Here is a 101802-nt window from a genome sequence, read left to right on the forward strand (position 1 = left end):
GCGCAGATCCTCGGGCATGCGTCCCGAGTTGAAAAAGGCATTCAGATCTTGCTGGGCAAAATCACTGAGCAAGCCGCGCATGTAAATCGTGTTGACACCCCGCAGAGCGAATTCAGGCATGTTTTTAATCATGAAGCGCATGCTGGTGATGCGATCCAGGGTTTCACCCACGACCAGCCCCGGTGCTACTTCGAGCACTCTCTCAATCAATTCGGCACTGGTCATGGACTCACTGACGGCAGGAATCATCGGTCGAGGCGGCAGGTTGCGCCACTGCAACTCGTTGAAGAAGCGTCCGGCCGTGGATTTCAGCAGGTCTAGCTTGTCGGCGAAGTGACTTGCATAGCGGTCTTCCACCTTGAGCGCGGGCAAGTGACGCATTGGAAGGCGGACATGGGTTTCGAATAGTTTCAATGCCCATTTTTTTAGTGATGCCTGGAGTTGTGGATGAACATCGTATGGCGTTCTCAGAGTACGAAGGAGCTGCATTGTGGGGTGAGAAGCTACTGGTAGAGGTTCAAGGGGGGCTGGTGGCGCGGAGTTGCTGATGCTCTGGCCGGGCTTCGGTTTCGCCGGTTTAGAGAGGTTTTTGCCACCGCCCTTCAAACCGTGTCGCGAGAACATTTCCCACTCCTCTGCTTCATTCAGACGTACCGGAATGTTGCGGAAAAATGAGTAAGGATTGGTAGGGTCGACGATCGCCCAGGACTGCAGTTCATTGCTGTAACGCACCTGATAAAAACGGTCGTCGATAGCAATGTAGTGACCCCCGGTTGCGGGTTGATAGATGCCTTGAAATTTACCTTCAACACTCACCGGGAAGTCGCCGTCGAGAACCTCATTGGTTTCAAAGGGCGCCAGTATGTCCATGTCTGAGGGGCCAACAGCCTCGGCGCCGACGGAAAGGGAGGGTATCGCAGGCGATTCTATGTCTGTCTTCGGCGCTTCCCCGGAGGCAAGCGCCTCTTCTGTCTCGGCGGCCTCTGCGATCTCGGCGGCATCTGCCAGTTCAGCTGCGCCGCGCAGAAATGGCAAATTAAACAGTACATCCACACTGCCAAAAATCGCAGCATTGACCGCGGCCTTGCGTTCCATCGCCGTGGTGCCGTTGATGGCCTGATCGATGTGCAGGCCGACATTGGCGATGCCAGCACCGATGACGACCAGCGCTGCCGGCCATGCAAGGGCGGCCATCGGTCCGAACGTGTGGTTGAAGGCATTGAGATAGCCGATCCACAGTTTTTTGCGTAGCTCGCCATTGGAGTGCAGCAGGAAATTGGCGTCGCTGAGCATGCGCTCATGGGTGGACTGATTCAGATAGGTGAACGCATCACCGGCAATTTTCTCACCACGATAGTGGAGCAAATGAACGTTCCCGGCTTCATTGTCACTGGGTAGAACGTCATAGGCGTGGGTGAGGCCGACATTTTCATGTTCCGTGTTTTCCAGGAAATGAACGATCAGGCCAATGCCGGTGAGGTTGGCCAGTTTGTGCCCTAGCGAAGTGGGCTTCTCCTGAACGATGTCGCGCTCTTCCTGCTTGAAGTGCATGAGCATGCGTTCGCGGCCTTCAGCATCCTTGACCTCATTGATCAGCCATTCGTGCAGCTCTTCGACCTTGTTGAAACAGTGAAATCCTCTGAGCTCGCCCGGAATGTAGAGAATGTTCAGGTCACTGTCGTCAGTGATGCTGAGGATGTCCGTCGACACGAAGTGGTCAATGCAAAACTTGCGAATCGATAAACCGCTGCCCGCTGAGGCCTCGTCCAGCAGCATTTGCCGGGTGAGCGGTCTGCTGACATTACCGGCGCAGGCGCTGAGCACCGTGCTGAAGTGTTCTTGGGTCAAGTGACCCTTCTCGTAGTCTTCAATGGCTTTGGCAATGAACGTGCACTTGGCCAGCGCACGGAAGTTGTCGCTGTGCTTTTCCCAGAACGTCGCGATGGCCGTTTTGTAGCGGTCAGCGAAATTGATGTCCCAGAAGGCTTTCAGCACGTCGTTGCCGTGCAGGCGCACTTCATTGGTTTCATCGTAGGATTCGGCGTCCGCCCCCACACGATAAAAGCCGCCGTAGAGGTCCAGCAGGTCGGCATTGTCCTGGTCGTGGACGCTGAAACGTTGCATGACCAGTTGCGGGAAGGTCATGGATTCCTTGGGCTTTTCAAGGATGTGCTGCCAGCCGGTAAAGGCCGTGGAACTGCTTTGGGCGCCATGGAACCGGTGCCAATAGACTTTGTCGGGTTCGATATCCGTGATGTCGTGCTGGACGAGAATGTCCTTGGCGACCTGATATGCCAAGGCGTGCAGGTCGGGGCAATCGGCAACGAGATCAGTGATCAGGGGCTGGAGGGCCAACACATCGGCAGCGTCGGGCAGGGTAATTTCTTGAGTATCGTCCATGATGTCTTCCTTGAGAGGTGGTTGGGGCGCTCACTATCTCAAGGGGTATCGGTTCCAGCTGTAAGGCACTGGGTCGCTGGCGGTGGTCAGTTGCTGACGCAAGACGTAGGAAACGGCGAGTACCAGAGTCAGGCTCAGCGCCGTGCAATATCAGAAAAGTAAAACTTGTCCAGCGTATGCCGCGACTCGGTGTACTCGAACTGCCGACCATCCTGCAAAAACGTCTGGTTACTCACCACGATCACATGGCTCTGACCGTCGAGGTCCAGGTGTTGCTGGTCGTCCTTGCTGCGGGGCACCGCTTCAATGGTGCGCTGGGCATAGGCGATTTGCAGTTGCAGGGTCTGCTCGATGAAGGCGTAGATTGAGTGCTCGGCAATGTCCCGGGACAGGCCGGGGATCACGTCGCTGACGAAATGGTTGATGTCCAGGATCACGCGTTTGCCGTCGATCCGCCGCACCCGTTTGATTCGCGTGATCAGGCTGCCCGCTTCGGCCTGGATGTGTTCCAGCAGCGCACCTTCGAGGGGGATTTGATCGAACTCGACCACCTCGGTGCTGACGTCATTACCCAGGCGCGGATACGTTTCCTGAAAGCTGACGATGCCGCCGAGCTGGAATTCGATCGGGTTGGTCGACAGCACGAACGTGCCTTTGCCGTGGACCTTCTGAGCGAAACCGCGCTCCTGCAATTGCTCGATCGCCTTGCGCACGGTGCCGCGACTGGCCTGGTAGCTGTCCATCAGTTCGGTTTCGGAAGGCAACCGGGCGCCGCGTTCCAAACGTTCGGTCGTGATACTGGAAAGCAGATCGCTGTAGATCTGGTTGTATTTACTCATGGGGATGGCTCTATGCCGCGCTGTACTCAAGGTTTCGAACCTTAAGGGCAGGGTAGGGGTTTGTCCATGCGGCGTTAGATTTCTTTGACTTTGGAGGTAGGAAAGATCGCCGCCTGTCGGGTTCAGGATAAACAAAATCAAACTCGTCTGTACGAGTTGTTGCTTTAACTCGTACAGACGAGTACTTTTCGTTTCGGCGTGCTGCCAATAACAAAAAACTACAGCGGAAGATCAAGCATGAGCCACGACTATCCGAATATCGCCAGCGAGCTGCTGCAAAGCCTCGGTGGCAGCGACAACCTCGAGCAGGCCGCGCACTGTGTCACACGGCTGCGCCTGGCCCTCAAAGACCCGAGCCTGGTCAACAGCGCCACGCTGAACCAGATCGATCTGGTCAAAGGCTCGTTCTTCACTGGCGGCCTGTTCCAAGTGGTTATCGGCCCCGGTGAAGTGGAGAAGGTTTACGCAGAACTGCGTCGTCAAACCGGTCTCGCGGCTTCAACTATCGCCGACGTCAAACAGAAAAGCGCCGAGAAGATCAATCCCATGCAGCGTCTGGTGCGGGTGTTTTCCGACGTCTTCATGCCCATCCTCCCGGCGCTGATCATTGCCGGCCTGCTGATGGGCATCAACAACCTGATCGGCGCCAAGGGCATGTTCATCGAGGGCAAGACCCTGCTGGATGCCTATCCGAAGCTTGACGGGCTCTGGAGCCTGATCAACCTGATGGCCAATACCTCGTTTGTGTTCCTGCCGGCGCTGGTGGGCTGGTCGGCGGCCAAGCGTTTTGGTGGTAGCGAAATCCTCGGCATCGTGCTCGGTTTGATGCTCGTTCACCCCGATCTGCTCAATGCCTGGAACTACGGTAAAGCGGTGGCCGGGCTGGAGGGGCAGAGCCTGCCGTACTTCGACATCCTCGGTTTGTTCCAGATTGAGAAGGTCGGTTATCAAGGGCAGATCCTGCCGATCCTGATGGCGGCCTACGTGATGAGCGTCATCGAAAAATGGCTGCGGGCGCGGGTGCCAAACGCGATTCAATTGCTGGTGGTGCCGATCACTACCATCGTTGTGACCGGCGTGCTGGCGCTGGCAGTGATCGGCCCGGTGACCCGGCATCTGGGGATTCTCATCACCGAAGGCGTGGTCATGCTGTTTGACCTGGCGCCAATGGTTGGCGGGGCGATTTTCGGTTTGCTCTACGCGCCGCTGGTGATCACCGGCATGCACCACATGTTCCTCGCGGTCGACTTGCAGTTGATCTCCACCCAGGGCGGCACCTTCATCTGGCCGATGATCGTCATGTCCAACCTGGCCCAGGGCAGTGCGGCATTGGCGGTGTTCTACATGACCCGCAACGTGCGGGATAAAAGCATGGCCTCGACCTCGGCGATTTCCGCTTACTTCGGCATCACCGAACCGGCCATGTTCGGGGTCAACCTGCGCTACAAATTTCCGTTTTATGCGGCCCTGATCGGTTCGGCCATGGGCTGCATTTTCCTGTCGCTGAACAAGGTCCAGGCCTCGGCAATCGGCGTCGGTGGCTTGCCCGGTTTTATCTCGATCATTCCGCAGTTCATTCCGATGTTTGTGATCGGAATGGTGATTGCCATGGTCGTGCCGTTTGTTCTGACCTGCGGGTTGAGCATGAAGATTGTTCGGCCTGGGTATCGGGTTGCCTGACAGATCGCTGTGGCGAGGGGGCTTGTCGGAACGCCGCATCGCCCCGTTCGGTCGCGCAGCGGCCCTGAAATCTGCTACGTCATTGCTTCAGGCACACCGCATTTGCAGGTTCTACGACTGCTGCGCAGCCGAACGGGGGCAAGCCCCCTCGCCACAAAAGAAATAGCCAGTACGAAACTTACTGAAGGAATCCGCCATGCAAGACTGGCAACGTTCGGTGATCTACCAGATCTACCCGAAGAGTTTTCACAGCCACGCCGGCAACCCCACGGGTGATTTGCTTGGCGTTGTGGCCAAGCTCGATTACCTGCACTGGCTGGGTGTCGACTGCCTGTGGATCACGCCGTTCCTGCGCTCGCCCCAACGCGACAACGGCTACGACATCAGTGACTACTACGCCATCGACCCGAGTTACGGGACCATGGCCGATTGCGAATTACTGATCGCCGAGGCCGGCAAACGCGGGATCAAGCTGATGCTCGATATCGTGGTCAACCACACCTCCATCGAGCACACCTGGTTTCAGCAGGCCCGCAGCAGCCTCGACAACCCGTACCGGGATTTCTACATCTGGCGCGACCAGCCAAACAACTGGGAATCCAAGTTCGGCGGTTCGGCCTGGGAGTATGAAGCCCAGACCGGTCAGTATTTCCTGCACCTGTTCGACCACACTCAGGCCGACCTGAACTGGGACAACCCAAAGGTGCGCGCCGAAGTCTTCAAGATGATGCGTTTCTGGCGCGACAAGGGCGTAGGCGGGTTCCGTCTGGACGTGATCAACCTGATCTCCAAACCGGCGGACTTCCCCGAGGACAACACCGACGGTCGACGTTTCTACACCGATGGGCCGAACGTCCACGAGTACTTGCAGCAAATGCACCGCGAAGTCTTCGAAGGTCATGACCTGATCAACGTCGGCGAGATGTCTTCCACCAGCCTGGAGCACTGCATCCGCTACTCGCGACCAGAGTCGAAAGAACTGTCGATGACCTTCAACTTCCATCACCTGAAGGTCGATTACCCGAACCTGCAGAAGTGGATTCGTGCCGATTTCGACTTCCTCGAACTCAAGCGCATTCTCTCCGATTGGCAAACCGGCATGCAGGCCGGCGGTGGCTGGAATGCACTGTTCTGGTGTAACCACGACCAGCCACGGGTGGTCTCGCGATTTGGTCATGACGGCGAATATCGGGTGCTCTCGGCGAAGATGCTCGGCACGGCGCTGCATTTCCTCCAGGGCACGCCGTTCGTGTACCAGGGCGAGGAACTGGGCATGACCAATCCGGGCTTCGATCACATCGATCAGTACCGTGATGTCGAGACGCTGAACATCTTCCGGCTCAAGCGCGAGGCGGGTGCGAGCGATGCCGACAACATGGCGGCGATCATGCAGAAGTCCCGGGATAACGGCCGTACGCCGATGCACTGGAATGCCGAACCCAACGCGGGTTTCAGCGCTGTCGAGCCGTGGATCGGGGTGCCGGCGAACGCCGGGCAGATCAACGTTGCCGCTCAGCTCGATGACCCGGATTCGGTGCTGCATCACTACCGTCAGTTGATCGCCTTGCGTCGCACTGAGGCGCTGATGTCCGACGGCGTTTACCGGCAATTGTTGCCCGAACACACGCAAATCTGGGCGTACGTGCGTGAAGGCAATGGCGAACGGTTGCTGGTGCTGAACAACTTCTACGGCACGCCATGCGAAGTCGAACTGCCGGATGAAGTGATCAGCGAAACCATGGCCAAGCGTCTGGTTATCAGCAACTACCCGGACTGTCCGACGCGAAATCGGCAGCTCCTCTTACGGCCTTATGAGTCGTTCGTGCTGCATATGACCGACTGACCGACCGCAAAAAAACACCGACTCAGAAAAACACGCAGAACGCTGCGCGGGGGAGTTTTGCGCGCCGATTTTGCCGCTGCACACAATAAAAATATTGGGGTAACTCTTGAAAACAACAATAAATCGCAGCCTTGTAGTGGCGGGCATGTGCCTGGCTTTGCCTCTTTCGGCCCAGGCGCTGGAGTTCGCCGGTTACTTGCGTAGCGGCGTCGGCACCTCGGTCAACAGCGATAAACAGCAGTGCTTCCAGCTGCCGGGTGCGCAGACCAAATACCGCTTGGGCAACGAATGTGAGCAGTACGCCGAACTGGAGTTACGCCAGGATCTTTACACCCTGGACGACGGTTCGGTGCTGAGCGTCGACGGTATGGCTTCGTTGTACAACCAGTACGACAAGGACCTGACCTTCAACGGTGACAACGGCTCGGTGCGCCTGCCGCAGGCGTACGCGCAGTGGTCGAATATGCCAAGCCTCAACGGCGGTTCGCTGTGGGCCGGCCGGCGTTACTACAAACGGAACGATATTCACATTTCCGACTTCTACTATTGGAACCAGAGCGCCACCGGCGGCGGTATCGAGGACGTGCTGATCGGCGATCTGAAATACAGCTACGCCTTCTCGCGCAAGGACAACCTGTACCAGAAGGACTACATCAACCGTCATGACTTCAACGTTGCCGGCTTCAACACCAACCCCGGCGGTGCGTTGGAGTTTGGGCTGAGCTACATCGACAAACCCGACAGCCGCGACGCTCACCGTGGCTGGGCGATCACCACCCAGCATGTGCAGAAAGGCTTTCTGGGCGGCAAGAATAAACTGGCCTTCCAGTACGGCGAAGGGCCCGGCACCGGGTTGGGTTATACCGGTAACGTGAAGCTGGACGACAGCAACAAAAGTTACCGGGTGGTGGAGTTCTTCGACTGGCAAGTGACGCCGCGATTTGGCGGGCAGATCGAGGCGGTTTATCAGAAAGACATTCGCTCCGACGGCAGTGGTCAGAACTGGATTTCCCTGGGTGTTCGCCCGACCTATGCGCTCACCGAGCAGTTCAAACTGGTGACCGAACTGGGTCACGATCAGGTCGACGCCACGGGCGGCACGCGCAAGCTGAGCAAGTTCACCTTCGCCCCGACCTGGTCGCCCAAGGGGCCGGAGTTCTGGGCTCGCCCTGAGGTGCGTTTGTATTACACCTATGCGAGCTGGAACGAGGCGGCCAAACGGGCGGCCAATGAACAGGCGCAGGGGTCGGCGTTGTCCGACACCGGGGCGTTCGGCACCGCGCGGCACGGTTCGAACGTCGGATTGCAGGTCGAGTACTGGTGGAAATAGCGCCACACACTGTAGGAGCTGCCGCAGGCTGCGATCTTTTGATCGTCGACAGTCTTGAGGACGCCAAAAGATCGTCCGAACGCGGCCCGAGCCTGCGGCAGCTCCTACGGGTATCGCAACATCCCAGCGTCTTTTATAAAGAACAAAACAGCAGGTGACGTCATGGCCACACCCCAACAATTGCAACTGCACGCGCCCCTGTCCGGCGTATTGATGCCACTGGACCTCGTGCCCGATCCGGTGTTTTCCAGCCGCGTGATCGGCGATGGCCTGTGCATCGATCCGACTTCAACGACGTTGTGCGCGCCGCTGGCAGGGGTTGTCAGCAATGTGCAGGCCAGCGGGCATGCGGTCAGCATCACCGACGAAAATGGCGTGCAGGTGTTGATGCACATTGGCCTCGACACGGTGAACCTGGCGGGAAAGGGGTTCACGCGGTTGGTGGAGGAGGGCCAGCAGGTTGACGTTGGGCAGTCGCTGATCGAGTTCGATGCCGATTTTGTCGCATTGAATGCCCGCAGCCTGTTGACGTTGATGCTGGTGGTCAGCGGTGAGCCGTTCACTTGGCTGACGCCGGAAACGGGTGTGGTAGACAGTGGCCAGCCGTTACTGAGCTTGAAGCCCATCGAGCAGACAACGGATGAGCCAGTGCCGGAAGCGGGCGAAGCCGTGTTTTCCAAACCGGTGACACTCGCCAATCCGAACGGTTTGCACGCCCGTCCGGCCGCGGTGTTCGCTCAGGCGGCGAAAGGTTTTTCGGCGAGCATTTACCTGCATAAACAGCAGGCGAGTGCGAACGCGAAATCCCTGGTGGCGATCATGGCGTTGCAGACGGGGCACGGTGACGTTGTGCAAGTCAGCGCGGCCGGCCCGGATGCTGAAGCCGCGATCAAGGCACTGGCCGAATTGCTGGTGACTGGATGCGGTGAAGCGGTGGCGGCCTCGGCGCAGGTTGAGGCGAAGGCGACTGAGGCTTCATCGCTGACGGTGTTGCGTGGGGTGTGCGCATCGGCCGGGTCGGCGTTTGGCCAAGTGGTGCAGATAGCCGAACAACACCTGGAAGTGAATGAACTCGGTGCCACACCGCAGGTTGAACGCGATTATCTGTCCCGCGGCTTGGCCGAGGCGCTGCTGGCCCTGCAACAATTGCGTGACACCGCCGTGGGCAGCGCGCAGGCAGACATCTTCAAGGCTCACCAGGAACTGCTCGAAGACCCGGGTTTGCTGGAGGCGGCTGACGTGTTGATCAACGAAGGCAAAAGTGCCGGGTTCGCCTGGCGCGCGGCCACCGAGTCGGCGGCAACCTTGTTCAAAAGCCTGGGCAATGCCTTGCTGGCGGAGCGGGCGGCGGACCTGGCCGATGTCGGCCAGCGAGTGCTCAAGCTGATCCTCGGCGTACAGGATCAGGCGATGGAGCTGCCTGAAGGGGCGATCCTGATCGCCGAACAACTGACGCCGTCACAGACCGCCGGGCTCGATGCCCGCAAGGTACTGGGTTTCGCCACGGTCGGTGGCGGCGCTACCAGCCACGTCGCGATCCTCGCTCGGGCGTCCGGTTTGCCGGCGATCTGCGGGTTGCCCGTTCAGGTGCTGGGGCTGGCCAACGGCACTCAAGTGTTGCTCGACGCCGACAAGGGCGAGCTGCACCTGGACCCGGATCTGGCGGCCATCGAGCAGCTGCAAGCCAATCGTCAGCGCCAGCAGAAGCGCCATCAACATGAGTTGGCGCACGCTGCGCTGGCGGCTTGTACCCGCGATGGACACCACTTTGAAGTGACGGCCAACATCGCCTCACTGGCTGAAGCGGAGCAGGCCATGACGCTGGGCGGAGAAGGCGTCGGTTTGCTGCGTTCGGAGTTTCTTTATCTGGATCGCAATCATGCGCCGAGCCATGACGAACAGGCATCCACCTACAGCGCCATCGCCCGCGCCCTGGGGCCGGCGCGCAATCTGGTGGTGCGGACTCTGGATGTCGGCGGCGACAAACCGTTGGCCTACGTGCCGATGGACAGCGAAACCAACCCGTTCCTCGGCATGCGCGGAATTCGATTGTGTCTGGAGCGCCCGCAACTGCTGCGCGATCAGTTCAAGGCGATCCTGAGCAGCGCCGGACTGGCCCGTCTGCACATCATGTTGCCCATGGTCACGCAGCTGTCGGAGTTGCGCCTGGCCCGGCAGCTGCTTGAGGAAGAGGCGCTGACATTGGGCCTCACTGAACGGCCGAAACTGGGGATCATGATCGAAGTGCCGGCAGCGGCGCTGATGGCCGATCTGTTTGCGCCTGAAGTGGATTTCTTCTCGATCGGCACTAACGACCTGACCCAATACACCCTGGCCATGGACCGCGATCATCCGCGCCTGGCCAGTCAGGCCGACAGTTTTCATCCGTCGGTGCTGCGTTTGATTGCCAGCACCGTGAAGGCCGCCCATGCCCACGGCAAATGGGTCGGTGTGTGTGGCGCCATGGCGTCGGAAACGCTGGCGGTGCCGTTGTTGCTGGGACTTGGGGTGGATGAACTGTCGGTGAGCGTGCCGTTGATTCCGGCGATCAAAGCAGCGGTTCGCGAAGTGGATCTGCTGGACTGCCAGGCCATCGCCCAGCAAGTGCTGGGTCTGGAAAGCGCCGAGCAAGTGCGCGAGGCGTTGCGGCTGTATCACGAGGCGCCGGTCGATACTTCACTGGTACTGGAGAACTGAGCATGTTCGAGAAAATGCAGCAGGCGTTCTGGAAAGCGTTGACGCCGGATCTGGTGGTGGATGAGCCGAAAGTGGTGGCTCAGCCTGTTTCTGGACTGGCTCCGGAAATCGTCGCCGCTCTGGGCGGTGTGGATAACCTCAAGTCGCAGCAGCCGGTGGCGCTGACTCGGGTTCGGGTGGAATTGCGGGATGTGGGGCGGATGGATCGGCAGGCATTGAATGTGGCAGGTGTGCCGGGGGTGATGATGCTGGGCGAAGGTGTTGTGCATTTGTTGATGGGGTTGGCGTTACCCGGACGCTGATTGATCAGCTTCAAGAGCCACCCCTCACCCCAGCCCTCTCCCCACGGGGGAGAGGGGGAAAGGGAGCCGATCGGGGGATTTTCAGAACCTGAGTTCGACTCGGAATTTTCAGGTCGCAGTATTTCGCAAGACACTTAGGTCAGTCCCCTCGCCCCTTGGGGAGAGGGTTAGGGTGAGGGGCGGCCTCTGCGGCCATCCGCCGCGTCACCCTTACTGTTTCTCAACCGCAGGTGTATCGTATTCGCCTTTTACAGGCCCCATGCCTGTCGCTGATACGTGAGGTAGTTGAGTTCATGTCCTTTACCCGTCGCCAAATTCTCGGTGGCCTGGCCGGTCTTGTTGTCGTTGGTGTCGGAGCGGGGGGCGCGTCGCGGTACTGGTTGGGCAAGATGGCCGACGCCGATGCGGGCCACGACTACGAGCTGATCGCCGCACCGCTGGACGTTGAACTGGTGCCCGGGCACAAGACCGAAGCCTGGGCGTTCGGCCCGTCGGCGCCGGGCACCGAGTTGCGAGTGCGTCAGGGCGAATGGCTGCGGGTGCGTTTCATCAACCACCTGCCGGTGGCCACCACCATTCACTGGCACGGCATCCGCCTGCCGCTGGAAATGGACGGCGTGCCATACGTCTCGCAGCTTCCAGTGTTGCCGGGCGAATACTTCGACTACAAATTCCGCGTGCCCGACGCCGGCAGCTACTGGTATCACCCGCATGTGAACAGCAGCGAAGAACTCGGTCGCGGGCTGGTCGGGCCGTTGATCATCGAAGAGCGCGAGCCCACCGGTTTCAAGTACGAAAGGACGTTGAGCCTCAAGAGCTGGCACGTCGATGAAGAGGGCGCTTTTGTCGCGTTCAGCATTCCTCGCGAAGCGGCCCGTGGTGGCACGGCCGGGCGCCTGTCGACCATTAACGGAGTCTCGCAAGCGGTGATCGAATTGCCTGCCGGGCAGATCACCCGGGTGCGCCTGCTCAATCTCGATAACACCCTGACCTACCGACTCAATATCCCTGGCGTCGAAGCGCAGATCTACGCGCTGGACGGCAACCCCATCGAACCGCGCCCATTGGGCAAGGAATACTGGCTCGGCCCGGGCATGCGCATTTGTCTGGCGATCAAGGCACCGCCGGCCGGTGAAGAACTGTCCCTGCGCAATGGCCCGGTACGCCTGGGCACGTTCCGTTCGGTGGCGAACGCCGATGCACCGACCCAGTGGCCACCCGCACTGCCCGCCAACCCGGTGGCCGAGCCGGACCTGGCCAATGCCGAGAAACTCAACTTCAATTTCGAATGGGTAGGCTCAGTGTCGGTGAACGTCGACAATGGCAAGCCGCCAAGCCTGTGGCAGATCAACGGCAAGGCCTGGGACATTACCGACAAGACTTGCGCCGACCGCCCGATTGCCAAGCTCGAGAAGGGCAAGAGCTACATTTTCGAATTGAAGAACATGACTCAGTATCAACACCCGATTCACCTGCACGGCATGAGCTTCAAGGTGATTTCGTCGAACCGGCACAAGGTTATTCCGTACTTCACGGACACCTATTTGCTGGGCAAGAACGAGCGAGCTCAAGTGGCGCTGGTGGCGGATAACCCAGGGATCTGGATGTTCCACTGCCATGTGATCGACCACATGGAAACCGGCCTGATGGCCGCTATCGAGGTGGCCTGATGCGTCAGATACGCCCGACAGCAATCATCGACCGCAGCCGTGATCGTGACTTCATGCGCGAAGCCCTGGCCCTGGCCGCCCAAGGCGCGGCGCTCGGTGAAGTGCCGGTGGGCGCGGTGCTGGTGCAGGACGGTGAAATCATCGGCCGGGGTTTCAACTGTCCGATCAGCGGCAACGACCCGAGTGCCCACGCCGAGATGGTCGCGATCCGCGCTGCCGCGTTGGCAGCCAGCAACTATCGTCTGCCCGGCAGCACGCTGTACGTGACGCTTGAACCGTGCAGCATGTGCGCCGGGCTGATCGTGCATTCGCGGATTGCTCGAGTGGTGTATGGAGCGCTGGAGCCGAAGGCCGGGATTGTGCAGAGTCAGGGGCAGTTTTTTACCCAGGGATTCTTGAATCACCGGGTGCTGTATGAAGGCGGGGTGTTGGCTGAGGAGTGCGGGGCGGTGCTGAGCGAGTTCTTCAAGGCCCGAAGAGCCAAACCAGCAGAATAAACACCGAATTACTGTGGGAGTGAGCCTGCTCGCGATAGCGGACTAACATCCAACATTTTCGTTGGCTGAAAGGTCCTCATCGCGAGCAGGCTCGCTCCCACAGGTTTATGTGGTGTTTGGGCGATTGGGTTTATTTGCGGGCCACGATGACGGCGCGCATCGGTGCCGGCAGCCCTTCAATCGTCTTGCTGTGATCTTGCGGGTCAAGGAAATCGCTCAGCGACTGATACTTCATCCACTCCGTCCCGCGCTGTTCCTCGACCGTCGTCACGCTCACGTCCACACAGCGAACATCGGTGAACCCGGCCCGGCGCAGCCACAGCTCCAGCGCCGGCACCGACGGCAGGAACCACACGTTACGCATCTGCGCATAACGGTCTTCCGGTACCAGCACCTGCTGCTGATCGCCTTCAATCACCAGCGTCTCCAGCACCAATTCGCCGCCCTTGACCAGGCAATCCTTCAGCGCCAGCAAATGCTCGATCGGCGAGCGGCGGTGATAGAACACCCCCATGGAAAACACCGTGTCGAAGCCTTCCATGTTCGGCGGCAGGTCTTCGAACGGGAACGGCAGGTGCCAGGCATTGGGTTCGGACAGGTAGCGCTGTACCGCCTGGAACTGGCAGAAGAACAGCCAGTTCGGGTCAACACCAATCACGCTATCGGCCCCGGCACCGAGCATGCGCCACATGTAATAGCCGTTGCCGCAGCCGACATCGAGGATGCGTTTTCCCTTCAGATCCAGATGCGGTGCAACCCGCGACCACTTCCAGTCCGAACGCCATTCAGTATCGACGTGCACACCAAACAAATCGAATGGCCCTTTGCGCCACGGCGACAAGCCCATCAGCGCGGTGCGCATTTGCGCACGGGTTTCGTCGTCGCAATCGGTGTCCAGCGTCAGACCATTCAGTAAATCGACGACCCTCGGCTGAATCTTCGGCAAGGCGTCCAGTGCACTCTGCCAGCGCTCCAGGTCGCCATGACCCTTTTCCATTTTCTTGTCGAGTTGCGCCTGCAGGGTGTTCGCCCAGTCGGCCAGCGGAGTACCGGCCAGACGGCGGGCGAGGGGAGAGAGATCAATCATGGCAAGGCAATCAACGAGGCAAAGTTAAGACACTGGAACCACGGCACGACTTTCGAGAACCCGGCGGCCAATAGGCGCTCGCGGTGTTCTTCGAGGCTGTCGGGCTTCATGACGTTTTCGATGGCGCTGCGTTTCTGGGCGATTTCCAGTTCGCTGTAGCCGTTGGCGCGTTTGAACGCGACATGCAAGTCAGTGAGCAGCGCATGTTCTTCGGGGTCGTTGAAGCGCAGCTTCTCCGACAGAATCAGCGCGCCCCCGGGCAACAGCGATTGGTGGATACGCGAGAGTAATGCGGTGCGCTGCTCCGGGGCGATGAATTGCAGGGTGAAGTTCAGCGCCACCACCGAGGCTGGCTGGAATTCGAGGGCAAGGATGTCGCCTTCGATCACTTCCACCGGCAGCAACTCCTGGAACATCGAGTCTTGACCGTTGAGGTATTCGCGGCAGCGTTCGACCATCGCCGCCGAGTTATCCACAGCGATGACGCGGCAGCCGTCAGTGCGTACGTGTCGGCGCAGCGCCTGAGTCACGGCGCCCAAGGACGAGCCGAGGTCGTAGAGCACGCTGTTGGGCTGGGCGAACTGCGCGGCGAGCACGCCAAGGTTCTCAACGATGGTCGGATAACCCGGCACCGAGCGCTTGATCATGTCCGGGAACACCCGCACCACGTCCTCGTTAAAGGCGAAGTCAGGCACCTGGGCCAAAGGCTGGGCGAAAAGGCGATCGGATTCTTTGCTCACGGTGGTTCCAGCGGCATAGGTGGAAAAGGCCGGCATTTTAGCCAAATTGACGGGGGGATGCGCGGGTTGTCTGATAAACGCCGGGCAGGATCCGAGGTTTGCGTGTTCAGTGAGACTGCTTTCGCGAGCAGGCTCGCTCCCACAGTAGTTCTGCGTCGGACACAAGAAGTGCGTTTAACACTAATCAAATGTGGGAGCGAGCCTGCTCGCGAAGGGTTCAGTGCGGTTTTGCGCCGAACGCCGACGCCGCAATCCCCCATTGCCCCAACCAATAGCTGAGGATGATCACGTAAGGCGCGGCATGAAACGGCGCGACGAATCGATTGATGCCAATCACGCTGTCCGAAAACACAAACGCCACCGCACCTGCGGCCGCCAGCAGCGCCGAGCGTTTGGGCACGTCAGTGCCGAGCCGGGCCAGCGCCCGCCAAAGCATGGCGCTGATGGCCAGACCGTAGACGATCACCGGGATCAGCAGCGGACCCAGCCCATTGGAAATCAAGATCCCCAACAACACCGCGCCGACGCCCAACGCGATGATCAGCGGTAACAGCGCCAACCGCCGGCAATCACTCAAGTAGGCCTTTAGATACGCCAAGTGGGCGACCAAAAACGCCCCAAGACCAAACACAAACAAATCCCCCGGCCATGCCAGCAGCACATCGCCGACCAGAGAGAAAATCAATCCAAGGCTGATCCAGCGCCGATATTCGCTGGGCGGTGCGTCATGCAACCAACCGAGCAGTGCCAATACCGGCAGCGGTTTGACCAGCAGGCAGAGCAACGCCGCATGCACACTGACGCCGTAGAGGAACGTCACCGCGCCCATCAGCGCCAGAATCAGCCAGCCCACGATCAGTTAACCGAGATTGCGCAGTCGAACGTTTCCACTGCCGGTACTTCCGGTGCCCATGGCTGTGAGTACGTCAGGCGCAAACGGCCAGTGCCCGCGGCGAAGGACTGGAAGCGCCAGGTCGAGAGGCCGGCGCTGCCGACGATCCCCCCATCTTGCGGATTGCTGTAGACCTCGGGGCTGAGCGCGCGCAATACGCCACCGGCCGAATCCTGGATCGCCCAGCGGTAACCCGTGGTCGGGTTGCTTGGCAGGGTCAGGATCAGGTTTTGCCCGCTGTGCAGTTGCACTGGGCATTCGCTTTGTTTTTCCACGGTCACGTTCTGTTTCGGTTGCGTGGCGCACGCGGCCAGCAAGGAGAGGGCGAGGGGGACAAACAGGCGAGTGGGGGACATAAGGTCAGTGGCTCCGGCATTCACGACGAACGGCGAGCATAACTGAAGATGAGACAAAGTGTGACGGCACAGAAGGAGATGTGTTGTAAGTGCCGACGCCATCGCAGGCAAGCCTTGCTCCTACGGATTGTGCCGTCCGTAGGAGCAAGGCTTGCCCGCGATGGCGGTGGTGCAGGCGCTAGATGATTATCAGAACAATATCTTCGCCACATCCGCAAAGCGCTTGGCAAAGTGCACGGTAATCCCTTCCTTCAGATAGTCCGGCAATTCTTCAAAGCTGCCGCGATTAGGCTCCGGCAGGATCAATTCAAAGATCTTCTGCCGCCGCGCCGCAATCACCTTCTCGCGCACGCCGCCAATCGGCAGGACATGCCCGGTCAGTGTCAGTTCGCCGGTCATGGCGATGCCTTTTTTCGGCGCCTGGTTTCGGGCGAGCGAAAGCAGGGCGCTGGCCATGGTCACGCCGGCGCTTGGGCCGTCTTTCGGGGTGGCGCCTTCCGGGACGTGCAGGTGAACGAAGGCTTCGTCGAAGAACTTCGGATCACCGCCGAACGACTTCAGATTGGAGCTGACGTAGCTGTAGGCGATTTCCGCCGACTCCTTCATCACATCGCCCAGTTGCCCGGTAAGTTTGAAGCCACGGTTCAAGGTGTGAATGCGCGTGGCTTCGATCGGCAAGGTCGCGCCGCCCATGCTGGTCCAGGCCAGGCCCGTGATCACGCCAGTCCCCGACAGCACTTGTTCATTACGGAACACCGGATGGCCGAGTGAGGCTTCCAGGTCTTTCGGCCCGAGTTTGATCACCGCTTTCGGCTCGTCGATCAGTTTCACCACGGCTTTGCGCACCAGTTTGCCCAGTTGTTTTTCCAACTGTCGCACCCCGGCTTCGCGAGCGTAGCCATCGATCAACGACTTCAATGCGCTGTCGCTGATCGACAGGCTGCCTTTGGACACACCGGCCTTCTCAAGCTGTTTCGGCCACAGGTGACGTTTGGCGATGGCGATTTTTTCTTCGGTGATGTAACCCGACAGGCGAATCACTTCCATCCGGTCCAGCAACGGGCCGGGGATCGAGTCCAGGGTGTTGGCGGTGCAGATGAACAGCACTTTCGACAGGTCCAGACGCAAATCCAGATAGTGATCGAGGAATTCGACGTTCTGTTCCGGGTCGAGGGTTTCCAGCAGCGCCGAGGCCGGGTCGCCCTGGTAGCTCTGGCCCATCTTGTCGATCTCGTCGAGCATGATCACCGGGTTCATCACTTCGACGTCTTTCAACGCATGGACGAGTTTGCCCGGCTGCGCGCCGATGTAGGTGCGGCGATGGCCCTTGATCTCGGCTTCGTCGCGCATGCCGCCGAGGCTGAAGCGGTAGAACGGCCGGCCGAGGGATTCGGCGATGGATTTGCCGACACTGGTTTTACCTACGCCCGGCGGGCCGACCAGCAGCACAATGGAGCCGCTGATCTCGCCTTTGTAGGCGCCGACCGCGAGGAACTCGAGGATGCGGTCCTTGATGTCGTCGAGGCCGGCATGGTGTTTGTCCAACACCTTTCGTGCATGCTTGAGGTCGAGTTTGTCCTCGCCGTACACGCCCCACGGCACCGAGGTCGCCCAGTCGAGGTAGTTGCGGGTGACCGCATACTCCGGCGAACCGGTCTCGAGGATCGAGAGTTTGTTCATTTCCTCTTCGACGCGTTTTTGCGCCTGAGCTGGCAACACCTTGCCTTCCAGGCGCTGTTCGAACTGCTCGATGTCAGCGCTGCGGTCGTCCTTGGTCAGGCCCAGCTCTTGCTGGATGACCTTGAGTTGTTCCTTGAGGAAGAACTCGCGCTGATGCTCGCCGATCTTGCGGTTAACTTCGGCGGAAATCTCTTTTTGCAGGCGTGCGACTTCGACTTCCTTGCGCAGCATCGGCAGGACTTTTTCCATGCGTTTGAGCATGGGCACGCAGTCGAGCACTTCTTGCAGCTCGCTGCCGGTGGCCGAGGTCAGGGCGGCGGCGAAGTCGGTCAGCGGCGACGGATCGTTGGGGCTGAAGCGGTTGAGGTAGTTCTTCAGCTCTTCGCTGTACAGCGGGTTGAGCGGCAGCAGTTCCTTGATCGCGTTGATCAGCGCCATACCGTAGGCCTTGACCTCGTCGGTCGGCTCGGTGGGCTGGTGCGGGTATTCGACTTCCACCAGGTACGGCGGGCGATGGTGTTTGAGCCAGGTGCGGATGCGCACGCGAGTCAGGCCTTGGGCGACGAATTGCAGTTTGCCGTTTTCGCGACTGGCGTGATGCACCTTGACCAGGGTGCCGTAGAGCGGCAGGGCGGAGGTGTCGAAATGGCGCGGGTCTTCCTGGGGCGTGTCCATGTAGAACAGGGCCAGGGAGTGGTGATCGGATTTGCTTACCAGGTCCAGCGTTTCAGCCCACGGTTCTTCATTGACGATGACCGGCAGCACTTGGGCCGGGAAGAACGGGCGGTTGTGGATCGGGATGATGTAGACCTTGTCCGGCAGGTTCTGGCCTGGCAGGGCGAGGCCTTTGCCGGTGGAGTGGTGTTCGGCGCTCTCTGGGTCGGCGTAGTCGCTCGGGTCTTCGGGGAATTCTTGCTGGTCGGTCATGGGGCACCTGCGCAATAGGGTATGGGTCTTAGATGGGGCAGGTGGGGGGTGGTTTCAATGGCTCGGGATATTTCTGGGTGTGTGTTCAGGGTTTTGACAGGTGTGTTTGACTTGGCGGCCTTTGGGCCGACCATGTTGCTGTTGGTTGTGTACATATCCGTTTCTGCGGTAACGGCGGCTTAGGGTTTCGCCCTTACGGCGAGTCCCTTTGGCAAACGCCGGAGTGCCGGCCCAGCCCAAAGGAACCAAAGGTCTCGCCCCGAGCGTCCGGCCCCTCGCTTAGGCTCGGCGTTCCTTCGTTCCGGTATCCATCTGGGGGCATCGCCTCCGGTCGGCTTCGCTTCGACCTCCTCTCGATGTGTTCGACTGCGTCGAACGGCGCTGCGCGCCTGTCCCCCAGATGAACACCTCCACTCAGCCTCCCGAGGGGGCGGGTGGATCAAGATCAAGAGCTGCAGGCGAGCTAACGCTCGGCCTGTTGAGTGGTGAGAAGCGAAAGGCGTACGCAGGTTTGCTTTTGCTTGCTTTTGCTTTGTAGGAGCAAAGCTTGCTCGCGATGGCGGCCTGACAGCCGACCATTACTCGCAGGTGTACACCATTCCCCTGTGGGACGGGCTTGCTCGCGAATGCGGTGTGTCAGGCAAATCAAATGGTGGATGATAAATAGCCTTCGCGAGCAGGCTCGCTTGTATGTTTTGACTTGAAGGGGTGGGCGGAGATGGTATTCCAATCGCCCACAAAAAAAGGCGACCCCCTCACAGGAGTCGCCTTTCCTTTAACCGCCGCTAAAACCTACTCGGACAGTTTGTACGCAATCACATAGTCACCCTGCTTGGTGCCCAGCGATCCGTGACCGCCAGCAACGACAAGCACGTATTGCTTGCCGTCCTTGCCGGTGTAGGTCATCGGTGTGGTTTGCGCGCCTGCTGGCAGGCGGCCTTCCCACAGCTGTTTGCCGTTTTTCACGTCGTAGGCGCGCAGGTACTGGTCGAGGGTGCCGCTCAGGAAGGCCACGCCACCGGCAGTGGTGAAGGTGCCGCCCAGGCTAGGCACGCCCATGCTCAGTGGGATCGGAACCGGTGAGCTGTCGCGCACGGTGCCGTTTTTGTGTTTCCAGATGATTTTGCTGGTGGTCAGGTCGACCGCTGTCACGTAACCCCAGGCCGGTGCCTGGCACGGCAGGCCCAGTGGCGAGAGCAGAGGTTCGAGGATGACGCCGTATGGCGCGCCTTTGTTCGGCTGTACGCCTTCGGTTTCGCTTTTACGCGGGCCTTGGGCAGCGATTTCGGCGGCCGGGATCATTTTCGATTTGAACGCCATGTAGTCCGGGTTCATGAAAGCAATCTGACGCACCGGGTCAACCGAGATACCGCCCCAGTCGAACACGCCGAAGTTGCCTGGATACACGATCGAACCTTGCAGCGATGGCGGCGTGAACGGGCCGTCGTAGCGCATGGATTTGAAGTCGATCCGGCAGATCAGTTGGTCGAACGGCGTCACGCCCCACATGTCGCGTTCTTTCAGCGGCGGCGGCATCAGGTTCAGGTCGGATTTCGGTTGGGTTGGCGAAGTGTGATCACCTTCGACAGCGCCTTGTGGCACCGGCACTTCGTTGATCGGCACGATCGCTTTACCGGTGCTGCGGTCCAGCACGTAGATGCTGCCTTGCTTGGTGGACGCGAGTACCGCTGGCTTCACGCCGTCAGCGGTTTTCAGGTCCATCAGGGTTGGCTGGCCGCCGACGTCCATGTCCCACAGGTCATGGTGGGTGAACTGGAAGTGCCAGCGCACTTTACCGGTGGCGATGTCGAGGGCGGTCAGGCCGGCGGCGTGCAATTCCGATTCAGGGGTGCGCGCACCACCGAACTGGTCCGGGGTCTGGTTGCCCATCGGCAGGTAAAGCATGCCGAGTTTTTCGTCGACCGAGAACATGGACCACATGTTCGGCGAGTTGCGGGTGTAGATCTTGCCTTCGGCAATCGGCGTGGTGTCGTCCGGGTTGCCGCTGTCCCAGTTCCACACCAGTTTGCCGGTGTGCACGTCGAACGCGCGGATCACGCCGCTAGGCTCGTCGGTGGAGACGTTGTCGGTGACGTGGCCGCCAATCACCACCAGGTCTTTAGTGACCGCTGGAGGTGAGGTGGAGTAGTAACCGCCCGCGGTGAAGCCGCCGATGTTGGCGCGCAGATCAACCTGGCCCTTGTCGCCGAAGTCTTCGCACATCTTGCCGGTGTCGGCGTCGAGGGCGATCAGACGGGTGTCGGCAGTCGGCAGGAAGATCCGGCGAGGGCAGACGCTGCTGACCGGCGCAGGGTTGGCGGTGCCGGTCGGGCTTTGTTCGGACGCATAAACGGCGTCATCGTGATAGGTCACGCCACGGCAGGTCATGTGTGCCCAACCCTTGAAGTTCGCCGCGTTTTGCGTGGAGAGCTTCGGATCGAAACGCCAGATTTCCTTGCCGGTGTCCGGGTCCAGCGCGATCACCTGGCTGTGCGGCGTGCAGACGTAGAGCATGCCGTTGACTTTCAGCGGGGTGTTTTCGGCCGTGGTTTCACCCGGGTCGTTCGGCCCTGGCAGGTCTCCGGTGCGGAAGGTCCAGGCCGGAACGAGTTTGTTCGCGTTCTGCGGGGTGATCTGGGTCAGTGGCGAGTAACGATCGCCATGGGCGCTGCGGCCGTAGGAGTTCCAGTCACCGTCGGGCATGGCCGGGGCGGTGTTGGTCATGCCCGGCACGCTGTCGCGGTCCAGTTGGCCTTTGATTTCACCCGGATTGGTGAACAGGCTGGCCAGCGCGGCGATACCCGCGATGACCACGGCAGCGCTCAGTACACCGGTGCCGACCGGATTGAACTCACCGCTGCGCAACGGGCGACGAAACCACGGCAGCAGCATGACGATACCGAGGGTAAAGAGCAGCGCCAGACGTGGCACCAGTTGCCACCAGTCCAGGCCGACTTCCCCCAGTGCCCAGACCGTACTGGCGAACAACACCACGGCGTACATACTCAGCGCGGCATAACGGTCGGCAAGCAACAGCACGCCGGTCAGCGCCAGGCCGATACCGGCCAGCAGGTAATACAGCGAGCCGCCGAGCATGCTCAGCTTGATCCCCCCGGCCAGCATGGCCAGGCCCATTAGCAGAAGCAGGATACCGAGCAGGCTCGGCAGTAGACGGCTTCGACTCAAAGCACCATCAGTGCTCATAGTGTGGTTCTCCGTGACGTTTTAAGTAGTCCCGCGCAAGTTCACTGTAGATGATGATCCGGTGCGGGCTGGGTTCAGATAAAAACTGTGTGGTTGATGCAACCCTTGTAGGAGCAAAGCTTGGTCCGGGCGGCGTTCCGACGATGACGGAGTGTCAGTTGACATTGATGCTGCATGACACACCGCCATCGCGAGCAAGCTCTGCTCCTACAGGGTTTGTGGTGTTGGTTAAAAGGACGACTGGATCTTGATCCCGCCAATCAGCGCGTCATCGACCTGGTCCACGCCACCGGGGTGGCGGATGTATTGCAGGTTCGGGCGCACGGTCAGCCAGTTCGTGACGTGCACGCCGTAATAGAGTTCGGCGCTGTATTCGGTGTCCTGCGGTGGCAGGAAGGACGGGTCGTTGTAGTCGAACACGGCGCGGGCCTGATTGGTCGCCTCGGCGTTCTTGCGATAGGCCGGGTTGACGTGGACGCGAGCCAGGGCGAAACCGATGTCGTCCCTGGCGCGTGCATCGAACAAGCCTTTGTAGACGACGCCTGCCTGGACATAGTTGTCGATGGCGTTGGTCTTCTTGTCGTGCATCGTGCCGTTGGCGAACACGCTCAGGCCGCGGGAGTTGTCGCTGGCGCGGCTGGTCAATTGCTGCTGCACACCGAGCCACACGCCGTGTTTGCTCGACGCGCTGCGGTAAGCCTCGCCACTCAGGGCGGCCGGCTGACCGTTGCTGTCCTTGTAAGCGTCGGTGGCGTTAGCGCTGCTGTAGTAATAACCGGCGCGGTATTCACCCGGCAGGCCATTGAGCTTCGGCGACCAGACCAGTTCCACCGGCAGGATCGCCCCCTGGGTGCCACTGCCGCTGAGCTTGAAACCATTGTCGCGATCAAGGTTCGACGGGTTCTGCTCATAGGCACCAATCTGTGCATAGAGCTCAGGCGTCAGGTGATATTTGACCCGCATCGCCCATTGGCTGACCGGCCAGTTGTACCAGATGCCACCGACCCAGTTGCCGACCTGCGAGCCGCAGAACGCGAGGTTCTGGAAGTCGCAGGGGAAGCTGTTGAAGTCTTCGCCTTCGCCGAAGCGGCCGACCTTGATGTCGAGCTTCTGATCGAAGAACTTCTGCTGATACCACATCTGCGTCAGGCGCCAGGTCTGGCCACGGCCCCAGACTTCCTGAGCCGAGGTGAACCCGCCCACGCGCGGATCATTGATGCGGTCGTTGCTGATGTTGTTGCCGTTGCGCTCGGTGATGGTCAGCTGAAACTCGGCGTCATCCCAGCCCAGAATCTTCTGCAGGTCCAGGTGCGTGCCGAGGCCAAACTGGTCGCTGTAGCGAGCGGTGCGGTCATGGTCGTAGCCGCCGTGCAGATTGCTGCCCATTTCGCCGGTGTAATCGACTTTGAAGTCGTAGCCTTTTTCCGAAAGTTCGGTGCGCGTGCCGTTCCAGTCGCCGAGCATCCACGGCGACTCACTATCGAAAGCCGGAGTGGCCTGGGTGCAAGTGGCGAGGCCCAACGCGGTGAATCCACCGATCAGGTTCAGGGCTTTTCGACGAGCAATAGGGGTGCAGACAGCGCTGTCTCGCGGAGTTGGAAAGTCGGGCATAAAGTAGAAATTCTTGATCTTTTTCTGGGGGAGGAACTGAACGCAACGAGATGGATCGGGCAGTGAAGCGTTTCAGCTTAAGGGCGGCAGGATAATGATCTGTTACAAAGAGAGAAAGCGCTTTTCTTGACATGCAGCGTTTCGGATTTGGTAACAGTGCATTAACCGGCAAAAAAAATGCACAACCTGTAGGAGCAAAGCTTGCTCGCGATGGCGCCAGCTCAATCCAACATCTATGTTGACTGGCAAGACGCCATCGCGAGCAAGCTTTGCTCCTACAGGGTTCTTCTTGCTCCTACAAATCGCTGTCGTTGGCCTACAGTTAACTGAGTCCTTCCCCCCATCGAAGCCCTCGGCTAAGGTGCGCGGCTTCTTTATTCTTTCTTCGCGCAAAGGCCCGGCATGACCGAACAGAACAACAACCCGCTGCACGGCGTGACGCTGGAGCAAATCCTCAACGCCCTGGTTGAACACTACGAATGGTCGGGGCTGGCCGAGCGCATCGATATCCGCTGTTTCAAGAGTGATCCGAGCATCAAGTCGAGCCTGACTTTTCTGCGCAAAACCCCGTGGGCGCGGGAGAAGGTCGAGCGCTTGTACGTGAAGTTGATGCGCACCAAGCGTCCGCTCTGAGCATGGTCAACCCACCGACGCCAGGTTCTGCCGCGAGGCGTCGTGTTGTCGCCGTGGCTGCAGTGCTTGGCTGGGCGGGACTGAGCATTCAGCTGTACCTGATTTTCTACTCACGCTGGACGCTGGCGGCCAGCCTGCTCGGTGGGCTGGTCAGCTTCTTCAGCTATTTCACCGTGCTGAGCAATACGCTGGTGGCGACCGTGCTGACGTGTGAGCTGACGTCCCGCGAGTCGGCCGCGCGACGCTGGTTTTTGCAACCGTGGGTGAGTAGCGGCATTGCCGTGAGCATCGCCGTGGTCGGCCTGGGGTACAACGTGTTGTTACGCCATTTATGGCACCCGCAAGGCTGGCAATGGCTGGCCGATGAGCTGATGCATGACGTCATGCCGCTGCTGTTTCTGGCGTATTGGTGGTGCTGTGTGCCGAAAGGCACGTTAAGACTGCGGCATATCGCTGCGTGGGTGATCTATCCCGTGGTGTACTTCGCGTATTCGTTGTGGCGCGGACATCTGCTGGCGGTTTATCCCTATCCGTTCATTGATGTCGAGAAGCTGGGTTATCCACAGGTGTTCATGAATGCCGGGGGGCTGCTATTGGGTTTTGTGGCGATAGCGTTGTTGGTGGTTGGGCTGGATAGACATCGTCGCCAGTAAGATCGCCAGGATCGCAGCCTGCGGCAGCTCCTACAATGGATCGTCGTACACCCTGTAGGAGCTGCCGCAGGCTGCGATCTTTTAAGGTTTCACTCGTCGTCGCTGTCATCCGCCCGCCAGTAGCCGACCGCTTTGACGAACTGCTCGTTCAGCCCATGCTCATCCAGCAACACTCGGCGTATCTGCCGCGACATTTTGGTTTCAGTCGCAACCCACGCATACAAATTGCCACTCGGCACTTGCAGCTGCTTCACCGTCTTCAGCAAGTTGTTCTTTCCGCCCTCGCGCAAGACCCAGATCACATTCACCTGCGCGGCGCTTTCCAGCCTCTGTTGCTCAGCACCGTTCTCCACTTCGATGACCACCAGCGCCCGACGATTGGCCGCCAAACCTTCCAGCCGCCGAGCGATCGCGGGCAGGGCGGTCTCGTCACCGATCAGCAAATAGCTGTCGAAGATGTCCGGCACGACCATCGAGCCTCGTGGCCCGCCGATGTGCAGGAATTGGCCGGGCTTGGCTTGCTCGGCCCAGGTCGAGGCAGGGCCGTCGCCGTGCAGCACGAAATCGATGTCCAATTCCAGCGTGTCGAGGTCGTAACGACGCGGCGTGTAGTCGCGCATCGCCGGCATCGGCTGGTCGGTTTTACCGGCACCCAGCACCAGGGTTTCCAGGGCGGCTTGCTCCGCCGCGTTTTGTGGAAACAGCAGTTTGACGTGGTCGTCCGTGCCGAGGCTGACGAAGCCCGCCAATTCCGGTCCACCCAGCGTGATGCGGCGCATGCGCGGCGTCAGGTCGACCACCCGCAACACTTCCAGACGACGGCGTTTGATCTCGTGGCTGACACGGTGGATGGTTTGCACGATCACTTCAGTCATTCGGCTTGCTCCTGAACGGGTTGAACGACAGGGCCATCAACGATGGCTTTGGCGGTGTTGTTAAGCAGGTCGCGCACCCGCAGGATTTCTTCAGGGCTCCAGCGGCCGTGATGCATCTGCAAGGCATGACGCAAGTTGTGCACGGCCTCGTGAATCTCGGCGGGGCGGTCATGGCCACGCAATGAGCGCTTGCTGACGTCGATGCGCATCCGCACGCCGTCCAGTGCAATCGCCTGATCGCTTAACGACAGACGTCCGGCATCAGTGATGGTGTAGCGTTTTTTCCCGCCCTCGGCGTCGCCCAGGATCATCTCGCTTTCTTCAAGGAAGGTCAGGGTCGGGTAGATCACACCGGGGCTGGGGCTGTAGGCGCCGTCGAACATGCTTTCGATCTGGCGGATCAGGTCATAGCCGTGGCACGGCTGCTCGGCGATCAGCGCCAGCAGCAGCAGTTTCAAATCGCCGGGGGCAAAGACCCGCGGGCCGCGTCCACCGCGTTCGCGGCCGGGGCCTGGGCGTTTTTCGAAGCCGTCGCGGGCGTCACCGTGTTCGCGGTGGGGGGAATGATGGTCTCTCATTTTGCTTTTCTCTCGTCGTGTTTAGATACAACTTAAGATATATCTTAGGTGTCGAGCAAGGCTGACTGACCAGCGGCAGACATAACCGCCACTGAAAATGGCGCTTTCACCCCCTCGCGAATGGCTATAAAGATAGGTGGAAAATCTGAAATTAGTGTTAACTCTCTAAACAGTCGACTTACGCCTTTATTTATTGATGGTGTAATAACGCTCCTACAGAAGTTGCTGTGTCATTGTCGGCCTGAAACAGTTGAGGCATGGCTTTATGTAGTCTGCTTCTTACAGTCGGGCATTTGTTTTATCGATATTCCCGTATTTTTCCTTCTGGGGTCGTGGCTGTTTGGCTACGAGCTTTAGGGAACTTGCCTGCTTACTTTGCAGAAGAATTGCTTGATCATTCTTCGGCGTTGAAAGTTCGGATGAACACAAATTGCTCGTGACGGTTTGTTGTTCTTTATGAACTTTCAATGGGTCGATAATTTTATAAAGACAGGTACTGAATGATGTTCAAGAAATTCGCAATTGCCGCTCCACTGGCTGTTCTGGCTCTGAGTTCTTCCGCCGTATTCGCCGCGGGTGAAGCTCGTCATTCCATCAGCCTGATTGCCCACGTACCGACAAACGGGTTCTATGTTGTCCCGGTCGATCCGGATCTGGTCAACAAGGACCAGGACATGAGCTTCAGGCCTTCTACCGGCACCATGGGTGAGGTCAATGGCTTCTTCGATGTGCGCAACAACAACGGTTCGGTGCACGCCAGCCTTGAAAGCGTGCCAAGGCTGATTGCGGGTGCGAGCACGATCAACCTGCAAGTGGCGCTCAACAATGTAGTCCTCACCACGACTCCGCAAATTGTGGTTGGCGAGACTGAATCGAACGTCAACTATCGGGCGCCACTCAACATCAAGGCGGTGGGTTCCACCTTTGCGCCGGGTGATTACACCGGGGCCGTCACCATGATGTTCGACGCTGTGCCTCCCGTTGCTCGTTGAACTTGACCCAGCGTTAAGCGCTTACTTGCTTAAGTAACGTGACCGGCCGGCAAGCCTTCAAGTTGTCGGTCGGGATTCAATTTCTTTGTAATGAGAGTATCCGTTCATGTTCCCGATGACGCCCATCGCGGCGGCGCTTGCGCTGCTGTTATGTAGCAGTGCATTTGCGGCGCCTACTTCTATTGATAATACGCCCAGAAGTTTGCTGGCCCAGGCCAAAGGCTTGCCGGCGGATTTCGAGGAGCATTTTTTCGATGTCCCCTTGGCGGTTCGGATTGAACTGGATCAACAGCCATTGGGCGAAGCGATGATTGTGTTGTCTCGTGATGACCGAGTCACCTTGCTCGACTTCACCGACACCAGCGACAGCCGCTTCGGCGCCAGTGAACGTGAGGTTTGGGCCGACATCCTGAAACCCGGCGTGACACTTGGCTCCTGCACGGGCCAATGCCCGGAGCAAATGCTGGCCGTTCATTACAACCTCGAAAGCTCACTGCTCTCGATCGTCACGCAAAACGCCGAACGCGACCGTGAAGCCAAACGTTTCTACGAACAACCCGAAGGCGGCAGCAGCGGCCTGATGGTGCGCAATCAGCTCAACCTCAACGGTGGCCAGGATCAGGATCTGGGAGGGCGTTTCGGCCTCGAAGCCAGTGGCAGCCTGGGCAACTGGAGCCAGACCTTCAACATGCAACTGGCACGTCTGGGCGGGCCGGATGACAAGACCTACCACGCGGTGCATGAGCTCTACACCCAGCGCGAACTGCAAGGCAGTTTTTTTCGACTGGGTTACTTCACCCCCAATTCCGAAGGGCTGACACGTCAGCCCCGTTCGTTCGGCACCAGCCCAGACACCGCCGTCGGCGTGATGTACGGCAGTTCCGACAGCCTGGCGATCGACAGTCCGAAACCCAGTGTCTACCCGATCTACATCACCGCCAATCGCCAGGCCTCGGTAGAGATTTTTCGCGATGGCCTGCTGATCAACACCCAGTCGGTGCCTGCCGGGTTGCAGACCCTCGACACCCGGCCGTTACCCGGCGGTATTTACGAGGTGGAAGTGCGTCTGATCGAGGACGGCCAGACCACTTCGACCACCCAGGAGTTGGTGTACAAGCCCAACAACTGGCGCAATCTCGATGAGCGCTGGCGCTACAACCTGTTTGCCGGGCAAGAAAGCAAGTTGCTCAGCAATTGGGATCAGCAAGCCAGCGGTGACGCCACGGCGGGAGCCTCGATCAACTATCTGCTGCACCCGCGGGTGATCCTTGGGCTGTCGGCACGTCAAGTGCGTGAAAAGTTGCAATATGGCAGCTCTATAGATTGGAGCCTGGCCGATAGCACCAGCCTTTACGCCAACCTGTACCAGACCGAAGACCATGGCACCGGCGCCGATCTGCAAGGCCTCTACAACTATGGTTCCGGCAGCCTGGTGATCAGCCACAACCGCAGCTGGCTCGACACCCGCAACACCTATGACACGTTGCCCGACGGCACTCGTGTGCGCCAACGCAACGTGTTCACCGGCCAGACCAGCAACTCGTCGCTGGCGCTCAACCATCGGGTCAGCCGCAAGGATTCGCTGAATGCGCGGGTGTTCCACAGCGAGGGCAACGTCGAAGGTGTGGGCGTGGATCTGGGGTGGACGCAACGTACTATGGTGCTTGGCAGTGATGCCAACTGGCGACTGTCGCTGTTCGATCGTCCGGGCAGCTTCAGCAGCGGCGATGCGCGTAATCGCGGGGTCGATCTAAGCATCAACATGGCGCTGGGCGGACCAGGTCAGCAAGTCTCCGGCAGCATCGGCTCACGTACGGCCCGTGACGGCAGCCGTGACACCAACGCGTCACTCGGTTACCGCAAAGACCTGCAAGACCATGTGCTGCAGAGCGTCTCGGTAACCGCGCTCACCGACACCTACGGCGTCGGCTTGTCGAGCCTGACGAACTTTCGCACCGATGCGATCAATGGCGACGGTTTTCTTCAGCGTTCCTCGTTCAACGGCAATTTCACTGGCGGTCTAAACCTCGACAGCACGGTGGTCGTTGGTGGCCAGCATATAGCCCTGACCAGCCAGCATCAGGGGCGCGGCGCCGGGATGATTGTCGACATCGAGTCCGATATCGATGGCATCGCCCTGCGCGCCGACGACCTGAGTGGCGGCAGCGTGGCGTTGCGCCCGGGGCGCAATTTCATCCCGTTGACGGCGTACAAGAACAGCTCGGTGAGCTTCGATTTCGAAGGCAACCATGTGCCGGCTGCGAGCATCGAACCGTCCCGTACCCGCTATCACCTGAACAAGGGCGGCGTGGAATATCGCCAGGTGCGGGTGATGAAAACCCTGACCGTGCTCGGGCGCTTGCTCGACGCACAAGGACAGCCGCTCAAGGGGCATCACGTGATCAACCATGCCAGCCGTGGGGTGACTGAAGTCGACGGGTTTTTCTCGATGGAAATGAACGCCGGTTCACCGACCCTGGAGGTGCGTCACGCCACTCAATTGCTGTGCCAGTTCCGCCTCGATGCCGATCGGCATCGCAGTGAAAACAACGTGTTGATGATCGGTGACCTGCAGTGCACGCCGGATACGTTGGCCGATGCCAGCGCCTCTGACCAGAAGGCAGGTTGAAACCATGAAAATCTCTACTATCGGCCTGGCGCTGGCGATGACGCTGGTGGTTCCATCGGTGGGGGCGGTGAATCAGGAGATCCGGGCGGTGTTCATCCCCGACTCATCGCAGCCGCAAAAAAACGTATTCATCAACAGGACCCCGAACAGCGGCTATTGCGCGACTTACCCTGACCAGTGCCGGGAAAACAATATGTTCAGCATTCGTTTGCCGTTTCGCTTTGGGCCCAGGGCAAACATCGGGCGTCTGGATCTCATCCCTCTGAAAGTACCGGCCAATTGGCGACAACTGACGGTGACGAACAGGCAAACGATGGAAACCGAAACGGTCGAGGTGCGCATTACCGGTGTAGGTTCCGAATACGTGCTGAGTCATTCAGCCGCCAGCCTGGTCGGCGTGACAGACATACTCGATGGACATCAGAAGCTGTGGTTCGGCAGTAGCTGGGTCTACGCGCCGTCTCCTTGCGAGTACAGCGGTGTAGGGGCGTACGGACCCAATACCTATCGATTCTTCTGGAAAACCCCGGTAGAGGCGGCCTGCAACAAAAGAACCAACTTTGCTATCCCGCACATGTCTTTCGAAACTCTGGATATTGCCTATGAATTGCGCACGCCTAACCCGTTGGGAATGTCGAGCGGGCTCTATACCGGCTCGATGAACTATCGGATCGGCCAGGGCGCCGATTTCGACATCGGCGGCATGCCTGCGGACGACAGCAACCTGACCCTGGACTTCGTGCTGGACGTACTGCACACCCTGAAGGTCGATCTTCCTCCTGGCGGGGAAAAAATCCGATTGACCCCGGCAGGTGGCTGGCAAAGCTGGTTGCAGGAAGGGCGCAAGCCTGTGCGGTTGTTCTGGGACCAGAGTTTTCATATCTCGGCGTCGACGCGTTTCAAAATGCACCTGGAATGCGAAATTGCCATGAACCCTTATGAGTGCATGATCCTGGACCGCAAGACCGGACGTGCGGTTGAGGTGCAGGTCAGCACCACGCTGCCAAATGGCCTGGCCGACCTCGCCGGTCAACCGGTCAAGCATCGTCGGCTACGTGCCGGTGCATCGAATGCCCAGCAGTTTCAACCGGGTTTCTATGTGGACAGACGTCCAGGCGTCCTGCACTTCGAAATTCCGCCCAGCCAGATGGGTTTCATGCTCAGCCCCGGTCAGGCGGGCTACTACGCCGGCAACGTCACGGTGATCTGGGATTCGGATCTTTGATGGATTGCGTAGCGCCAGGTGCCATCCGTGTTGTGTTCAATGTCATGAGGTTCAAGGGTATGAAACGTTTGTGGTTACTGTTGGGTTTGAGCGGTTTTTCCTTGGGTCTTCAGGCCGGGCCGCAGATCAACGTCGGAACGGTTTACGACTATCTGGATGGTGACAAGAGCACGTACCTCAAGCGTGTGTTCAACAGCGGTGACAGCACCGCGTTCGTCAAAGTCAACATTCTGGAAATCCTCTACGACGCCGATGGAGCGCCCCGTGAAGTGCCAGTCAAGACACAGGCGGATGAGAGTGGCCGCGATGGCTTGATGGCCAGTCCCGCGCGGTTGATCGTGCCGGCCAATGGCATGCAGGGCACACGCTTGCTGCTGATGGGCAATCGGGACACCGAACGATATTTTCGTGTGCGTTTTGTGCCGGTGGTGCCGGAAAAGGAAGACGAGTTTGCGGTGTCCAGCGACGAACGCGATGAGTACAAAAAGAACTTGTCGGCGGGGGTCAACGTCATGACCGGGTTTGGCACGGTGTTCTTCGTGCGGCCAAAGGACAGTCGTTTCGACAGCGTGATCGATGACGCAGCCGAGCGTTACACGCTGCGCAATAACGGCAATACGGTGGTGGTGGTCGATGAGTTTCGCAACTGCTCGCTGAAGGATGAGACCGAGTGCGAGCCGACCACCAAACACCACGTCCTCGCGGGCAAGTCCTTCGAATTCGAGAAGAAGCCCGGTCGCGAGTACCGCTTCAATCTGATCGAGGGCGACGCGAAAAAGACGTTGCGCATCGCCAGCAAGCAATGATGAGGTCATCGGTGATGCACCAGATAACTGACAGGATCAAGCAAGCGACCATCGCCGGGTGCATGAGTGTCTTGACGCTGATAAGTGCTTGCGCCTTCGCGGCGCGAGAGGAACACACGTTCGAAGTGTCGGCGGATATTCCGACCTTGGGGTTTTATATCATTCCGACCGAGACGGACTGGATTCACCGGCCGCAGCAGTTGATCTGGAACCCTTCGACATCGACCCTGAACAGCGTGCGCAAGTATTTCGATGTGCGGCATGACACCAGCGCCATTGAAGCGCGCCTGGAGGTCGTCCCCTTCCTGTCGAATGGCAGGCCGGTTGACGACATTTTGTTGCGGGTCAGTTTCAACGGGGTGTGGTTGGGCCTTTCTCCACAGCGGGTGGTGTCGGCGGCTGAAGCAGCGACAGGCGCGCGGGTGTTGCTTGAAATTGCTCCGGTGATACCGTTCGGGGGATACCGCCCGGGGGATTACAACGGCAACGTACTGTTGTTGTTCAACGCCAGAGCGCCGGGGGAGTGAGCGCGGGCCGACATCATCTCTACCGAATAGAAGACGGGTTAAATCCATGAAAATGTCTGCGTGTGGTCTGGCGTTATTGATGGTAATGGCGGCGCCTTCGGCAGAGGCGGCGAATCGGGAGATCACGGCGTTGTTCCAGCCCGATCCGTCGCAGCCGAGTAAAAACGTGTTCATCAACAAAACACCGAACAGTGGATACTGTGCCAGCTACCCGGTTCAATGCTCCCGATACAATATGTTCAGTATTGAGTTGCCGATTCGTTTCGACTCCACTCGCGCTATAGAGCCGGGTGAAGGCGTTCCGTTAAAGGTACCGGCCAACTGGCGGCAGCTGACGATTACCAACGCCCAGACCCGGGAAACGGAGTTGGTTGAAGTGCGCATAATCGGCATCGGCTCCAGATTCTTCCTGAGTGATTCAGCTGCCAATCTGGTCGGGGTGACGGACATTCTCGAAGGCCATCGCAAGCTTTGGGAAGGGCTGGGCTGGGTCAATGCGCCACTCCCTTGTCAAGTCAGCGGCGTAGGGGCGTATGGCCCCGAATGGTATCGTTTTTTCTGGAGAGCGCCAGTGGAAGCGTCCTGTGTCAAAGTGCCCCTTTTCAAAATCCCGTCCATGTATTTCGATACGCTCGATTTTGCCTATGAATTGCGCACGCCCAATCCATTGAGCATGTCGAGCGGGCTCTATACCGGTGCCATTACCTACACCATGGGCTCCGGAGCCGATTTTGATTTTGGACCGTACATGGTTCCAGACGACGGCAGCCTGACCCTGGACTTCGTCCTCGACGTACAACACACCTTGAAGGTGGATATTCCGCCCAGTGGCAATCGAGTCTTGCTGGAACCGCAAGGCGGTTGGCAATCCTGGCTGGAGCAGGGTCGTAAACCGACACGATTATCGCGCGATCAGACATTTAATATCTCTGCGTCGAGCCGCTTCAAGATGAGCCTGCAATGCCAATACTACAGCGATATCAACTGTGCACTGTGGGAGCCCGCCTCCGGTCACGCGGTGCCGCTTGAAGTCAGCGTCACTTTGCCGAACGGGATCGTGGATGCGGCGGGGCAGCCGGTGAATCGTCGCCGCCTGCGACGTGATGGCGTTGGCACCGAGTTGTTTCAACCTGGCATTTACCTGGATCGCAAACCCGGTACCCTGCATTTCGAAGTGCCCCGCGAGGCCGTTCAGGAAATGATCCATCCGGGCACCTCCCGAAGCTATTCGGGCAATGTCACGGTTATTTGGGACTCGGAAGTGGGCTGATTGACGTAGAGATAAAAAAACAGCGCCGAGTGATAAGCCTCGGCGCTATCCAGTATTCAAATCTGAAAAATAGTTAAATACCACCTGCTGCGCAAAAGCTCACAGTCGCGATGTCGGAACCGGCGCACACGCGACACTGCTACCCGGTTGCAGGTACGGCATCAGAATCGGCGCCATCCCCTTGAGCACTTGCACCGGCAGGGCCGAGGTGAACTTGAACGCTTCGGCCGATTGCCCGGGCACGAACGCCGTCATCGTGCCGAAGTGACTGTCGCCGATGTAGAACACGAAGGTCGCGGTGCGGTTAATGGATTTCGAACTCAGAATTCGCCCACCTGAGCCGAAGGCTTCGATGCGGTTATCGCCCGTACCGGTTTTACCGCCCATGGCCAATGGTTTGCCATCAGGCGTTACGAAACTGCCGGAGATACGTTTGGCTGTACCGGCATCCACCACTTGCGACAACGCTTCGCGCATGGCGGCGGCCACCTCGGAAGGCATCACCCGTTTACCGACATCCGGGTCATTGATCAGTTTGGTTTCATACGGCGTGTTCGCCGCGAAGTGCAGGCTGTCGATGCGCAGTGTCGGCATGCGCACGCCGTCGTTGAGGATGGTACCGATCAGCTCCGCCAAGGCTGCCGGACGGTCGCCGGAACTGCCGATGGCGGTGGCCAGCGACGGTACCAGGTGATCGAACGGATAGCCGACTTTCTGCCAGCGCTGGTGAATGTCGAGGAACGCCTCGATCTCCAGCATGGTGCGAATGCGGCTGTCGCGGGCACCCTTGTGGCGGCTTTTGAACAGCCAGCTGTAGACTTCCTGGCGTTCGAACTGGCTGGCTTTGACGATCTGGCTGAACTTGGCATCCGGGTTGTTCAGCAGGTAACCCATCAACCACAAATCGAGCGGGTGGACCTTGGCGATGAAGCCCTGGTCCGGCAAATCGTAGGCGCCAGGGCCGTAGCTTTCGTAAAGCCGCTGGAGTCGTTCGTCAGTCAGTTTTTCGGTGAGCTTGGCGCCTTTCAGGTGCGAGCGCACGAACATGTTGAAGCTTTCCTGGCTGGCCTGTGGCAACAGATAACGATGCACTGCGGCCATGCGAATCGGGGTCGGGCGCATGCTGTCGAGGAATGTCTCGAGCCGCGCCTGGGTGTCCTTGTTCTTGTACTTCTTCCAGAATTTCAGCAGGAACGACGTGCCTTCGCGGTCGGCAAACGAAGCCAGGTATTCCTGGCGCCGAGGGTCGCGGTCGTCCTTGAGCAATTCGGCGCTGCTGTTGGCGCCTGAATACGTGGTGTAGCGCACCAGGTCACGCATCAGCCGAATGAACGGCAGGTTGATCGACTCGCGCAGGGCATCGCGCAGGGTAGGGAGACGGCCGTTGTCTTCTTTGCGAAAGTTAACGAAGGTGTGCAGCCCGCCACCGGTGAAAAAAGCTTCACCGGGGCTGGCCGAGTATTTGCGATCCAGTGCAGCGCCGAGCATGGCTGGCAAGTTGCGGTCTTTGTTCTGGATCAGGTAATCGACGGCCCAGCGACTCAGGCGGTCCTGATCAGGGACGTCGACCTTCTTCAGTTCCGGGATGGTCATCGTTGCGTATTTATCGTGCAGCTCGGCCATGATCTGCAAATAGGTGGTCAGCACACGCATCTTGGCGGTGGAGCCCAGCTCCAGCTTGCTGCCTTCATTGATATCGAACGGCTGGTCGGTGCTGTCGGTCTGCACCCGCACCCGCGAGCCGTCCGGGGTCAGTTCGAACAGCGTGAAGCTGTAGCGCACCTGGGTGGTGCTGGTGGGAGTCAGCAGGCGTTCGCCCATCAAGCCGATCTGCGCCGCAAACACAGGGTCGGCCAGATGCTTCAGGTACTCGGTAGCCTGGGTTTGCAATTCGCCTTGCAGGGTGCTGGTGGCGGAAAGATCAAGGCGATCGAGGTCGTACAGCGGACGGTTGAGCAACCCGCCCAGACGACTGCGAGCCACGCTGATGCCTTTGTTGGTTTCGATCGGCTGAATGGTTGGCTGCGTTTGCCAGTCGCGATAGGTCACTTTGCTGGCCAATGCCGCTGCCGCGAGTGGCGCATCGATCACGTCATTCTGTGCCAGCAGGCGAATGTGGCTGTCGGTGAGGTCGGCCAGTTCCTCGCGCCCCTTGGTCAGGTAGTGGGAAGGGCGACGCTGGGCAATCATCAAAGACAGCATCTCACGCAGGGCCAGACCTTTTTCCGACATGCTTTTCGGATCTGTCTCCTTGCTGGCCAGCCGCTCGTTGGCCTGGTTGAAATCAGCGCCGTACCAGACGCGCAAACCTTCGGCCATGCCATGCACTTCACCGTGGCCCGGTACTGCCGACAGGGGCACGCTGTTGAGGTAGTCGCGAATCACGTTCTGCCGGGCTTCGAGGGTCTCCGGTCCGGCCTGATAGGCGCGCACACTGGCAGAAATCATCTGACGGATTTTTTCCCCGCCCGACACGGTCAGGCCATCGGGCGAATGCCGGTACTTCTCAAGTTGCGTTGCCAGGGTACTGCCGCCCGCCGACTGGCCCGGCAGGTGCATCAACTTGGCGACCTGGGACCACGCCGCCATGCCGAACCGAGGCCAGTCCACGGCAGGGTTGGCCCGGGGCTGACGGGGATCGAGCAGAAAGCGGTTTTCGATGAACAGCAAACTGTTGACCACCACGGGGGGGATCGCCGCAAAGCTTGAATACAGTTGTTGTGGGTACTTGTACTGGTAAAGCGGTGCCGCACGGCAATCGGTGATCACCAATCCAGCCTGGATTTTCTCCGCGTAGGGCACGAAAAAGCCCTTGTCGGTGTAGTCCATCAACTTTTGCGAAAACCGGGTCTGTGACGCCACAACATAGTCACGCTTGATCAGACGCGGCAGGAACTCATCCAGAGAGCTGTAGCCCAGACGCAGGTCGAAAGGACCGGCACCGGGATAGCGAATGGCATCGCTGGGGCCGGGTTTCAGCTCGTAGCTGAGGGTGGCGGCGTATTGGCTGAGTTCCCGGGATTGGAACTTCGACGTGCGCATTTCCTTGGCGGCGGCCAGCCCCAGGACAACCAGGATAATCAGCAACAACAACCAGAACGCACCCCAGCCGTGCTTTGTGCGACTGCTTCGGGGTTTTTCAGGTAAAGGCGCTTCGTCCATACGTTCAGTCGGAACCACATTTTTACTCGAATCGGTTTGCCACAAAGCGCCCATAGTCGACTGATCCATTCACGCAGATTGAGAGGACTTGTCTGAAGCTTAGACGGTGGTTGGCGTTGGTGAAAAAATTGTGAATACACAAATATCGATTTCCCATCATTCCCTGTGCCGAAGGCGCTTTTGTGGTGAGGGGGCTTTATGTGGTGAGGGGAATTTATGTGGTGAGGGGGTTTCTGTGGCGAGGGGGCTTGCCCCCGTTGGACTGCGAAGCAGTCCCATCAGGAACATCGCGTGTACCGGTTTTACGACTGCTGCGCAGCCGAACGGGGCGATGCGGCGTTCCGACAAGCCCCCTCGCCACAAAAGCCCCCTAGCCACAGCAAGCTCACTCGTCATGCGCGGTGGGGAGTCTGAAATGCCTGAACCAGAGCCATCGGGCTGTAAATTCTGCGCAGGAAGGGGCATGACGATGCACCATTACCGTGCAATACTCCGTGCCGTTTCATTGGCGAATAATCCTACTTAATGCAGGTAATGCCCCTCCGTAAACCGGACTTTTACCGAGAGTTCTCGCTGAATGTTGTGGTTTATAGAGTGAAAAACCCTGTAGGAAGCTTTTTATACTGCACGCCCCGCTGATCTTGCAGGTTTTGTCCTGCAAGACGGGTTTGCCCACGAAGCAGGCCCGGTTTCAAAAAAGCATTGGCTTACCGGTCAGCGCTTCGACACTCGGTGGTCATATCCAATAACAAGATGAGGTTGTACCCCATGCCAGGCAATCACCTGCCCAATGGCGAGACCGCTCAAGGCGGCCCGCTCAAACGCGAACTCGGCGAACGGCATATTCGCTTGATGGCGCTCGGTGCCTGTATCGGCGTCGGTCTGTTCCTCGGTTCGGCCAAAGCCATCGAGATGGCTGGTCCGGCAATCATGCTTTCTTACATCATCGGCGGTCTGGCGATCCTTGTGATCATGCGCGCCCTCGGCGAGATGGCGGTGCACAACCCGGTCGCCGGCTCCTTCAGCCGGTATGCTCAAGACTACCTCGGCCCATTGGCGGGCTTCCTGACCGGTTGGAATTACTGGTTCCTGTGGCTGGTGACCTGCGTTGCGGAAATCACCGCGGTGGCGGTGTACATGGGCGTCTGGTTCCCCGATGTGCCGCGCTGGATCTGGGCGCTCGCCGCGCTGATCAGCATGGGCTCGATCAACCTGATCGCGGTGAAAGCCTTCGGTGAGTTCGAATTCTGGTTCGCCCTGATCAAGATCGTCACCATCATTGCGATGGTGGTTGGCGGCATCGGCGTGATCGCGTTCGGCTTCGGCAACGACGGTGTGGCGCTGGGGATTTCCAATCTCTGGGCACACGGCGGCTTCATGCCCAACGGCGTGCAGGGCGTGTTGATGTCCCTGCAAATGGTGATGTTCGCCTACCTCGGCGTCGAGATGATCGGCCTGACCGCGGGTGAAGCGAAGAACCCGCAGAAGACCATTCCCAATGCGATCGGCTCGGTGTTCTGGCGGATTCTGCTGTTCTACGTCGGCGCGTTGTTCGTGATCCTGTCGATCTACCCGTGGAACGAAATCGGCACCCAGGGCAGCCCGTTCGTGATGACCTTCGAGCGTCTGGGCATCAAGACCGCCGCCGGCATCATCAACTTCGTGGTGATTACCGCGGCACTGTCGTCCTGCAACGGTGGCATCTTCAGCACCGGGCGCATGCTGTACAGCCTGGCGCAGAACGGTCAGGCCCCGGCCGGCTTCGCCAAGACCTCGAACAACGGTGTGCCGCGTCGCGCGTTGCTGTTGTCGATCTTCGTGCTGTTATTGGGTGTGCTGCTCAACTACATGGTCCCGGAGAAAGTGTTCGTCTGGGTGACGGCGATTGCCACCTTCGGCGCGATTTGGACCTGGGTGATGATCCTGCTGGCCCAGCTCAAGTTCCGCCAAGGCCTGAGCGCCAGCGAACGTGCCGGTCTGAAATACAAGATGTGGCTGTACCCGGTCAGCTCGTACCTGGCGCTGGCGTTTTTGGTGCTGGTGGTTGGCCTGATGGCGTACTTCCCGGACACTCGCGTGGCGCTCTATGTGGGCCCGGCGTTCCTGGTGCTGCTGACGGTGTTGTTCTACGTGTTCAAGCTGCAACCGACCAATGTGTCGCAGGGTGCGGTGCGTTCGGCTTCGTAAGTCGTAACGCCTGAAATGAAAAAGCCCCGGTCGTGATGATCGGGGCTTTTGCGTTTGGAGGGTCAAAAGATCGCAGCCTCGTTTCACTCGACAGCTCCTACAGGAATCGCGAGGACGATCGGCAAACACATTTCCCTGTAGGAGCTGTCGAGTGAAACGAGGCTGCGATCTCTTGATCTTAAGCGGCCGCCACCGACATTTGCCGATTCAACCGCTTGTTGAAATCCAGCCACGCCCCCAGCAACGCCATCACCCCGGCACCCACCAACGCGGTGAAAACCTGCATGGCAAATGCGTCGTCGGTCAGGGCGTTGAGCATGTCCGCCAACGGCGCCAACAGCACGCCGAGGCAGAAAACTTCCAGTGAGTAGCGCCCCATGCGGCAGCATTGCTGCGCCAGCCAGTTTTGCGTCCAGCCGTTGCCGGGCAAGAGCCTGGCGGTGACATAGGCCAGCGCCAGGAAGTGCAGCAGACGGACTGGCGACAGATCGGTCTTGCTGATCGGGTACAGCAGGTTGCTCAGGCTGGCAGGCATCAGGGCATCGTGTATTTCCGGCCAGCGCCAGGAGACAGTAATCACCCCGGTCACCACCACGTACACCGCCGCGCTGACAAACAAGGGCTGGCGCAACAGCGGGCGAGTGTCGGGCAACCGTGGCCGCAGCCCGTGAATCGCCATAAAGCCGCCGAGGATAAACAGCAGTTGCCAGGTGACGGGGTTGAAGTACCACACACCGTCCTTGATGGCCGCCAGGTTCCAGCCAAACCGCGGTGCCAGCACGTACACCGCCAATGACACCGCTACCACCGCCCACGGCTTGCGCACCAGCAACGGCAGGACCAGTGGCAATCCCGCCAGCAGCACGATGTACAGCGGCAGCGGGTCCATCAGGTTCGGCTTGAAGCGCAGCAGTAACTCATCCGTCAACGCTTGCTGGGGGTTGGTGATGAAGTGATGCAAGCCCATTTCCTCCACCAGATCGCGGGTTTCCACATGGCTGTTGGCGAAGAACACGATGCCCATCAGCATGGCCAGCAGGAAAATATGGACCACGTAGAGCACCCAGGCGCGCCGCAGAATCTTCACGCAGGCGATCAGGTAACCATCGCGCGCAAGGATTTTGCCGTAGGCCAGGACGGCCGCGTAGCCGGCGAGAAACACGAATATTTCTGCGGCATCGCTGAAACCGAGATTGCGCAGGGTGATTTGGCCAAGGGGGTTGTGAGGCACGTGATCCCAAAAAATGAAGATCAGTGCCAGGCCGCGAAAAAAGTCGATTCGGTGATCGCGCTCAAACGTCATGACGGCAGGCTCGTGAACGGATGTGGGAATAAGGAGTATCAGAAGGCGTTGCGTGCAGCACATCGGCGGCGGCGCGCAGGGTGGCGTGATTCGCTGGCAATTGCAAAACCGGGATATTACGGGATGTCTCCAGGCATTCAGGCAAGCCCTGACCGCTGGTCTGAAAGGTCCGCCCACCTGTGATTTCTGACAGTAGACAAGTTCAAAGTTTTATGACGTGAAACGGGAGAATCGCCATGAGATTCTTGTGGAAAGGATTTTCCAGCTACACGGTAGTCGGGGTCGCCAACACGCTGATTCACTGGCAAATTTTTTTCCTGCTGAGCGTGGGGGCCGGCCTCAGTCAGGCTGTCAGCAACCTGGCTGCCTTCTGCGTTGCCGCCTCGTTTTCCTTCTACATGAACGCGCTGTATACCTTCGAAGCCAAGGCGTCGGTCGGCGGTTATCTTCTATTCTTGGGAACCATGGGGGCGCTGAGTCTGGGCGTTGGCCATGCAGGCGACGTGTGGAGACTTCATGGCCTGCTGACGGTGGCTATTTTTTCGGTATTGAGCCTGGTGCTTGGCTTTCTGTTTTCAAAGTACGTGGTCTTTCGCGAGCGTAACGCATGAAAGTCTCGTTGATCGTTCCGGTATTCAATGAAGAACAGGCGATCAGCCTGTTTTATCAGGCAGTGCGTCGCGAGTTGAGGCTTGACCAGGCCGAGGTCGAAATCGTGTTCATCAACGATGGCAGTTCCGACCGGACGGCGGAGGAGGTCAAGGCCTTGGCGCAGGCCGATGAACAGGTCTTACTGATCAACTTCTCGCGCAACTTCGGCAAGGAACCGGCGTTGTTCGCCGGCCTGGAATATGCCACCGGCGATGCGGTGATTCCCATGGATGTCGATTTGCAGGACCCGATCAGCGTTATCCCGCGGTTGATTGGCGAATGGCAAAAAGGCGCGGATGTGGTGCTTGCCAAGCGCCGGAATCGCACCGCCGACAGTTACCTGAAACGCCACAGCGCTTCGCTGTTCTACCGTGTGCTGAACCGCATCGCTTACACCCGCATCGAAGAAAACGTCGGGGATTTTCGACTGATGGATCGCAAGGTGGTCGACGTGATTCGCGCGCTGCCCGAGCACCAGTTGTTCATGAAAGGCGTGCTGTCGTGGGCCGGGTTCAACACCGTGGTGGTGGAATACGAACGCGCCGAGCGAGCGGCGGGCACCAGCAAGTTCAATGGCTGGAAACTCTGGAACCTGGCGCTGGAAGGCGTGACCTCGTTCAGTACGGTGCCGTTGCGCTTATGGACTTACATCGGTGGCGGAATTTCGATCTTCGCGGTGCTCTACGCGGTGTACATGGTGCTGGACAAGATTTTCTTCGGCAACAGCGTCCCCGGTTACCCGTCGTTGATGACGGCTATTCTGTTTCTCGGCGGCGTGCAGCTGATCGGTATCGGCATCCTCGGTGAGTACGTCGGCCGCATCTACATCGAAGCCAAGCATCGGCCGCGTTATGTGGTGAAAGACATCGTCGGCGGCAAAGACCGGCTCGGGATTTAGCATGGGCAGGTTCAGCGACTTTTTCAGCAAAGAACTCGGGCGCCGGCAGGTCTGGCTGTTTTTTCTGTTGGCGACCTTTGTGTATGTGGTGCCGCTGCTCCTCGCGGACTATCCGTATATCGATGACAACTGGCGATCGTTGTCGGCCGGTATGGCCTGGACGGAGCAGGGGCGGTTGTTCAGCGAGCTGTTCTACAACGTGCTGACTTTCAGCAATGCCGCGCCGAACATCTTTCCGCTGCCACTGTTGATCGCCACACTGGCCATGGCCGCGGCGCTGACCAGCCTGACGTTTCATTATTACCCGCAACCGACGATTGCCTGCTGCCTGGTGACGCTACCACTCTGGTACAACCCGTTCTTTCTGCAAAACCTGTCTTATCAATACGACGGGCCCGCCATGGCGTTGAGCGTGGTGGCGGTCATCTATGCGATCACCTTTCGTCCCCCCTCGCGCATTCAGCAGTGGCTGGTGCCGTCCTTCCTGGTGGCCTTGGCGATAGGGCTGTATCAGGTGAGCTTCAATGTGTTTCTCGGGTTGTGTTGCGTGGAGGTACTCAGGGGCGCCAATGACAAACTGGCCTGGCCGCAATGGTGCGGGTTGATCGGCTGGAAAATTGCTCAGGCCTTCCTGGGCTGCCTGATTTACGCCGTCAGTGCTTATCCGTTCACTCAACACAATCGCACCCTGCTGCTGAACTGGAGCGCGGAGCCGTTGCTGCAATTGCACGTCAACATCGCCCGGGTGCTGGAAAAAGTCGTGCTGCTGTTTCACGGCGGATTTGCCTGGGTGTTCGCCGGGTTGTTGCTGTGCGCCATGGCTGGCGCGGTTCGCCTGGCTCTCAACGTCGTGGCGCGTCAGGACAGCACCGCGAACAAAATGCTGATCGGCCTGATCTGCGTGCTGGTATTACCGGTAGTGACTTTACTGGTGTCGGGTATGGCGCTGTTTTTCCGGGACTTCAATGAAGGCGCCAGGACCCTGATGGGCTTCGCGGTCCTGTTGGTGCTGTTGTTCTATTTGAGCCATCTGGCGCTGTCACGAATCCACCAGCGGATGCCGCTGTTGTTGATGGTTCCATTGCTGGCGATGCTTTCGATTTCGTATGCCTATGGGCGCGTGCTAACGGTGCAGAAAGCCTTCGCGACCAGTGCGTTGCTAAGTCTTGAACACGACATCGCGTCGAATCGACAGCTGCTTGAAGCCAAGCGCATATACATGTCAGTGACCTATTCCGATCACTGGCTGCGGGGAGCGGCGGGTTCGTTCAAGCAGATGCCAGTGCTGCACTATCTGCTGAACATCGACTTCTACATGCTGGCCGAGAACCTGCCGAAAGTGGGGATCACCAACGTCGTTGCGGAGAAGGAGCGACGTAACGCGACCCGGGTGGGTTATCAGCACTATCCGCCGCTGGTGGAGAGCCAGTACTACCGGATTTATCTGATTGGCGATTACGGTTTTATTGTTATGAAAGAGCCAGCGCCGATTAAGGCGCTGCACTGGTAAAGCGCGATGACTGGGGCCGTCGGGTTCAGGCCGCTACGACTTCATTAGGCTCAAAACTGTCCGCCCGCGCCATCTGCCACATCCGCGAGTAAAACTCGCCATTCACTTCACCGGTCAGCAACTCCCCCGGTTTCAAGAACACATGCAACTGCGAGAACAGTTTGATCTCGGTCGCCGACATGCGCCGTACCAAATGCTTGGCCGACAATTGCGAAGGGTGTTCCAACCCGGCAGCGGCGAGCATTTCGGCCAGGGCCTTGAGTGTGTTGCGGTGGAAGTTGAAGACGCGTTGGGCCTTGTCCGGGACGACGAGTGCGCGTTGGCGCAGGGTGTCCTGGGTGGCGACACCGGTCGGGCATTTGTTGGTGTGGCAGCTTTGCGACTGGATGCAGCCGATGGCGAACATGAAGCCGCGCGCCGAGTTAGCCCAGTCGGCGCCGATGGCCAGGACGCTGGCGATGTCGAAGGCGCTGACGATCTTGCCGCTGGCGCCGAGTTTGATTTTGTCCCGCAGGTTCAGGCCGACCAGCGTGTTGTGCACGAACAGCAGGCCTTCGCGCATCGGCACACCAATGTGGTCGGTGAATTCCACGGGCGCGGCGCCGGTGCCGCCTTCCTTGCCATCGACCACGATGAAGTCGGGGAGGATGCCGGTTTCCAGCATGGCCTTGGCGATGCCCATGAATTCCCACGGGTGGCCCAGGCAGAACTTGAAGCCCACCGGTTTGCCGCCGGACAGTTCACGCAGTTGCTGGATGAAGTGCATCAGTTCAATCGGCGTGGAAAACGCACTGTGGCGTGACGGCGAGATGCAATCTTCGCCCATCAGGATGCCGCGGGTTTCGGCGATTTCCTTGGTGACTTTGTGCTTGGGCAGGATCCCGCCATGACCAGGCTTGGCGCCCTGGCTCATCTTGATTTCGATCATCCGCACTTGCGGCGTCTGCGCTTGTACGGCGAAGCGTTCAGGGTCGAAGCGCCCGTCAGCGGTGCGACAGCCGAAGTAGCCGCTGCCGAGTTCCCAGGTCAAGTCGCCGCCGTTCTCCCGGTGATAGGCGCTGATGCTGCCTTCGCCGGTGTCGTGGGCGAAGTTGCCGAGTTTCGCCCCTTGGTTCAACGCGCGAATGGCGTTGGCGCTGAGGGAGCCGAAGCTCATGGCCGAGATGTTGAACACCGACGCCGAGTACGGCTGCATGCACTGCGGGCCGCCGACCGTTACCCGGAAACTGCTCGGGTCGCTCAACGGCGCCGGGCGCATGGAGTGGCCGATGAATTCGAAACCCGACTGATACACATCGATCAAGGTGCCGAAGGGTTTGTCGGCGCTTTCGTTCTTGGCCCGTGAATAGACCAGCGAACGCTGAGCCCGGGAGAAGGGCAGGGCGTCGCTGTCGGACTCGAGAAGGTACTGGCGGATTTCCGGGCGAATACCCTCTACCAGATAGCGGATGTTGCCGAGAATCGGGTAATTACGGCGCACGGCGTGAGGGCTTTGCAGCAGATCGAACAGGCCCACGAGGCTGAGAATGCCGGTGACGACGGTGATCGGCCAGAGCCAGTCGTGCTCCAGGAAGGGCAGGCTGGCGAGGGTGAACATCACACAGACGGCAAAGAAGGCGTAGCGGCTCAGGAGTGACAGGCTCATACGGTTTCCTTGGGTTCGGACTCAATAATTTCAACGCAGCAGGGGCATGGATACACACAGATCCCTGTGGGAGTGAGCCTGCTCGCGATTGCGGTGGTTCAGTCGACATCAATGCTGAATGAAAGACCGCAATCGCGAGCAGGCTCGCTCCCACAGTAAAAAGCACTCCGCGTTGTAATCAGGCATTTTGTGCCTGGAGAAAAATCGAAAACAGCTCTGACTGGGATTTGATCCCCAGTTTGCTGTACATGTGTTTCTTATGGACTTTCACGGTTTCGACAGAGATTTCCAGCTTACGGGCGATTTCTTTACTGGAGCAACCGCTGAGCATCAAACGCCCGACATCCAGCTCCCGGGCGGTCAATTGCGCGCCTTTGAGTTGCTGCACTGACGCCTCCAGCTGCACGCGCCAGTCGACTTGCGGTGGTGCCGGTGCGAGGGCCACGACTTCGTTGATTTCGTAGGGCAGGCGCTGGCGCAACAGGCCAAGTACCCAAGGCTGGATCAGCGACAGCAAGGCAATCTGCTGGCCGCTGAAACGCTGCTTGCTGCCCAGTGACAGGCACAGCGTGCGGTCGCCTTCGAGTTGGCAATTGAACTGGATTTCATCGGCCACCACATTCAGACGAAAGTAGCGCTGGTAATACTCGGTCAGCTCGAAATGCTCCGGCGCCACTTCCGACAGGCGATAGAGCCCGGTGCGCGATTGCTCGCGACAGGCGATGTAGAACGGATCGAGCAGGTACAAACCGCGCAGATAGTCCTGGAACAACTGATCGGGACTGCCGTCCGCGCCCGGGCATTCGGCGAACACTTGCGGGTGCTGATCGGCGCTGAAAAGCAGCGCCACCCAGCTGTCGAAGGTCACGTACTGATCCAGCAACCGTACCAGCTGCGTCCAGAAATTGGGCTTGTCCAGGGCATCGATCAGTTGCCCGACCGAGCGGTGCCACGCGATGTCGTCTAACGAGAGTGTCATGCCTCTACCCCTATCGGGTTACCCCAGCGGCGTGATTCCCGGCCGCTGGCTTGCTGCGCATACTGGCGCACAGACACCGACCGGGCAATCTTTCTGCCAGCCTGGCGAAGAACAAGGAATACCCATGAAAGTCGAACTCGCCCAGTTGGCGGGCCGTGACAACGACACGGCTTACAACCTCGAACGCGCTCTGAAGGCGATGGCGGCCTGTGCTGCCGATACGCAGCTGATCGTGTTTCCCGAAACCCACCTGATGGGCTTCCCGACCCTCGAGGCGTTGGCCGAAACCGCCGAACCGCTGGACGGTCCGACCGTCAGCGCGATTCAAGCGGCCGCCCGTGAACGCAACATCGCCGTAGTGATCGGCATGGCCGAGAACGACAACGGCCGCTTCTACAACACCACGCTGCTGATCACCCCCGAAGGTATCGCGCTGAAATATCGCAAGACGCACCTGTGGGCGTCGGATCGCGGGGTGTTCGAGGCCGGCGACCGTTACGCCACCTGTGAGTGGAACGGTGTGCGGGTTGGCCTGCTGATTTGCTACGACATCGAATTCCCGGAAACCGCCCGGGCCCTGGCGCAATTGGGGGCCGAACTGTTGATCGTCACCAACGGCAACATGGACCCTTACGGCCCGACTCACCGCACCGCGATCATGGCCCGCGCCCAGGAAAACCAGGCGTTTGCGCTGATGGTCAACCGGGTGGAAGAGGGCGATGGCGGGTTGGTGTTTGCGGGCGGCAGTGCGCTGGTGGATCCGCTGGGGACTTTGTTGTTCGAGGCCGGACGGGAGGAGGGGCAGTTTGCAGTGGAGCTGGACCTGAATCAGCTGACGGCGGCGCGGCAGGATTATCGGTATCTGGATGATCAGCGGCTGCGGTTGCCGGGGGAGATTGTTGAGCATGCTTGTGGATTGCGGGAGCTGATGATTCCTTCGCGCTAGGAAATATGCGGGGTGTCAGTTCTAACCACCCCTCACCCTAACCCTCTCCCCAAGGGGTAGAGGGGACTGACCGAGGTGATGCAAAGCTCTACATCGACCTGAATAACCGAGTCGAACTCAGGATTTGAAAAGCATGGAGATCTGCCCCCTTTCCCCTCTCTCCCGGAGGGAGAGGGGACTGACCGAGGTGATGCAAAGCTCTACATCGACCTGAATAACCGAGTCGAACTCAGGATTTGAAAAGCATGGATATCTACCCCCTTTCCCCCTCTCCCCCGTGGGGAGAGGGCTGGGGTGAGGGGTGGCTTTTGAAGTAGACGTAAATTTTTGCCGAACTCGGCTCTGCCATAAATCTAATAAATTCGGAGTAGTCGCTCATGGCTCATTTGCAACGCACCCTGTCATTGGGGTCGGTGGTGCTGTTCGGCATCGCCTACATGACGCCGATCATCGTGCTCGGCACCTTTGGCATCCTCGCTCAATCCACCGCCGGTATGGTCCCGGCCGCTTACCTGGCGGCGCTGGTGGCGATGTTTTTCACCGCCATGAGTTACGGCCGAATGGCCTCGGCGTTTCCTGTCGCTGGCTCGGCCTATAGCTATGTCCGCAAGGCGATCAGCCCGAAACTCGGTTTCATCGCCGGTTGGGCCGTGCTGCTCGACTACCTGTTCCTGCCGATGGCGATCTGGCTGATCGGCGCGGCCTACCTCAACTCCGCGTTCCCGGCCGTGCCGCAGTGGATCTGGGTGCTGGCGTTCATCGGCATCACCAGCGCGATCAACATCGTCGGTCTGAAACTGGCCAACGGCATCAACGCGTTACTGATGCTGGTGCAGTTCCTGGTGCTGATCGCCTTCGTTGCGCTGTGCGTTCATTACGTCGGTGGTGATGCGAGCACGCCGTTGTGGTCGGTCAAACCGTTCTTCAACGGTGACATGCAGATGCCGCTGATCATGAGCGGTGCAGCCATCGCCTGTTATTCATTCCTCGGGTTTGACGCGGTCAGCACCCTGACCGAAGAAACCCGCGACCCGCGCCGCACCATCCCGCGAGCGATCATGCTGATCACCCTGATCGGCGGGTTGATCTTCGTCGGTGTGTCGTACTTCGTGCAGATCGCGCATCCGTCGTTCCAGTTCGACAGCGTCGACTCGGCGGCCTATGAAATTGCCCGCAACATTGGTGGTGACCTGTTCGTGTCGATCTTCCTGATCGGCCTGATCGTCGGCCAGTTTGCGTCGGGCCTGTCGGCTCAGGCCAGCGGCTCGCGGTTGTTGTTCGCCATGGGCCGTGATGGCGTGCTGCCAAAATCGTTCTTCGGCACCTTGCATGAACGCTTTGGCACGCCGGTCAACAGCATCCTGCTGTGCGCCGTGGTCGCTTTGCTGGCGCTGAAACTGGACGTCACCACCTCAACCTCGTTCATCAACTTCGGCGCGTTCCTGGCGTTCAGTCTGGTGAACCTGTCGGTGATCTTTCACTACTGGATCGGCGGTGAGCACAAAGGGATGCGTGAATTCGTGTTGTTCCTGCTGTTCCCGTTTATCGGTCTGGCGGCGGATTTGTGGCTGATGGTCAGCCTCGATCACCTGGCGATCTATCTGGGATTGAGCTGGCTGGCGATTGGCGTGGTGTACCTGGCGGTGTTGACCGGCGGCTTCCGTCGCCAGCCACCGGAGATGGATTTCCAGGAAGCCACCTGACCCCCACCCCTGTAGGAGCAAAGCTTGCTCGCGATCGCAGTGTGTCAGTCGACATTAATAGTGACTGACACACCGCGATCGCGAGCAAGCTTTGCTCCTACAGGGGGTTCAGAGTTTGGATTGGTGAATCGGCAACTGGACCCGAAACGTGGTTCCCACGCCCACTTCACTGCGCACCGTAATATCCCCCCGGTGTTTTTTCACGATGCCATAGGACAGGGACAACCCCAGCCCCGTCCCCTGGCCCACCGGTTTGGTGGTGAAGAACGGGTCGAAGATTTTTTGCAGGCAGTCCGGCGCAATACCGGCGCCGGTGTCTTCGACCTCGATCCACACCGTTTCCGCTTCAAGCCCGGTGCGCAAGGTGATGGTGCCGCGCTCCGGACCGATGGCCTGAGAGGCGTTGACGATCAGGTTCATGATCACCTGATTGATTTGCGAAGGCAGGCATTCGATGTCGGGCAACGCCTGATATTCCTTGAGCACATCGGCCTTGTACTTGAGTTCGTTGGCGACAATGTTCAAGGTCGATTCGATGCCCTGTTGCAGATTGGCCCACTGCCATTCCTGATTGGAGTCCACCCGGGAAAAGTCCTTCAGGTCCTTGACGATCTGCCCCACCCGGTTGATGCCGTCCTTGGATTCCTTGATCAGCAGCGGAATGTCCTCGCGCAGGAACTCCAGCTCGACCCGTTCGCGCAGTTGGTTCAAACGCTCGATGAGCTCGCTGGAGCCGATCGCCTCTTCCGCATCCCGATAGGCGTCGAGCATTTCCTGCAGTTGTTTGAAGTAGCCATCCAGGGTGCCGAGGTTGGAGGAAATGAAGCCGATGGGGTTGTTGATTTCATGGGCGACGCCGGCCGCGAGTTGCCCCAATGAAGCGAGTTTTTCCGATTGCACCAATTGGGTTTCCAGCTGTTTGCGCTCGTCGATTTCCCGCTGCAATTCGACGCTGGTTTCTGTGAGCTGCCGGGTTCGGCGTTCGACCATTTGCCCTAAATGGTCCATCTGCACGCTGGCCCGTTCGGTCATGTCCCATTTGGTCAACAGGGTGTTGGCCATCTGCTGGACTTCAATGTTGTCGAACGGTTTTTTCAGGATCAGCAGCCGGTCATGTGCGTTCAATCGATCGAGCAGTTCATCCCAGGAATAGTCGGAATAGGCGGTGCACACCACCACTTGCAGGCGCGGGTCGGCCTGCCACAAATGTTCGATGGTCTGCGCACCGTCCCAGCCCTCGGGCATGCGCATGTCGACGAAGGCCACAGCGTAGGGGTGGTTTTCCTGCAAGGCCCATTTGAGTTTGCCCAGGCCTTCCTGGCCGCCATAGGCCGAGTCGAGCTCGAACAGTGCACGAGTTGATTTCACTTCGCTGCCAAACAGCTCGGCCTCCATCTCGTCCAGTTCGACGGTCTGCTCCGGCATGGGCGTGAGAATCTTGCGGAAGTCCACGTGAATGGACGGGGTGTCATCGATCAGCAGAATGCGTCGGTTCGAAAGCTCGCTCATGCTTCCTCCTTGACGGTTTTCAGCGGGATCTGCAACGTGAACAGCGCGCCCTTGCCCGGTCCGTCGCTGTGGGCGGTGAGGTGGCCGTTCATTTCGATGGCGGCCAGGGCGCAGCTGTGCAGGCCGAAGCCGTGACCTTCCTTGCGGGTAGTAAACCCGTGGGAAAAGATGCGCGTCATGTTTTCCTCGGCGATGCCTTCGCCGTCGTCCTTGACGCTCACTTGCAGGATCTTGTCTTCGACGATTTTGACCCCCAGGGTCATTTGTCGTGGGCGATTGGTGAGGTCGGACATGGCGTATTTGGCGTTGCTGATCAGGTTGATCAGGATCAGCAACAATCGATGCTTGTCACCCATCACCTGCGGCACATCGCCGTACTCCTTGACCACCGTGACATGGTGTCGGGTCAGGGCGCCGGAGTTCATGCGCAGAGCGTCTTCCAGCAATTCGCTGATGTGCAGCGGTTCCATCAGGCTGTTGGCGCCCGCGTAGGACTGCTGGGTGGCGACGATGTCCTTGATGTGGTCCACGCTTTTGGTCAACTGGGCCAGTTCGTCGGTCATGCCTTGTTGTTCCAGGGCTATCGCGTCCACCAGTTGATTCAGGTAACCGGGTAGCAACTTGCCTTTCGGGTCCTCGGTCAGAAAGGTGCCGAGGTCACCTTGATGGTCGTTGATCAGCTGCATGGCCTTGCCCAGGCCCAGTGCCTTGCTGCCGCGCAGTTTGCGGGTCACCAGGTCGGCCGAAATGTTCACGCTGTTGAGCACGTTGCCGACGTTGTGCAGCACATTGGTGGCGATCTCGGCCATGCCGGCCTGGCGCGCGGTGTCGAGCAGTTCGCTCTGGGTATCCTTGAGTTCGCGGGTGCGCTCTTCAACCCGCAGTTCGAGGTCTTCATTGGCGGTTTGCAGGGCTATGTTGACGCGATTGATCACGTTGAAACTGCGCATCAGGTGAATCGCCAGGTACACCAGTAACAGCACCAACAGTACGGAAAACACCAGCATGTAGAAGTGATAACGCTGATCGACCGCGTCGGTCCGCTGCTGGTCGGTGTTCAGCAGGTTGGTAATGTCGTCCAGGCGTTCGGCCACGGGAACGGCTTCGATGTTTTCCAGTAACCGATTGACCACGGGTTGTTCGCGCAGAATCAGCGCGATGTGGTTGCTCATAATGTCGATCGGATTGTGGAACTGTTCAGGCAGACGCTGTTTGTTCACCCCCAGTTTGTTCAGCCCGAGCAGAATGTCGGCGGCCCTGTCATCGGAGGTGACCTGAGCGAACTCCAGGCTGCTGAGCAGCAAGTCATAGGTGTCGGTGGCGGCGTTCTGAAGTTGCAGTTGGTCCTCACCCACCAACCCGGACAGCTGTTCCTGAATGTCGTCCTCGGCGGTGGGCAGGAACGCCAGTGAGTTGCGCAGCACGGCGTTGTGAGACTTGAACTGCTCCACCAAACGGGTCTTTTCCTGAATGGCGCTCAGGTACGCATCATGGCTGGCGCGCCAGATGGGCGAGTCGTTGCGGCCGTGGTTCGACTCCATGGTGTCGAACCGCTCCCAAAGGTTCGTTATCTCGGTCAGTGGCGAGACCAACGGATCGTAGTTATGACTGATGGCGACCCTGGCCTTGAGGATCTCGGTTTCCCATTGTGCGTTCAGTTGCTTGATCCGGCCGATCAAGTCCCGGGATTCGGTGTAGGTCGTCGTCTGGTTCGAGCTGGATTTGAGGTACAGGAACAGCAGCACTGAAGCCAGCATCAGGGCCACGACGCCGAGCAACGCGAGGTTGCGGCGGTTAGATGTTTTCATAAGGGCTTGCCTCCCCATTCACCGGTCAGGGTCTTGAGGAATTTGATGATCAGCGTCTTGTCGTCGGCAGAGGGAATACGACCGAGCTGGAACTTGAACATCACATCCACCGCCTCTTCGAGGGTTTTGGCCGAACCATCGTGAAAGTACGGCGCGGTCACAGCGACGTTGCGCAGGCTCGGGACCTTGAATACGTTGCGGTCCTCTTCGTCTTTGGTGACCAGATAGCGGCCCAGGTCGGCTTCGGTGGGGTTGCCCCGAGTCTTGAAGTAGTCGCCCATGACCCCGAACTTCTGGAACATGTTGCCGCCGATGTTGACGCCCTGGTGGCAGGCGATGCAGCCGTAGTCCTTGAAGCGTTGGTAACCGTACTTCTCGTCAAGGCTGAGAATGTCGGTGTCGCCTTGCAGGTATTGGTCGAAACGCGAGTTGGCGCTGATCAGCGTGCGTTCATAGGTGGCCAGGGCATTCTGCACATTGTTCATGGTCACGCCGTCCGGGTAGGCGTTGGCGAACGAGGTCTGATAAGCCGGATCGGCGGTCAGCATCTGCACCACATGCTCCCAGTTACTGCCCATTTCACTGGGGCTTTGCACCACGCCGTGGATCTGGGTTTCCAGTGTGTCGGCGCGGCCGTTCCAGAATTGCCGGAAATTCAGGCTGGAGTTGAACACGCTGGGGGTGTTGATCGTTACTGGAACACCGTTGAACCCGAGGGAAAACGCCTTGTTGTCGGCACCGCCATTTTCCAGTCGATGGCAACCGGCGCAGGACAGTGAATTGTTGACCGACAAGCGTGTCTCGTTGAACAACTGGCGACCGAGCTCGATCCGCAGCGGATTTTGCTGGGGCACCGCCGGCAGTGGTTTGAGCGGTTCATCCAGCGGTGCGGCGCCAGCGTTCAGACAGAGCCCGAACAACGGCACCAATAGCAGGCGGTGAAAGGAAGGCGACATCTGATGATTCCTTGGCTTGGGGCCTGTGTGTCGTTGCGCATCGTTCACGTGGCTGCGGATGAAGAGGGCTTCACCGACCCCAGATACCGTACGAAGGCGTCCGGCGCCACGGCTTTGCTGAAGTAGTAACCTTGACCCTCTTCACATTGATGTGACTTGAGGAAGTCCAGTTGTTCGAGAGTTTCCACCCCTTCGGCAATGATGGTCAGCTTGAGGCTCCGGCCCAGGCTGATGATGGCGCTGACCAGCGCGGCGTCGTTGCTGTCGCGGCTTAAGCCGCGAATGAACGACTGGTCGATTTTCAGCACGTCGATGGGAAAACGCCGCAAGTAGCTCAGGCTGGAATAACCGGTACCGAAGTCATCGATGGCCAGTCGTACGCCCATCACCTTGAGCCGGGCCAGAGCGTTTACCGTGGTTTCGACGTTCTGCATCAACACGCCTTCGGTGATTTCCAGCTCCAGCAAGGCCGGTTCCAGACCTGTTTGTTTGAGGATCTGTTCGATGCCGTCGACAAAGTCTCGCTGACGGAAATCGATGGCCGACATGTTCACCGACATACAGATCTTCGGCAGCCCCGCGGCCTGCCAGGCGCAGGCTTGTCGGCACGCCTCGGCCAGCACCCATTTGCTCAACGGCACGATCAAGCCGCTGTCTTCGGCAATACTGATGAAGTCCGATGGGTAGACCAGACCATGCCCCGGTTTTTGCCAGCGAATCAACGCCTCGGCACCGACCACCTGGCCACTGACCAGGTCCAGTTTTGGCTGGTAATGCAGGACAAATTCGTTGCGCTCCAGCGCCAGGCGAATGCCGCTCTCGATGCTTTGCTGATCCCGGGCGCGCTGGTTCATCTCGTCGATGAAAAAACTGAAATCGTTCGGGCCGCTTTCCTTGACGTTGCGCATCGCGGTTTCGGCTTTCTTGATCAGCGCGATGGCATCGAAGCCGTCGTCCGGGTAAATGCTGATGCCCAGGCTCGCGGTCACGCTCAAGTCGTGGCCGGCAATGTGCTGGGGCGCGCGGATGGCGTTCAAGAGTTTTTCAGCGATGCCCTTGGTCTGCTGGGGATGGCGGACGTCGGCGAGGATCACCACGAATTCATCGGAACCGTAGCGAAACACCGAGTCGGACTCGCGCACCGTCGCCACCAGATTGCGCCCGACCTGTTTAAGCATTTCGTCACCGGCCGGATGGCCCAGGGCATTGTTGATGCGCTTGAAGCGATCGAGGCCCAGAAACATCACGGCCAGTTGTTTGTCATGGCGCCGGGACAGGGCCAGGGACTGGTTCAACCGGTCACCGAGCAACGTGCTGTTGGGCAGCTCGGTCAGTACGTCGTACTGCAACAGGTGCGACACCTTGAGCAGTTCGTGGACCCGCGCCTCGATGGTTTGCTCCAGGTTCAGGACCTTCATCGCCGCGTCCTGCGCCATCTGCCATTTCCAGGTCAGGGCACTGGCCATCTGGCGGATTTCCAGACTGTCGAAGGGTTTTTTCAGCACCAGCAACTGGTCGCCAAACTCCAGCCGTTCGGCCATGTCTTCCCAGGTGTAATCGGTAAAGGCCGTGCACAACGCGATTTGCAGGTGAGGATCGGCCTTCCACAGTTGTTCGATGGTTTCCAGGCCGTCCCAGCCCGGTGGCATGCGCATGTCGGTGAACGCCATGGCATAGGGGCGACCTTCGGCCAGTGCGTGCGTGACCAGTTCGAGGGCTTCCTGGCCCTGATAGGCCGAGTCGAGCTGGAACGTCAGCCGATCAAGCTGCACGGTGCCGAACAGGGCTTCTTCAGCACCGGCGAGGGTCTGTTCGCCGCCGGGCTCTTCACCTTCGATCTCGGCGCCAAGAATCTTGCGGAAATCCTCATGAATCGAGGGCGTGTCGTCGATGATCAGGATGCGCCGGTTAGTCCGCACGAAAGGCGTTTTCATCCTTTGTCCTCCGTGGAGCGTGGCGGGTTATCCCGGATCGGCCCGATGTCATGGTTCGGGGGCACGATGCTGCCGGCCTTCAGCAACTCGGCGGCCTGCTGGCTGCTGACCGCTTTGCTGAAGAAGTAACCCTGGGCATTCATCGGCGACCCGGTGGCCATCAGCGAGCTGCGCTGCTCATGGGTTTCGACACCCTCGGCAATGATGCCGATCCCGACGTCACGGGCGAAGTTGATGATGGCGCGCAAGGTGTTGGCGCTGGCCGGATCGCGGGCGGCGGTGTCGATGAAGGCCTGAGCGAGTTTCAGGTGATTGACCTGGTAGGTCTTGAGGTAGTCGAACGAAGAGTACTCGGTGCCGAAGTCGTCGATGGCGATCTTCACCCCCAGCTCGCGCAGGCGCGGCAGCACATCGTTGTGGGTCCATTTGGTCTGGGCCAGCGTCGCTTCGGTGACGTCGAAGCGCAGGTCCCAAGGGCAGAGTTCCCAGCGCGCGGTGGTGCGCAGCACGTCATAGATCAGTTCGGGACCACTTTTAAGTTGCGCCAGGGACAGCTTGATCGCAATCACCGGCGGCGCCATGCCTTCGTCGCGCCATTGACGCATTTGCTGGCAGGCGCGATCCAGCACCCAGTGACCGAGCGCAACGATGGTGCCGGTCTTTTCCGCCGCGGGCAGGAACGCCGGGGCTTCCAGTAAACCGCGCTCAGGGTGGTTCCAGCTGACCTGAGCTTCCATGCCGAGGATTTTGCCGCTGCTCAGGTCCACTTCCGGCCAGTAATGCAGTTCGAGTTCCTGGTGTTCGATGGCCGTTCTCAGGTCGCTGGCGATGGTCATGCGTTCGACCACCTCCTGATTGATCTCCTCGGAATGGAAGTGGTACTGGTTGCGGCCCTGTTCCTTGGAGCGATACAGCGCCATGTCGGCCTGGGTGAGCAGACCGTCGGCGCTGGTGCTTTCCGAGGTGCAGCTGCTGATGCCGATACTCACCGAGACCCGCACATCATTGCCGGCCAGGGAATAGGGCAGTACCAACGTATCGCGGATCTTGGCAGCCAGGGCTGCGGATTGGGTCGGGTCGCCGACGTCCAGTTGCAAGATTGCGAACTCGTCACCGCCGAGGCGGGCCACCACATCGTTTTCGCGCACACAGTCCTTGATCCGGCGGGCAACCTCTTGCAGCAACAGGTCGCCCACGGGATGGCCAAGGGTATCGTTGATGCGTTTGAAGTGATCCAGGTCCAGGTAAAACATGGCGAACTGTGCCGCCCCCCGACGCGCAGAGGCGAATGCCTGGTGCAACCGCTCAATCAGCGTCGCCCGGTTGGCCAGCCCGGTCAGCCCGTCGGTGCGGGCCAGCAGGGCGATTTTCTCTTCGGCCAGTTTACGTTCGGTGATGTCGATGATGATGCCTTCGACTTCCAGCAAACGGCCTTCATCGTCGCGCACCGGGATGTAGCGGTTTTCGACCCAGCGCCAGGCTCCTTCGCCAGTGCGCATCCGGAACTCGATGGAAGCGCCTGCCGCATGACGGTCCAGCACCCGGGCCATGGCGGTGTCGACCTTGGTTTGATCATCGGGATGGATCAGTTCCTGAGCCCAGTTGGCCGAGGCGACCAGTTTCGCCGCGACATGACCGTATTTGGTGATGTTGTGCGAGATGTACATCAACGGAAACGACGGTTCGCCGCGCAACCGATACAGAATGGTCGGGCTGTTCTGCACGATGATATTGGCGTCGGACAGCTCTCGGGTGCGTTCTTCGACCGCCTGTTCGAGCAGCGACATCTTCAGCTCTGCGTCTTCGGTCATTTGCCACTTGGCCGTCAATGCGCTGGCCATCTGGCGGATTTCGATGGCATCGAAGGGTTTTTTCAGAATCAGCAGGCGATCACCCAGCTCCAGGCGTTCGTCGATGTCTTCCCAGGAATAGTCGGAATAAGCGGTGCAAAGCGCCACTTGCAGCTTGGGATCGACCTGCCACAGCCGTTCGATGGTTTCCAGCCCGTCCCAGCCCGGCGGCATGCGCATGTCGATGAAGGCCATCGCGTAGGGCATGTCGTTGGCCAGCGCCGTCTCGACCTTGTCCAGAGCTTCGAGGCCCTGAAACGCCGAGTCGAGCACGAAGCTCTGCAGCGATAGCGCCGCAGGGGTGCCGAACAGGGCATTTTCGGCGCTGATCAGGCTGTCGTCATCGATCGATGGCGGACTGAGGATCTTGGCGAAGTCCGCATGAATCGAGGCCGTGTCGTCGACGACAAGAATCCGTCGGTTGGTCCGCGCCAGCAGCGTATTTATCGACATACGCCAGTACCGGCGGCAGCTTGATGCGGTTTTCGCATAGGGGGCTTCCTTTCCCTGATCACCTGGCCGAACGTACAGATTTGGATCCGAGTCAGCTCAGCATAGTCGCCTGTCCAGCACTTCGCGCAACTCAATGAGCGGAATCATTTCCGTTGGCGGGCTGAAAATCATCTAGCCTGTAGGTCAGGCTCCGGCAATAGGGGATGTTTGCCTCGGGGCCTGCCACAACGATATGCCCGTTTCACTTGAGGTGACGCCATGGAAGAGCAACTCCCCACGACTTTGAACGATAAATCCAAGGTGCTGCTGGTCGATGACGAGGAGTCAATCCTCAACAGCCTGCGTCGCCTGTTACGCGGCCAGCCCTACGAGTTGCTGCTGGCCACCAGCGGTGCCCAGGCGCTGGAGATCATGGAGCAACACTCCATTGACCTGGTGATGACCGACGCACGCATGCCCAATATGGACGGCGCCACGCTGCTGGCGCGCATCCATCAGCTTTACCCGACGACCACGCGGATTCTGCTCACCGGCTACGCGGACATGCCGACGATCATCAAAGCGATCAACGACGGGAAGATTCACCGCTACATCAGCAAACCCTGGAACGATGAGGAAATGCTCCTGACCTTGCGCCAGGCCTTGGCTCATCAACACTCCGAGCGCGAACGCCAGCGCCTGGAGCAGTTGACCCGGCTGCAGAACGACCAGTTGAAGTCGCTCAACATCACCTTGGAAAAACATGTCGCCGCCCGCACTGCCGAACTCCAGCAGACCGCCGACATGCTCGACCTGGCCTACGAAGAACTCAAGCACAGCTATGTCACCGGCACCGAGGTGTTCTCGCTGCTGGCCAACCTGCGCCTGCCGCCGGCCAAACAAACCAACCGCCAGATCATCGAACTGGTGCGGGTGTACTGCAAACTCCATGGCCTGGACGAGGGCACCAGTCGCGACCTGACCATGGCCGCGGCGCTCTACAACATTGGCAAACTGAGCTGGACCGACAGCATGATGACCGCGCCCGCGGACCTGCTGCACCACAGCGATCGGGAGCGCTATCGCGGTTATCCCAAGCAGAGCGAATCGCTGTTGATGACGCTCGATCCGATGAAGGACGCCGCCCGTCTGATTCTTCATCACCAGGAGCGCTGGGATGGCAGCGGCTTCCCCGACCGGCTCAAGGGCGAGGCGATTCCGTTCGGTTCGCGGCTGTTGAAACTGGCGGTGGATTTCATCGAATTGCAGCGTGGGCTGATCCTCGAGCGGCAGATGAACAGCGATGAAGCACTGGTCTACATCCGCAGCTATGCCGGGCGACTCTACGATCCCGAGTTGGTAGAGGATTTCATTCAGGTTTGTGCCGCGTACCTGAGCGATGTCTCGTTGGCGGATCCGTCGGTCAAGGTGCTGACCACACGGGAAGTGACGGCGGGCATGATCCTGGCGCGCAACCTCAATGCCGACAACGGCATGCTGCTGCTCAATGCCGGCAAGGTGTTGAATGGGCCATTGGTGGAGAAGTTGATCGCCTTCGAAGCCATGGAAGGCGCGAAATACAGCATTTTCGTGAAGGTGCCGGAAGACGTTGCGGTTCTCGAGGCCAGTTAGTTTTCCCAGACTCTACACAATCCCCCTGTGGGAGCGAGCCTGCTCGCGATAGCGGTGTGTCAGTCAATACCGCCATCGCGAGCAGGCTCACTCCCACAGTGGGCAGTGGTGCTTTGAAGATGTTTTTCGGGGTGACGAAGCGGCAGCGGCCATGTGATCCTTGCGCCTTTTTCCAAGGACGATCCTGATCCATGACGCTGTCATCCGCTGCTTCAGCCCGCCTCATCCGCATCGCCGCTGCCCTGTTGATCGGCCCGGACGGCCGCACGCTGTTGGTCCGCAAGCGCGGCACCGAAGCGTTCATGCAGCCGGGGGGCAAGATCGAAGCCCATGAGCAACCGGTCCAGGCGCTGGCCCGTGAACTGGAAGAAGAGTTGGGGCTGGTCATCGATCCGGCACACGCCACGTATCTCGGGCAATTCTCGGCCCCGGCCGCCAATGAGCCGGGTTTTACCGTCCAGGCCGAACTCTTTCAGCTGACCATCGATTCAGACGTATCGCCTGCGGCGGAGATCGAAGAGGTGCGCTGGATCGACCCGACCACTGACGGCAATGTCACGCTGGCGCCATTGACACGGGACCTGATCCTGCCGTTTTATCGTGCCTCGTTAACCGCGATCGCTTGATCATTTCTGGACTAAAGGACTTGCCCATGATCCCGCTTCAAGACTTGCTGATTTTCGCCGCTGCCGCGTTGCTGATGGTGCTGACGCCGGGGCCGAACATGATTTACCTGATCTCCCGTTCGATCTGCCAGGGCCGCAAGGCCGGTGTGACCTCGTTGCTCGGTGTGGTCGCCGGGTTTTTCGTGCACCTGTTCGCGGCCGCTGCCGGTTTGACCGCGGTGTTTCTGGCGGTGCCGATGGCCTACGAAGTGCTGAAGTGGGCTGGTGCGCTGTACCTGATGTGGTTGGCCTGGCAAGCCGTCAAACCGGGGGCGCGTTCACCGTTCGAGGCGCAGCAGTTGCCGCCGGACTCGTCGCGCAAACTGATCACCATGGGCTTTCTGACCAGCGCCCTGAACCCGAAGATCGCCGTGTTTTATTTGTCGGTGTTCCCGCAGTTCATTACGCCTGAGCATGGCTCGGTGTTCACTCAAAGCATCACGCTGGGGCTGACTCAGATCGGCGTCAGTTTCAGCGTCAATCTGCTGATCGCACTGTTCGCCGCGGGCATCGCCTCCTGGTTCGTCAACAACCCGTCCTGGCTGGCAATGCAGCGCTATTTCATGGGGTTCGTGCTGTCGGCGCTGGCGGTGCGACTGATGCTGGAACAACGACGGATGGCTTGAACATGTGGATTGAACGGCTTGATGCCAGTCATGCCCTGGATTATCGGGCGCTGATGCTCGAAGCCTATGACCTGCATCCCCAGGCGTTTACCTCCAGCGTGCGCGAACGCGCCGTGATGCCGCTGAGTTGGTGGGAATCACGCCTGAGCAACAAGCTGGACGTGGTGTTCGGCGCGTTCGAAGGCGGTGAGTTGGCGGGCATCGTCGGCCTGGCCTTCGAGCCTCGGGAAAAGGCCCGGCACAAGGCGACATTGTTTGGCATGTACGTGTCCGGCAAGGTCCGGCAACGCGGGGTCGGTTATCACCTGGTGCAGGCTGCCCTGGCTGAAGCGCAGGACCATAAAGGTCTGAGGCTGATTCAGCTGACCGTCACTGCTGGTAATGAGGCCGCGTTCAAGTTGTACCAGCGTTGCGGCTTCATCCAGTTTGGCCTGGAACCGCTGGCGGTACGGGTGGGCGAGGACTACTTCGACAAAATCCACATGTGGCGTGAACTCTGAGTCCACCGCAATCCCCTGTAGGAGCATGGCTTGCCCGCGATGAACGATAACGCGGTCTGTCTGAATGACCCCGCCGCGCCCATCGCGGGCAAGTCGGATCGCCGCACCGCTTGCTCCTACAGGTTTGTGGTGTACTAGCGAACGGCGCTGACGCCATCGAGTGTCGAGAACGATGTGTCCTTGGCCGTCAGCAGGAAGTCGCGCATGTACGGCGCGTCCAGCATGTCGGCGCGAATCCCGGCGTACAGCGTCGCAAACAAACCTTTCTCGCCCAGCCGCTTGGCCTTCACATAACCCCGTGAGCTGTATTCATGCAGCGCCCAATGGGGCATGCCGCACACGCCGCGACCGCTGGCCACCAATTGCATCATCATCACCGTCAGTTCCGACGTGCGCACCTGAGCCGGTTCGATATCGGCCGGTTCGAGGAAACGGGTGAAGATGTCCAGACGATCACGCTCCACCGGGTAGGTGATCAGCGTTTCGGTGAGCAAATCCTCAGGGACGATGTAGGCCTTGCTCGCCAAACGGTGCTGATTGGCGACCGCGAGCATCGCTTCATAGGTGAACAACGGCACGTAAGTGATCCCGGCCAGTTCCAGCGGGTCGGAGGTCACCACCAAATCCAGATCGCCACGGGCCAGCGCAGGCAGCGGGGCGAATGAGAACCCTGAGGCCAGGTCCAGTTCGACTTCCGGCCAGGCATCGCGGAACTGGTCGATGGTCGGCATCAGCCACTGAAAGCAACTGTGACACTCGATCGCCATGTGCAAACGCCCGGCAGTGCCACCGGCCAGCCGCGCGATATCGCGCTCGGCGCCGCGCAGCAACGGCAGAGTGGCGTCGGCCAGTTGCAGCAGTCGCAAACCGGCGCTGGTGAAGCGCACCGGTTTGGTCTTGCGCACGAACAACGGCATGCCCATGCGCTCTTCCAGTTCCTTGAACTGGTGGGACAGGGCCGACTGCGTCAGGTGCAAGCGGTCGGCCGCATCCACCAGGCTATCGGCTTCGCGCAAGGCATGCAGGGTCTTCAGGTGACGGATTTCAAGCACCGGTGGCTCCATGAGGAAAACTTGTGATCAACACGAAAAGGTTGAGTTTGTCTCATGTTGGGTTAGCTGTCGACAATAGCGCCATGTTTTACAGCATCTTTTATGGGAGCAATTTCACATGGCCTTGGCCCACACACTTGGTTTCCCGCGCATCGGCGCTGACCGCGAACTGAAAAAAGCCCTCGAATCCTACTGGAAGGGCGATCTGGATCAGGACGCGCTGAAAAGCGTCGGCCGCCAATTGCGCGCCACCCATTGGCAATTGCAGAAAGACGCCGGAATCGACCTGCTGCCCGTGGGCGACTTCGCCTGGTACGACCAGGTCCTGACCCATTCCTTGACCTTCGGGGTGATCCCCGAGCGTTTCGACAGCGCCAAGGACTCGCGCGGCCTGCCGACCCTCGACACCCTGTTCGCCATGGCCCGTGGCGCCACGACTGCCTGCTGCGGCGGCGAACACAGCAAAGCGCAATACGCCCAGGAACTGACCAAGTGGTTCGACACCAACTACCACTACCTGGTCCCGGAGTTCACCGCTGACCAGCAGTTCAAGCTGAGCTGGGAACAGCTGTTCGACGAAGTCGACGAGGCGAAGGCCCTCGGCCACAACGTCAAACCGGTGATCATCGGCCCACTGACTTACCTGTGGCTGGGCAAAGCCAAAGGCAATGATTTCGACAAACTCGACCTATTGGAACGCCTGCTGCCGATCTACGGCGAAATCCTCGGCCGACTCGCCGCTCAAGGCGTGGAGTGGGTGCAGATCGACGAACCGATCCTGACCCTTGACCTGCCTCAGGCGTGGAAAAACGCTTTCGAACGCGCCTATCACATCCTTCAATACTCGCCGCTGAAAAAACTGGTGGCGACCTACTTCAGCGGTCTGGAAGACAACCTCGGCCTGGCGGTCAGCCTGCCAGTGCAAGGCTTGCACATCGATGCGGTGCGCGCCCCGGATCAACTCGGCCAGGTGCTGGATCGTCTGCCGACCTACAAGATTCTCTCGGTAGGCCTGGTCAACGGTCGCAACGTCTGGCGCTGCGAACTGGAGCAAGTGCTGGCGCAACTGCAGCCGGCCCAGGAACGCTTTGGCGACAACCTGTGGGTCAGCAGTTCCTGCTCGCTGCTGCACAGCCCGGTGGATCTGGATCGCGAAGACAAACTCGACCCGGAACTGAAAAGCTGGCTGGCCTTTGCCGTGCAGAAGTGCGGCGAAATTGCCGTGCTGCGCGATGCCCTGAACGACCCGCAATCACCCAAGGTGCAAGCTGCACTCGCCGAAAGCCGTGCGATTCAGGCCAGTCGCGCCGAGTCGCCGCGTATTCACAAAGATGAAGTGCAGGCACGGATAAACGCCATCAGTGACAAGGACAGCCAACGCCACTCGCCGTTTGCCAAACGCATCGAGCAGCAGCGTGCGCGGTTGAAACTGCCGGCCTTCCCGACCACCACCATCGGCTCGTTCCCGCAGACCGGTTCGATTCGTCTGGCACGCCAGGCGTTCAAGCAAGGCAAGCTGTCGGCCAACGATTACACCGACGCCATGCACAGCGAAATCCGCCATGCCGTGCAAGTCCAAGAACGCCTGGGCCTGGACGTGTTGGTACACGGTGAAGCCGAACGCAACGACATGGTCGAGTACTTCGCCGAGCAACTGGACGGCTACCTGTTCACCCGTTTCGGCTGGGTGCAAAGCTACGGTTCGCGCTGCGTGAAACCGGCGATCATCTACGGCGACCTGAGTCGTCCGAACGCCATGACCGTCGACTGGATCACCTATGCGCAAAGCCTGACCGACAAGGTCATGAAGGGCATGCTCACCGGCCCCGTGACCATGCTGATGTGGTCGTTCCCGCGGGAAGACGTCTCGCGCAAAATCCAGGCGCAGCAACTGGCGCTGGCTTTGCGTGACGAAGTGGTGGATCTGGAAAGCGCCGGTATCAAAATCGTGCAAATCGACGAAGCCGCCTTCCGTGAAGGCTTGCCGCTACGTCGGGCGCAATGGCAGGAATACCTCGACTGGGCGGTGGAAGCGTTCCGCTTGAGCGCCTCCGGTGTACGTGACGAAACCCAGATCCACACGCATATGTGCTACAGCGAATTCAACGACGTGATCGATTCCATTGCGGCGATGGATGCCGACGTGATCACCATCGAAACCTCGCGCTCGGACATGGAATTGCTGGAGGCTTTTGAGGCCTTCGACTACCCGAACGACATTGGCCCGGGCGTGTATGACATCCACTCGCCTCGGGTGCCGGACACGGCCGAAATGGTCAAGTTGATGAGCAAAGCCGTGAAGCGCATTCCGGCCGAGCGGTTGTGGGTGAATCCGGATTGCGGGTTGAAGACTCGTGCGTGGCCGGAGACGGAAGCCGCGCTGGTGAACATGGTGGCGGCGGCGCGGCAGTTGCGCGGTCAGTTGGCTTAAGGCAGGCAAAACTGAGGAAACGGCAGTTCCGTAAAGGCAGCGCGCGCGAGCCTTTCATCACTGCAATGGATAGACCCGCCGACTGCGAGATCGGCGGGTTTTTACGATTAAGCTCTACTCACCTGAATCCAGGCCATGTCCCAATCGTTACCCACGCCACTGGCCTCAAGGCTATCGATGTATAACGTCAACTGTGGAGTGGTTGAGCTGAAAGCGATCGTAAAGTTGTACATGGTTGCAGTCGTAATGCTCCAGGCCTGCCCATTTGACTGGTCGGTGCGTAGCCTGATGAGTGGTGGCGCGTAATGAGGATAGAAACGTGCAATCCGAATAGTGAAGTAGTAGGTCACATTGGGTTGCAGGTTGTAGAACCTCTTGTATAGCAAGTTTCCGCTGGACCAATTGGTATAGGTGTAGTTGTTGAGTACGTATTGCCCATGATTGACATGAAAGGTCAGGTCCCGGGGCTGAATGGCAGAGCCTGTTGCCCAGCCGTTGAAGTGACGATTGTTGAAGTTGGTGATTTCGTACGATAGCCCCTGTTGCACCGTGAAGGCGTAGGTGAGCGAGGTTTTATTACTGCCGTCGGTGGTCCGTGCGGTAATGGAGTGACCGCCGAACGAAAAATTGCGCGCCGGCAGGGTCCAGCTTCCGGTTTCAGTGGCTGTGACCGGTCCCAGCAGGGTGCCGCCATCGTAGATATCGATCCGATGTCCTGGTGAGGCCGAGCCGTTGATGCTGATATTGCTCTGGTAGTAAGTGGCACCGTTGTTCGGGATCGTCGAGCCGCCAGCCTGTACCGAGTCGATGATGGGCGTCTGCGATTCCTGCACAATGAAGGCCCAGATGGCGGAGGGCCGGTTGGTGCCGGGGTTCTGCACGGTGAAACTGTACGAGCCCGGCGCCAGGGTGGTGAGGGTGTGTGACCAGGTTTTCCCGGCGGTGGAGGTCAGTGTGGTGACAATCACGCCGTGGTTGCGCAGTTCTACGGGGACACTCACCCCGGCAGTGCCGGTCAGCGTTGCACGGGTGGCAAACGTCTGGCTGTTGCGTGGGATGTCGTTGCCATTGCCGTCTTTGACGGTCGTGATGTCCGGGTTAGGAATCGGCGAGCCGATGTTCAATCGCAGCCGTTCCGAAACCCGTTGGGTTTTGGTAAAGGGGTTGGTGACGGTATAGACCAGCTCGACGGTGTTGTTCCGATTGGCCAGCAGTTTCTCGTTGGGCACGATTTGCGTGAAGTCTATGCCCACCATTTCAGGCTGCACTTCTATAGGCGGTGACGACCAGGAGTCCTGCTGGGTGGCCCCGATGAAACTGAACCTGAGGACGTAAAAGGCGCGTATGGAGGGATTGGGTTTGATGGTGACCACGGCACCGTTGGGTACATCTTCGGGGATCAACACACCGTCTTTCGCGTCCTTGACTTCCGGTGGCGGTAATTCAGCCGTGATGTCGCCGATTTCCAGCACCAGGGTTTCGGAACCCACGTCTTCAGTGTCTTTGCGGCGGACGGTGTATTCGACGTGTACCTTGGCCCCTTCCCATTTTTCAATATGGGCTTTGGGTACGGTGAACTCGATGTCCTTGTCCACCATGTCCTTATCAACGGGGCTGGACGCCGCGTAGAAATCCTCTATACCCACCACCGTTATGACGTACCAGTAAATGTAAATGACATCATGGAGAATGATGGCGCCTGGCTGGCTTTTCACGATCACGTGGGCCGGGTCGGTGTCTACCGCGACAGACCCCCCTTTGGCTTCAGGCACCACCGGTGCAGCCAGCTTCAGGGGCATGCCGATCATCTTGGCGTAGGCCGTGCGTGAATAGCGCGGGATATCAGGCGTGGCGGCTTGGGTCAGGCGGTAGTCGACTTTGGCGTAACCCCGAGCAATCAGGTGGACCCGGTCATAGGGAATCATGAACGAGTGAGAGCGGCCTGGCGCTTCGGGTTTCCATTGCATATCCACGGGGACCTGGCGGCCACCAGCGCTGACGCCACGCCAGCTCAGGTCCACCACGTCTCCTGACACAAAACGGACCGACGAAGTTATGCTCGTTTCGACGTCCTCACCCCGCAGTGCATCAAGGTCGAGCTGGTCATCGTCATCCGCCTTCTCGATAACCGGGGCGTCGAGCAGCACCAGAGTAGGGTCGAACCGGAAGAAGATCGGAGGCGCAAAGGCGGCACTCTGATTCCCTACCACATCCTGAAGGCGATAAGTGAGCAGCAAAGGATTTACGGGGGGCAGGTCTTTCAGGTCGTCTTTATGGAGGGTGAACGTCACGGGCTTGCCAACCTGGTCGGCGGTGATCAGGGGCAGCCTGAATTCTTTACTGCCCCACAAGACAAAAATGGTGGAGTTCTTGCGCATGTTCACGTAGGGCGCGATGGTGATGGGCAACCCGTCGTTTTTATCCAGATAATCCTTGGTGACGCCGTTCCTCAGGACTGTCGGATCCACCTCGATAGGTGCCAGTCCTTGATGGTAGGGCTCCTTCTCATCCGGGTCCGGTCCGCCGGGCAGGTTGGTTTTGATCAGTACCGTCAAGGGCGGTGAGCGTTCGTAGTCGCCCCCGGGATTGCTGATTCTGCGTACGCCTACAACCATATCGCACACGCCGTCGGGCAACTGATCCTTTTTTATGGTCGGGAACATCCGATTATCCACTTGAGAGACATCGACAGTGCCGCTCACAAGCGTGATCGGGTTCCCCGGCGAGTAGATCGCTTCAATTTTCCATTCATCGCCTTTAAACATGTTGAGCCACGGGTCGATTACCACATTCAACTCTGTTGGCTGGTCTTTTCCGTCCAGGAACGCGAGTCGATTGATACCACCGTGGACGCCCTCATCCGCTGGCAGCTCGGGGACAAACCCGGATATCAAGAGCGGATCAATGCTATTGACTCTGATATCGCCGGGTTTCGGCAGAGGGGGAAGCAGGTCAATTTGCCGTGCTTTGACAGGGGGCTCGGGTGTGTTGAAAACGCTCATGGCGTATTACCTCTCAAAAAGTGGGTAATGGGAGTCAATCGATTCTGCGGGTGTTGCCGACAATGAAGACCTGGACGTACTTCGAGAGTCGGCGTTCGCCGCTGGCGGTGACTTGCGTATACGCCACGTTGGCAAACCCACCGGCCAGGCGCTGAACCACAGCGTTAGGCACTTCGAAGGTCAGTTCTGTTTCGGGGGCGCCTGTCGTAGACGTGACTGTCTGAGAGCTGGTGAACGGCTGGGGCAGGCCCGTGCGGGGTTCACCTCGCCAGTCGAGTTCCACCACATCCGTTGGGGCAAATACCGACGCTGGGGTTAAAACCGTCACTTTGACGGACTTGGCCCCTAGTGCAGTCATGTAGATGGCGTTGTCCTGATCGGTTTCGGACACCTTCGGGGCGGGCAGGCGTTGTGCGTGGTTGGCGTCCTGGATGTCGACCATCAACCCGATGGAGTGGTCAGAGGCCATGTTGCCCACCTCGTCTGTTACCCAGTACTGAAGCAAGGCCTGGCCACTGCCATCGGCCGCGATCATTTCCTGGGAAATCGTGAGCTCCACCGATTGACCGATCTCGGACTTCAGAACCTTGTGTGCGATGCGCCAGCCGACATACTGAAACGCTACGGTGTCGTTGTGGCGCATGCCTTGCCAGGGCTGCACGGTGACAATGACGTCCTGTGTGCCGTCGATGACCGACGGAGTAATGACGGGGGCCCGCAATAACCGGTGACCCGGGTATTCCGGTTGTGGATCGATTCCGCCGGGCAGTTCGGTTTTGGCGAACACCTCAAGATGCCCCGACTCCACGCCATTGACTCGGTAGAACCAGGTACTGAACCCCTCGGGAATGTCTTTGACCTGGATTCTTTTCGAGAGCGCATCGCCGTTATAGCCACTTGGCACGTCGAACCAGATGATCGGCAGGGCGGGCGAGGTCGGGTGGCGAATGAACACTTCCACCCGGTCACCGACGAAGATTTGTGTGGGGGGAATAACGATCTCCATACCGTTGATGTTGCCTCGGGCCAGCGTTCGGTTGATGCCGACATCCGCGCCTTCGATCCCCTCGCGGGCGCCGGGTATATAAATCCAGCTTTCGCTCACGGTCGAACTGGCAAAGCGGGCCGGGCTGTTTTCCACCAGTAATTCGTCAGTACTCATGATGTGTACTCAAGTCAGAACAGACTGAAGCCGCCAGATCGCAGCGGATGGGCTTTTATTTAAGGTTCTGGCGTTGAAAGCGGCTACTGTCAAATGTGACAGGTCAATGCACTTTTCGGACGAGTGGCAAACTTCGGCCGCCCGCCGCCGGGGCATTACACCCCGGCGCCGGTGGTGTCAGAGGTTCTCGAAGTGCAGCAAGGCTAACGGCCTGCCGATGTCACCACGCCAGATAGGGTCGACCGGTGCACCGGTTTGCGCCTGCGTTTGTTGCCATTGCAGGCCGAGATGGCGTTGCTGCGCGGTTTTGAGGTGAGCTTTGACAAACTCGTCGAAGCGCGGTTGGGGCTTGTTGTAGTGAAAATGGGCATACCACCGGGGCTGTGCCGGGGTTTGCATCAGGTCGAGTACTTCATATTCCTGCAGGAAGTCCCTGCGCCCGTCCGTCAGGCGTGCGAGCTCGGTCAATTCACCGTTCTTGCGAATCTGCACCGCACCCTGTTCGAGTAGATAGTCCAGATACCCTTCTGTAGGGGTTGGGCTGATGAGGGAGTGCTGGATGCGCAAGTCTCGTCCTTTGCGCGTCAGTTCGGCAGCCTTGTCGCGCAGTTGCCCGATGAGGGGGGGCTGGGGGTCGAGGCGTTCGATCTGGCTGGCGCGCAGGCGAAGCTCGGCGGCCTCAGTGAGCATCATGTGTTCGAGGTCGACGGGCAGCATTTTTTGCCTGGCGTAGGCTTCGACCTTGTTCTGGTACGCCGCCTGGGTGTTCAGTCGTTTCCTTGCCTCCGTCAACAAAGGCCTGACATCCGTGTGGGAGTGCTGTTGGCTGACCCGCAGGGGATTGTTCTGCAGACGGTATTTGCCGTGTGACCCTGGCAACCAGTTTTCGGTATAGCCATCGATGCCCTTGAGCGTGAATCGATCCTGGCCGCTGATCACATCACCGATCAACAATTGACCTTGCTCTGTTTCAAAGATCTTCTTCACGACAGGCCCGGCCGGTCGTGGCACAGATGTTTGCCTGATGGCCTGGCGAGCGCGTTCGGCGGTTTTTTCTATGCCGTCCAGCAGCAGCGGGACATAGGTGAGATCGAAATGTTGGGGGTAGCTGGCCGTCCATGCGGTCAGTTCCTTGCGAAATTGATCGTAAGCCGCGAGACAGTCTTCCAGAAGCCTGTTGCGTTCGGCGTGGCGGGCGTTGACTTGGGGAAGACTTTGCTGGGTAGCCAGGACCCGGTCGATCCTGACCCGTGCTTCAGCCATCTGGGGTTGCAGATAAAACCAGGAGACATCATCAATCGCATCAAACCGACTGACGACTTGCAAGTATTGGCCTGTTTTCAAGTACTGCCGGTTCTCCGGCAGCAATGTCTTTACCAGGCTGTTTTTTTCTACCATTACGGTTTTTCGTTGAGCGTCATTGGTGATGCGTCTGCTCCATTCATCAATCTGTGCGCTGGTCGCGTCGATTGATTCCAACTCCCCGATTACCTCTAGTCGCACATTTTTGCGCTGTTGCAGCAGACTCAATATGGGTTTGACGTCTGCATTGGGCAGAGCATCCGCCTGGTTCGCAATATCTTCGAGTTCGTCCAGGTGTTGAATGATGCGCTTGGCGCCAAACCTTACCCGGTGCAGTGAGCGGTCCACTATCATCCAGGCCGCTCGACTTTTTTCTGTATTAATTTCTGCCCGCTTGTTGCCATGGCTCAGCGGCAACAGTTCTTCGAGTTCCAGATAATGGGTTTTGGCCTGTTCTATTTCTTGCAGGCAAGCGGCGTCCAGACGCTTGATTTGGGCCAGTTGGGTCTGAGGGGGGCTGCTGTAGAAGCGCTTCAGCGCCTCATTTGAGTGTTTGGTCAGGGTGATGAGTTGCTCGATCCTGGCATCGACGCTGGTTGTCAGTGCTTGTTGGCGCCGAAAAGCCCGATCGACCCACCAACGCGGCAGTCGCTCGCGGATGGCCGTCGGCCAGATCGGATCAAGCCTGTTGGCCAGGTAACTTTGTACCCCACCCCCTCCCGCCAGGCCGCCATTCAAGGCTGTCCCGTAAACGGCGAAGTGAGTGTTCCATTGCCCACTGGCATCGAGGGCTACCGGTTGTTTATAGCTTTTGATCCGAGTCCCGCTCAGCCGCCAGGCCCCGTCATGCAATTCCACCTTGTAGATGATTCCGTACCTGACAATGAAGTCACCGTCGGCGTGACGATAGACATTGCGGTAGACGCCGTGCGCATCGGGTTGAAGGCCCGCCAGGGAAATGTGTTTTTCGTAGTGGTAGCCAGCGAAACGGGCCGCTATATGCCGGGCCTCTCGTGCCGATATCAGAGGTGTGGACGAGGCGGCAATGCCTCTGGATATTCTGCCCCACTGGCGATGAAGCGTTCGTGTGCGGGTCGCGCCGAGCCGCAAGCTGAAACCCGAAAGAAGGTCCATGCCTGCATCGATCAATGCCTGCAAAACCATGGTTATTTCAGCCATGCCACGCACGTGATCACCTGTGCGAAAGGCCGCGACGGCTTGATTGGTGCTGTTCCAGGCGTCATAGAGGCCGACGCCGGTGCCGATGATGGGCAAGACGCCAATGGCCATTTTCAAATAGGTGAACACCTTCTCGCCGTTGACCGCGTATTGCTCCAGAAACAGTTCGCTGTTGGAGCGTGAGGTGTTGCGGTGAGCCTGGATCAGGCGGCCCATCTCGGCATGCAATAGATGGGCTGGCAATGAAGTGCTTTTGGGCCACGGGCGCCCGACACTGATGATCCCATCGAAGTTTTTCAGCAAGGCCTGCGTGATGCGGCTCAGGTGATTCGCCTTTAGGCCTTCAAGGGCGCGCTCTGCCAGATAGTTGGCTATTTCACTGCGAAGGCACAGATCGAACAACGCCTTACGGGCTTGCTCCAGACTGTCGTATCGGCGCAGGAACACGCCGTCCGGGGTGTCGGGCAGGTACAGCAGCGTAAGACCGCTGATTTGCTCCTCAATGAAGGTAATGCCCGACAGGGTGCTTGGCTTGTTGTCCGTGTCTTTGCCTCCTGCGCTCAAGCACGCGGGCAGCAGTACGATCTGCTGGCCATTGGCGGACCAGGCTTGCGGCGTCGCAGCCTCAATGGCGACGCTCAGGATTTGCCACTCGGTGGCGTTGATTGCACCTCGCAGGAGGGCAAAGCGTCCCTGAATGGCGAGTTGCAAGCGGTAGGGTTCGAGCAGGCATTCGTGGTGGTATTCACGTTCGAAGGCCGATGCTGTCGCCGGTCCGCTGTAGGTGCTGCGGATCAGATCTTCGTAGTGCTGCGCCAGATCGAGTTCCGGCACGAGGGCGTACAGGTACGACTGCGTGATGCCTTTGACCAGCGCATCGCGCTCGACATCGGAGCTGGCGGTGACTTCGACACGCATGAAGCTCAAGCGCTGCTTGATACCGTCGTCGATGTTCAGCAGCGCCAGTTCTTGGATCGACAGTTTGCTGCGGCTTTGGCTGGCGACCCACACGGTTTTGGTCGGCGTTCCCGGTGCGCCAGGGGCCTCTGTGAAGTGTTGTTCGGATGTCACCGCATCAGGCAGGTCCAATTGCACGGCGAAACTGTGCTTGAGTGAGAAATCCTTGCGCAGTCGGGCATCAATGCGTTTGGCGGCGAAGTCACTGACCAGCGGCAAAGTGAGCTCGTGTAACGCGTGGGCGCGTTGCAAGGCCGGTACATAGCGTTCAATCAATGCATTGAGCTGCAAGCGTTCACCCTGCGACGCCTGGGTGAGCCATTGGGGGAACTGACGGCTCAATCGTGCGATCAGGTTTTGCTCGACGAGTTGTGCGTAAGCAAGGTCCCGGTTCGGGTGGCTGGGTACCAGCAGGGCGGCAAGCGTATGCTCGCGTAACTGTCCCAGTGCGTTCGCTTGTTGTGCGGGGTGGGAACTGATGGGGAATTGCAGGCGGATCTCGGCTGCGCGGCGTTCGAAGGTCGAGACTTGTCGATGCAAGCTGTACTCGAAAGGGTCGGTGTCGATCGGGGTCAGCTGTAACGCCGCGTGCCCGTCGGCGGCATGCAGCTTAAACAGGGAACTCTGCATTTCCCGGCGATTGGCGAACCGTTGCAAGCCTCCGCCAGCACCGGTGCAGTAGAGCAACAGGCTTTGCGTTGAGGACGGGTCTTGCAGCGTCGCGGTGTCGGCGAAAACCAGCAGTCCCTCCAGCTCCTGGCGCTGGGAAACGGTTTCAATGTCGCGGGTTTCGCTGACCGATAATGTGACGAAGGCAGCGCCGCTGTGATCAGAACGATCGGTGCTGGCAGGCGTTTTCAACACCGCTTCAAGCAGGCTGTATTCGGCGGTATCGATCTGCTCCAGTTTGAGTTGGATGTCGGCCTCGGTTTGCAGGGCCTTGAGTCTCGCCCGGTAGAGTGCGGTGTATTGAATGTTGATCGTCGACATATCGAAAACGCGCTCGCGCTCCAGCAAGGCGGATGCCGCTGTCATGGCGGCTTGCTCGGCCTCGTCCAGGGATGCAAACAGGGTCTTGAGCTCTGTCACCCGTGGATTGTCAGGCGTTCCCGGATCGTTATTGTTCAGCAGGTTTTCGATGGCGCTGTATTGCTGTTCGAGGGCGGCCTTGCGCACGAACAAAGAGAATTCGTGCCCCGGATTGCCGAACGGGAAGGGCGGAGCGAGCGCCTGATCATCCTGCTCGTGTACCGGTGCGGGGAGGTCCGGCGCTTGGGCAAAGCCCCCCGTTGCGCGGCGTTGCGCGTCGACTTGATCGACAGCGAGCAGTGCGTAGGCCGCCTGTTCGGCCATGTCATCGCCAAGGCCGGTGCTTGCGCTTTCCAGTTGAATGGCGTGCAGACGGTCCAGTAATTGGGCCGCTCCTGCCTCCAGCGGGGCGCTCGGGTTGTTGTAGTCGACAACGCTGTGACCGTCAGTCGTGACACTCCAGGGGATTTCGTGTTGATGCCTGATCAGCCAATTGTCCAGTTCGCTGCGCTGACTGAAGTGCAACAGTGCAGGCCGGTGGGTGGGCAGATACAGCAACTGCTCGGTGGATTGTCCCCCGTAGAGACTGATGCCCAGCACACCGGGAAGTTTGGCGAAACGATTGTCACGGCGCTGCAGGGCCAACTGTTCGGCGATGACCCGCTGGCCTGCCACTTCGGATTTTCCATCGACGGGATCGAGGATCGCCAGCAGCGGCTTTAACTGCTCGGCACTTAATGCACCCTCGGCGAGGGCCAACTGGCCTGCGGCGTCAACGTGTGTGCGGTACAACCGGGCGGCCAGGTGCCGTCTTGATAATGGCGAGCCATTTGCCCGGCCGTTCCAGTACGTGTTCCAGCCGTCCGTCAGGCACTGCTTCAGGCCCAGGGCCTTGAGTCGTTTGAGCAGTTCTCCGGCAGAGGTGGCGGCGTGTCGATGGGGGCGATCGATCCCCGTCACCTGACAGGGCGGGATACGCAGCAGGTCCAGTTTCGGTTGTTGCAGCAGGAAGGCGCAGGCTTGCGTCAGGCTGCAACGGCGCGAAGAGCGCTCGGCAGTGGCCGGAAAAAACAGGCCGACACGCTCGCCATCCAGATCCAGTTGCTGCTTGAGCGTTTGCGTCAACAGGCTGTGAACGCTGGGGGAGGTCGCCATGAGCTGGAGCATTTGCTGCTGGCTGTCTCGCCAGCGCTGCGAGGCCTGGAGGAACAAATGTTCATTCTGGATCGCCGGGACGGTGGCGGGTGCGAGGCCAAAGTCGCTGAGGGTGATACGGTCGGGGTTGTGAGGTTGTTCGAGCATGGTTGCCTGGCTTCAAAGTGGACGATTGGCAGGCATTGAATGCGATGGGGATCGGGAGGTGGTGGTACATAGTTATCGCATTGACCGTTCAGCGAACTTCATCAAACTGTCACGTAACTGTGGCAGCGCGCTTGAACAAACTTCATCAGACTCGCGCTCTACTGGAGTTCTGCGTTTCGGTGTTTTTCATGCGTGCACGATTTTTTTCCACAGCGGTTTTCCTGGCCGCGCTGTTGTTCGGCCTGCCGTCCTTGGCGGCGTCTCGTTGCGATATCAATGTTCCGACCGAACGGGTCGATCTGGCACAGGTGAGCCTGGCGTACCAGAGCATCGGCCGTGCCTCGGACCCTGCGTTGTTGCTGGTGATGGGCCTGGGCGGGCAGTTGATTCACTGGCCGGACGAGGTGGTGGTCGCGCTGTGTCAGCAGGGTTTTCGGGTCATTCGTTATGACAATCGCGATGTCGGTCTCTCGACCTGGCGGCAAGCACCTGTCGACGCCAACCTGACGTTTGAAGTGCTGCGCTACAAACTCGGTTTGCCGGTGTCGGCGCCGTACACCCTGACCGATATGGCTGACGATGCTTTCGGCTTGATGGATGCGTTGCACGTCGAGCAATTCCACGTGCTGGGCGCGAGCATGGGCGGGATGATCGCCCAGCACATGGCGGCGATGGCGCCGCAACGGGTCGAGAGCCTGACCCTGATCATGACCAGTTCCGGGGCCGAAGGCTTGCCGGCGCCGAGTGCGGCGTTGGTGCAACTGTTGTCGCGTCGTGGGGCGCCCAATCGCGAAGTGGCGCTGGAGCAGCAAGCCGATTTGCTGGCGGCGCTGGGCAGCCCGACGGTCAGCGATGATCGGCAGGCATTGCTGCATCAGGCGGCGCAGTCCTATGACCGGGCGTTCAACCCTGAGGGTGTGAAGCGCCAGATCATGGCGATCCTCGCCGAGCGCAGTCGTGTGGCACTGCTCAATCAACTGCGCGTACCGACGCTGGTGGTTCACGGCACTGCTGATCCGTTGTTGCCGGTCATGCACGGCGTGCACCTGGCGGCGCATATCCGCGGCAGTCAGCTGAAACTGATTCCGGGGTTGGCGCATCGATTCCAGGAAGCGTTCAAGGCGCCGTTGCTGGCGGCGGTGCTGCCGTATTTGCAGGCCCACCGCGAAGACTCCTCGCATTGGGCGCAGATTGATCCGGTGGCTGAACACAACCTCCTGTAATCCCCAAATCCAACTGTGGGAGCAGATTTGCTCAGGCACCCGGACATACTTCATGTAGGAGCTGCCGCAGGCTGCGATCTTTTGATTTTGATCTTCAGCGGTCAGGGAAAGATCAAAATCAAGGTCAAAAGATCGCAGCCTGCGGCAGCTCCTACGGGTGTATCGTTCGAACTTTCCGGCGCGTTCCAGTCTGCGAGGTGTGTGATGAGTCCCCCCCTGAAAATCGATTTCGTCAGCGACGTGTCCTGCCCCTGGTGCGTCGTTGGTCTGTATAGCCTGACCCGGGCCCTGGATTTGCTGGGTGACGAGGTGCAGGCCGAGATCCGTTTTCAGCCGTTCGAACTGAACCCGAAGATGGGGCCTGAAGGGCAGAACATCACCGAACACATCACCGAGAAGTACGGCTCGACGCCTGAGCAATCCCGGAAGAATCGCGAGATGATCCGCGCGCGCGGCGCCGAGGTCGGGTTTGCGTTTCGCACGGATGGCAACAGTCGCATCTACAACACCTTCGACGCCCACCGCTTGCTGTTCTGGGCGGGACTGGAAGGGTTGCAGTTCAATCTGAAAGAGGCGCTGTTCAAGGCGTATTTCACCGAGGGCGGCAATCCGTCCGACCATGGCCAGTTGGCGCAGATCGCCGAAAGCGTGGGGCTGGACCGGTCGCGAGCCGAGGCAATTCTGGCGTCGGACGAGTTCACCAAAGAGGTTCTCGAAGAAGAGCAGTTGTGGCTGTCGCGAGGCGTCAGTTCGGTGCCGACAGTGGTGTTCAACGGACAATACGCCGTCAGTGGCGGTCAGCCGGTGGAGACGTTTGTCGGGGCGATTCGGCAGATCATGAGTGAAGCGAAGGGCGGGACGGTTAACGGGTGAGGTTATGTGGCGACTCTCTAGATCGCCCCCTCACCCTAACCCTCTCCCCAGGGGGCGAGGGGACTGACCGATGCGCCTAGTTGAAATTTTGCGACGTGAAAGATCTGAGTCGAACTCAGGCTTAGAAGCACATGAAGGTCTGCTCCCTTTCCCCCTCTCCCCTGTGGGGCGGTCCGACGTTTCGGGAGGGCTGGGGTGAGGGGTGGTTCTAAAACCGATCACATCAGTCAGCCGTGAAGACGAACCCAAACCGAAACCAGCACCGTAGCCGCCATCAACCAAGCCACCGCCGCCACAGCGAGCGAAGCCTCCAGCCGCATCCGGTCCACCATCACATACAACGTCGCCAAATAGATGAAGTAAGGAATGATCGACCACATCCCAAACACGATGGTGGTCTTCAAATCCTCCAGCGAGCGACCCTTGCCGACGATGTAATGCGCAATCAGCGCAAAGGTCGGAAACAGCGGCACCAATCCAGCGATGTAATAGTTTTTGGTCTTGGCCAGTGCGGCGAGGATCACCACCACGGCTGCGCCCAGGGTTGCTTTGAGGATCAGGTCCATCAGTGGCTCAGCCCGTACTTCTTCACTTTGTCGAACAGCGTGGTCTTGGCCATCCCGAGTTCCAGACTGGCCTGGGTCAGGTTGCCGCCGCTGCGCTGCAAAGCGTCGCTCAGCAGGTTGCGTTCAAACGCTTCTACCGCTTCGGCGAAGGCCAGGCCCTGATTGCTGCCGCTGGCGCCGGATTTCTTGAAGGCCGGCAGACCGAGGGCAAAGCGCTCGGCGACGTTGCGCAGTTCGCGTACGTTGCCCGGCCAGTCGTGGCTCATCAGGTTCGACAGGGTCTGGTTGTCCAGGTCCGGCACGGCACGGTCGAAGCGCAGGGACGACTGCTGCAGAAAGTGTTCGAACAATTGCAGGATGTCTTCGCGGCGTTCGCGCAGCGGTGGCAATTCGAGGGTCACCACGTTCAAGCGGTAATACAGGTCACTGCGAAACTCGCCCGCCTTGCTCGACTCGTCCAGATCGGACTTGGTCGCCGCGATCACCCGACAATCCACCGCCACGCTCTGGTTCGAGCCGAGGCGTTCCAGGGTGCGTTCCTGCAACACCCGCAGCAGTTTGATTTGCAGCGGTAGCGGCATGCTTTCCACTTCGTCGAGGAACAGCGTGCCGCCGTCGGCGTGTTCGATCTTGCCGATTCGCCGCTTGCCGGCGCCGGTAAAGGCGTTGGCTTCATGGCCGAAGATTTCGCTTTCGAACAGGTTTTCCGGCAGGCCACCGCAGTTCAGCGCGACGAACTGCTTGGTGTGCCGCCGACTGAAGTCGTGCAGGCAGCGCGCAACCAACTCTTTACCGGTGCCGGTTTCGCCTTCGATCAACACGTTGGCCGAGGTATCGGCAACGTTGGCGATCAATTCCCGCAGGTTCTGCATGGCGGGCGAGCGGCCGATGATCCGGCCTTCCAGAGAGTCCCGTTCCGCCAGTTGCCGACGCAACGAAGAGACTTCCCGCGCGAGGCTGCGTTGCTCCAGCGCACGGCGCGCCACATCGACCAGACGTTCGGGGGAGAAAGGTTTCTCCATGAAGTCATAGGCGCCTTTCTGCATCGCACCGACAGCCATGGAAATGTCGCCGTGACCGGTAATCAGCACCACCGGCAGGCTGCGGTCGCGGGCCTTGAGACGGGTCAGCAATTCCAGACCGTCGATACCCGGCAGGCGGATGTCGCTGATGACGATGCCGGCGAAGTTGTCGCCGACCCGCTCCAGCGCTTCTTCGGCGCTGCCGACGCCCACGCAGGGAATGTCTTCCAGGGTCAGCGCCTGTTGGCAGCCGAGCAGCACATGGGGGTCGTCTTCGACGATCAGCACACTAAGGTCGTTGTTCATATTGGCTCGGCGTGAGTGGGGCTTACCAACGGTAAACTGAGGACGAAAGTGGTACCACCGCTGGCCGGGTGCTCGACACCCAGGTGCCCGCCGGTGGCTGCGGCGAGGCTGGCGGAAAGGGTCAGGCCAAGGCCCAGGCCCTGTTCGCCGGGTTTGGTGGTGAAGAACGGTTCGAACAAATGCTTGCGCGCTTCGGCGTCGATGCCGTGGCCGTTATCGCGTACACGAAGGCGATATTTGCCATCGTACTCTTCGCCTTCGAGCCACAGTTCTGGCAGAGGCTGCGCCTGCATGGCGTCGAGGGCGTTGCCGATCAGGTTGACCAGAATCTGCTCCAGACGGGTCTGGTCAATCTGCACCTGCACATCGGCGAAGTCGCGGTGCAGTTGCAGATGCGCGCTTTCCACGCGCCCACCGAGCAGCTGCAAGGCTGCATCCACCGCTTTGCCGAGGCTGGCCTGACCTTTGTCGTCACCGCGGCGAGCGAACGAACGCAGGCTGGCGGTGATCCGGCCCATGCGGTCGATCAGTTCGTTGATGGTCTTGAGGTTGGTGCTGGCAACGTCCAGTTGACCGCGTTCCAGAAACCGCACGGTGTTGCCGGACAAGGTCCGCAGCGCCGCCAGTGGCTGGTTCAATTCGTGGGCGATGCTGGTGGACATCTGGCCGATGGCCGCGAGTTTACCGGCCTGCACCAATTCATCCTGGGCACGGCGTAGCGTCTCTTCAGCCACACGTCGTTCGCGGATCTGGCCCTTGAGCCGTTCGTTGCTGGCGCGCAGGTCGGTGGTGCGTTCGGTAATCCGACGCTCCAGTTGATTGTTGGCTTCCTGCAAGGCTTCCCGGGCAGCGAGGCGCGTGGCAATGACCTTGCGCCGCTCGTTCCAGGCGATCAGCAGGAACGCCACGAGGGCAAACGCCACCGCCACCAGAATCCCCTGATTGATCGCTTCGCGACGCAAATCCTGCAGGGGGGTGAGCAGGGTGAAATTCCACGGGGTATCGCTCAATGGCCGGGTTTGCGAGAGGTAGCTGATGTCCTCTTCATCTGATTCCACTTCGCTGTTGGCGGGGAAGGTCAGTTTTTCCTCGCCTTCGGCCAGTTGTTCACGGGCCAGCGGTTGCAGTTCGTTCAGTGGGAACCAGTAGTACTGAAGGCTGCGGGCCAGTTTTTCCTTGGTCTCGTCGCTCAGCGGCACAACCGATTTCAGGCGCCGTGCCGGATCGCTGGAAAGAATGATGATGCCGTTTTCATCGCTGACGAACGCTTCCAGCCGCGCGCGCTGCCAGCGTTCTTCCATGGCTTCGAGGCGGACCTTGACCACCGCGACACCAATGATCTTGCCGTGTTCTTCCAGGCCATGAGCCAGGTAATAACCGGGCTCGCCGTTGGTGCTGCCGATGCCATAGAAGCGCCCCGGCTGACCGCGCACGGCATTCTGGAAATAGGCGCGGAAGGACAGGTCTTCGCCCAGGTAACTGTCGACATCGCGCCAGTTGCTGGTGGCCATGACACGGCCAGTGGTGTCCATCACGTAGATAGCCCGACTGCGGCTGCGCCGGTTCAGGCCTTCGAGGTATTCATTGACCGTCTGTCGGTGTTCCGGCGACGGATCGGCCAACAGCTTCGAAACGCTGGATTCGAGTTCCAGCAGGCTGGGCAGGTAGGTGTACTTGCTGATCTCGCTCTCGACGGCACGGGCGTGCAGTTCCAGCTGACGCTGGCCGTTCTCGCTTAGGCTGCGAATCCCGTAGTGTTCACTGACCCAGAAGCCGAGGTAACCCAATCCGATCATCAGGGCGATGACCAGCGGCGGCAGGAACAGATGGCGAATCAGACGGGGTTTCACGGCGAGTGATGGCGGCGCGGCGCGATAGAGATTGGTGTCGCATTTCATCACAGATGCCTTGGGTCAACCACTACAAGCCCTGAGGAACTCCCGTAGGAGCTGCCGAAGGCTGCGATCTTTTGCTCTTGATCTCCTGGGGTTCTGCAAGAATCAAGATCAAAAGATCGCAGCCTGCGGCAGCTCCTACAGGGGCGGCCGTGTAGCTTTTAGTGCTGCAGAATCTTGGCGAGGAAGTGCTGCGTACGCTCGGCGCGGGCGTTGATGTCGCCAAAGAACTCCTCTTTCTTGCAGTCTTCGATGATCCTGCCCTGGTCCATGAAGATCACCCGGTCCGCCACTTTACGGGCGAAGCCCATTTCGTGGGTCACGCACATCATGGTCATGCCTTCGTGGGCCAGTTGCACCATCACGTCGAGTACTTCGTTGACCATTTCCGGGTCCAGCGCCGAAGTCGGTTCGTCGAACAGCATGACGATCGGGTCCATCGCAAGCGCACGGGCAATCGCCACACGCTGTTGCTGACCACCGGAGAGTTGGCCCGGATGCTTATGCGCATGGGCAGCCAGCCCGACGCGCTCAAGCAGTTGCAGGCCTTTCTTGGTGGCTTCTTCCTTGCTGCGGCCCAATACCTTGATCTGCGCGATGGTCAGGTTTTCGGTGATGGTCAGGTGCGGGAACAGTTCGAAATGCTGGAACACCATGCCAACGCGCGAACGCAGTTTCGGCAGGTCGGTCTTCGGGTTGGCGATGGACGTGCCATCGACCACCACGTCGCCTTTCTGGAACGGTTCCAGGGCATTGACGCATTTGATCAGGGTGGATTTGCCGGAACCGGACGGCCCGCACACCACAATCACTTCGCCTTTTTTGACCTCGGTGCTGCAGTCAGTCAGTACCTGGAAGTCGCCATACCACTTGTTGACATTCTTGATAGAGATCATACGGCAAACCTTTTTTGCAGACGCTTGACCAGCAGCGAGGCGGCAAAGCTGATTGTGAAGTACGTGAGACCTGCAAAGATCAGGAACTCGTTGGAGCGACCGATGATGTCGCCACTGGCACGCGAGGCATTGAGGAAGTCCACCAGACCGACCGCGTAGACCAGCGAGGTGTCCTGAAACAGGATGATGCTCTGTTGCAGCAGCAGCGGGGTCATCTTGCGGAACGCTTGCGGCAGGATAATCAGCCGCATCATCTGGCCATACGTCATGCCCAGGGCTTGGGCCGCGCCCATCTGCCCCTTGGAAATCGACTGGACGCCGGCCCGGACGATTTCGCAGAAGTACGCCGCTTCGAACATCATGAACGCCACGATGCACGAGGCGAACGCGCCGATCGGGGTGTCTTCGCCGGTGATCCAGCGCAGCACGAACGGCACCGCCAGGTAGAACCAGGTGATCACCAGCAGCAGTGGAATCGAGCGGAAGTAGTTAACGTAGGCGCCGGCGATGTTCGACAGCAATTTGCTGTGGGACAGGCGCATCAGGGCCAGGATCGTGCCGAGGATGATCCCGCCGACGACGCCCAGCGCCATCAGTTGCAGGGTCATGACCATGCCGTTCCACAAACCCGGCAGGGACGGGATGATGCCCGAGAAGTCGAATTCCATCATTTACCCCCTACGGAGATCAGGCCCGGTACGGCGACTTTCTTCTCGACCATGCGCATCAGCAGCATCAGGCCCATGTTCAGCGTGAAGTAGATCAACGTTGCCAGGGTGAAGGCTTCGAACAGGTTGGCGGAGAACTCGGCGGTCTGTTTGGTTTGCGCGAGCAACTCCATCAGGCCGATCAGCGACGCCACGGAAGAGTTCTTGAACACGTTCAGGAATTCCGAGGTGAGCGGCGGAATGATGATCCGGTAAGCCTGGGGCAGCAGCACGTTCCAGTAGATCTGCGGCAGTTTGAAGCCCATGGCGCGAGCGGCGGATTCCTGGCCGCGAGGCAGCGCCTGGATACCGGTACGCACTTGTTCGCAAACACGAGCGGCGGTGAACAGGCCCAGGCAGACGACGACGCTGAGGTAAGCCGAGGTAGTCGGGTTCAGGTCCTGCTTGTACCACTCTTGCAGGTCCGGAGGCAGCAGATCGGGCACCAGGAAGTACCAGATGAACAGCTGAACCAGCAGCGGCACGTTACGGAAGAGTTCGACGTAACAGGTCGCGATGCCCGATACGATGCGGTTCGGCACGGTGCGCATGACACCCAGAATCGAGCCCAGCAGCAGGGCAATGATCCAGGCCACGACGGCGATGGCGATGGTCCAGCCCAAACCGGCGACGTACCAGTCGAGATAGGTCTCGCTGCCCACGCCGGTGGACTTGAAGAACACGCCCCAGTCCCAGTTGTAATTCATTAGGGTCTCCCCTCAGATCGATCGATGTACAAGTGCCCGCCTGGGGAAGCTCCGTTCCCGCCCGATCTGAAGACCGGGCACACACGAGCGGCTCGACAGCCACCGGTTCGAGTGTTTCCAAAAATGCCAGCAGGGAGTGACTATCCCCCGAAAGGGCAGTGGCCCTTTCAGGAGATAAGGTTAGTCAGATATCAGGATTTCTTTTCGTCAGCCGCTTTATCGGTCGGATTGGCGATCAGGGCCTTGAGCTCGTCGCTCATCGGGAACATCAGGTTCAGGTTTTTTGGCGGGATTGGCTGCATGAACCATTTTTCGTAGATCTTGTTGATCTCGCCGGACTTGTAGGTCGCGATGATTGCGTCATCCACAGCCTTCTTGAACGGCTCGTCGCCCTTGCGGACCATGCAGCCGTAGATTTCGAAGGATTGTGGTGTGCCGGTCACGGCCCAGTCATCCGGCTTCTTGGCCTTGGCCATTTCGCCGGCCAGCAAGGCGTCGTCCATCATGAAAGCCACGGCGCGGCCGCTTTCCAGCATGTTGAACGACTCGCCGTGGTCTTTGGCGGAGATGACGTTCATGCCCATTTGCTTGTCGGCGTTCATCGACTTGAGGATGCGCTCGGACGTGGTGCCGGCGGTGGTCACGACGTTCTTGCCTTTCAGGTCCGGGAAGTCTTTGTAAGGCGAATCTTTCTTGGCCAGCAGCTTGGTGCCGATTTCGAAGATGCCGACGGAGAAGTCAACTTGCTGCTGACGTTCGACGTTGTTGGTGGTGGAACCGCACTCGACGTCCACGGTGCCGTTCTGCACCAGCGGGATACGTGTTTGCGAAGTCACGAGGTTGTATTTGACCTGGAGGTTCGGCATGTCCAGGTCTTTTTTGATGGCTTCAACGATTTTCAGCTGGATATCGTGGGAGTAGCCAACCGGTTTGCCGGAAGCGTCCGCGATGTAGGAAAACGGAATGGAAGCGTCACGATGCCCGAGGGTGATAACGCCGGACTCTTTGATCTTCTTCAGGGTGCCGGTGAGTTCGGCGGCGAAAACTGGAGTGCTGATCAGAGCGGCAGCAATGGCTGCGCCCAGGAGATGGGGAACGATGCGCATCAAATTTTCCTCGACATTGTTTTTATATGGAGCCAGTTCATCGGCCTTTTTTGTGCTTCGAACGCTTGCCGGCTCGTGAAGGGTTGGCGCAGCAGGTATTCGTCCAAGAGTGTAGAGCATGACTCGTGCCAGGCCAGGCTGAATAGATCAAGCTATTGATTTATAAAGGGATTAAATATTTATGGCGAGGGTTTTGGTGGTGGGGAAATCCGGTTAACCGAATCGACCGACAGGTCGCGTTCGGAAAACCGAATGTTCAATGTCAGGAGTGCTCGGCGACAAATTGATTGAACCAGGGGCGCAGTCCACCCAAGGTGAATCCACCATCGACCAACAAACTTTGTCCGGTCACGAAGCGCGCGTCCTCGCTCAATAGCCAGGCGACGACATCGGCCACGTCTTCGGGTTGGCCGACTCGTTGCAGGGGCGTGTGCTTGACGTAGGGTAGTGCCAACCGATCATTGGCCAGGACATCACTCGCCATCGGCGTCGCAATCAACCCTGGGCACACATTATTCACCCGGATCCGTTGCGGCCCCACTTCCTGCGCGACCGTGCGCATCATTGCGTCCAGCGCGGCTTTGCTGGCGGCGTAGGCAGCCAGTCCCGGCATCGAGCCATGCGCGGTCCAGGACGACGTATTGACGATCGAACCGGTAATATTGTGTTTGAGCATCGCCGCGATTTCATATTTCAGGCAGGCAAACACGCCGCGAAAGTTGGTGGCGATCAACGCATCGAAGTCCTCGAAACCCAGGTCCTGGAGCGGCTTGAACGGCCCCAGTACACCGGCGTTGTTCCAGGCCATGTGCAGACCACCGAATGTCTGCAGCGTCGTGTCGATCAGTGCTTCGACCTGTTCCGGGTCGGACACGTCGGTGACCACTGCCAATGCCCTGCCTCCGCTTTCGCTGATCTGCCGGGCAACGGCCTCCAGTTCGGCGCTGCGGCGCCCGGCGATCACCACATTGGCGCCCTCAAGCCCAAGGCGCAGGGCTGCGGCCTTGCCCATGCCGGTTCCGCCGCCGGTGATCAGGACAGTGCGGTCGATAAAACGCTGTTCAGTGATATTGGATGCGTGGGTGGTGGTCATATTGGCGCTCTCGGCGAACATCTAAAAAGGTTTCAATGCGTAATAGCGATCTTGCCGAAATGCCGGCCACCGCTGGCGAGGTGCGCATAGGCCCGGCTGACCTCATCAATGGAGTGGATGCTGTCGATCACTGGCAGGAGGCGATTAGCCTCGATCGCTCGAACGGCTTCGCCAAGATCAGCGACAGAGCCGGTGTTGTTACCGACCACTTTCAGCGCTTTGATAATGATCGGCAGCAAGTCCAGTGCGGGCTTCGTGCCGCTCAAAAAACCGACCGTGAAAACCGTTCCCCCGTAAGCAGCGGCATTCAGCGCACGGCCGATAGTGGCTTCTCCGACCGTATCGACCACCAGGTCTGCGCCTCGGCCATTGGTGAGCTCCAACACCTGCTGGTCCCACTCGGGGAAAGTCCGGTAATTGATCAGGTAGTCCGCGCCCAACTGACGGGCCCGCTCCAGTTTCTCGTCATCGGAAGACGTCAGGATCACGGTGGCTCCCGCGGCCTTGGCAAACTGCAAGGCAAAAATACTCACACCGCCGGTTCCCAATATCACCACGGTAGAACCGGGACGAATCTGTGCCGCGCGCTGTGCGTTCCATGCCGTGGTTGCGGCAATCGGCAAGGCCGCGCCTTGGGCAAAACTCAGGTGCTCCGGTAAGCGCACCAGGCTGTTGGCGGGGACCACGACGTACTCGGCGAGCGAGCCAGGCAGCGTCACCCCGCGCATGGCCGCCACGTTAGCGGCGCTGATAGGGCCCGCCTGCCAGCGCGGCATGAAATGCGGAATGACCCGCTCACCCGAGGTAAAGCCTGGCGTGTCGGGGCCTGACTGGACAACTTCACCGGCACCGTCGGCGACCGGGATCAATGGAAACGCGGGGCCTTGAAACTGCCCCGTGGCGATCGCCACATCGACATAGTTCAAGGTGGCTGCGCGTAACCTCACTAACACCTCACCCGGGCCGGGGACGGGATCGGGCAGAACGGTGGCGCGAAAAGACTCAAGCGTGGGTGCAAACAGTTCGATGGCTTTCATGGTTGACCTCCTGTGTCGAAGGTTTTGAGTCTATTCAGAAATAAATGGAGATAAACTGGCCAAAAATTTATGCGGTAACAACCAAGGCTGTGTAATGGATACGCTGGAAAGCATGCAGGCCTTCGTCGCCATCGTCGAAAAAGGCAGCCTGGTTGCGGCGGCGAAAGTCTGCAACATCTCCGCAACCATGGTCGGCAATCACTTGAGGGCCCTGGAAAAACGCTTGGGCGCGCGGTTGATCAACCGGACCACCCGTAGCGTGCACTTGACCGGATTCGGCGAGGAGTATTTCCCAAAATGTCAGCAGATACTGAGGTTGATCGCCGAAAGCGATGTCCTCGCTCAGGATCAGTTGTTGGTACCGGCCGGGAAATTGCGCATCAGTGCTCCCGTTTCGTTCGGGACCCAGGCGCTGGTGCCGGCATTGTCTGAATACATGGCCCTTTATCCCGAGGTGCGGGTGCAGCTCACCCTGGCCGATCGCGTCGTCGATCTGGTGGAGGAGGGCTTTGAGGCGGCGATACGCATCGGCACATTGCCCGATTCGGGCCTGATCGCGCGCCCTCTGGCGCCTTACCGAATGATCATTTGTGCATCGCCCGACTACCTGCTGCGTCGCGGGACGCCACGGGAGCCGGAGGAGCTTGGGCAACATGAGTGCCTATCCTTTAGCCAGTCGGCGTTGACCGATTGGTGTCTGAAAAGTCGCGAGCGGACTGTCCGGGTGGCAATCGACGGGCATTTGCAGATCAATAACGGTCAGGCCCTGCGGATTGCCGCACTGCATGGGGTCGGGATTGTCATGCAGCCTGCCGTCCTGCTCGAAGCCGATCTTAGGGAAGGACGACTGGTGCAGCTGTTCGCCGACTATGAGTTGACCAGCCGCCCCATGCACCTGGTTTACCTACCGGACCGATACCGCTCCTCCACGCTGAGCAGCTTCGTCAATTTCATGCTGGAGCGGTTTGCCTGACCTTCGCGCAGCCTTGATCTTCCCTTAAACAGAAAAGCCCCTGAATCTGACGATTCAGGGGCTTTTGTTTAACCGGATTGCCGATCAGGCCGCTTCGATCTTGCTGCGGTTCTGCTCGACCTTGCTCAGGTAATCCTTGAGCTTTTCCTGTTCTGCCGGAGTAGTGAACAGTCCCAGCTTGCTGCGGCGCCACAGAATGTCGTGCGCGGTGGTTGCCCATTCTTCGCTGCACAGGTAATCGACTTCACGGGTGTAGAGCCCGCCGCCGATGTGTTCGCCCATATCGCCGAGATTCTGCACGCCTTCGAGCATGCGCCAGGTGCGGCTGCCGTAGGTGGTGGCCCAGCGGCGGGCGATTTCGGTCGGCACCCAGTCGAACTTGTCACGGATCAAGGCGCACAAGGCTTGCGGGGTGGTCATGTCTTCGCCGCCCGGCAGGGGAGCGCTGGCGGTCCAGCTCGGCTTGATGTCTTTGAAGTACGGAGCCAGTTGCGCCAGCGCCGACTCGGCCAGTTTGCGGTAGGTGGTCAGCTTGCCGCCGAACACCGACAGCAGCGGCGCTTCTTCGCCGGTGCCCGACAGCGCCAGGGTGTAGTCGCGAGTGACAGCCGACGGGTTGTCGGATTCGTCGTTACACAGCGGGCGAACGCCGGAATAGCTGTGCAGGATATCGTCGCGGCTGATGCGTTTCTTGAAATGGGAGTTGACCACTTTCAACAGGTAATCGGTTTCGCCTTCAGTGATCGCCACTGCAGCCGGATCGCCGGTGTACTCGCGGTCGGTGGTGCCGATCAGGGTGAAGTGGTTCAGGTACGGAATGGTGAACACGATGCGCTGATCTTCGTTTTGCAGAATGTGCGCGTGTTCGCCTTCGTACAGTTTCGGCACGATCAGGTGGCTGCCCTGAATCAGGCGGATGCCGTACGGCGATTCCATCTTCAGGTCGTCACGAATGAACTTGGCGACCCAAGGGCCGGCGGCGTTTACCAGTGCCTTGGCGCGGATCGAAAACAGGCTGCCATCGGCGCGTTCCAGATGCAGGTGCCACATGCCCTTGGTGCGACGGGCGCTGACGCAGCGAGTCTGGGTGTGAACGTGGGCGCCTTTTTCGCGGGCGGCCATGGCGTTCAGCACCACCAGCCGGGCGTCGTCGACCCAGCAATCGGAGTATTCGAAGCCTTTGGTGATTTCGCTTTTCAGCGGGCTGTCCGGGCCGAACTTCAGGCTTTTCGAGCCTTCGAGTTTTTCCCGCTTGCCGAGGTTGTCATAAAGGAACAGGCCGGCGCGGATCATCCAGGCCGGACGCAGGTGCGGACGGTGCGGCAGCACGAAGCGCATCTGCTTGACGATGTGCGGGGCCTTGGCCAGCAGCACTTCGCGTTCGGCCAGGGCTTCGCGCACCAGACGGAATTCGTAATGTTCAAGGTAGCGCAAGCCACCGTGGATCAGCTTGCTGCTGGCTGACGAGGTGTGGCTGGCCAGGTCGTCTTTTTCGCATAGAAACACCGAAAGACCGCGACCGGCGGCATCCGCTGCGATCCCCACGCCATTGATCCCGCCACCGATGACGGCGATATCGTAGATCTCAGCGAGAGGGGGCGTAGGCAAGGTAGAAGTGGGCATTGGCTAGCCTCGGGCTTTTATGATTTTCGGTATTGGAATTCGAACATTAATGTTCATTTGCGAAAATGGTAGCCCATAAAGTCGCCCACAGCCAGTTAACTTCGATTGAAAATACTGATCGAAGGGCTGTGAAAGGAAAATTTTCGAACATTAAAAGAATGAAGAGGAGGGATTTGCTGCGACTTCTGTAGGAGCATGGCTTGCCCGCGATGGCGTACTCGAGGACGCCATCGCGGGCAAGCCGTGCTCCTACAGGTTGTTTAACTGCTTTCGCGGTTAAACAACCTCCAACCGAATCTTGTGCTGACTCAACAACTGCGCCAACGCCGGCACCGGCTGCTGATCGGTCACCAGGCAATCAATCAAACTGATCGGCCCCAGGCGAATCATGGCGTTGCGCCCGAATTTGCTGGAGTCCGCCGCGAGGATGACCTGTCGGGCATTGGCGATGATCGCCTGGGACACCCGAACAGCGACTTCTGTAGGAGCATGGCTTGCCCGCGATGGCGTACTCGAGGACGCCATCGCCGGCGAGCCGTGCTCCTACAGGTTGTTTAACCGCTTTCGCGGTTAAACAACCTCCAACCGAATCTTGTGCTGACTCAACAACTGCGCCAACGCCGGCACCGGCTGCTGATCGGTCACCAGGCAATCAATCAAACTGATCGGCCCCAGGCGAATCATGGCGTTGCGCCCGAATTTGCTGGAGTCAGCCGCGAGGATGACCTGTCGGGCATTGGCGATGATCGCCTGGGACACCCGAACTTCCTGATAGTCGAAGTCCAGCAGACTGCCGTCTTCATCGATACCGCTGATGCCGACCAAGGCGAAATCAACCTTGAACTGGTTAATGAAGTCGACACTGGCCTGACCGACCACGCCACCGTCACGCCGCACATTGCCACCCGTCAGCAGGACATCGAAGTCGTCCTTGGCGCTGAGCATCGAAGCCACATGCAGGTTGTTGGTGATGATCTTCAGGTGATTGTGATTGAGCAACGCCCGGGCGATGGATTCGGTGGTGGTACCGATATTGATGAACAGCGAGGCGTGATCCGGGATTTGAGCCGCAATGGCTTCACCGATACGCTGCTTTTCATCGCGCATCTGATCTGCACGCATGGCGTAGGCGGTGTTTTCGACGCTGGAATCGTAGGCTGCGCCGCCGTGGTAGCGACGCAACAAATTAGCTTCCGCGAGTTGATTGATATCGCGGCGGATGGTTTGCGGTGTAACGACGAACAGCGTAGCCATTTCCTCGATGCTGACATAGCCGCGTTCGCGGACCAGTTCGAGGATTTGCTGCTGACGGGGAGGCAGATTCATGGGGCTTCCTTTGGGCTGCCGTGCAAAAATTTGCCCATGATGCCGCAGGAATCTGCTCCCTGCCAGTTACATACAGATACGAGTACTCAGCTCAGCTTATTCAGCGCCTTCATGCGGTTCCCAATCGCGGGTGCGGCTGACGGCTTTTTTCCAGCCGGCGTAGAGTTTTTCCTTCGCGGTTTCGTCCAGGGTCGGTTCGAATTCGCGCTCGATCACAGCCTTGCCGCGCAACTCGTCCAGGCTGCCCCAGAAGCCACACGCCAGACCGGCCAGGTAAGCCGCACCGAGTGCGGTGGTTTCGCGCATTTGCGGACGCTCGACCTGAGTGCCGAGGATGTCGGCCTGGAACTGCATCAGGAAGTTGTTCGCCACTGCACCGCCGTCGACACGCAGGGATTTCAAGCGTTCGCCGGAGTCCTGTTGCATGGCGTCGAGAACGTCGCGGGTCTGGTAGGCAATCGACTCCAGGGCTGCACGAATAATGTGATCCACGCGTACGCCGCGAGTCAGGCCGAACAATGCCCCACGGGCATACGGGTCCCAGTACGGAGCGCCCAGACCGGTGAAGGCAGGTACCAGGTACACGCCGTTGCTGTCCTTGACCTTGTTGGCGAAGTATTCGGTGTCGTGGGCGTCGTTGATGATTTTCAGTTCATCACGCAGCCATTGAACGGTGGAACCGCCGTTGAACACGGCGCCTTCCAGCGCGTAAGCCACTTCACCGCGCGGGCCGCAAGCGATGGTGGTCAACATGCCGTGCTTGGATTTCACCGCTTTGTCGCCGGTGTTCATCAGCAGGAAGCAGCCGGTGCCGTAGGTGTTTTTCGCCTGGCCTGGTTCGACGCACATCTGGCCGAACAGGGCCGCTTGCTGGTCACCCGCGATACCGCCGATGGCGATGCCGCTTTTGGTGTGGCCGTAGATTTCGGACGAGGATTTAACTTCCGGCAGCATCTCGCGCGGAATATCCAGCACCTCCAGCATCTTCGCGTCCCACTCCAGCGTGTGGATGTTGAAGAGCATGGTGCGCGAGGCGTTGGTGTAGTCGGTGACGTGCACCTTGCCGCCGGTAAATTTCCAGATCAGCCAGCTGTCGATGGTGCCGAACAACAGTTCGCCTTTGCGCGCACGTTCGCGGCTGCCTTCGACGTTGTCGAGGATCCACTTGAGCTTGGTGCCGGAGAAGTACGGGTCGGTGACCAGGCCGGTGGTGTCGCTGATGTATTGCTCGTGACCGTCGCGCTTGAGCTGCTGGCAGATCTCGGTGCTGCGGCGGCACTGCCAGACGATCGCGTTGTAGATCGGGCGGCCGCTGGTCTTGTCCCAGACCACGGTGGTTTCGCGCTGGTTGGTGATGCCGATGGCGGCGACCTGATCGTGATGCAGGCCGGCTTGAGCCAGGGCCTCGACCATCACGGCGCTTTGGGTGGCGAAGATTTCCATCGGGTCATGTTCAACCCAGCCGGCTTGCGGGTAATGCTGTGCGAATTCGCGCTGGGCGGTGCAGACCACGTTCGCGTCGCGGTCGAAAATGATCGCGCGGGAGCTGGTCGTACCCTGATCGAGGGCAATGATGTAGTTCTTATTCTGAGTGTCGGTCATGTCGATTGCCTTGGACGAAAAAAGGGGAGTGAGGTCCGGCGCGTGATCTGATGGGCAGGATCACGCGCCAACGGTATCAAGAAGTTCTTGGTTTGCCGTCAATGGCCGGTACTGCTTCCTTTGTAGCAGGTAGGGCGCTGGGCAGATGACGGGCAATCAGCCCGCGATACGCTGCAGCACCGAGGCAGGCACCGACAATCGGTGCAAAAACCGGAATCAGGAAATACGGGATATCGCGCCCGCCGGTGAAGGAAATTTCACCCCAGCCAGCGAAGAAAGTCATCAGTTTAGGGCCGAAGTCGCGCGCCGGGTTCATCGCAAAACCGGTCAGCGGCCCCATCGAGCTGCCAATCACGGCAATCAGCAGGCCGATCAGCAGCGGAGCGAGCGGACCCTTTGGCAAGCCATTGTTGTCGTCGGTCAGGGACATGATCACGCCCATCAGGATGGCGGTGATGATCACTTCAACCAGGAAGGCTTGTGCCGTGGTCAAGGCCGGGTTGGGGAAGGTGGAGAACACCGACGCCAATTCGAGGCTGGCTTGAGTGCCACGAACCATATGGTGAGTTTGTTCGTAATCGAAGAATAAATTGCTGTACAGCGTGTAAACCAACAACGCTCCACAGAAGGCCCCAGCGATCTGGGCGAGAATATAGAAAGGCAGTTTGCGCTTTTCGAAGTCAGCGAAAATGCTCAGGGCAATGCTGACGGCGGGATTGAGATGAGCCCCGGAAACGCCGGCGGTCAGGTAGATCGCCATGCTCACGCCGACCCCCCAGATGATGCTGATTTCCCAAAGGCCGAAGCTGGCACCCGCGACCTTGAGCGCGGCAACGCAACCTGTACCAAAAAAGATCAGCAGCGCAGTGCCCAGAAATTCGGCCATGCATTGGCTTGAGAGCGACGGTTGTTGTAAAGCAGTTGTCATTGAAAACCTCATTTTTGTTGTTGTCTGGCGCTTTTGCATCATGGTCAAAGCGCGATTTTCACCGAGACAGGATCCCCATCCTGTTCTCGGCCTGCTGCTGGGTGCTGCAATAGGAACATTCGTACAGTATTCAGATTCGAAAAAATATAGACAAGAAACGCTGCTGTCAAAGGTCGAAAGTGAACCGTCAGTCACAATCGAACTATTAGTCACGTGAATGACCGCATCGTTCACGGGGCAGACCGAAGGTGGACGAACGGCATAAGTCGCCGCCAAGCCTTTGAAATAGCGCCGCAATAGAGCCTTTTATGGAGCAATGACCTAGAATCCAGCGCAGTATTTTTCTACTGCCGCCCAGTCTGGAGCTGTCATGACCCCCGCATTGGATTTGTTGAAAAAAGTTCGTGCCGAACATCGCGTGCACAGTTACGAACATGATCCGAAGGCAGCCTCCTACGGGCTGGAGGCCGCGGAAAAGTTGGGACTGGACCCGGCGCAGGTGTTCAAGACCTTGCTGGCGGCCAGCGAGAAAGGTGAATTGCTGGTGGCCGTGGTGCCGGTCGTCGGAAGTCTGGACTTGAAAGGCCTGGCTCATGCAGCGGGCGTGAAAAAAGTCGAAATGGCCGATCCTGCCGCTGCGCAACGATCCACCGGTTACCTGTTGGGTGGGATCAGCCCGCTGGGACAGAAAAAGCGCTTGCGCACCTTTATCGATAATTCGGCTCAGCCCTTCGCCAGCATTTTTGTCAGTGCGGGGCGACGAGGGCTGGAAGTCGAATTGGCACCCGCGGTGCTGGCTGAACATACCCAGGCGAAGTTCGCTGATATCGGCCGCGCCTGACGCGGACTATCAGCCCGGCGCTGTATGGTGAAAATGTATGGGCTCTGTCACTGGTGCCGGGTTGTCGGCAGCTTCATGCTCGGTGGCCTGACAAAGGGAGAAGGTTATGCAGCTTGAGTTTCATCAGGTCGATGCGTTCAGTGATCGGCCGTTCAGTGGCAACCCGGCGATGGTCTATCGCCTCGATGCCTGGCTTGCCGATGAGTTGATGCAGAAGATCGCCGCCGAGCACAACCTCGCCGAAACCGCTTTTGTGGTGCGCGAAGGGCAGGGCTGGCACATCCGCTGGTTTACCCCGACCACCGAAGTGCCGCTGTGCGGTCATGCGACCCTGGCCAGCGCTTACGTGCTGTTTGATATCTATAAAGAACCGGTCGAGCGACTGGACTTCATCTGTAAGTCCGGCCTGCTAAGCGTGAGTCGTGAGGGTGAGCGCTTGTGGCTGGATTTTCCGGCGCTCATCCCGTCGGAAGTGGGCGTGACCCTGGATGTCGAGCGCGCGCTGGGTGTGGAAGCGGTTGATGTGCTGGGGTCGAACGAGTTGTTCGTGGTGCTGGAATCCGAGCAGGCGGTGCTCGAATGTCAGCCGGACATGGCGGCACTGGCGAAACTGCCGTGGCCCGGGGCAATCGTCACGGCCAAGGGCAGCCAGCATGATTTCGTTTCCCGCTACTTCGCGCCGGCGATCGGCATCAACGAAGACCCGGTGACGGGTTCGACCCATTGCAGCCTGATCCCGTACTGGTCGAAACGTTTGGGCAAGTCGAGCCTGACGGCTTGTCAGCGTTCGGCTCGAGGCGGGGAGTTGTTCTGTCGGCTGGAAGGGGATCGGGTGAAAATCGGCGGGAATGCGACGCTCGTTGCGAGCGGAACGCTGATGCTCGGTTGATGCTGATCTTTGTAGGAGCAAAGCTCGCTCGCGATGAACGATGACGCGGTGCATCAGCTAAACCGCGGCGATGCTATCGCGAGCAAGCTTTGCTCCTACAGAGGCGGGGTGTCAGTGGGCAGTTGCAAGTGGAACGCTAATGCTCGGTTGATGCTGATCGTTGTAGGAGCAAAGCTCGCTCGCGATGAACGATGACGCGGTGCATCAGTTAAACCGCGGCGATGCTATCGCGAGCAAGCTTTGCTCCTACAGAAGCGGGGTGTCAGTGGGCAGTTGCAAGTGGAACGCTAATGCTCGGTTGATGCTGATCGTTGTAGGAGCAAAGCTCGCTCGCGATGAACGATGACGCGGTGCATCAGTTAAACTGCGGCGATGCTATCGCGAGCAAGCTTTGCTCCTACAGAAACGGGGTGTCAGTGGGCGCTGCTGTAGCGGCGCACACCGGATTCGACGGGCGGAATCTGCGCCGCCGTACTGCCCGACGCCTGAAACAGCACCAGGTGTTCAGCCGCGACACGAATGCCGACCTCTGACCCCACCTGATGATCGGCATGGCTCGGGAAAATCGATTCCAGCTGCGCGCCGGTCGGCAACTGCAAGCGATACAAGGTGGACGCACCCTGGAAAGACTTGCCGACAATCCGCGCCTTCAACGTGCTGTCCGGTGCATAAACGATATCGTCCGGACGCAGCAATACATCCACCGCACCGCCAACCGGCCAGGTGTAGGCACGATTACCGCGTAGCTCACCCAGCTCGGTCTGCACCGACTCGGGGCTGCTCAGCTGGCCGCGAATGAAGTAACCCTGACCGATGAAACTGGCAACATACGGCGTCAGTGGTTCGTGATACAGGTTGTAAGGCGTGTCCCACTGCTCCAGGCGACCCTCCTTGAAAACCCCCACGTGATCACTCACCGCGAACGCTTCTTCCTGATCGTGGGTCACCAGAATCGCGCTGGTACCACGGGCCTTGAGGATATCGCGCACCTCATGGCTGAGCTTGCGTCGCAGCTCGCCATCAAGGTTGGAAAAGGGTTCGTCGAGCAGTAGCAATTGCGGTTCCGGCGCCAGGGCACGGGCCAATGCGACGCGCTGCTGTTGACCGCCGGACAGTTCATGCGGGAAGCGCTTGCCGAGGTTTTTCAGGTTGACCAGTTCCAGCAACTCTTCGGTGACGCGATCCTTTTGCGGGTGCTTGCGGATCCCGAAGGCGATGTTCTCGGCCACGCTCAAGTGCGGAAACAGTGCGTAATCCTGGAACACCATGCCGATCCGGCGTTTCTCTGGAGCAAGGGTGAAACCGGCGCGGGAGATCGTCTCGCCCGCCAACTGGATTTCACCTTCGTGTACCGGTTCGAAACCGGCAATCGCCCGTAGCGTGGTGGTTTTGCCGCAACCCGAAGAGCCCAGCAGGCACCCGATGTCGCCGGCATTCAAATGCAGGTTGAGGTTCTGCACGACGCGCTGGTCTTGATAGCCGCAGGCGAGGTTACGCAGGTTCAACAGTAATGGATGGCTCATGCGTGGTGGTACGCCGGTTCGACGAGAAACTCGAGCAGGGCCTTTTGTGCGTGAAGACGGTTTTCGGCTTGATCCCACGCGACGGAGCGCTGGTCATCGAGCAGGTCGACGCTGATTTCCTCGCCACGGTGGGCCGGCAGGCAGTGCATGAACAGCACGTCCGGTGCGGCCAGGTCGAGCAGGGCGCGGTTGACCTGAAACGGCGCGAACAGTTTCAGGCGCTTGGCGGTTTCCTCTTCCTGGCCCATGGAGGTCCAGACGTCGGTGCTGACCAGGTGGGCGCCGCGTACGGCATCCTTCGGATCGCGGACGATGGTGACCCGATCGCCGGCCTTCGCCACGAATTCAGGGTTGGGTTCAAAGCCTTCCGGGCAAGCGACGCGCAACTGGAAGTCGAACTGGATCGCCGCTTCTATATAGCTGTTGCACATGTTGTTGCCGTCGCCGATCCAGGCCACGGTTTTGCCCTGGATCGAACCGCGGTGTTCGAGGAACGTCTGCATGTCGGCCAGCAACTGGCACGGGTGCAGGTCATCGGACAGGCCGTTGATCACGGGCACGCGGGAGTTGGCGGCGAATTCGGTCAGGGTGCTGTGGGCAAAGGTACGGATCATCACGGCGTCGAGCATGCTCGACATGACGATCGCGCAGTCGCCGATCGGCTCGCCACGGCCCAGTTGGGTGTCGCGCGGCGACAGGAAGATCGCCTGGCCACCGAGCTGGATCATGCCGGCTTCGAACGAAATACGGGTGCGGGTCGAGGACTTCTCGAAAATCATCCCGAGCACGCGGTTTTTCAGAGGCTCGAACAGTACGCCGCGGTTACGCAGGTCTTTGAGCTCAACGCCTCGACGGATCACGCTGACCAGCTCTTCGGGCGTGCAATCCATCAGGGAGAGAAAGTGCCTTGCGCTCATCATTGACTACCTTTTTGCAACAGACCGCAGATACTCAAAGCCTTGTTTAACTGAAAAACGGGCGAGACCTGCGGCGTAAGCCGCACGGGGCGACGAAATAGGGGAAGGCGCGATCTTATAATTAAATGTCGCGTCTTACCAATAGGGCTACGGTTTTTAGGGGATTTCAGAGGGGCTACGGGATGACCGCAGTAGCGCTTTTGAAGCCTGTTTCCTGACAGCAGCCCGTCATTTGTACACTGGGGTCACGGGGCTTTGCAATCAAACGGGGCGGAGACGGCATAGCAGCGGTCGGTTTCTGACCTGTCATTCGAAGCATTTGTGCTCGGGATCGATCGATGTGTCTGGTCTGAAACATTTGCTAAAGCAAAGTGGCGGGTTATAACTAACGCACGAACGACGCAGGAAGCCTTCGGAATGGAATCGAAAGAACGACAGTTAATGGAATTACTCGGCCTCACGGCTCGCTCGCTGACCCACCTCACCGCGTCCATGACCTCGATGTCCTTCGAGTTGATGCGCAGTGAAGACGAAGTGACCAAGGCTGCCGGCCGGCGGATGATCGACCGCATGGCAACCATCAGCACCGGCCTCGACGAGCACTGGCGGCTGATCGGCGAACTCACCGGTGTTCATGTCGCTCAAGAGCAGATCGAAACCATCCAGGAGATCCAGTTGCAGGCGCCGCCAAGGCTGCCGCCGAACTGATCCCCAGTGGTCATCGGCTGGCCTGATAGCCGCCGATTCACAAGACGAACGTCGCTGGCGCAGCAGTGGATCAGGCGCCATAGTTTTGTTCCCGCGGCCGATATTGCCCGCCCAGAACAAGACAGAGACTGGCCATGACCAAGACTCTCCATCACCGTGCGTGCCACTTGTGCGAAGCCATCTGCGGCCTGACCATCGAAACCACTGAGGTCGAAGGTGCGTTGCAGATCACGTCGATCAAGGGTGACGCTCAGGATACATTCAGCCGCGGGCACATTTGCCCCAAGGCCGTCGCCCTGCAAGATATTCAGAACGATCCGGATCGTCTGCGTCAGCCGATGCTGCGGGTCGGCAGTGAATGGCAGCCCATCGAGTGGGAAGACGCCTTCAGCCTTGTAGCCGAACGTCTGGCGGCGATTCAGGAGCGTCACGGACAGAACGCGGTGGCGGTCTATCAAGGCAACCCCAGCGTGCACAACTACGGGCTGATGACCCACAGCAATTACTTTCTCGGCCTGTTGAAAACCCGCAACCGGTTTTCCGCGACCTCGGTCGACCAGTTGCCCCATCACCTGACCAGCCATTTGATGTACGGCCACGGTTTGCTGTTGCCAATCCCGGACATCGATCACACCGATTTCATGCTGATCCTCGGCGGCAATCCGCTGGCCTCCAACGGCAGCATCATGACCGTGCCGGATGTGGAGAAGCGCTTGAAGGCTATTCAGGCCCGCGGCGGCAAAGTGGTGGTGGTCGATCCGCGCCGCAGCGAAACCGCAGCGATTGCCGACCAGCATCTGTTCGTGCGCCCCGGTGGCGATGCGGCGTTGTTGTTCGGACTGCTCAATACCTTGTTCGCTGAAGGTCTGACCCGCGACAGTCATTTGCCGGTGGACGGTCTGAATGAGGTGCGTGAGGCGGTCGCGAATTTCACTGCCGAGGCCATGAGCCCACTGTGTGCGGTGCCCGCCGAACAGATCCGCCAACTGGCGCGGGACTTTGCGGCGGCGCCGACTGCAGTCTGTTATGGCCGCATGGGTGTTTCGACCCAGGCGTTCGGCACCTTGTGTCATTGGGTTGTGCAACTGATCAATCTGGTCACCGGTAATCTCGATCGCGTGGGAGGGGCGTTGTGCACCGAACCTGCGGTGGACCTGGTGGCGTCCACCTCGGGCGGGCATTTCAATCTGTGGCAGAGCCGGGTCTCCGGGCGTCCTGAATACGGTGGAGAACTGCCGGTCTCGGCGCTGGCCGAAGAGATGCTTACCGAAGGGGAAGGGCAGGTCCGCGCGCTGATTACCGTGGCGGGTAATCCGGTGCTGTCGACGCCCAATGGCCGACAACTGGAACAGGCGCTGGACGGTTTGGAGTTCATGGTCAGCATCGACCTGTACATCAATGAAACCACGCGTTATGCCGACCTGATCCTGCCGTCCACATCGGCCCTGGAAAACGATCATTACGACACGACGTTCAATATGTTTGCGGTACGTAACGTCAGTCGGTTCAATCGCGCGATCCTGGCCAAGCCCGAAGGTGCGTTGCATGACTGGGAGATCTTCGTAGAGCTGGCCAAGGCCTTTGCTGCCAAGACCGGCAAGGAGCTGAAACCGACGATCCCGCCAGCGCAGATGATCGATCGTGGCTTGCGGATGGGGTTGTATGGCGATGCTTCGGAACAGAAGTTGTCGCTGGCGACCTTGTTCGATCACCCGCATGGGGTCGACCTCGGGGCGCTGAAATCCAACCTGACGCCTCGCCTGAAAACCGCCAACCAGCGCGTCCAGGCTGCGCCGCCAGCAATCCTTGCCGACCTGGCGCGCTTTGCAGCCTTGCAAGCACCCGCGGCCGATGAGTTGCTGATGATTGGTCGCCGTCATGTGCGCAGCAACAATTCGTGGATGCACAACTATCACCGCCTGGTGAAGGGCAAGCCGCGCCATCAATTGCTGATGCACCCGGATGACCTGGCCAGCCGTGGGCTCAACGACGGGCAACGCGTGCGGGTCAGTTCGCGGGTCGGTGTGATTGAAGTTGAAGTGCTCGGCAGTCTGGATATGATGAAAGGCGTGGTCAGCCTTCCGCACGGTTGGGGCCATGCGCGGCCAGGCGTGCAGATGACCATTGCCAGTGGTCAGCCGGGCTCCAGCGCCAATGACCTGACCGACGAATGTCAGCTCGATGAGTTGTCGGGCAACGCGGCGTTGAACGGTGTGCCAGTGACCGTGGCGGCGGCTTGATCAAGTCTGTCGGGGAGACCGAGCAGGGCGCTCGGGTTTCCGTTACAATGCGCCACCGTGCCGACCCCTGAGTCGGAAAGTTCAGCCGAGGTGCTCCATGGATATCATCGAAACGATTAAAGAGCAGATTGCTAACAACACCATTCTGCTTTACATGAAAGGTTCGCCGAATGCCCCGCAGTGTGGCTTCTCCGCGAAAGCCGCGCAGGCCGTGATGGCATGTGGTGAAAAGTTTGCGTACGTGGACATCCTGCAGAACCCGGAAATCCGCGCCAACCTGCCAAAATACGCCAACTGGCCAACCTTCCCGCAACTGTGGGTGGGCGGTGAGCTGGTCGGCGGTAGCGACATCATGACCGAGATGGCTGCAGACGGTTCGCTGCAAACCACCATCAAGGCTGCTGTCGAAGCTGCTGCTGCCAACAAGACCGAAGCCTGATCCGCTCTTTGTAGGAGTCGAGCTTGCTCGCGATGCAGACGCCGCGGTTTAGCAAGAACACCGCGTCATCGTTCATCGCTGGCAAGCCATGCTCCTACAAGAGCAGACATTAAAAAGCCCCGCCTCTTAAAAGAGAGCGGGGCTTTTTATTGTCTCGAGTTTAGCGGGCGCTAACTTACTCTTCGCCCATCTGCGATTGCAGATAGTTCTCAAGACCGACTTTATCGATCAGGCCCAGTTGGGTTTCCAGCCAGTCGATATGTTCTTCTTCGGACTCAAGAATATCTTCGAGCAGTTCACGGCTGCCAAAGTCGCCAACGGTTTCGCAATGAGCGATAGCCACTTTGAGATCCGCATGACCGGTGCGTTCGATACGCAGGTCGCACTCAAGCATTTCCTGGGTGTGTTCGCCGATCTGCAGCTTGCCCAGGTCCTGGACGTTCGGCAGGCCTTCAAGGAACAGGATGCGCTTGATCAGCTTGTCCGCGTGCTTCATCTCGTCGATGGATTCGTGGTATTCGTGCTTGCCGAGCTTGTTCAGGCCCCAATCTTCGTACATGCGTGCATGCAGGAAGTATTGATTGATCGCGACCAGTTCATTGGCAAGGATTTTGTTGAGATGCTGGATGACTGTAACGTCGCCTTTCATGATGGGGTCCTGCCCTAAGTAGCTGTCTATAAGGCAGAGTTTGAGCCGCGTAATTAAGAGTGTCAAACCTAAGTTATTGAAACTTAAGTGAAAATTAATCGGAATAAGAATGTTTGTGTTCCGCGTCTAGCGCGTAAGCGATTGATATTCAGGCATAAAAAAACCGGACATCAAGTCCGGTTCTTTGAAATACGTTATTTACGCGGCAGTAAATTCTACAGGGTAGGGAATCGCAGCCTGGGCCGATTGCAGTTTGGTCAGGGTTTCGCGGACCACTTCCTTGGCAAGGCAGGCACATTTACCGCATTGGCTGGCTACGCCGGTGGCCTGACGGACTTCCTTATAGCTGCAGCAACCTTCATAGATCGCTTCGCGGATTTGACCGTCGGTGACGCCAGTGCAGAGGCAAACATACATAAGTGAAAACCGTCGCTGGTTGTGACTCAATTGCGATGGATCTTAATGTTAACGAGAATGATTGTCAAAGTGGTTTCTGAAAGGTTTGATCAGGGCTGACGAACGGTTTCCTCTCAGCATCGATCACGAGGAAAACCTGTCGTCTGCATTTCCCCTGTCAAAAAAACCGTTAAGGACAGGGCAAAAACGCAGTGTATGATGGCCGGTCCTTATGAAGCGGGTTCGTGTCACAGGGCTGTCGCCTGAAGGTGGCAGGCTGGCGCAAACCCGGAACTTCACGTTTTTACACCAGGAGATATCCAATGAGCGTACTCGTAGGCAAACAAGCCCCTGACTTCACCGTACCGGCTGTACTCGGCAATGGCGAAATCGTAGACAGCTTCACCCTGTCGTCGGCCATCAAAGGCAAATACGGCCTGGTGTTCTTCTACCCACTGGACTTCACCTTCGTTTGCCCGTCCGAGCTGATCGCTCTGGACAACCGCATGTCTGACTTCAAGGCACGCAACGTTGAAGTGATCGCCGTTTCGATCGACTCGCACTTCACCCACAACGCCTGGCGCAACACCCCGGTCAACAATGGTGGTATCGGCCAGGTCCGTTACACCATGGCTGCCGATATCAAGCAGGAAATCATGAAGGCTTACGACGTTCAGTCCGCTGACGGCGTAGCTTTCCGTGGTGCGTTCCTGATCGACGACAAAGGCGTTGTCCGCTCGCAGATCATCAACGACCTGCCGCTGGGCCGTAACATCGAAGAGCTGGTTCGTCTGGTCGACGCTCTGCAATTCCACGAAGAGCACGGTGAAGTTTGCCCTGCCAACTGGAAAAAAGGCGACAAAGGCATGACCGCTTCCACCGAAGGTGTTGCGGCTTACCTGACCGAGCACGCTGCTGCGCTGTAAGGCACGTTTGAAGCATAAAAAAACCGGCCGTTGAGGCCGGTTTTTTTATGGGCGGGGTAAACCCAGCGACCGGGATCAGTCGTTGAAGTCTTCCCAGCCGCCCATTTGTTTCCAGCGATTGACGATGCCGCAGAAC

The 101802-nt window shown here is 59.1% G+C and carries 77 protein-coding genes and 1 pseudogene (1 of these 78 cut by a window edge); 35 read left to right on the forward strand and 43 right to left on the reverse strand.

Annotated elements, in window-relative coordinates:
• Nucleotides 1-2400, reverse strand: the 5' portion of a protein-coding gene (locus tag PMI27_RS01590; protein WP_024164601.1) for a membrane-targeted effector domain-containing toxin. Its footprint begins 723 nt before the window's first position; 2400 of the gene's 3123 nt are visible here — the first part of the coding sequence; it begins with the start codon at nucleotides 2398-2400; its stop codon lies beyond the left edge, outside the window.
• 134 nt (nucleotides 2401-2534) lie between these two features.
• Nucleotides 2535-3239 (reverse strand): trehalose operon repressor, encoded by a 705-nt coding sequence (gene treR / locus PMI27_RS01585; RefSeq protein ID WP_008147791.1) that lies wholly within the window; start codon nucleotides 3237-3239, stop codon nucleotides 2535-2537.
• Nucleotides 3240-3476: 237 nt separating this feature from the next.
• Here treR and treP point away from each other — a divergent pair, with 237 nt between their 5' ends.
• From treP to tadA, 7 genes are all read left to right on the forward strand, one after another.
• On the forward strand, nucleotides 3477-4919 hold the full coding sequence (gene treP / locus PMI27_RS01580) for a PTS system trehalose-specific EIIBC component (protein ID WP_008147793.1): 1443 nt from the start codon (nucleotides 3477-3479) through the stop codon (nucleotides 4917-4919).
• Nucleotides 4920-5115: 196 nt separating this feature from the next.
• Nucleotides 5116-6762, forward strand: a complete 1647-nt coding sequence (gene treC, locus PMI27_RS01575; RefSeq protein WP_008147795.1) for an alpha,alpha-phosphotrehalase — start codon at nucleotides 5116-5118, stop codon at nucleotides 6760-6762.
• A gap of 106 nt (nucleotides 6763-6868) precedes the next feature.
• Nucleotides 6869-8092, forward strand: a complete 1224-nt coding sequence (locus PMI27_RS01570) for a maltoporin (protein ID WP_033053671.1) — start codon at nucleotides 6869-6871, stop codon at nucleotides 8090-8092.
• A 162-nt stretch (nucleotides 8093-8254) separates the two neighbouring features.
• Complete coding sequence (gene ptsP, locus PMI27_RS01565) at nucleotides 8255-10789, forward strand: phosphoenolpyruvate--protein phosphotransferase (RefSeq protein WP_008147798.1); 2535 nt, start codon at nucleotides 8255-8257, stop codon at nucleotides 10787-10789.
• Between the two features lie 2 nt (nucleotides 10790-10791).
• Nucleotides 10792-11091 carry a PTS transporter subunit EIIB gene (locus PMI27_RS01560; RefSeq protein WP_008147800.1) on the forward strand — a complete coding sequence of 100 codons (300 nt, stop codon included), beginning with the start codon at nucleotides 10792-10794 and terminating at the stop codon, nucleotides 11089-11091.
• A gap of 293 nt (nucleotides 11092-11384) precedes the next feature.
• Entirely contained in the window at nucleotides 11385-12761 is a 1377-nt protein-coding gene (locus tag PMI27_RS01555; RefSeq protein ID WP_008147803.1) for a multicopper oxidase family protein, read from the forward strand.
• Nucleotides 12761-13258 (forward strand): tRNA adenosine(34) deaminase TadA, encoded by a 498-nt coding sequence (gene tadA / locus PMI27_RS01550; protein WP_008147805.1) that lies wholly within the window; start codon nucleotides 12761-12763, stop codon nucleotides 13256-13258. The genes PMI27_RS01555 and tadA overlap by 1 nt, the downstream gene beginning before the upstream one ends.
• A 130-nt stretch (nucleotides 13259-13388) precedes the next feature.
• Here the strand turns inward: tadA and cmoB are convergent, their stop codons facing one another.
• The 7 genes from cmoB to PMI27_RS01515 form a co-directional block, all read right to left on the reverse strand.
• On the reverse strand, nucleotides 13389-14345 hold the full coding sequence (gene cmoB / locus PMI27_RS01545; protein ID WP_008147806.1) for a tRNA 5-methoxyuridine(34)/uridine 5-oxyacetic acid(34) synthase CmoB: 957 nt from the start codon (nucleotides 14343-14345) through the stop codon (nucleotides 13389-13391).
• A complete protein-coding gene (gene cmoA, locus PMI27_RS01540; protein WP_008147808.1) occupies nucleotides 14342-15121 on the reverse strand; it encodes a carboxy-S-adenosyl-L-methionine synthase CmoA in 780 nt (259 codons plus the stop codon). The genes cmoB and cmoA overlap by 4 nt, the downstream gene beginning before the upstream one ends.
• Before the next feature lie 181 nt (nucleotides 15122-15302).
• Nucleotides 15303-15938: a lysoplasmalogenase gene (locus tag PMI27_RS01535; protein ID WP_008147811.1), complete on the reverse strand. Its 636-nt coding sequence runs from the start codon at nucleotides 15936-15938 to the stop codon at nucleotides 15303-15305.
• Between the two features lie 2 nt (nucleotides 15939-15940).
• Nucleotides 15941-16333 carry a protease inhibitor I42 family protein gene (locus PMI27_RS01530; protein ID WP_008147813.1) on the reverse strand — a complete coding sequence of 131 codons (393 nt, stop codon included), beginning with the start codon at nucleotides 16331-16333 and terminating at the stop codon, nucleotides 15941-15943.
• Nucleotides 16334-16522: 189 nt separating this feature from the next.
• Entirely contained in the window at nucleotides 16523-18940 is a 2418-nt protein-coding gene (gene lon, locus PMI27_RS01525; protein ID WP_008147815.1) for an endopeptidase La, read from the reverse strand.
• Between the two features lie 792 nt (nucleotides 18941-19732).
• Nucleotides 19733-22144: a glucose/quinate/shikimate family membrane-bound PQQ-dependent dehydrogenase gene (locus PMI27_RS01520; RefSeq protein ID WP_008147817.1), complete on the reverse strand. Its 2412-nt coding sequence runs from the start codon at nucleotides 22142-22144 to the stop codon at nucleotides 19733-19735.
• A gap of 228 nt (nucleotides 22145-22372) precedes the next feature.
• The gene (locus PMI27_RS01515) at nucleotides 22373-23755 is read right to left on the reverse strand and encodes a carbohydrate porin (protein ID WP_033053677.1); all 1383 of its coding nucleotides are present in this window, start codon (nucleotides 23753-23755) and stop codon (nucleotides 22373-22375) included.
• A gap of 402 nt (nucleotides 23756-24157) precedes the next feature.
• On the opposite strand from PMI27_RS01515, the gene PMI27_RS01510 reads away from it, so the two are divergent.
• Nucleotides 24158-24388, forward strand: coding sequence for a VF530 family DNA-binding protein (locus tag PMI27_RS01510; protein WP_007903672.1), 231 nt, complete (start codon nucleotides 24158-24160; stop codon nucleotides 24386-24388).
• Between the two features lie 2 nt (nucleotides 24389-24390).
• Nucleotides 24391-25041, forward strand: coding sequence for a Pr6Pr family membrane protein (locus PMI27_RS01505; protein WP_008147833.1), 651 nt, complete (start codon nucleotides 24391-24393; stop codon nucleotides 25039-25041).
• Between the two features lie 89 nt (nucleotides 25042-25130).
• Here the strand turns inward: PMI27_RS01505 and PMI27_RS01500 are convergent, their stop codons facing one another.
• Nucleotides 25131-25916, reverse strand: coding sequence for a siderophore-interacting protein (locus PMI27_RS01500; protein WP_008147834.1), 786 nt, complete (start codon nucleotides 25914-25916; stop codon nucleotides 25131-25133).
• Nucleotides 25913-26494 carry a PadR family transcriptional regulator gene (locus PMI27_RS01495; protein WP_008147835.1) on the reverse strand — a complete coding sequence of 194 codons (582 nt, stop codon included), beginning with the start codon at nucleotides 26492-26494 and terminating at the stop codon, nucleotides 25913-25915. The genes PMI27_RS01500 and PMI27_RS01495 overlap by 4 nt, the downstream gene beginning before the upstream one ends.
• A gap of 500 nt (nucleotides 26495-26994) precedes the next feature.
• Between PMI27_RS01495 and PMI27_RS01490 the strand changes: the two genes are divergently transcribed.
• From PMI27_RS01490 to PMI27_RS01465, 6 genes are all read left to right on the forward strand, one after another.
• Entirely contained in the window at nucleotides 26995-27486 is a 492-nt protein-coding gene (locus PMI27_RS01490; protein ID WP_008147836.1) for a CS1 type fimbrial major subunit, read from the forward strand.
• Nucleotides 27487-27592: 106 nt separating this feature from the next.
• Nucleotides 27593-30115, forward strand: coding sequence for a CS1-pili formation C-terminal domain-containing protein (locus PMI27_RS01485; protein WP_008147837.1), 2523 nt, complete (start codon nucleotides 27593-27595; stop codon nucleotides 30113-30115).
• A 4-nt stretch (nucleotides 30116-30119) separates the two neighbouring features.
• Nucleotides 30120-31340, forward strand: a complete 1221-nt coding sequence (locus PMI27_RS01480) for a hypothetical protein (RefSeq protein WP_008147838.1) — start codon at nucleotides 30120-30122, stop codon at nucleotides 31338-31340.
• Between the two features lie 59 nt (nucleotides 31341-31399).
• On the forward strand, nucleotides 31400-32146 hold the full coding sequence (locus PMI27_RS01475; protein ID WP_008147839.1) for a hypothetical protein: 747 nt from the start codon (nucleotides 31400-31402) through the stop codon (nucleotides 32144-32146).
• Nucleotides 32147-32160: 14 nt separating this feature from the next.
• Nucleotides 32161-32673, forward strand: a complete 513-nt coding sequence (locus PMI27_RS01470) for a CS1 type fimbrial major subunit (RefSeq protein ID WP_008147840.1) — start codon at nucleotides 32161-32163, stop codon at nucleotides 32671-32673.
• 46 nt (nucleotides 32674-32719) lie between these two features.
• Entirely contained in the window at nucleotides 32720-33943 is a 1224-nt protein-coding gene (locus tag PMI27_RS01465) for a hypothetical protein (protein ID WP_008147841.1), read from the forward strand.
• A gap of 99 nt (nucleotides 33944-34042) precedes the next feature.
• Here PMI27_RS01465 and PMI27_RS01460 read toward each other — a convergent pair whose 3' ends face one another.
• Nucleotides 34043-37159, reverse strand: a complete 3117-nt coding sequence (locus PMI27_RS01460) for a transglycosylase domain-containing protein (protein WP_008147843.1) — start codon at nucleotides 37157-37159, stop codon at nucleotides 34043-34045.
• A gap of 714 nt (nucleotides 37160-37873) precedes the next feature.
• Between PMI27_RS01460 and PMI27_RS01455 the strand changes: the two genes are divergently transcribed.
• Complete coding sequence (locus PMI27_RS01455; RefSeq protein ID WP_008147845.1) at nucleotides 37874-39292, forward strand: amino acid permease; 1419 nt, start codon at nucleotides 37874-37876, stop codon at nucleotides 39290-39292.
• Nucleotides 39293-39470: 178 nt separating this feature from the next.
• Here the strand turns inward: PMI27_RS01455 and PMI27_RS01450 are convergent, their stop codons facing one another.
• Entirely contained in the window at nucleotides 39471-40595 is a 1125-nt protein-coding gene (locus tag PMI27_RS01450; RefSeq protein WP_008147847.1) for an OpgC family protein, read from the reverse strand.
• A 236-nt stretch (nucleotides 40596-40831) separates the two neighbouring features.
• Here PMI27_RS01450 and PMI27_RS01445 point away from each other — a divergent pair, with 236 nt between their 5' ends.
• From PMI27_RS01445 to PMI27_RS01435, 3 genes are read left to right on the forward strand one after another with little or no spacing between them, the layout of a single operon-like run.
• Nucleotides 40832-41206 carry a GtrA family protein gene (locus tag PMI27_RS01445; RefSeq protein ID WP_008147849.1) on the forward strand — a complete coding sequence of 125 codons (375 nt, stop codon included), beginning with the start codon at nucleotides 40832-40834 and terminating at the stop codon, nucleotides 41204-41206.
• Nucleotides 41203-42144, forward strand: a complete 942-nt coding sequence (locus PMI27_RS01440) for a glycosyltransferase family 2 protein (RefSeq protein WP_008147851.1) — start codon at nucleotides 41203-41205, stop codon at nucleotides 42142-42144. Before PMI27_RS01445 ends, PMI27_RS01440 begins: the two co-directional genes overlap by 4 nt.
• Nucleotide 42145: 1 nt before the next feature.
• Nucleotides 42146-43654, forward strand: a complete 1509-nt coding sequence (locus PMI27_RS01435) for a glucosyltransferase domain-containing protein (RefSeq protein WP_008147853.1) — start codon at nucleotides 42146-42148, stop codon at nucleotides 43652-43654.
• Nucleotides 43655-43679: 25 nt separating this feature from the next.
• On the opposite strand, the gene PMI27_RS01430 is transcribed toward PMI27_RS01435, so the two are convergent.
• Nucleotides 43680-45299 (reverse strand): FMN-binding glutamate synthase family protein, encoded by a 1620-nt coding sequence (locus tag PMI27_RS01430; RefSeq protein ID WP_008147855.1) that lies wholly within the window; start codon nucleotides 45297-45299, stop codon nucleotides 43680-43682.
• A 178-nt stretch (nucleotides 45300-45477) separates the two neighbouring features.
• Nucleotides 45478-46278: a helix-turn-helix transcriptional regulator gene (locus PMI27_RS01425; RefSeq protein ID WP_008147857.1), complete on the reverse strand. Its 801-nt coding sequence runs from the start codon at nucleotides 46276-46278 to the stop codon at nucleotides 45478-45480.
• 124 nt (nucleotides 46279-46402) lie between these two features.
• Between PMI27_RS01425 and PMI27_RS01420 the strand changes: the two genes are divergently transcribed.
• Both PMI27_RS01420 and PMI27_RS01415 read left to right on the forward strand, forming a co-directional pair.
• On the forward strand, nucleotides 46403-47224 hold the full coding sequence (locus PMI27_RS01420) for a carbon-nitrogen hydrolase family protein (RefSeq protein ID WP_008147859.1): 822 nt from the start codon (nucleotides 46403-46405) through the stop codon (nucleotides 47222-47224).
• Between the two features lie 377 nt (nucleotides 47225-47601).
• Entirely contained in the window at nucleotides 47602-48927 is a 1326-nt protein-coding gene (locus tag PMI27_RS01415) for an APC family permease (RefSeq protein ID WP_008147862.1), read from the forward strand.
• A 108-nt stretch (nucleotides 48928-49035) separates the two neighbouring features.
• Here the strand turns inward: PMI27_RS01415 and PMI27_RS32590 are convergent, their stop codons facing one another.
• The 6 genes and pseudogenes from PMI27_RS32590 to PMI27_RS01390 all read right to left on the reverse strand — a co-directional run bounded on the left by PMI27_RS32590 (nucleotide 49036) and on the right by PMI27_RS01390 (nucleotide 57437).
• Nucleotides 49036-49698 carry an ATP-binding protein gene (locus tag PMI27_RS32590; RefSeq protein ID WP_443200791.1) on the reverse strand — a complete coding sequence of 221 codons (663 nt, stop codon included), beginning with the start codon at nucleotides 49696-49698 and terminating at the stop codon, nucleotides 49036-49038.
• A 57-nt stretch (nucleotides 49699-49755) separates the two neighbouring features.
• A pseudogene (locus PMI27_RS32595) lies at nucleotides 49756-49842 on the reverse strand (hypothetical protein); the annotation flags it as partial.
• 590 nt (nucleotides 49843-50432) lie between these two features.
• Entirely contained in the window at nucleotides 50433-52244 is a 1812-nt protein-coding gene (locus PMI27_RS01405; RefSeq protein ID WP_008147865.1) for a DAHL domain-containing protein, read from the reverse strand.
• The gene (locus tag PMI27_RS01400) at nucleotides 52241-53200 is read right to left on the reverse strand and encodes a cytochrome-c peroxidase (RefSeq protein ID WP_008147866.1); all 960 of its coding nucleotides are present in this window, start codon (nucleotides 53198-53200) and stop codon (nucleotides 52241-52243) included. Before PMI27_RS01400 ends, PMI27_RS01405 begins: the two co-directional genes overlap by 4 nt.
• 44 nt (nucleotides 53201-53244) lie before the next feature.
• Complete coding sequence (locus PMI27_RS01395; RefSeq protein ID WP_008147867.1) at nucleotides 53245-55134, reverse strand: putative bifunctional diguanylate cyclase/phosphodiesterase; 1890 nt, start codon at nucleotides 55132-55134, stop codon at nucleotides 53245-53247.
• A complete protein-coding gene (locus PMI27_RS01390; protein ID WP_008147868.1) occupies nucleotides 55131-57437 on the reverse strand; it encodes a putative bifunctional diguanylate cyclase/phosphodiesterase in 2307 nt (768 codons plus the stop codon). Before PMI27_RS01390 ends, PMI27_RS01395 begins: the two co-directional genes overlap by 4 nt.
• Nucleotides 57438-57695: 258 nt before the next feature.
• Between PMI27_RS01390 and PMI27_RS01385 the strand changes: the two genes are divergently transcribed.
• From PMI27_RS01385 to PMI27_RS01370, 4 genes are all read left to right on the forward strand, one after another.
• Nucleotides 57696-59048: an HD domain-containing phosphohydrolase gene (locus tag PMI27_RS01385; RefSeq protein ID WP_008147869.1), complete on the forward strand. Its 1353-nt coding sequence runs from the start codon at nucleotides 57696-57698 to the stop codon at nucleotides 59046-59048.
• Nucleotides 59049-59239: 191 nt separating this feature from the next.
• A complete protein-coding gene (locus PMI27_RS01380; protein ID WP_008155268.1) occupies nucleotides 59240-59674 on the forward strand; it encodes an NUDIX hydrolase in 435 nt (144 codons plus the stop codon).
• A gap of 26 nt (nucleotides 59675-59700) precedes the next feature.
• Nucleotides 59701-60339, forward strand: a complete 639-nt coding sequence (locus tag PMI27_RS01375; protein ID WP_008155266.1) for a LysE family translocator — start codon at nucleotides 59701-59703, stop codon at nucleotides 60337-60339.
• 2 nt (nucleotides 60340-60341) lie between these two features.
• Nucleotides 60342-60839 (forward strand): GNAT family N-acetyltransferase, encoded by a 498-nt coding sequence (locus tag PMI27_RS01370; protein WP_008155264.1) that lies wholly within the window; start codon nucleotides 60342-60344, stop codon nucleotides 60837-60839.
• 134 nt (nucleotides 60840-60973) lie between these two features.
• Here PMI27_RS01370 and metR read toward each other — a convergent pair whose 3' ends face one another.
• Complete coding sequence (metR, locus tag PMI27_RS01365) at nucleotides 60974-61891, reverse strand: transcriptional regulator MetR (protein WP_008155262.1); 918 nt, start codon at nucleotides 61889-61891, stop codon at nucleotides 60974-60976.
• A gap of 118 nt (nucleotides 61892-62009) precedes the next feature.
• On the opposite strand from metR, the gene metE reads away from it, so the two are divergent.
• Entirely contained in the window at nucleotides 62010-64322 is a 2313-nt protein-coding gene (gene metE / locus PMI27_RS01360) for a 5-methyltetrahydropteroyltriglutamate--homocysteine S-methyltransferase (protein WP_008155261.1), read from the forward strand.
• 107 nt (nucleotides 64323-64429) lie between these two features.
• Here the strand turns inward: metE and PMI27_RS01355 are convergent, their stop codons facing one another.
• The 3 genes from PMI27_RS01355 to PMI27_RS01345 all read right to left on the reverse strand — a co-directional run bounded on the left by PMI27_RS01355 (nucleotide 64430) and on the right by PMI27_RS01345 (nucleotide 74255).
• The gene (locus PMI27_RS01355) at nucleotides 64430-67324 is read right to left on the reverse strand and encodes an Ig-like domain-containing protein (RefSeq protein WP_008155259.1); all 2895 of its coding nucleotides are present in this window, start codon (nucleotides 67322-67324) and stop codon (nucleotides 64430-64432) included.
• A 34-nt stretch (nucleotides 67325-67358) separates the two neighbouring features.
• The gene (locus PMI27_RS01350) at nucleotides 67359-68486 is read right to left on the reverse strand and encodes a hypothetical protein (protein WP_008155257.1); all 1128 of its coding nucleotides are present in this window, start codon (nucleotides 68484-68486) and stop codon (nucleotides 67359-67361) included.
• 177 nt (nucleotides 68487-68663) lie between these two features.
• Nucleotides 68664-74255 (reverse strand): dermonecrotic toxin domain-containing protein, encoded by a 5592-nt coding sequence (locus PMI27_RS01345; protein ID WP_008155255.1) that lies wholly within the window; start codon nucleotides 74253-74255, stop codon nucleotides 68664-68666.
• Between the two features lie 188 nt (nucleotides 74256-74443).
• Here PMI27_RS01345 and PMI27_RS01340 point away from each other — a divergent pair, with 188 nt between their 5' ends.
• Together PMI27_RS01340 and PMI27_RS01335 are read left to right on the forward strand one after the other, a co-directional pair.
• Nucleotides 74444-75478, forward strand: a complete 1035-nt coding sequence (locus tag PMI27_RS01340; RefSeq protein WP_008155253.1) for an alpha/beta fold hydrolase — start codon at nucleotides 74444-74446, stop codon at nucleotides 75476-75478.
• 204 nt (nucleotides 75479-75682) lie between these two features.
• Nucleotides 75683-76351, forward strand: coding sequence for a DsbA family oxidoreductase (locus tag PMI27_RS01335; RefSeq protein ID WP_008155251.1), 669 nt, complete (start codon nucleotides 75683-75685; stop codon nucleotides 76349-76351).
• A gap of 227 nt (nucleotides 76352-76578) precedes the next feature.
• On the opposite strand, the gene PMI27_RS01330 is transcribed toward PMI27_RS01335, so the two are convergent.
• The 9 genes from PMI27_RS01330 to PMI27_RS01290 all read right to left on the reverse strand — a co-directional run bounded on the left by PMI27_RS01330 (nucleotide 76579) and on the right by PMI27_RS01290 (nucleotide 85686).
• Nucleotides 76579-76908, reverse strand: a complete 330-nt coding sequence (locus PMI27_RS01330) for a GlpM family protein (RefSeq protein WP_177327890.1) — start codon at nucleotides 76906-76908, stop codon at nucleotides 76579-76581.
• A gap of 8 nt (nucleotides 76909-76916) precedes the next feature.
• A complete protein-coding gene (locus PMI27_RS01325; RefSeq protein WP_008155247.1) occupies nucleotides 76917-78245 on the reverse strand; it encodes a sigma-54-dependent transcriptional regulator in 1329 nt (442 codons plus the stop codon).
• Nucleotides 78242-80143, reverse strand: a complete 1902-nt coding sequence (locus PMI27_RS01320) for a sensor histidine kinase (RefSeq protein WP_008155245.1) — start codon at nucleotides 80141-80143, stop codon at nucleotides 78242-78244. Before PMI27_RS01320 ends, PMI27_RS01325 begins: the two co-directional genes overlap by 4 nt.
• Nucleotides 80144-80301: 158 nt before the next feature.
• Nucleotides 80302-81036, reverse strand: coding sequence for an amino acid ABC transporter ATP-binding protein (locus PMI27_RS01315; RefSeq protein WP_008156464.1), 735 nt, complete (start codon nucleotides 81034-81036; stop codon nucleotides 80302-80304).
• A complete protein-coding gene (locus tag PMI27_RS01310) occupies nucleotides 81033-81704 on the reverse strand; it encodes an amino acid ABC transporter permease (protein WP_033053683.1) in 672 nt (223 codons plus the stop codon). The genes PMI27_RS01315 and PMI27_RS01310 overlap by 4 nt, the downstream gene beginning before the upstream one ends.
• Nucleotides 81704-82450, reverse strand: a complete 747-nt coding sequence (locus tag PMI27_RS01305; RefSeq protein ID WP_008156468.1) for an amino acid ABC transporter permease — start codon at nucleotides 82448-82450, stop codon at nucleotides 81704-81706. The genes PMI27_RS01310 and PMI27_RS01305 overlap by 1 nt, the downstream gene beginning before the upstream one ends.
• A 191-nt stretch (nucleotides 82451-82641) precedes the next feature.
• On the reverse strand, nucleotides 82642-83556 hold the full coding sequence (locus PMI27_RS01300; RefSeq protein WP_008156470.1) for a glutamate/aspartate ABC transporter substrate-binding protein: 915 nt from the start codon (nucleotides 83554-83556) through the stop codon (nucleotides 82642-82644).
• A gap of 262 nt (nucleotides 83557-83818) precedes the next feature.
• Nucleotides 83819-84649, reverse strand: coding sequence for an SDR family NAD(P)-dependent oxidoreductase (locus PMI27_RS01295; RefSeq protein ID WP_008156472.1), 831 nt, complete (start codon nucleotides 84647-84649; stop codon nucleotides 83819-83821).
• 32 nt (nucleotides 84650-84681) lie between these two features.
• Nucleotides 84682-85686, reverse strand: a complete 1005-nt coding sequence (locus tag PMI27_RS01290; protein ID WP_008156474.1) for a zinc-dependent alcohol dehydrogenase family protein — start codon at nucleotides 85684-85686, stop codon at nucleotides 84682-84684.
• Between the two features lie 94 nt (nucleotides 85687-85780).
• Between PMI27_RS01290 and PMI27_RS01285 the strand changes: the two genes are divergently transcribed.
• The gene (locus PMI27_RS01285; RefSeq protein WP_008156476.1) at nucleotides 85781-86659 is read left to right on the forward strand and encodes a LysR family transcriptional regulator; all 879 of its coding nucleotides are present in this window, start codon (nucleotides 85781-85783) and stop codon (nucleotides 86657-86659) included.
• Nucleotides 86660-86743: 84 nt separating this feature from the next.
• Here the strand turns inward: PMI27_RS01285 and glpD are convergent, their stop codons facing one another.
• The 5 genes from glpD to PMI27_RS01265 all read right to left on the reverse strand — a co-directional run bounded on the left by glpD (nucleotide 86744) and on the right by PMI27_RS01265 (nucleotide 92138).
• A complete protein-coding gene (gene glpD, locus PMI27_RS01280) occupies nucleotides 86744-88282 on the reverse strand; it encodes a glycerol-3-phosphate dehydrogenase (RefSeq protein ID WP_008156478.1) in 1539 nt (512 codons plus the stop codon).
• A gap of 276 nt (nucleotides 88283-88558) precedes the next feature.
• Nucleotides 88559-88807, reverse strand: a complete 249-nt coding sequence (locus PMI27_RS0229935; RefSeq protein ID WP_024164602.1) for a putative transcriptional regulator — start codon at nucleotides 88805-88807, stop codon at nucleotides 88559-88561.
• Nucleotides 88808-88852: 45 nt separating this feature from the next.
• Nucleotides 88853-89608: a DeoR/GlpR family transcriptional regulator gene (locus PMI27_RS01275; RefSeq protein WP_007916700.1), complete on the reverse strand. Its 756-nt coding sequence runs from the start codon at nucleotides 89606-89608 to the stop codon at nucleotides 88853-88855.
• A gap of 96 nt (nucleotides 89609-89704) precedes the next feature.
• Nucleotides 89705-91210, reverse strand: a complete 1506-nt coding sequence (gene glpK / locus PMI27_RS01270) for a glycerol kinase GlpK (protein ID WP_008156871.1) — start codon at nucleotides 91208-91210, stop codon at nucleotides 89705-89707.
• 76 nt (nucleotides 91211-91286) lie between these two features.
• A complete protein-coding gene (locus PMI27_RS01265; protein WP_008156873.1) occupies nucleotides 91287-92138 on the reverse strand; it encodes an MIP/aquaporin family protein in 852 nt (283 codons plus the stop codon).
• Nucleotides 92139-92508: 370 nt separating this feature from the next.
• Between PMI27_RS01265 and ybaK the strand changes: the two genes are divergently transcribed.
• A complete protein-coding gene (gene ybaK, locus PMI27_RS01260; RefSeq protein ID WP_007971306.1) occupies nucleotides 92509-92979 on the forward strand; it encodes a Cys-tRNA(Pro) deacylase in 471 nt (156 codons plus the stop codon).
• Nucleotides 92980-93085: 106 nt separating this feature from the next.
• On the forward strand, nucleotides 93086-93868 hold the full coding sequence (locus tag PMI27_RS01255; RefSeq protein ID WP_008156875.1) for a PhzF family phenazine biosynthesis protein: 783 nt from the start codon (nucleotides 93086-93088) through the stop codon (nucleotides 93866-93868).
• Nucleotides 93869-94281: 413 nt separating this feature from the next.
• Here the strand turns inward: PMI27_RS01255 and PMI27_RS01250 are convergent, their stop codons facing one another.
• On the reverse strand, nucleotides 94282-95391 hold the full coding sequence (locus tag PMI27_RS01250) for an ABC transporter ATP-binding protein (protein ID WP_008155593.1): 1110 nt from the start codon (nucleotides 95389-95391) through the stop codon (nucleotides 94282-94284).
• A complete protein-coding gene (gene argF, locus PMI27_RS01245) occupies nucleotides 95388-96308 on the reverse strand; it encodes an ornithine carbamoyltransferase (protein WP_033053690.1) in 921 nt (306 codons plus the stop codon). Before argF ends, PMI27_RS01250 begins: the two co-directional genes overlap by 4 nt.
• Before the next feature lie 417 nt (nucleotides 96309-96725).
• Between argF and PMI27_RS01240 the strand changes: the two genes are divergently transcribed.
• The 3 genes from PMI27_RS01240 to grxD all read left to right on the forward strand — a co-directional run bounded on the left by PMI27_RS01240 (nucleotide 96726) and on the right by grxD (nucleotide 99695).
• On the forward strand, nucleotides 96726-97016 hold the full coding sequence (locus tag PMI27_RS01240) for a hypothetical protein (protein ID WP_008155590.1): 291 nt from the start codon (nucleotides 96726-96728) through the stop codon (nucleotides 97014-97016).
• 134 nt (nucleotides 97017-97150) lie between these two features.
• Complete coding sequence (locus PMI27_RS01235) at nucleotides 97151-99256, forward strand: molybdopterin oxidoreductase family protein (protein ID WP_008155588.1); 2106 nt, start codon at nucleotides 97151-97153, stop codon at nucleotides 99254-99256.
• A gap of 97 nt (nucleotides 99257-99353) precedes the next feature.
• On the forward strand, nucleotides 99354-99695 hold the full coding sequence (grxD, locus tag PMI27_RS01230) for a Grx4 family monothiol glutaredoxin (protein ID WP_007943565.1): 342 nt from the start codon (nucleotides 99354-99356) through the stop codon (nucleotides 99693-99695).
• Nucleotides 99696-99870: 175 nt separating this feature from the next.
• Here grxD and bfr read toward each other — a convergent pair whose 3' ends face one another.
• Both bfr and PMI27_RS01220 read right to left on the reverse strand, forming a co-directional pair.
• The gene (gene bfr / locus PMI27_RS01225; protein ID WP_008155586.1) at nucleotides 99871-100344 is read right to left on the reverse strand and encodes a bacterioferritin; all 474 of its coding nucleotides are present in this window, start codon (nucleotides 100342-100344) and stop codon (nucleotides 99871-99873) included.
• Nucleotides 100345-100542: 198 nt separating this feature from the next.
• Nucleotides 100543-100761, reverse strand: a complete 219-nt coding sequence (locus tag PMI27_RS01220) for a bacterioferritin-associated ferredoxin (RefSeq protein WP_008155585.1) — start codon at nucleotides 100759-100761, stop codon at nucleotides 100543-100545.
• Nucleotides 100762-101063: 302 nt separating this feature from the next.
• Here PMI27_RS01220 and PMI27_RS01215 point away from each other — a divergent pair, with 302 nt between their 5' ends.
• Entirely contained in the window at nucleotides 101064-101666 is a 603-nt protein-coding gene (locus PMI27_RS01215; protein ID WP_008155583.1) for a peroxiredoxin, read from the forward strand.
• Nucleotides 101667-101802 lie beyond the last annotated feature (136 nt).

Source organism: Pseudomonas sp. GM41(2012) (assembly GCF_000282315.2).
GTDB lineage: Bacteria > Pseudomonadota > Gammaproteobacteria > Pseudomonadales > Pseudomonadaceae > Aquipseudomonas.

What these genes read in the sequence shown, in the direction of transcription:
- PMI27_RS01295 (WP_008156472.1), bottom strand. Translation starts at nt 84,649, where the DNA reads ATGACCACCACCCACGCATCCAATATCACTGAACAGCGTTTTATCGAC.
- PMI27_RS01530 (WP_008147813.1), bottom strand. Translation starts at nt 16,333, where the DNA reads ATGTCCCCCACTCGCCTGTTTGTCCCCCTCGCCCTCTCCTTGCTGGCC.
- PMI27_RS01275 (WP_007916700.1), bottom strand. Translation starts at nt 89,608, where the DNA reads ATGAATCTGCCTCCCCGTCAGCAGCAAATCCTCGAACTGGTCCGCGAA.
- PMI27_RS01220 (WP_008155585.1), bottom strand. Translation starts at nt 100,761, where the DNA reads ATGTATGTTTGCCTCTGCACTGGCGTCACCGACGGTCAAATCCGCGAA.
- PMI27_RS01495 (WP_008147835.1), bottom strand. Translation starts at nt 26,494, where the DNA reads ATGAGAGACCATCATTCCCCCCACCGCGAACACGGTGACGCCCGCGAC.
- ybaK (WP_007971306.1), top strand. Translation starts at nt 92,509, where the DNA reads ATGACCCCCGCATTGGATTTGTTGAAAAAAGTTCGTGCCGAACATCGC.
- PMI27_RS01300 (WP_008156470.1), bottom strand. Translation starts at nt 83,556, where the DNA reads ATGCGCATCGTTCCCCATCTCCTGGGCGCAGCCATTGCTGCCGCTCTG.
- glpK (WP_008156871.1), bottom strand. Translation starts at nt 91,210, where the DNA reads ATGACCGACACTCAGAATAAGAACTACATCATTGCCCTCGATCAGGGT.
- PMI27_RS01255 (WP_008156875.1), top strand. Translation starts at nt 93,086, where the DNA reads ATGCAGCTTGAGTTTCATCAGGTCGATGCGTTCAGTGATCGGCCGTTC.
- PMI27_RS01465 (WP_008147841.1), top strand. Translation starts at nt 32,720, where the DNA reads ATGAAAATGTCTGCGTGTGGTCTGGCGTTATTGATGGTAATGGCGGCG.
- PMI27_RS01455 (WP_008147845.1), top strand. Translation starts at nt 37,874, where the DNA reads ATGCCAGGCAATCACCTGCCCAATGGCGAGACCGCTCAAGGCGGCCCG.
- PMI27_RS01305 (WP_008156468.1), bottom strand. Translation starts at nt 82,450, where the DNA reads ATGAATTACAACTGGGACTGGGGCGTGTTCTTCAAGTCCACCGGCGTG.
- PMI27_RS0229935 (WP_024164602.1), bottom strand. Translation starts at nt 88,807, where the DNA reads ATGGCGTCCTCGAGTACGCCATCGCGGGCAAGCCATGCTCCTACAGAA.
- PMI27_RS01320 (WP_008155245.1), bottom strand. Translation starts at nt 80,143, where the DNA reads ATGAAATGCGACACCAATCTCTATCGCGCCGCGCCGCCATCACTCGCC.
- PMI27_RS01415 (WP_008147862.1), top strand. Translation starts at nt 47,602, where the DNA reads ATGGCTCATTTGCAACGCACCCTGTCATTGGGGTCGGTGGTGCTGTTC.
- PMI27_RS01355 (WP_008155259.1), bottom strand. Translation starts at nt 67,324, where the DNA reads ATGAGCGTTTTCAACACACCCGAGCCCCCTGTCAAAGCACGGCAAATT.
- PMI27_RS01515 (WP_033053677.1), bottom strand. Translation starts at nt 23,755, where the DNA reads ATGCCCGACTTTCCAACTCCGCGAGACAGCGCTGTCTGCACCCCTATT.
- PMI27_RS01285 (WP_008156476.1), top strand. Translation starts at nt 85,781, where the DNA reads ATGGATACGCTGGAAAGCATGCAGGCCTTCGTCGCCATCGTCGAAAAA.
- PMI27_RS01435 (WP_008147853.1), top strand. Translation starts at nt 42,146, where the DNA reads ATGGGCAGGTTCAGCGACTTTTTCAGCAAAGAACTCGGGCGCCGGCAG.
- bfr (WP_008155586.1), bottom strand. Translation starts at nt 100,344, where the DNA reads ATGAAAGGCGACGTTACAGTCATCCAGCATCTCAACAAAATCCTTGCC.
- argF (WP_033053690.1), bottom strand. Translation starts at nt 96,308, where the DNA reads ATGAGCGCAAGGCACTTTCTCTCCCTGATGGATTGCACGCCCGAAGAG.
- cmoA (WP_008147808.1), bottom strand. Translation starts at nt 15,121, where the DNA reads ATGCCGGCCTTTTCCACCTATGCCGCTGGAACCACCGTGAGCAAAGAA.
- PMI27_RS01315 (WP_008156464.1), bottom strand. Translation starts at nt 81,036, where the DNA reads ATGATCTCTATCAAGAATGTCAACAAGTGGTATGGCGACTTCCAGGTA.
- lon (WP_008147815.1), bottom strand. Translation starts at nt 18,940, where the DNA reads ATGACCGACCAGCAAGAATTCCCCGAAGACCCGAGCGACTACGCCGAC.
- treP (WP_008147793.1), top strand. Translation starts at nt 3,477, where the DNA reads ATGAGCCACGACTATCCGAATATCGCCAGCGAGCTGCTGCAAAGCCTC.
- PMI27_RS01350 (WP_008155257.1), bottom strand. Translation starts at nt 68,486, where the DNA reads ATGAGTACTGACGAATTACTGGTGGAAAACAGCCCGGCCCGCTTTGCC.
- PMI27_RS01480 (WP_008147838.1), top strand. Translation starts at nt 30,120, where the DNA reads ATGAAAATCTCTACTATCGGCCTGGCGCTGGCGATGACGCTGGTGGTT.
- PMI27_RS01240 (WP_008155590.1), top strand. Translation starts at nt 96,726, where the DNA reads ATGGAATCGAAAGAACGACAGTTAATGGAATTACTCGGCCTCACGGCT.
- treR (WP_008147791.1), bottom strand. Translation starts at nt 3,239, where the DNA reads ATGAGTAAATACAACCAGATCTACAGCGATCTGCTTTCCAGTATCACG.
- PMI27_RS01345 (WP_008155255.1), bottom strand. Translation starts at nt 74,255, where the DNA reads ATGCTCGAACAACCTCACAACCCCGACCGTATCACCCTCAGCGACTTT.
- PMI27_RS01325 (WP_008155247.1), bottom strand. Translation starts at nt 78,245, where the DNA reads ATGAACAACGACCTTAGTGTGCTGATCGTCGAAGACGACCCCCATGTG.
- PMI27_RS01395 (WP_008147867.1), bottom strand. Translation starts at nt 55,134, where the DNA reads ATGAAAACGCCTTTCGTGCGGACTAACCGGCGCATCCTGATCATCGAC.
- PMI27_RS01475 (WP_008147839.1), top strand. Translation starts at nt 31,400, where the DNA reads ATGAAACGTTTGTGGTTACTGTTGGGTTTGAGCGGTTTTTCCTTGGGT.
- grxD (WP_007943565.1), top strand. Translation starts at nt 99,354, where the DNA reads ATGGATATCATCGAAACGATTAAAGAGCAGATTGCTAACAACACCATT.
- PMI27_RS01405 (WP_008147865.1), bottom strand. Translation starts at nt 52,244, where the DNA reads ATGAAAACATCTAACCGCCGCAACCTCGCGTTGCTCGGCGTCGTGGCC.
- treC (WP_008147795.1), top strand. Translation starts at nt 5,116, where the DNA reads ATGCAAGACTGGCAACGTTCGGTGATCTACCAGATCTACCCGAAGAGT.
- PMI27_RS01520 (WP_008147817.1), bottom strand. Translation starts at nt 22,144, where the DNA reads ATGAGCACTGATGGTGCTTTGAGTCGAAGCCGTCTACTGCCGAGCCTG.
- PMI27_RS32590 (WP_443200791.1), bottom strand. Translation starts at nt 49,698, where the DNA reads ATGCTCGACGCCTATCGGGATGCGGAAGAGGCGATCGGCTCCAGCGAG.
- PMI27_RS01555 (WP_008147803.1), top strand. Translation starts at nt 11,385, where the DNA reads ATGTCCTTTACCCGTCGCCAAATTCTCGGTGGCCTGGCCGGTCTTGTT.
- PMI27_RS01445 (WP_008147849.1), top strand. Translation starts at nt 40,832, where the DNA reads ATGAGATTCTTGTGGAAAGGATTTTCCAGCTACACGGTAGTCGGGGTC.
- PMI27_RS01290 (WP_008156474.1), bottom strand. Translation starts at nt 85,686, where the DNA reads ATGAAAGCCATCGAACTGTTTGCACCCACGCTTGAGTCTTTTCGCGCC.
- cmoB (WP_008147806.1), bottom strand. Translation starts at nt 14,345, where the DNA reads ATGATTGATCTCTCTCCCCTCGCCCGCCGTCTGGCCGGTACTCCGCTG.
- PMI27_RS01340 (WP_008155253.1), top strand. Translation starts at nt 74,444, where the DNA reads ATGCGTGCACGATTTTTTTCCACAGCGGTTTTCCTGGCCGCGCTGTTG.
- PMI27_RS01460 (WP_008147843.1), bottom strand. Translation starts at nt 37,159, where the DNA reads ATGGGCGCTTTGTGGCAAACCGATTCGAGTAAAAATGTGGTTCCGACT.
- PMI27_RS01560 (WP_008147800.1), top strand. Translation starts at nt 10,792, where the DNA reads ATGTTCGAGAAAATGCAGCAGGCGTTCTGGAAAGCGTTGACGCCGGAT.
- PMI27_RS01390 (WP_008147868.1), bottom strand. Translation starts at nt 57,437, where the DNA reads ATGTCGATAAATACGCTGCTGGCGCGGACCAACCGACGGATTCTTGTC.
- PMI27_RS01375 (WP_008155266.1), top strand. Translation starts at nt 59,701, where the DNA reads ATGATCCCGCTTCAAGACTTGCTGATTTTCGCCGCTGCCGCGTTGCTG.
- PMI27_RS01470 (WP_008147840.1), top strand. Translation starts at nt 32,161, where the DNA reads ATGCACCAGATAACTGACAGGATCAAGCAAGCGACCATCGCCGGGTGC.
- PMI27_RS01485 (WP_008147837.1), top strand. Translation starts at nt 27,593, where the DNA reads ATGTTCCCGATGACGCCCATCGCGGCGGCGCTTGCGCTGCTGTTATGT.
- PMI27_RS01430 (WP_008147855.1), bottom strand. Translation starts at nt 45,299, where the DNA reads ATGAGCCTGTCACTCCTGAGCCGCTACGCCTTCTTTGCCGTCTGTGTG.
- PMI27_RS01510 (WP_007903672.1), top strand. Translation starts at nt 24,158, where the DNA reads ATGACCGAACAGAACAACAACCCGCTGCACGGCGTGACGCTGGAGCAA.
- ptsP (WP_008147798.1), top strand. Translation starts at nt 8,255, where the DNA reads ATGGCCACACCCCAACAATTGCAACTGCACGCGCCCCTGTCCGGCGTA.
- PMI27_RS01500 (WP_008147834.1), bottom strand. Translation starts at nt 25,916, where the DNA reads ATGACTGAAGTGATCGTGCAAACCATCCACCGTGTCAGCCACGAGATC.
- PMI27_RS01490 (WP_008147836.1), top strand. Translation starts at nt 26,995, where the DNA reads ATGATGTTCAAGAAATTCGCAATTGCCGCTCCACTGGCTGTTCTGGCT.
- PMI27_RS01425 (WP_008147857.1), bottom strand. Translation starts at nt 46,278, where the DNA reads ATGACACTCTCGTTAGACGACATCGCGTGGCACCGCTCGGTCGGGCAA.
- PMI27_RS01420 (WP_008147859.1), top strand. Translation starts at nt 46,403, where the DNA reads ATGAAAGTCGAACTCGCCCAGTTGGCGGGCCGTGACAACGACACGGCT.
- PMI27_RS01335 (WP_008155251.1), top strand. Translation starts at nt 75,683, where the DNA reads ATGAGTCCCCCCCTGAAAATCGATTTCGTCAGCGACGTGTCCTGCCCC.
- PMI27_RS01310 (WP_033053683.1), bottom strand. Translation starts at nt 81,704, where the DNA reads ATGGAATTCGACTTCTCGGGCATCATCCCGTCCCTGCCGGGTTTGTGG.
- PMI27_RS01400 (WP_008147866.1), bottom strand. Translation starts at nt 53,200, where the DNA reads ATGTCGCCTTCCTTTCACCGCCTGCTATTGGTGCCGTTGTTCGGGCTC.
- PMI27_RS01380 (WP_008155268.1), top strand. Translation starts at nt 59,240, where the DNA reads ATGACGCTGTCATCCGCTGCTTCAGCCCGCCTCATCCGCATCGCCGCT.
- tadA (WP_008147805.1), top strand. Translation starts at nt 12,761, where the DNA reads ATGCGTCAGATACGCCCGACAGCAATCATCGACCGCAGCCGTGATCGT.
- PMI27_RS01235 (WP_008155588.1), top strand. Translation starts at nt 97,151, where the DNA reads ATGACCAAGACTCTCCATCACCGTGCGTGCCACTTGTGCGAAGCCATC.
- PMI27_RS01505 (WP_008147833.1), top strand. Translation starts at nt 24,391, where the DNA reads ATGGTCAACCCACCGACGCCAGGTTCTGCCGCGAGGCGTCGTGTTGTC.
- PMI27_RS01215 (WP_008155583.1), top strand. Translation starts at nt 101,064, where the DNA reads ATGAGCGTACTCGTAGGCAAACAAGCCCCTGACTTCACCGTACCGGCT.
- PMI27_RS01265 (WP_008156873.1), bottom strand. Translation starts at nt 92,138, where the DNA reads ATGACAACTGCTTTACAACAACCGTCGCTCTCAAGCCAATGCATGGCC.
- glpD (WP_008156478.1), bottom strand. Translation starts at nt 88,282, where the DNA reads ATGCCCACTTCTACCTTGCCTACGCCCCCTCTCGCTGAGATCTACGAT.
- PMI27_RS01370 (WP_008155264.1), top strand. Translation starts at nt 60,342, where the DNA reads ATGTGGATTGAACGGCTTGATGCCAGTCATGCCCTGGATTATCGGGCG.
- PMI27_RS01250 (WP_008155593.1), bottom strand. Translation starts at nt 95,391, where the DNA reads ATGAGCCATCCATTACTGTTGAACCTGCGTAACCTCGCCTGCGGCTAT.
- PMI27_RS01440 (WP_008147851.1), top strand. Translation starts at nt 41,203, where the DNA reads ATGAAAGTCTCGTTGATCGTTCCGGTATTCAATGAAGAACAGGCGATC.
- PMI27_RS01450 (WP_008147847.1), bottom strand. Translation starts at nt 40,595, where the DNA reads ATGACGTTTGAGCGCGATCACCGAATCGACTTTTTTCGCGGCCTGGCA.
- metE (WP_008155261.1), top strand. Translation starts at nt 62,010, where the DNA reads ATGGCCTTGGCCCACACACTTGGTTTCCCGCGCATCGGCGCTGACCGC.
- PMI27_RS01385 (WP_008147869.1), top strand. Translation starts at nt 57,696, where the DNA reads ATGGAAGAGCAACTCCCCACGACTTTGAACGATAAATCCAAGGTGCTG.